Origin of the sequence: Flavivirga spongiicola (assembly GCF_030540825.1) — a bacterium.
Classification (GTDB): Bacteria; Bacteroidota; Bacteroidia; order Flavobacteriales; family Flavobacteriaceae; genus Flavivirga; species Flavivirga spongiicola.
The window spans coordinates 2,341,646-2,456,988 of sequence record NZ_JAUOEO010000001.1 but is presented as its reverse complement, the minus strand read 5'-3'; the positions used below and the strand labels follow the sequence as shown (position 1 = coordinate 2,456,988).

Below are 115,343 nucleotides of genomic sequence, written 5' to 3'. Positions count from 1 at the left end.
ATCTCATTAGCAACGTTTCCATTCCTATAATACTCAATCCATTTCCCTATGGAATATTCATAAACATAATTTCCGTACTCATACCTTATTCTTTTTCCTTGCACTTTTTGCACACCGTTTTTATACTTTATATCTATCTCAACAGAATCTGTAGGTTCAATTTGTGAAGCAAATTCTTTAAAATTTGGCGTGTGATGTTGAGCAAAACTATAATTCAATAGTGCTGCTAGAAAAACAAAAAAAGCTAAACAATAGTTCTTCATCCTTAATTTCAATCAGTTTCAACTGAGGTTTCCCAACCATCATAATCTCCTTTATATTTCATTGACATTTTACGCAATGATGATGTAACAGGGTAAATAGAATCAATATCTACATTATCAACTCTATGAAAACGCAATCTGTAAGGCATATTTTCATCTTCAATCTTACCTGAAGATTCAATCTTAAAACCTTGTTCTATTACCTCCTTTTTAAATAATTCCAAACTAGCATTGTCTGAAAAATAAGCCCAATGGTCTATTCTTCTTGCTTTAGTTAAATTGTCTCCAGCATTTTTTAAAGCTTCTAAAACCTTTTGGTCTTCCATATAATTAATAGTTTCTTCATTAGGGTAAAGAAACTGAGTATAATATTCCCAATTTTTGTCTTCTTTAATATTTAAATAGTACTTTTTATTTGGGTAGCTGGTTTTATAAAATTGTTCAATCTTCTTTTTTATTCCCTCATCCGATTTTAGGTAGAAATATTCTAATCTTTCAAAATTGTGCATAAAAGAGCCAACTAAAATGTTTTCACCATTTCTATTAAGTATAGCTTCCAATTCATCCCCTATTTTATGTAATAACTTAAATGTTTGATCTCCCTTAGGGAAACCATCTTCTCTTTCACTTTCATAAGTTATTCCAGTAACTAAAACGTAATTGTATCCTGATAGGGGAGCTGAGTTAATTAAATCCATTCTTACTGTTGTAGAACCAGGCTTTCCACCTTCATAATATGCAATATAAGATTCCCAATTCTCAGTTTGGGTTTGAGAAATGGCTAGGTTACAACTCAAAAACATTCCCAAAAAAAGAACTATTATTTTCTTCATCTATTTATTAATTAAGTTTAATGCCTATCAATTTGACTCGTTATTGTCTTATCCTTAATCTTATCATCATTTGCCAACATAAAAGCTTTACTTAATATTGTTGCCAATGTTGAATCTCCTTCAAATGGCAGAAATACATTTGCCTCTTTTTTTCTATCTGCTACAATACATAAATACTGATCATTGGGCTTCATCAAAATATTACCGCTGCCCATATGAATTTTGTAAATTCTTAATTTACCTTTTACAATAAGAAAATTTCCTTCGAAGCTACATTGATCTTTTATTTGAAGTTTTGGAATTAAATTTTCAAGCAATGACTTTCTTTCGATACCACTTGTAGCCAATTCTCCAAAAGAAAAACTTGACCAATAACCATGAAACCTTTCTTCTCCACCGTCTCGCCAATTAGGATCAGCACCAATACTAGTAACTCCAACAAACAAATCGACGTCTCTCATACATTCAGAAAAAACTATCGCGGGAACATCAATCATATTAACTTGATTAAACTCATCATAAAACCGAACTTGATCAGTTTGTAAATAATTAAATATTCCCATATCATTTGCTGAATCATGTACACCTTCTGTTTCTGTCCAAAACTCTATTCTGTACTTCCACGAAGGGATGTATAAGGTTGGAATATTATGCGAATCCCATTGCCCTTGAAGTTGATAACGCCAGCCTCTTTCTCTACATAAAGCATTAAAAATATGTTGCCTAATTATATGCGCTGCATACCTATTGGAATAAGAATTTGTTGTCTTTTCAGCATCGGTAACTATATATACTTCTCGGTGAGCTTGCTTAAATGGCTGCTTTACCTTGTTTTTAACTAACCATGTTCTCCATAATTCAACTTCCTTTACGGTAGCGGTAACAGGATGCCATAATTCTACTATGGATTTCTTAAAATCAATATTTGTAGTTCCTTGAGTATTGACAAACTTTCCTTTATGAAAAATGGCACTTATCGTTTTATTACTTTCAGTAAAGTTCCAGATAAGTTTAGTTCCAAAAAAAGCTAATAATTTATTTTCTAAGTATAACTCTTCCCATTGTGAATAAGTCCATCGTCGTTTACTCAGAAATATTTTTTCTATCCTATTTTTTTGTGCGCTGAGATTAGATTGTATATCCTTTACTTGTTTTTTTAACACGCGTAATTCTGTTGGAAAATTGTCCCTTACATATTTAGGAATTGTTTTTATTTGTTTTCCTTTTTCATTCTCCCATAATAAGGTTATAGTACTACTGTCTATAATTGTTATTATCCCTTTATAAGAATCAAAACTCTTTGTTAGTTGATAATCATTATTTAATTTATAATCTTGAACAGCAAGTTCCTCTATTTCGTCCATTGTCTTACCTTCTGCCTCTGCAACTCTAACAATTGCCTTAGTAATTAATGATTGTACAGAAGGGTACTTAATCTTCATTCTAAACTTTGTTAATCTTGAGACCCCATCCTTATATGGCAATTTAGAGAACGTATAAATACATGCATTACCTAATTTAACACTAACGGCACCATAACCTGACAATTTTTTAAAACTCCACAAGCCTAAGTCTTCTACAGCTTGATTTAAGTTATTATCATTCAATAAAGAACTCATCCAAATGGCAGACCGTAACAATTGAACATTTTCATCTGAAGCAAATGTAAATTCATAAGTTTTCTCTTTATGAATAACCTTCAACTGTTGTATTATCAAACCAATCCATGATATAAAACTGGTTACCAAAAATTCTTCACCTATTAATTCTATTTTACTATTGCAGTCTTTAAACCAAGCCTTTGTTGGCGTGCTTTTTTCTCTTCCTTTTGAAAAATGGTTCAATAATGAAATAAATGCTTCTTGCTTTTCTCCTTTAAATGCCTTTGCGGTATTTAAAATAGCTCCGCCTAACTTATCACTGTCACTAACAGAAAATTGTTTTGGACCTTCTTTAATAAGCTTAATTTTATTTAAAACTTTAGTCTCGTCAGCATAAACATATCTTTGATTGGAAACTAACTTTTGAATATGATTAAGGCTTTGTTTTAACTTTGGTGTGAGTGTAGTGTTTTTTGCCAGTTTCTCAACTCTGCTTAAAAAAGGAACGATTGGCCATTCGGATGTATAAAAATAATCTTTCTTTTTAGCTGACAACTCCTTGCTTAACTGCAACAATTCATCTTCATCAAAGGTCAAGTCTGACAAACGCATCAATAAGCTTACTAATTTTGAAAATACATCTTTTACATAATATGATTCTTTAGCCCACGAATTATTGATTCCCCTATATCCAATATTTTTGTAATAAATTAAAAGACGAATCACATCCTTTTTAAAACCAACGGATTTTGTTTTAAGCGTTTTATAATGCTCAAGGGTGCTTAATTTTATTGTATAGCCTTCTTTAGCATCTATAGCTTCATTGATAAAATCATTTAAAAATAATTGTACTTCTTTATTTACTGATGTTTCTTTTTGGGTTTCTTTTGCTAAATGCCCAAACATTCTTTTAAAAAAATCATTCATTTTTTCAACCTCCAACTAAAGGAGTCAATTTTAAAAAACTAATTTTGGTTTCTGAGTTCACTAAAATTTCCTTATTATAATCTGTTATTTGTTCATCGTCTACAATTACAAAATAGCCGTTTTTAAGGAATGCATCTAAAGCAACATATACCTGCTGCTCTCCATCTATATTTTTTCTTTTTTTAACTCTGAATCCGTTTAATGTTTTCTCAGCATCGCTTGGTTGAATTAAGCCTTTAAAGATTTCAGGTTTATTCTCATTATATGATTTAACTTCAGTTAAAACACGAGCAGTAATTATATCTCTTAGTGTGGTTCTTTCGTTTTCAACTTTAATTCTTATTTCATTAAGAATATCACCAGAAGCCGTTTCGTCTTTTATTATTAGTGTCGTCATTACTTAGGTTTAAAATAGATTAGTATTGAGAAGTAGCATGATATTCTCATACTAAAAACACTCTACTAATCTAATGAATTTATACGAAATAATTGACAGAAATTATTTTAGTTACTGTGAGCTATTTTTAGGTCTGATGCAGTAGGTTGCGCATTGTTTTTCTTATACACTTTACACAGTTTTGGGCTTTGTTGCTAATTTTGTATTATTTAGCTCTCATCAACAATCGATCACTTGTATTTAGGCATTTGGTCATTAAAACAACAAAAAAAAACAAGTATTTATTTAAACATTATTGCTACTAGATAACCGCTATGTGATATAATGTTGTTATATAGCTTCCAATCTTTTTTCAAATACTCATTTACCTTTTCTTCAAAATCTGGAATATGATCTTCTCTAATAATCTTTGTTTTCTTCATGATTGTATTTTAAACTATTATATATTTAATGTGTTATGTTAGTGCCTATATATAGGCACTTAACTTAATAACATATGCACTTAGATATGTTAAGTAACAAGTGTTAAACAATGTAACATGTCATTTCTTATAAACCCCTAACTTATATGGCGCTCTAGGAGCTTCTTGAATAAGCCACTCTTTGGTTTTTAGATATTTAATAAACCCTCTCATAGCATTATTCCCAGAAGCCATATCTGGCTTTCTAGTTTTAATAACTTCCTGTAAAGTATTACTTAAGTCTGTCAGAAGATATTCGTCTTTTTTAGAGTAAACTTCATTAAGCATTTGAAACTTTTCAAAATCAGGAATACTTAACAACCCGCCCTTTATAGGTTTTTTCTTAACCCTAAATTCATAATCTTCAATAGCTACAGGCAGACCATCAATAATCTCAAACGCAAAATCATCAGGTTCTTGATTTCTACACATTACTGGTTCTACAATCGAAATATCTTTATTCTGTGAATCCCTTGTGACCGATAGAACAGTTTCTGCTTTATGTGATAACTCACTTCCAAGATGTCCTCTAGCATTACTATCTCCTTTATTTTGATGAAGTACACAAACGATATGAATATTACACTCTTCTGTCCACTTCAACAATTTACTTGCAATTTCAGTGGCTTCCTCTTCACTATTAATTGACTTTATTAGGTCTTTTATTCCATCAATCACAACAAAACCAACCTTAGGGTTATTATAGATAGCAAACTCGATTAACTTAAGTCTTGCTTCTGGATTTAAACTCCTTAAACCATACACCTTTAAGTTCTTCGGATTAGGCACGCCTATTTGTTTACATACACGTTTTAAAGCTGCTTGGACATGGTATCTTGATTGCTCGGTATCAAAGTATAGGACGCCGCGTTTCCCTTTAGGTAATCGGCTTTGGTATTGACTTAAAAGCTTGTCATTCGAGGATGCAACTGACGTTACAATATTTATAAAAAAAGACTTTCTGCTTTTTGCTTTTCCAGTTACCAATCCGAAATTACTTAGAGTACCTAAAATACTAAATTTAGTTTGAGTTTTATCAAACATTCCCCAGGCAATTTCAGGTGGTTTTAATTTTTCTGAAGAATCAACCTCATATTTTTTAAGAGCTTTTTTAAGTCTTTTAGTATGCTTTTTGTTATGGGTCTTATCCATAACATTATTTTTTTAATAATTTTTAATGCGTCCATGATTTCAGAACGCTTATAATACCGCCTAGATCCTGAGATTCCATAACACTTTATCTTACCTTTTCGCTGCCAGTGCCATAAAGTAGATAAGTTTATATGCAACAACTCTGCCGCTTGTTCGCGAGTAAGCAATTCATCATTTGCATTTTCGTGAAGTAATTCTTTTTTTAATTTTTCTAGTGATTTCTTTACTTTTTCATCAACTAAATCGGCTAATTGATGTGGGGTTGTCCCAATAAATTGAATTTTATCCATTGCATTAAATTTTATATTAATGCAACATTATTTATTCTTTCAACGAAGTCTAAGAACTTAGTTAGTTTAGTATTGTATTAGTTAATTATTAGTAGATTTTACTAAAGTTTGTCTTAAGAGCATCTGTGCTATAACCCTCAAAATATTCTCCTAATATTTTAACATATTTTTCTTGTTCTCCATGTGGCTTTGAGGATTCTACCTTATAAAAATTATAAAATATTTTCTTTATATTTTTTGATTTTGCTTTTTCGCTAAACCTAAAACGAGAAGATGGGTATTCTAATTCTTCAAACGCCAACTTTAAGTAAAGTTCTAACGATTCCTGAGTGAGGTATTTTTTGTCGACTAATTTTTTATAAAAATAACTATAAACTTTATTCTCATTTAAGTCATTAAAATTATTAATAAATTGAAGATTGTTAATTTCCTTTTTTTTAAGTTCAACGTATTTTTTTAGCTTTTCTAATGAAAATTCTAAATTACTTTTTTGATGACCTGAAAGATTTAACTTGTTTAAATATTTCTTAACTCTTTTTACAACTTCAGGATATTGTCCAATAACTTCTTTCATGTATTCATTATAATAATATTCTTGAAGACAAACTTTTAAAAAGCTTATTTCTTTAGGGTCTAAAATAGTCGTAAACTCTTTTATCGATAGGTGTAAGTCATCATGATTCAAAGTCATTTTAAGACTACGAATATACCTCTTGAATATTCTCTCAAACTCTTCGTCTTTGTTTTCCATAACTAGAAGTAATTTGTTATCTCCATCGCTAAATCTTTATTACTTTTCCCAATATAACTCAAAAACATTTTCTCTGTTGAATGTCCTGTAACATAAATTAAATATGAAGTAGGTATTTTACCATAAAAATTAGTTGCAAATGAACGTCGTCCTATATGAGAGCTTACAAGCTCCCACTTTTCATAAATACCAGTTAGCTTTCTGTATTTTTTACTTCCTTCGAAAGTTTCAACTTTTTTACTTCCCTTAACCTTTTCTTTTAGTTTGGCTTCTTGACAAACAGTTTTAATATAACTGTTATATTTCTGCTCAGAGATAGTTCTAGGGAACTCTCCGTTTTTCTTCTTTAATACTTCTATTACTTTAGGATGCAAAGGGACGGTCATTATTTTACCTGTTTTCTTTTGAGTAAATTCAATTAAAGGCTTACCCTTTTCTTCTCTTATATCATTTGAATTAAACCGAAGTAAATCTGAAATTCTTTGTCCTAAATAACAACTAATAATTAACCAATCTCTTGCATTTATTAGATACTCTGCATTCAAATCGGCTTTTTCAATTTTCTCTAAGTCATCAAATGATAGATATATATTTTCTACTTTAACCTCCTTGAGTTTTACCTTTTCAAGCTGATAGCTTGTTTCTAGACCGTTATACCTTGCATGCAAACATATAGTTTTTACGGAATGAATAGCTCTAGATATGGTATTATTGGCATACCCCTGCTCTAAACAATACTTCTCAAATTGGTTTTTAAAGCTTAAATCAATATCTAATATTTTTATTTTGTACCCAACACTGTTTTCGTATCTAATTAATAGTTTCTTAACTACATTATAATTTTTTAAAGTCTGATTGGCAAGGCTATTCTTTTTTTCGTCTAAGTAGTAATCAAAATAATTTAATAATTCATTTGGCAATTCAATCTTCTCTACAATAGGGTTATAATAGAATTCTAAGGTCTTTTTTAGCCAATCTTTATCATTTATTACCTCGCTTATGTTTTCCTCATTAAACTTCTTTAAAATATAATTCTTGATTTTATTAAGCTCTGCATTTATTTTAGTTTGTTTATTCTCCAAATCAATATCCTTGACATTCTTCTTTGAGTGTAACTTCTTCCAATAAAACTTTGCATTTAGCTTATCATCCTCACTTAATTCGTCATGAGTGTAAATATGTAGTTTTGTTTTTGCCCCTTTGGAATAATCGATATCCTCATACCTAAACAACAACCTCACATTTAAAGGTTCATTGTCTCTAGTAGAACGATATAAAAAATTAACAGTTGCCATATTATAAATTTAGTAACCGTACAAATATAAATATTTTTGTACGGCTAACAACAATGTAATGCAACTTAATACAATTTGCCCAAAGAGCAAAAAATCCTTTAACAAGAGGTATTTATTGCGTTTTTACTGAAATAATCACGAAATAACAGAGAGAACTTATGTTCTAAAATTGCACAAAAGTACTACCACCTTGAGTACACTGCGGGAAAAATCATTTTTTTATTGGTTTCTCCCGCTTTTTTATTCTCTGAAACGACCATTATTAGTGTGATTACCTGATTTTGATATGGAGTTTTAAGTATTTTTTAATTAACGGATTTTTTACTATCATATATTTCTGATAGTTTTTCCATTAGTTTTTCGCCTCGTATTTCATTATTTTTTGCAATAATCCGACCTTCAGGATCAATTAGAAAAGGAGAAGGAATACCACTAATATTATATAATTTACTTGTAGGATCTTTCCAGCCTAATAGATTAGATACTTGAGTCCAAGGTAATTTGTCATCTTCAATAGCTTTTAGCCATTTATCTCGCTTTCCCGGAAAGTCATAAGAGACTCCTAATACTTCAAACCCTTTATCTTTATAAGCATTATAGGCTTCAACCACATGAGGGTTTTCTGCTCTACAAGGACCACACCAAGAAGCCCAAAAATCTAGTAGTACATATTTCCCCCTAAAGGAGGATAAAGAGACAGAGTTACCATCAACATCCGGCATCGTGAAATCTGGAGCAATGGCACCTATTTCAACATTTCTCATAATATTGACCTTTTCTCTTAAACTTGTAAATAAAAAATCATTATGGTATGTTTTAGAGTAGCTATTTAATATACTATCTAAATCTTTAGCGTTATAAGCGAATCTTAATGTCGTATTTAAAAGATATAAAGAGACCCCATTATTATTGGCGATATAATCTTTGTAATAAGCTCTTGTTTGTTTTCGAACAAGACTAGACATAGAGTCTGGAACTCTTCTTAATTCGGGAATTAAATGTTTTTTTTCTTTAACTAAAATACGCCATTCTTTGGACAATTTTTTTTCTTGATCTTCTAAAGGTTTTAGACCTTCTAAATAGCTATTATAGGCTATTTGCTCTATGCCCAGACTGTTTACAGAAGCCGTAATTCTGTCATCATCGCTGTTTTTTATTAGGGTAATTTGAATATCATCTGTACCTGCAAAAAAAGTAGTGCTAGGAACACGCTCTTTTTCTAATGTTAAGTTATATAAAGATTCATTATTTTTTTTATCCATTGAAAAATGGATTTTCTTACCCTTTTCTATTAAAACAGAATCTATTTTTGGGAATTCAATAGCTTTATTAATAGATAAGTATAAGTATTTACCATCTAGATCTAGTACTTTAGAATAATCAATTTCAATTTCAATATGTTTTTTTTCTGTCTGGCAGCTCAATATAAAGATTAGGACAAAGAGAGAGGAAAAAAGAGTTTTACTTATTTGTTTCATGATTTTTTATTTCAGGATTAATATTTTAAATGGTAAAGAGGTAGATGATTTATTTTGTTAAATAACCGTTTTTTTATACGAGCACTTTTTTATAAAGACAAGGTGACTTCCCAGTTACTTTCTTTATAGATTTCAAAAATGGCTTTATATGTAAAGGTATCTACATTAAAAGACAGATCAACTCTTTTTAAAGGAAACACCACGTTTGTTAATACGGTTCCATTTCTGTTTTCTACAGGGGTGTTATTTAAGTCAGTTATAGTAAAACTAGGTGTTATTATTTGTCCATCCTTATAAACAGTTATCCTTACTTCATTTTGTTTGATACTATTTTCTCTAAATTTAATGGTTCTAATACCTGTTTGTGAAATGACCTTATAAGGTCTTTCATAAACACCTAAATACTTACCTTTTTTAAAGAATCCTTTTTTAATAGTCTCTTTGCCAGAAAGACCTTTTAGGGTTAATACACCTTTACCATCCATGAGTCCTTTAGAAAAGTTACCTACATACGTATTACCATTCTCCCAAGTATAAGAACCTTCGCCATGAGGAAGTCCTTTATGAAATTTTCCTTCATAATAATCAGATGCTCCCCATGCTTTACCAAAGCCATGAGCATAGCCTTTTTTACAATCACCTTCATATTTTTTATTGATGGCTTCTAATTTTACTTTACAGTCTTGGGCGATCTTATTTACAGTGTTGTATGACGTAAATAAAGAAAAGGCGCATATTAAAAGGTATTTCATACGTTTAAATTTTAGTAATTATTTGATAATAAATTAATTATAAAATTGAGAACGTATGTAACCGCTACGCTCTCACATTAAAAATTTTAAACATTCCCTTTCGGGAAAAAATGCCTAAAATTTATTAATATTCGTTTCATGTGTCTTTAGTATTTGTTTTTTATCGATCACATGTAGCTTCCATTTAGTCATTTCTTTGAGTATTGACTGTTCGTTATGGAAGTTTCATGTGTTTATTTTTAAGGTAAACACCATAACCATGTTACTATGATTATGGTGTTTGTAATTATTAATTAATCTCTTGGATTCTGTTCTAAATCAGCAAAATTTAAGACTTGTTGAGGGATAGGAAACACCCAATTATTGGCTCCAGGCGTTAAAGTGAAGCTAGTAACGCCATCTGGTAAGGTATGAACAAGCGTTGTTGCTGTAGCAGGTTCTAGATTAAGGCGTTTAAGTTCAAACCAGCGTAAATTCATTCTAAAGGTCTCTCTTCTTTTTTCCTCTAAAGTAAAGGCCAACAATTCAGCATTAGAAACAAAATCAGCATCGGTTAAATTAGTATATGCAGGAATTCTTTTGACCCTTACGGTGTTTAAATCGTCAATAGCCGCAGAATCATTATTTAAACGGACATTGCATTCGGCTTTAATTAAATGAACTTCTGGTACAGTAGGCCATATAGTTACTCTTTGAGTAAAAATACTTGTAATTATAGTGGTTCCATCGCCATTAAAATTATCTCTGGTGAGTTCAGTTAAACGGGCATCAGTGGCATCAAAAATATTAACAAGAGAAGACGTTAGAGGCCCACCTCTGTAGCCTAAACCAACTCCCATCATTTTCCGCATATAATTTTCATCTTCTAAGTCATCAATACCAACTGTATAATCTGCAATAAAACTATTTTCAGCAAGGGCAAGATCAGCATAAGTAATGGCTTCAGCATAGGCTCCCATATATAATTTAACACGACTTAACATGGCGTAGGCGGCTCCTTTAGAAGGACGTGCTAAATTAACTGGTTCTGAAGATAAATTAACTACGGCCTCTTCAAGGTCTTTTAAAATAAAATCATAGATTTCTTGCACAGTTGACCTTTGTGGTGTTGTTTGAGAAACATCTGCGGTAGTCACTAAAGGAACACCCAGATCTGAAGCTGCTGTACTAGCATCATATTGTTTAGCAAAAGAGTTCACCAACATCCAATACTCGAAAGCGCGCTGTGTTTGCGCCTCTGCTTTAATTCTAACTTTGTCTCCTTCAACATAGGTAGGGACTAAAGAAGCGTTTTCTACACTATTAGCGACCGAATTAAATGTGTAAATATTAGCATATGGTAGGCTCCAAATTTGTTTAGGATCTGAATCTGTATATAAATCTGAATTCCACGAAAACAACTGTAAAGTTTGATTACTTGGATCATCTAAATTACCAAAGCTAAAAGTGCCTGGAACAAAATCATTTGCAGATATAACTAAATCATCTTGATCTGATGTAAATACGATATTTCGCTCTCCGTTTAACAATAAATCAAAATGTTCTACATTTTCAGGTACAACAAGACCTATGGGCTCAACATCTAAATAGTCATCACAACTTGTAAAAGTTATTAGAATAGAGAATACGTATATATTAAATATTTTTTTCATTTTAAAAAATCTTTTTAATTAAAAGTTTAGATTTATACCAAATGTATAAGATGGTTCAACCTTGAAGAAACGTCTACCTAAACCATGAGCTTCAGGGTCAATGTCAAAATCATTTTTAGTAATATCAAACAGGTTGTTAGCTCTAAAATTTAAAGTCACATTATCAAATGTGTTTTTTATCCACTTACCAGAAAGGTTATAAGTAAGAATAACTTCTCTAAGCCTAATATAATCCCCATCTACTATGTTTTTATTACTATTACGTATAAACCCAGGTGCATAAACATTTCCATCAAGCCTGGGGATGTTCGTAGTGTTTTCATCTCCTGGTTTTCGCCAGGCTTTTGTTACATCACTATGTATAAATTCTGCACCAATAAAGAAAGGTGTGCCATTATAGGAATCTCTAGATAATACATGCCCGCCACTACCTACAAATAAAAAGGAAAGGCTTAAATCTTTGTAGTTAAAAGTGTTGGTAATAGCACCCGTATAAATAGGGTCTGTAGTGCCAGCATCAACTCTATCTTCAAAATCGAAAGCATCAAAAAGTTCACCAGTATTTATATCATTATCTATAGTTATAATATCGCCATTAGCTTTTTTAATGGTAGGAAAGCCTTCTTCATTTAAGCCTGCATAATCCCAAACCCAAAAGGTGTTAGCCGGAGCTCCGGTTAAATTTTGTCTTCCTGCAGACCTTGCAGGTGATTGCTCTTCGGTAAATACTTCTTTAACTTCATTTTTATTATGTCTAAAAGTGATATTGGTAGACCAGCTAAAGTTTTTAGTACGCATGTTAACGGTGCTTAGAGAAACTTCAATACCATTATTATCTATATTGGCGTCATTCCTAACTAAAGAAGCAAAACCAAGTGTTGTATCGGCCTCACTATTGGCTAATAGGTCTGTAGTTTTTCTATTATAATAATCTAAACCAAGATTAACACGATTGTTTAAGAAGGCCAAATCTAAGCCAATATTGGTAGTAGCTGTTCTTTCCCATCTTAAATCATTAATTCCTGGCGTAATAATTCGTAAGGATTGTTCATCATTTATGAATGGCGTAAAAAGAAATTGTGCAATATCAAAAGGACCAAACTGATTTGAAATATTACCATTAATACCATAAGAAGCACGAACATCTAATTGGTCTAACCAATCAATATTAATAAAGTCTTCTTCTAAGGCACGCCATTTGAAACCTGCAGACCAGAATGGTTTATATCTAAACTCTGGATTAGTTCCAAATAAGTTTGATTGATCTATACGAACACTACCCGAAAGGATGTATTTGTTTTTATAACCATAGGAAGCATTACCAAATAATGAGAAAAAACGGTCTGTGGTTTCATTAAAATTGTCATTAAAAGGAATACCTCCAGCTATAATTCCATTTGGATGCCAAACATCCTCTAGGTTTCCGTTTTGTATAAAGCCTTTATTAACAAATCTAAATTGTAGTGTGTTTTCGTCAAACCCAAACCTGTCTGTAACAGTACTCTTTCTAAAAATATGTCTAATTTCAGTACCTGCAAGTGCTGATATTTCATGATCCCCAAATGTTTTATTAAAGTCTAACTGCCCTCTTAATGTATAAGAATTTCTATTGCTACGCGTTTCAATAAGTCTAGCGCCTCTAGGAATATTTAATTCGGTTAAATCACCATCAAAAGATAATGGTGTGGCATTATTAATTAAGTTTTTAAGTGCCCAAGCCTCGGCACCTTGAAGGTTGTCGTTTCTGGTACTGCCGGACTCGTATTGAAAAGAAAAGGAACCATTAAGATAGCTGGCTAACTGCGCATTAACTCTTGCTTGTATTCTTAAAGAAACATCTTTGGTTTCAATTTTGTTTTCTTTTAATTCCTGTAATGGGTAATAGTTTTCATCTAATAAACCGGCATCGATTTGATTTTGAATTATTAAAGGGTCTTTTCCTCCAGAGAGTCCTTGATTATTTGTGCCAAAACTTATATTTTCTGTTCTTACAGCTAAAGGGTTGCCCGATTCATCATATATACGTTCGTATGGGCTAACAGTTGTAAAAGTACCTTCATCAATAGGAATACTTTCAGAATTATTGAAGGTAACGTTACCTACGAGATCTATGTTAACTTTATCATTAATTTTAATATTGTTAACTAGATCTATCAAGAACCTGTCAGTTTCACTCCCTACATTTTGTCCTTCTGATGATGTATAGTTTATACTAGTTCTAAAAGTACTCTTATCATTACCACCGCTAAGGCTAAGATTGTGCTGTTGTTGAAATTGCGATTGATAAAAAGTATCTTCTATTTGTTTTAGGTTATCGATCCCCCTTACAGCATTTATTCTGGCATCTCTTTCAGTCTCTGTGATATAACCGTCACCAGCTCCGAAAACAGCATCTGCAACAATGTTTCTAGAACCACTAAAGAAATTGGCAAAGTTTGGAAGATTATCTAAATACCATTGATACGTGTGTCCTGAAAATGAACCACTTGCTACAAAATTATTTGCTGTTTGCAATTGTGTGTCTATATAAGTATCGGCATCGGCTCTATTTAAACGATATGCTAAATCAGAACCTTGAGTAATAGTTAAAAAACTACGGTAACCTACCTTCATTTTTCCAGATTTACCTCTTTTAGTAGTAATAACGATGACCCCATTAGCAGAACGGGCACCATATATGGAAGCCGCTGCTGCATCTTTTAAAACGGTAACCGTCTCTACTTCATAAGGATTAATAGAGGATAAATCCGCCTCAAGAGGAAAGCCATCCACAACAATTAATGGGGTTGCATTACCATTTAAATTAGCAATTCCACGAATATTAATATTTGTTCTACCTTCTTGAGTAGGGTCATTTGATAATAATAACCCAGGTATTTGCCCCTCTAAAGATTGTAGAAGATTTGAGTTTCCTTTTCTTTCAAGAGTTTTGCCGCTGACAACTGCGGTAGAACCAGTAGATTTATTTGGTGAAATAGTTTGATATCCAGTAACAATAACTTCGGATAATTCATCTACATCCTCTTTTAATGTGACGTCGATTGTACTTTGATTGCTTACCAGTATTTCTTGTGTTGCATAGCCTAAAAAAGAAAAAACCAGTACATTTTCTGGGTTGGGAACGTTAATATTATATTTGCCATCGAAATTTGTAACAGTTCCAGTAGATGTTCCTTTTATTAAAACCACCACTCCAGCTAAAGGAAGGCCTTCTCTGTTAGAAACTTCTCCCGAAACTTGTTTTTGCCTCCTTTTGAGTTTTTCTCTAATAAGGATGGTATTATTGGTAGTTACGACTAAGTTAAAATCACCCTGTGATAAACTTTTTTGTAATAATTTATTGGTTCGAATGATTCCTTTTTTCACCATTATAGGCCGAAATTCTTTAAAGATATTTTTTTCATAAATAAACTTATAATCGGTTTGCTGCCTTATAAGGTTAAAAACTTCATCTACTGTTAAAGTGATATCTTCTTTAATTTTAATTCTAGAATTTTGAGATACAGCGTTACTAGGTGTGAAGCTAAAAACGGTTGTACAGAATAGAAAAAGAAAGACCCTCATTGCATTTATTATTAACTGCTTTTTTCTGAGAAAGATAAAAGCATGCTTTAATTTAATTTCCATAAATTTGTTTGTTATTAGTTAGTTAAACATTTAATTAATTGATGATGTACTTAGGGGATGAAGTTTTATACTTTCCAAGGTCTAAACTTTGTTCCCTTTAATTTTAGAGTTTTTTTATATCATACGCATTATTTTATTATTATTGTTTTATTATTTATTTCGTAATTATTTATTGAAATAGACTTTATAGCTCCTAATATTTCTTCAATACTTTGATCTTTTCCCAAAACACCATTAAATTCTACTATTCCTAATGACTGATTCATAAATATGACATCGACATCATACCATCTTTCCAAAACTTTAGTAACATCTTTCAAAGGTTTATCTATAAAACTGAAAATGCCATCTTTCCATGAAGTTTCTGAATAAACATTAACTTTAGATACTGTTAGGTTTTTATTCGTTGTATTTAAATTAGATTGTTCATTAGGCTCTAAAACATTATTTTCATTTTCGGTGCTTACAGATACTTTACCTTCTGCTAAAGTAGTATAAACATGGGTTTCATCTTTATAAGCTTTAACATTGAATTCGGTTCCTAATACTTGTATTTCTTGTGCCTTATGATACACCTTGAAATTAGAGCCTTGATGCTCTGTACTTGGCGAGACATCGAAATAAGCTTCACCGTAAACAAGTTCTACCTGACGGCTATTGCCGTCGGTAAAACTTACAGGGTATTTTAATTGGCTTTCTGAATTTAACCATACCTGTGTACCATCTGAAAGGGTTAGTTGGAACTGCCCTCCTCTGGGAACTGTTAGATAGTTATAGACTAATTGCTGGGAAGATGTATTTTTATATATTATTGCTTCGCCATTACTATTGGCATGCGGTGTCTGTATGGAAGTTCCTTTTGTTAAAGCTACTTCCTCCCCACTCTCTAAAGTTAGGGTTGCTTTATCTGTGCCAGTTTTAATGGTATTGTTTACGATTATTGGCTCAACAACTTGAGAATTATCATTATTAAAAATAAAAGCTAGTGAGATTAAAATGGTTATTGAGGCTGCAACCGCGTATTTTATCCACAAGGGGGTCACTGGTTTGATTGGGTTGTTAGGTTTCTGAATATTAGATAATATATTATTAAATAAAATGTCGGCATCAATATCATCAATAGAATTACTATAATGCATGTTTAAGGCATAAATATCATGCACATAGGTCTTAAATGTATTTTTGTTTTTAGTTTCTTTTAACCATTTACAAAGTTTTTCTTCTTCTAAAGGAGTGATACAATTGGTTAAGAACTTTAAAATTAGAGTTTTCAAGAAAAAAATATTTTTAGATTTTATACAAGAGTGTCGCTTTTAATATCAAAAAACCCCGAAAGAAATTTTAACTTTTTTTCTTTTTTCTTTTTTTTTCTTATAAATATTTACACATTTGCCTGTAACATTGCTAAAACTTAATGGACGATTTAGTATTAATAAAGGCTATTCAACAAGACGATTATGACGCCTTTAGACAGTTGTTTAATAAATATCACAAACCATTATTAGGTTATATTACGACACACACAAATGATTTACAACTGTCAAAAGACATTCTACAACAAACCTTTATAATTGTTTGGGAACAGCGGCAAAATTTCAATATATCTAAATCTTTTAAAAGTTATTTGTATTCAGTAGCTTTTAATAAATGCATGAATTATTATAGAAAGCAAAAAAGACAGCTTTCTTTTGTTAATGATTTAAGAGAGATAGCGATAAGAGAGGCTATTATTGATGATAATGAACTTATTGTAAAACGAATAGATAAGTTAGAATACATTATTGAAGCATTACCACCAAGATGTAAAGAAATACTTAGGCTTAATAAATTTGAAGGCTTAAAATATCGAGAAATTGCAGAAAGGCTACAAATCTCTATTAAAACAGTTGAATCTCAGATTAGTATTGCTTTAAAAAAAATACGAAAAGGTTTTGAGAGTGATAAGTTAATTATGTTCTTCATTAAAAACATGTTTTCTGTTAAAAGTTAAGAGATCGAAAAATAATAAAATAACTTATCAAACTTAATTTCAACTTATCAGCTTTTTTCTATTATTTTGATATAAATCTAGCTTGTTGATATTTATTATTTAGTACTTTAAAGTTGGGGTGACAAGATCCCTTCAACACCTACAAACAATTAAACAGCAATTGTTTATCAAACCCCAACGATAATATACTCCTTTTAGACTCCTTTGTAAAAAAACTCTATTATATTTGATTTTATTTAGCTTAAAATTACTGCCATTTTTATTCGAAGGTTAAAGCTTTCATAAAAGGAGTCTAATTCGGTGTCAGTAGAATTTTCACCCTCTCAAAACTCCTTTAAAACTGCATAATTCTAAAATTTAACAAGTTCCACCTTGAGTACAAAAGGTTTTAACAGGAATGTTGAAGCCTTTTTCATTTTTAAAGTACAATAAATTATTCCTTTATTCTCCATTTTTTCAGTTATTACCAAGTCATAAAGGCAAAAAAATAAAATTCAACAACTTTTATCATACCAATTTTTCTACAAATAAATTTGTGTGTGTTTTTTACAAAGTAGCGCAAATAAAACCTCAAACATTTATAGTTTCCCTCTCTTGGTTTTTGTGATTTTAAACCTTATAATTTAAACCATAATTAATGATGAAAAACAATTTCTTCTTCTTTACCTTCTCTTATTTAATAGCATTTTACGTAAATTACTTTAAAAAGTTTCTTAAAAAAGAATCTTTATAAGCTCTGCCAATTGGTATAATTTTTTCATTGTTTAAAAAAATTTGATTACCAGAAACCTTTTGTAAGTATGTAGTATTTAAAATATATGATTTATGAACTTGACAAAATGAATTGCCTAATTTACCTAACCAGCCTTTTAATGAATCGGTACTTAAATAGGTTTTATTAGCAGTGACAACTTCTGTATAATCATCATCAGATTTTATGTATAAAACATCTTTGCTACTAACCTTCAATAGATCATGTCCCGACTTAATAAAAAAGGTATTAGTTCTGGTTTTTTCTTGAGACTTTGTAACTTCTTTCGGGATACGACTCATTGAAGCACTTTTTGTAACTGCTTGCACAAAGCGTTGAAACGAAAACGGTTTTAATAAATAATCTACCACATTATATTCATAACTCTCCAAAGCATAATCTGAAAAAGCCGTTGTTAAAATAACTTGAGAACGGTTTAGCTGAGTTTTTAAAAAATCCATTCCTGATATTTTTGGTAAGTGAATGTCTAAAAAAATTAAATCCACGGTGGTTTCCTCCAAAAAAGCAATAGCTTCAATAGCACTAGAGAATGTCCCTTTTAATTCCAAAGAACCCATATCTTTTATATACTTCTGCAATAAACGTTGTGCAGGTGGTTGATCTTCTATAATGATGCAGCTTCTTAACATATTAATCTTTAGTCTCTAATTGTAATACTAAGCACACAGTATACGTATTATTAAAATCTTTAATATCTAGCTTATATTTTTCTGGATACATGAGTTCTAAACGCTTTTTCACATTCTGTAACCCAATCCCCTTTGAGAGACTTTGATTATTGGAATTAGGTAAAAAACTATTCAGGCATGTAAAACTCAAAGTACCATTATTAGATACGTTTATATTAATATCAATAAGTATATTATCACTTTGGCTTGCTGTACTGTGCTTAAATGCATTTTCAATAAACATTAACAGAATTAAAGGTGCTATAATATAATTATCTGGTATCTCTGAGGCAGAAAACTTTACAACACCCCTATTCTCTATTTGCAATTCGTTTAATGCTGTAAAATGTTTAAGATGTATAACTTCTTCTGACAGAGGAACAAAATCCTCCTTACAATTATATAGCATATAGCGTAAAACAGAAGATAATTCTAAAATAATCGATGGTGTTTTAGGAGAATTTTCCATCGCATAAGAATATAAATTATTCAAATTGTTAAATAAAAAATGAGGATTTATTTGTGACTTTAAATAACGTAATTCACTTTCTTTTACAGATAACTGCAATTGTTCAACCTCGCGTTGTTTTTGACTAGCATCCCAGGCCAATTTAAAACTTACCATGATAAGTACCAAAGGAACGATATCTAATAGAGTGAAAAAAACATTAGAAATATGCTGGCCCCTATCTCCACTATAGAAAATTTTTTCCAATACAAATTCTTCTATGATATAAGCATAACCAAAGATGAATACTAATGCCAAAATAAGTTTTACAAATTTCTTCTTATAAAAGAAAAAGGGTAAAAAAGCATAGTTTATTACAAAGGCAATAAATGCATAATGTAAAAAGAAGGCAAATTTATCCCATCCAATGTTAGGGCTATTCTTATCAAAAGAGGATATAAAAAACAAGATTATTAGAAATAGAGTTTGAAATCCCCATTCCTTTAATTCAATATTTTTTAACAATCGTTTCATATATCAAAAGTAAAATATTATTATTATTTTATTTTCTCAAAATCAGCTATCAACATATTTACATGGGTAAACGACAAAATTATTTGCTACAAGAACTATTTTGCTGTTTATAGTACTACTTATGTCGTTTACTGATTACTTTTTTGGATGAAGCAATCATTAACCAAATTTGTACAATAAAACGATATAACAATAATGAATACAAAACGGTTTTTTTTAATGTTTGTTTTTTTTAGTTTTGGACTGTTTTCATTAGTAGCTCAAAGCAATGAAATTACTGTTTCTGGAACAGTTATAGAGAGTGGAACTAATATGCCTGTAGAGTTTGCCACAATTTTAATAGCAGATTCATCAACTAAAAAGGCTAAGGCTGGAGCAACAACTAATGAAAATGGGAAATTTAATCTCACAACTACAGCTTCTAATTTTTATATTGAAATAAGCTTTATAGGGTTCACGACTCAAACTATAACAGACTTTATAATAGAAAATAATGGCATTGACTTAGGAACAGTTACCCTATCTGAAAATACTGCAGAATTAGATGAAGTTGTTGTTCAAGCTGAAAAATCACAAACTGTTTTCAAACTTGATAAACGCGTATTTAATGTAGGTACAGATTTAAGCAGTACTGGAGCTAGTACATTAGAAATTCTTAATAATGTGCCTTCTGTAAATGTAAATATCGAAGGACAAATTAGTTTAAGAGGAAGTACTGGCGTGCAAATATTGATTAACGGAAAACCTTCTGTGTTGGCAAGTGAAGAAAGTAATGCTTTAGGAAGCATAACAGCTGATATGCTTGAAAAAATTGAAGTTATAACTAACCCCTCAGCAAAGTATGATGCATCTGGTACTTCGGGTATCATCAATATTGTACTCAAAAAATCTGAAAAAAAAGGATTAAATGGCTCTGTAACCTTAAACACAGGAATTCCTAACAACCATAGCATAGGATTAAGTCTAAATCGACGTACCGAAAAATTTAATTTATTTAGCCAAATAGGTTATGGCAGACGTACTTTCCCTAGAGAAAGTGAAACCGCTAGTTTAGATAAATCTACTGGAACTACCTTAACGACTATAGGTGATAGTGATAAAAACGAAAAGTTTTTCAACATTATTTTAGGAACAGATTATCATATTAATGATTTAAATGTTATTACGCTTTCTGGTCATTATGCTTTTGAAGACGAAACAGAACACGCATTTCAAAATTATGATTTTACTGATGACACACAAATGCTTACAGATGCCTGGAACAGAAATGAATTAACTACAGCGACCAACCCAAAATGGGAATATGAACTTCAGTATAAAAAAGACTTTAAGGGTACTAAAGATCACAATCTGCTCTTTAGCGCTTTAGGAACATCATTTGGAAAAGACAAAATCTCAAACTTTACAAACACCACAACTGTTGGAACCATTGAAAATTCATTACAAGAAGCACATACTGAATTTGTGCAAAATGAATATACATTTAAACTAGATTACACCCACCCGTTTGCCAAAAAATATAAACTAGAAGTAGGTGCACAGTATGTTATTGATGATGTAAACAACGATTATGAAGTACGTGATTTTGAAAATAATGTATGGCAAACCAATACAGATTACAGTAATGTATTTGATTATAACCAAGGCGTATTAGGTTTGTATACGACATTTGCTTTTGAAGAAGAAAAATGGGGTGTAAAAGGGGGCTTACGTATAGAAGACACCAATTTAAAAACAATTCTAGCAAACACCAATGAAAAGAATAATCAAAAATACACAAATTTGTTTCCAAGTTTTCATACGTCTTATAAACTTACAGATGATGTGTCTTTACAAGCAGGTTATTCTAAACGTATTTTCAGACCACGCCTTTGGAGTTTAAACCCTTTTGTATCGTTTAGAGACAATTTTAACCTTTCTACAGGTAACCCAAATTTAAATCCTGAATTTACAGATTCTTTTGAAATCACCAGTATATTTAAATTCAATGGAGGTTCTTTAAATTTAGGAGTGTACCACAGAGCGACTGAGGATGTTATAGAACACATTACAACATTTGAAGATAATGTAACTATCTCTAAACCTAGCAATATTGGAACCAATAATGCTACGGGCATTGAATTAAATGCTAAATATACCCCTATAAGCTGGTTAACTTTCACTACAGATTTTAATTATAATACATTTAAACGTAAAGGGCTGTTTGAAAGTAACAACTTCGATTTTAGTGGTAACCGTTGGTCTTCCAAATTGACAGGAAAAATAAAGCTTCCTGCAGATTTCACAGTAGAGGCTACAGGGGGTTATCGCTCAAAGTATAAAAACGTTCAAAGTGAAGTAACAGATAATCTATTTATGAATATAGGAGTTCGTAAAAAAATGATGAAAGGGCGTTTAAACGCGAGTCTAAGCGTACGTGATGTATTTGCTTCCAGAAATAGAGAGTCAATTACAGATCAAGTAAATTTTTATAAAACATCATTTAGTCAAAGAGGGCGCTTTATAACCTTAGGCTTAAGTTTTGGCTTTGGAAAAGGGGAAGCTATGGAATTTTCAGGGCAAAAACGATTTTAAATATGTCATTAAAAGTCAGAATACGATAAGTATTTAGGGTTCTTTTTAGCAGAAATTATGGCTGTTTATGATATAAGCGGCAATGACCTAATAAAGAATTACTTGAAACGGACCGTCTTCGGGGCAAAGCCTCGGAGAATTCTTTTCGATTAAAAAGCAAATTAGATTACATTTATTAAATAATTAAATAGAAATTGTAATGAACAAAAACGAAAATTTAGGATTATTGATATTACGCATTTCATTGGGTGTATTAATGTTATTTCACGGCTTTGCAAAACTTAAAGGCATATCTTTTATAGAAGGAGTACTCTCAGAAAAAGGATTGCCTTCACTTTTGGGCTATGGTGTATATTTTACTGAAATCGTAGCCCCTATTGCAATTATCATTGGCTATAGAACGAGGTTAGCGAGTATTGTTTTTGCACTTGGTGCACTATTTGCATTATTTCTAGTGCATGCGTCCGATATTTTTACTTTAAACCAGCACGGAGGTTGGAGTGTAGAATTGCTAGGCTTGTATCTTTTTGGAGCAATCAGTTTGTTTTATACAGGCGCAGGGAAATATGCTCTTTCGGTAAATAATAAATGGGATTAATTAAATCGAGTATATTTATGTCTGTAATAAAAAAAATACTAATCGGCTTATGCCTGTTATTTGTAATAGCGCAATTTTTCAGACCAGAAAAAATGTTGGTTCAATGGAGTCTTTGATTGCCTTTGTAGAAGAAACTAAACCATCTGTTGAAGTCCAAAACCTATTGTCTAATACCTGTTATGACTGTCATAGTAATGACACCAATTATTTATGGTATAGTAACATTACACCTATTAACTATTGACTGGCCGACCATATTGAGGAAGGAAAGGAAGAATTAAATTTTTCTGAATGGGCAAATTATTCAACAAAGCGCAAAAAACATAAAATGGAAGAGATTTATGAAGAAGTTGAAGAAAAACATATGCCTATTTCTCCATATTTAATAACGCATAGTGACGCTAATTTAACCGATAATGAAATTAAACAATTAGCGAATTGGGCTAAAAAACTGCATCGTAACTATTAAATACTTCTGGACAAAAAGAAAATTAAAAAATAGCCAACGAAATATTTGTTGACTTCACATAAAAGCCCTACTTCGAAGTGAGGTTCGAGACCTCTAAGATTTACAATCATAACTTGAGACTGTTATTTCCAATAATGGACGCTTCCATATCGGAGGCTTTGAAGGAGCTTATCCTTTCTTTTTTTAATGATGACTTCGCACTTCCTCTCTGTCAAAATGAATTGTAAAACTGAAGATATTCTTACTTGATATTTAAAAAAAACGTTTTAATCAACTGTGGCTATTCAATAAAGATTAATCTATTTTCTATCCTTTAGGTTTTAATTACCTTTGCAAAACTTAATACATGTACTATGATATATTCAATGACAGGTTATGGAAAATCTGTATTGCAATTACCCACTAAAAAAATAACAATAGAGCTTAAATCTCTTAATAGTAAAAATTTAGATTTAAATGCGAGGATGCCCTCGATTTACAGAGAAAAAGAATTATTTATTCGAAAACTTCTCGCTGCAAAATTAGTACGAGGGAAAATTGATTTTTCTATTTATGTTGAAGCGACTGCAGAAGACACCTCTACACAAATAAACACACCTGTTGTTAAACAATATATAGAACAGCTAAAAAATGTCGTTGATGGTGATGCTATTGAACTTCTTAAGATGGCAGTTCGTTTTCCAGATGCTTTAAATACGGTTCGTGAGGAAATTGATGATGATGAATGGAAAACCATCGAAGCACAAATCAATACTGCTGTAAACGACTTAATCGATCATAGATTAGATGAAGGCAAAGTGCTTGAACAGGATTTTAATAAACGGATCATCACCATCGGGAATATTCTTGAACAGGTTATTGCTATGGATCCTGAACGCGTTGAAGGTGTTCGTGAACGTTTACTTAAAGGCGTTGAAGACTTAAAAGAGAAATATGATGAAAATCGTTTTGAGCAAGAGTTGGTATATTATATCGAAAAGTTTGATATTACTGAAGAAAAAGTACGTTTAAAAAACCACTTGGATTACTTTACAGAATGTATAAATTCTAAAGATTCTAACGGAAAAAAACTTGGGTTTATAGGTCAGGAAATGGGAAGAGAAATAAATACCATTGGTTCTAAAAGTAATTATGCGCCTATGCAACAATTAGTGGTTCAGATGAAAGATGAGCTGGAAAAAATTAAGGAACAATTATTAAACGTACTTTAATTAGTTTGCAGTATTCAGTAGCAGTGTACAGTAAATTCAATAAAATATTCAAGTAGTAAGTGACGAAACAAAAAACAAAAAACAAAGGCAAACTCATCGTATTTTCTGCACCTTCAGGTTCAGGAAAAACAACCATTGTAAGACATCTATTAGGTATAGAAGATTTGAATTTAGAATTTTCCATATCGGCAACTTCCAGAGAAAAACGAGGTGAAGAAATAGATGCAAAAGATTATTATTTTTTATCGGCTCAAGAATTCAAAAACAAAATTAAAAATGATGAATTTTTAGAATGGGAAGAAGTATATCGTGATAATTTTTACGGTACTTTAAAAACTGAAGTGGAGCGTATTTGGGCTATGGGTAAACATGTTATTTTTGATATTGATGTATCTGGTGGTTTGCGTATAAAACGAAAATTCCCAGAGGAAACTTTAGCTGTTTTTGTAAAGCCACCAAGTATTGATGAGTTAAAAATTAGATTAAAAAAGCGTAAAACTGAAAGTGAAGACAAAATTAATATGCGCGTTGCGAAAGCTTCAGCAGAATTAGCAACAGCACCGTTATTTGATGTGATCGTAGTAAATGACGATTTAGAGAAAGCGCTTGAAAATGCGCATAAACTAGTTGATGGTTTTCTAAATTCTTAAAAACATTAGAATGAAAGTTGGTCTATATTTTGGTTCTTTTAATCCTATTCACATTGGGCATTTAGTTATTGCCAATCATTTAGCAGAATATAGTGATTTAGACCAGATTTGGTTTGTAGTGACTCCGCATAATCCATTTAAAAAAAAGAGTAGTTTACTGGATAATTACCAACGTTTAGAAATGGTATATCGTGCTACTAAAGATTATACAAAGCTTAAGCCATGCGATATAGAATTTAATTTACCACAACCTAATTATACTGTAAATACACTTGCCTATTTACAAGAAAAACATCCAGACCACGAATTTTCATTAATTATGGGTGAAGACAATTTAAAGAGTTTTCATAAATGGAGAAACTATGAGTTAATTCTTGAGAATCATCATATTTATGTATACCCCCGTATTTCTAAAAATAAGATAGAAACACAATTCGATGATCATAAAAAAATACATCATATCGATGCCCCTATTATGGAGTTATCTTCAACATTTATACGTCATGCTATTAAAGCAGGTAAAAATATAAAACCAATGCTTCCGGAATTTGTTTGGGAATATTTAGATGAGATGAATTTTTATAAATAAAACTCATCTATTCTAAAAAACGATCTGATTTTATCATAAATAATAATAACATCATTTACTAAGCTTGTTTTTGTAATTAAAAAACATATAAAAAGCCAACTAAATTTAGTTGGCTTTTTATCACAAAGTATCATGCTATTAAATAGATTCTAATTCAGGGCTGGAATACGTAATAACTGTCCTGGGTAAATTTTATCTGGATCTGTTAGCATCGGCTTATTAGCTTCAAAAATAACCGGGTATTTCATAGCATCATCATAAAATTCCTTTGCAATTTTCCCTAAAGTATCACCACTAATCACTGTGTGAAATTGCGCTTCAGGTTCTGTATGCTCTACCGTCATTTGATCATCAACAATGGCTATTCCTTTAGAGTTCCCAATAACTAAGACTACTTTTTCTTTAGTAGCCTGATCGTAAGCCAATCCTGTAACAATAGCAATGTCTTCATCAATAAAAATATTTAAGTTTTCTATTTGTAATTGTAAATCTACAATTGTTTGTTTAAGTTTTTCTGCAGCAGCTTTTTCTAATTTAAGTGCTTCTGCGGCAGCGGCTTCTGCATCTTCTGCATCTGTTGTTCCAATCCCGAATACTTTAGCACCAGCGTTTTTAATAAATGAAAACAATCCCATAATATTTAATAATTTTTTTGAGGGTTAATGCTTTTTAGACACCCAAAAAATTATAAGGTCACATACTTTATCGTTTTTTTAAATTGAATAAAAAAGAAACCGCTTAAAGAACAATTCTTTAAACGGTTTCTAAACTAAATAACCAACCAAAATTTTAGTGAAACTTTAATTTGTACTGCCTGAAAAGCAAACTCAAATTAATTAGTTGAATTAACCCCGCTAGATACTTAAACAAATTCAGTACAAGAAGTGGGATCTCACTTTATTATCTTTATTATTTAACCCTAGTGTTTTCTCTTGGGTTATCTACTTTATCTTTTCTATACTTACGCTTCTTATCAACCGAAGCCTTTACTTTCCCTTTTGTATCTCCATTTTTTAGATATTGTATATACCCTCTACCTTCAAACTCATAAACTGTTTCAGACGACGGGTGAAACAACTCTATCTTTCCATCATTTATAACGCTCAATTCGAAGTGTTCATTGTTGAAGAAATCATAATCTAATGTTAAAGTTTTCAAATACGCATCTCCGCTAACATCTCCAACACCATATATTCCTGTATAATGCCATGTAAGATTATTTACAGCAGTCCCACTTTCATCCTGTGAACTTTGAAATGTTGAATCATTTCCACCAGCTAAAAACTGTAAATAATTTTCATTATCAAACTCATTTATAGCTCCAAACTCGCTTGTGTAAGTCTTTTCCCAAGCTTCATATTCTTGTAAGAAATAATGAATATTATCATAGAAAACAAAATCGTAATCAAAATTACTACGTTGGTAACCTTCTAGGAAATAAGAAGTGTCATTATTAGGATTGTAAAGCTCTATAGTATTACTATTTATTTGAAAAACATCGAAAGTTTGAAACCCATCAATATCATGAGAAACATCTAAAACCATATCATAAGCATTATATTCTCCAATATCAATACCAAAACCATTTCCATTGTCGCCTAATCCAACTATATTGTTGTTTGCATATATCACCCCATTTCTAAAAGATATCGTAAACGCTTTTTGCAAAAAAGGAGTTTCACCAAATCCTTTGGTACTATTAATATCAACATACCATATCTCGTGCGAATTTAATAGTTGATTTATAGATATCCCTGTTGGTTCGTCATCAACATGTACTTCTGTGTAACATGATGTAAACAATGTCGCTATTAAAGCAAAGCTAAGTAGTAATTTTACAGTCCTCATAATCAAACGTTTTTAGGGTTTATACTTTAGTGTTTTCAAAACGCGTGCCAAAAAACAATTTCTTAATCTTTTCTTGACTTAACAATCATTATTATTTTGTGTATTTTTGAAATATAAATGATTTGTTATCTATGGATAAACCTTTAAAATATGCAGTTTTTGGAGCAGGAAGTTGGGCAACTGCTATTGTGAAAATGCTTTGTGAAAATTTAAATGAAGTTGGTTGGTATATGAGAAGTGTCTATACCAAAGAGCATTTATTAAAAGAGCAACATAATCCTAATTATTTAAGCTCGGTTGAGTTTCATTTAGAACAGCTAAAAATTAGCAATGATATTAATGAAATGGCTGCTGATGCCGATGTTTTATTTTTTGTAATTCCTTCTGCTTTTATCCATAGCGAGTTAGAAAAACTAAATATTGATATTTCTAACAAAATAATTGTTTCTGCAGTAAAAGGAATTATACCAGAATCTGGACTTCTAGTTGGTGAACATTTTCATGAGTTTTACAAAATTCCTTATGATAATATTGCCGTTATAGCTGGGCCTTGTCATGCTGAAGAAGTGGCTTTGGAACGTTTATCTTACCTAACCATTTCATGTTCGGATGCTAAAAAAGCAAAATTCATAGCTAATAAATTATCTAGTGATTACATAAAAACCAAAATTAGTGATGATATTATAGGTGTAGAATATGCTGTCATGCTAAAAAACATTTATGCTATTGCTGCCGGAATAGCGCATGGTTTGGGTTATGGGGATAATTTTCAAAGTGTACTGATGAGCAACTCTATTAGGGAAATGAAACGTTTTATTAAAAAAATGCATAAAATGAAACGTAACATCAATAACTCTGCTTATCTAGGTGATTTATTGGTAACTGGCTATTCGGTTTTTTCCAGAAATCGCATGTTTGGTAATATGATTGGTAAGGGTTACACGGTGAAATCGGCTCAAATGGAAATGAATATGGTTGCTGAAGGTTATTATGCTACAAAAAGTGCTCATTTACTTAATCAGAAAAACGCAAAAAAAACACAACTCCCAATCATTAATGCCGTTTACCAAGTTTTATATGAAGGTAAAAACCCAAAAAAAGTGTTTAAAAAATTAACTGATAAGTTAGATTAAGGGTAGTTATACTAGTTTTGTTTAAAATACAATAAAAAAAATGCTAGTTCAAGGCATAAAAATAAACCACCTCGAAATTGAATCCACTCCTCCTTTAGAAGGAGGAGAGTTTTTATAAATTTGCTAAATAATATCTTTCTTTAAAATTTAAATGAAACTGTAAACCAAATTCTTCCATTCGAAGAAGGGAAGGTGAATTTAATTTCTATAAAAGGAATTAAAGGCGGAAGGGTTTACTTCACCAAAACACCTTTAACACTCATTAAAGGAACTGGTTGTAAAGCTTTTAAATTAATCGTATTCTTTCTAAACAAGTAGGTTTTATCAAACATGGTATTGCCTTCAAAAAAAGTAACTTTAAAAGTATTGTTTAAAGCGAACAAACCCTCTTGCATCAATTCTATTTTTGCGTAGCTCTTTTTTGGAAGTTTATCTAGTTTTTTTCTAAATACAGAAGTCATTTTATCTTCAGAATAGCCACTAGTAACAATAAGAATCATTTCTAAGTCAACGTCTTTATCGTTTATAATATAGGCATTCCAATCTTGCGTCTTGTAAATGTCGTTGTACTCATTTACAATAGCGATGTAAACGTCTTCAACTTTTGGAATTTGGATGTCTTTTTTCATTCACGCTTTTTTACAAAGCACTCTTAAACTGCTCTAAAAACCTAACATCGTTCTCACTCAATAAACGAATATCTCCAATTTGATGTAACAGCATCGCTATACGGTCTATACCAACTCCAAATGCAAACCCTGAATATTCAGTGGAGTCTATTTTACAGTTTTCTAAAACATTAGGGTCTACCATACCACAACCTCCAATTTCTAACCAACCTGTACCTTTCGTGATTTTGTAATCGGTTTCGGTTTCTAAGCCCCAATACACATCTATTTCTGCACTTGGTTCTGTAAATGGAAAGTACGACGGGCGTAGACGTATTTTAGATTTTCCAAACATTTCGGTTGTAAAATGCTGAAGTGTTTGTTTTAAATCAGCAAAACTCACATCTTTATCTATATACAAACCTTCCACCTGATGGAAAAAACAATGTGATCGTGCCGAAATGGCTTCATTTCTATATACTCTACCTGGTGAAATAGTACGTATTGGCGGTGCGTTATTTTCCATATAACGTACTTGCACAGAACTGGTGTGTGTACGCAACAAGATATCTGGATTTGTTTGAATAAAAAATGTATCCTGCATATCGCGTGCGGGATGATACTCTGGCAAGTTTAAGGCTGTAAAATTATGCCAATCATCTTCTATTTCTGGTCCTTCACTAACGTTAAAACCTATACGAGAAAAGATATCGATAATTTGATTTTTCACAATCGAAATAGGGTGGCGCGCACCAATTTGAATAGGTTCTCCTGGACGTGATAAATCCCCGTAAACACCTATGACTTCTTCTTTACTTTCTAGCTCTTCTTTTAAAGCGTTTACCTTATCTTCGGCTGTTTTTTTAAGTTTATTAATAGTTTGACCAAATTCCTTTTTCTGGTCGTTAGCTACATTTTTAAACTCAGCAAAAAAGTCATTTAGTAATCCTTTTTTACCTAAATATTTTATACGGAATGCTTCTACTTCTTCTTTAGATTGTGTTTTAAAGGTTTCAGCTTCAGCAATGAGTTCTTTTATTTTATCTATCATGGCGTCATTTCAAAAATGAATGCAAATTTAATCAATTTATCGGGATTTGCGTTAAGGATTGCAATGGCATCCTTTTTACTTTTTTGTAAAAAGATATAGTGAAAAGCCTGACCTTTTGTTTTTCTCAAAAAGTAACGTCCAAAAACTAATTAATGTATTCGGTTTCTAAAAAATAGTTAACGATGGCTTCTTTCATTAAAACACTTTGCTCACCTGCTTTTAAATGGGGAAGGGCTTCTAGCGTTTTATAGTGTGGCCACCCATCATTATCTACAAAATCCAGCTCATAATACCCATATGGTATAAGCAATTTACAGATAGCAATGTGCATGAGGTCTAACTTCTGATCTTTTTTAAAGCTTCTATCTAGTTGCCCCAATTCTTGCACTCCAATTAAATAAATAATGGCATCGAGGTCTAAAGCCTCACCATCAGCAAATTGATCGGATAGTTTTTTTACTACCAACTGCCAGCGTTCTTTTAATTGTTCGTCTCTAGACATAATAAATTCAAAGTTACAAAGTTAATAAACCTAAGTGGGACTATTATTTTATCTTTGTTTAAATTCTAAATAAAAAATTTCTTGAAACCGATCATCCCCGAGGCAAGCCATAGGGGTATTTGGCAAGTTTTATTTTGATTTTTAGGTCAAAAATCGAAATTTTGTATTTAACCTCATCCAGAATTGCCAAAAAAGGCAATTCTGACCTCTCTAAAGGAGAGGTGAATAGAAAACCCCGACACCAAGGTTCGGATAATTTTTAGATTAACTATGGGTATTATAGACATTGTTTTAGGAGCTTTAATTTTATTCGGTCTTATTCGTGGTTTTATGAAAGGCCTCTTTGTTGAAGTCGCCTCTTTAGTTGCTTTAATTGCTGGTGTTTATGGAGCGATACATTTTAGCAATTTTGCTGGTGATTTTTTAGAAAGCAAAGTAGACTGGAATGCGAACACTATTAATATTGTTGCTTTTGCTATAACCTTTGTAATAATTGTTTTAACTATTGCGTTAGCTGGAAAAGCGTTGACCAAATTAGCAAATTTCGCTGCCCTTGGCATTATAAATAAGCTTCTTGGAGGTCTCTTTGGAGCTCTTAAAATTGCATTGATCTTAAGTGTGATTTTAATTATTTTTGATAAAATGAATAGTGCTATCCCATTTGCTGATGAAGAAGATTTAGAAGCCTCTGCATTCTACAAACCAGTAAAATCTTTAGTACCAATGATTCTTCCAAATGTTTTAAATGAAGGTGATGTAGATGATGATACTACCGAGGATGAAGCATAAATCTATTTAATGGTATTATCGTTAAGTATTTTATTTAATCCCATTTGAAACAAAGTGCCTTTTACTAAATCTTGTATTTCCTTTATCTCTGTATAACTCATTGCGAAAGTTATTTGTGGATTTGGGGTTTCGACCAATAAAGATCTACAAGCTTTATACTCCATACAGTTTCTACATGAGCAGTTACTATTTAAAGACCGGTCTATATTTTTAGAGAATTCCACTAATTCATTAAGTGTTAGTAACAAGCCTGTATCTCTAAAAACTAATTGAATCTTCTTAAAATCCTTAACGGTACATCTTTTCCAATGAAAAGCTATTCCGAAATTATTGTAATAAATGGTATTTATATCTTCCATGATAAAATAATGTTGTTAAACAGGGTGAGCATTAATTTAAAAACTAGTTAATAATCGCTCTATTTTATAACTTTTTAGCCTCTATGTTTTTCTCCCAAATATTTCCAACCGTCAAAATGTTAAAATTAATAATGGTTGAAATCCTAATCATCTCATTTTTAGCGACTTGTTTTTAGTAATTAAAAAAAGTTAAAAAAATATTTATTCTTATTTAGACTAAATTAAAATAACTTATATATTTGCGACAAATTTAATTAAGAATGATTCTAAATAAAAAACATTTCTGTATTTATTTTTCTCTTTTTTTTGTGAGTTATTCATTTTCTCAAGAAACTAAAACTGTTATAAAGGACTCTACAAAAACAGAACATTTAGATGACGTTATAGTTACAGCAACACGAACCATAAGGCAGTTATCATCCTTACCTCTTCCAGCTCAAATCATCTCTAAAGAAGCAATAAAGCAATCCAATTCTATTCGTTTAAACGATATTTTGAATGAACAAACAGGATTAATTACTGTTCCAGATTTTGGAGGTGGGGAGGGTATACAACTGCAAGGTTTAGATTCTCAATACACATTAATTCTTATAGATGGTGTACCTCTTGTTGGACGGTCTGCCGGTACTTTAGACCTTAATAGAGTTACAGTTGGTAACATCAAACAAATTGAAATTGTTAAAGGTGCTTCTTCAAGCCTTTACGGAAGTGACGCTTTAGGGGGTGTTATAAATATTATTACCGAAACCATTAAAAACGGTTTCAAAGGGCATGTGAATTATAGGTTAGGGTCCTTTGGCAATCATGATTTAAGTTCAACGATTCATTATAAAAAGCAAAAATTAGGCGTTAGCATTTTTTTTAACAGATATCATAGTGATGGTTACGATTTAGACAAGAGTGATGATCTAAATACTGTTAATCCTTTTGGCAATTACACGTTAAATACGAAGATTACTTATGACTTTTCTGAGTCTACTGAGCTTTTTATTTCAGGCAAATATTATAATCAAAATCAAGATTATATAGCTTCCACCGAATTGAAAGGGGAAAGTGATATAAATGAATGGAACACTCATTTAAAATTAAGTCATACTTACAATAAAAAATGGCGTAGTTATTTTGAATTTTATGCCACACGATATAAAGCAAAAGATTATTTAGACCATGCCGACGGTACACGATTTAGTGATAGTTACTACAACCAATTATTAATTCGTCCTGAAATTCGAGCAACCTATAATCCAAATGATAAAGACGCTTTTATCGGGGGCTTAGGCTTTAATCATGAATCATTAGACAGAACCTATTTTTCCTTAAAACCAGTATTTAACTCTCCTTACGTCTATCTTCAGTATGATGCTACACCTAGTGAAAAACTTAATATTATTTTAGGCCTTCGTTTTGATAACCATAACAAATACAAATCTCAATTTAGCCCAAAAGCGGCTATTCGCTACGAGCTAAATGATAAACTGACTTTAAAGAGTGCTATTGGTTATGGTTTTAAAGCCCCAGATTTTAGACAATTATATTTCGACTTTTCAAATACAACCGTTGGTTATACTATTTTAGGGTATAATGCGGTTACAACAGCACTACCTGCATTACAATCTCAAGGGCAAATAGCAAATGTTACGGTTCCTATTTCCGAGTTTGAAGGCACACTAAATCCGGAAAATTCTATTAGTATTAATCTAGGAATTGATTACGGTTTATCTTCTAATTTAAAATTTGGTTTAAATTTTTTCAGAAATAACATTAACGACCTTATCGATACTAGGGTTATAGCCAATAAAACTAATGGTCAAAATGTATTTAGTTACTACAACGTCAATAAAGTATATACACAAGGTTTAGAGTTTAATTCTACTTGGCGGCCTTTAGATCAGCTTAAAATATCAGGAGGTTACCAGCTTCTATTTGCTAAAGATACGGATGCAGAAAAAGCCTTTGAAAATGGAAGTGTTTTTGCCAGAGAGCATCCAAGCACACCGACTTTTCAACTAAAAAAAAATGATTATTTCGGGTTGTACAATAGATCCAGGCACATGGCCAACTTAAAGGTCTTTTATAAAATTCCTGAGTGGCATTTAGACACCAATATTAGAGCAACTTATCGAAGCAAATATGGGATATCTGATACTAATGGAAACACCTATTTAGATAGGTATGATGATTTTGTTAATGGGTACTCTATTATTGATTTTGCTATAAATAAAACCTTTTATAAAAACTATGGATTAAGTTTTGGAATTGATAACCTATTCGACTTTAAGGACACACAAAATATCAGCAATATAGCTGGCCGCATTATATATGGAAAACTTAACATTCAATTTTAATACAAATACTATGAAAACAATCAAATTCTTAACATTAGTAACATTATTTATGGGACTCACTTCTTGTAGTAGTGACGATTCTACTCCTGTATTAGGAGTAACCTCCAAAACCATTTCAAATTTACATGCACCTCAATCTGGAGGACAAGGACAAGGTCCTATTTCTGGTTCATTTACAAAATTTAATTTTGCAACAGGAAAAACAACTACAAGTGATACGGATTGGGATATTGCTTTTAGGGGCACTTCAATTATTGTAAACGGTGGGGCGTCTTTAGGTACAACAGATGAGCCAAATAGAACAGGGCAAGCCGCTGCTTATATTGCAAATGGAACCATGGCATCTATTACGGATGTTGACAGCTCATTATTTGTACAAGATTCTAATACAGGTTATGCCATTACTACTGGAAATGGAAATGGATGGTATACCTATGCGGGACCACCAACACATTTAATTACTCCTATTCCCGGAAAAATATTAGTATTTAAAACAAGAGATGGAAAATATGCTAAGGTTGAAATTTTAAGCTATTATGAAAATGCCCCCGCGAACCCTGATATTACTATCCATGCAACCCCTTATTATACATTTAATTATGTTTATCAACCAAATACCAATGTCACTACATTTTAATTGATAAAGATTCCTTGTATGCTTGACTTATATCATTCCTACCTTAAAATTACTCACTAAAATTCGCTCTTTTTCGCTTATGCTTCAAAACAAAAATTAACCGTAGCTAAGGCTATGCTCGCTTTTTGTTTTTTGCCTAAATAAAAAATAACTGTATTTTATTTGAGTAATTTTAAAGCAAAAATGATATTGGTTTTAGAATGATTCGTTTTAAAATCCTTTATTTATGAGTAAATATATTTAATAAAAAATGCCGCTTAAAGCGGCGTTTTTTATTAATCTAAATGATACATCCTAACTTATTCATGCAAGTTTATTTTAATCCAATTCATACATTCGTCAAAGCGCTCAAATATATGATCTCTCGGAATAAAGTCTGGTATAATATCAATTCGTTCCATCATATATTTTGGTTGTCTTAATAAGCCCACAAATAGCACTTCTATGTCTTTTTTACTTAATTCTTGTAACATATCTTCCATAGCATATAGTCCAGATTGATCCATATATTGCATACGTCCTAATCTTATAACTACAGTTTTTGCAGTATCGGGAATTTGGGCTGTAAGTTGCTGAAAATCACTTGTCGATCCAAAAAACAAAGGTCCTTTAAGGTGCTTTATAAAGACCTCTTCTTTTAAACTATCTGGGAAACCTACTTCATCTGCCCAAGCTTCTTCTTTAAGTGTCTTCACATCCGAGCGCTCAGCTGTAAGATCTCCAATTTTTTTCATAAATGATAATGAGGCGATCACAAGCCCAATCCCTACAGCATAAATTAAATCCCAAAAAGTCGATAAAATAAGTACGACAAGCATAATTAAAACTTCTGAGCTTAATTTAAATGGCCCTACATTAACATCTCTTGGTAAACTTGGAATGGCCTTTAAACCTTTATAATCCATAACACCAATCCCAACGGTTATTAAAATACCTGCTAAAACAGCAGCTGGAATTTTCGATGCTACACCACTAAGACCCAATAATATTACCAATAATAACACGCCTGCTATCATACCTGATAATTTGGTTTTCCCTCCTGAATTAATATTTACAACTGTACGAATGGTAGCTCCGGCTCCAGGAATACCTCCAAAGAGTGCCGCTACACTATTACCAATGCCTTGACCTACCAATTCTTTATTGGGTTTATGCTTTGTTTTTGTCATATTATCTGCCACCACACTGGTTAACAAAGAATCAATGGCACCTAAAAGGGCTAAGGTAAGAGCCGTGAAAAAATAAGGTGTAATTGAACCCAATTGGAACCCAGTAAAAATATCCAATCGTAATTGAGGTAATCCATCAGGTATTGTTTCAATAGGTCTATAATCTAACCCAAAACCAACTGCAATACCAGACATAACTATTAAAGCGACTAAAGTACTTGGAACTGCTTTTGTTATCCGTTTAAACCCGTAAATAATAATAATGGTTCCTAATGCCAATATTAATTCTAACCAACTAATATTTCTTAAGGCTCTTGGCAACACCTTTAATGCTCCTACAGTCCCCGACGCGTCTTTGGCTGCTAAGGTCTGCGATTCTTTTAAAATCTGATCTTGAGAAATATGCTCTGCTCGATCAATAGTTTCTTTGAAATCTTCAAGCACCAATATTCCTTCTCCTGCTTCCTCTTTCAAAATATTATCAAGAATTACCTCTTCGGCTTGTGGCTTGAACTGATTTACAAATTCTGTATCTTCTTTAGGATAGTATCCTAAAGAAGGTAAAATTTGAGTTATTAAAATAATAACTCCAATAGCCGTCATAAAACCAGATACTACTGGGTAAGGAATATATCTTATATATTTTCCTAAGCCTAAAACCCCAAGGCCAACTTGCATAAGACCTGCCAACAAAAACACCAGAAGTATAGCAGGTAAAGCTTTATTTACATCACCATCATTAACAGCAATAATACCCGCAATTACTACCATACTCACAGCAGTCATTGGTGCTGTTGGTCCTGATATTTGAGTATTAGTACCACCGAAAAGGGCAGCAAAAAAGCTAATAAAAATGGCTCCATATAGTCCAGCACTTGGTCCTAAACCTGACGATACACCAAAGGCCAACGCTAATGGTAATGCTACGATTCCTGCGGTAATGCCACCAAAGGCATCTCCTTTAATATTTGAAAATAGATTCTTCATATTATCTCTTTTATAGGTTACTAATTTAACTCAAAACTCATGAAGCAAAATACATCGCTGTTTTTTACTTCTAATACTTAAAAGGTGACAAATGTGATAATATTAAATTGGTCTCTACTACTGGTTTCAAAAAATTGATTCATGTAACCAGCCTCGAGCCTTATATTTTTATTAATATTATAACCAATGCCTCCATAAACCCTATTTCTATCGAAAATAGAGGTTTTAGTGTTTAAAAATATTTCATTGTATGCGGAAAAATAATATTTACTACTTTGGTTTTCTTTATTGCATAAAGGGATATTTAGCCCTAAAAAATAACGAAAACGCAATTTAAAATCGTCTTCAACAAAACGTTGCTCAAACCGATAACGGTGATTCAACTTTACACTTCCTATATTTTGCTTGGAGGTAAATTGCTGAAAAATTCTATGTTCATTAATAGATACTTTATCATCAGTATTTCCTATATAATTTTCAGAAAGTATATACCCATAACCTAACAACACATTATTCTTACCTTCATTAAATGTATAGCCTAAACCTGTTCTTAGAAGTAGTTGTTCAAGATCTCCAATAGCATTATAATTTCTGTATTGAACCTCATTGTGTATATTCCACTTCTGATCAAGTTTTTTATTACCGATATATATTAACCAATTACCAAAATTACTGTCTTGACTTTGCATAAGTATGGGTAGCATTAATGCCATGATTAATGCTACCATACTTACTTTTCTTTTCATATTATTGCTGTACATCTTCAAGCCTATTACTCATAGAAGGATACAACTCCTGAATGAATATCGTACATAGCTCCAACAATCATAATCTCGCCATTATTCTGCATGTCTGCTAAAACATCACTTTCTTTCATAATTCTTTCAATAGTTAACTCGACATTTTTCTTTGAAACATTATCCACAAACTCTAAATTTTTAGAATTTCTTAAACTTGAATCTGTAGGTTCTGAAACGGCATTTACTGCTGGTGTAATTTTTTCAATAAGCTTCGTTAAATTACCCATTTTAGCATTGTCACAAGCTCCTTTTACAGCACCACAGCTAGTATGACCTAATACAACTATGATTTTGGTTCCAGCCAATTTACAAGCAAATTCCATACTTCCTAAAATATCTTCATTTACAAAGTTCCCAGCTATTCTTGCGCTAAAAATATCGCCTATACCTTGATCAAAAATTAATTCGGAAGACACTCTGGAATCTATACAACTTAAAATAGTTGCAAATGGAAATTGCCCACTGCTTGTATCGTTTACCTGTTCTAGTAAATTTCTATCTGCTTTTTTGTTATTTAGAAACCTTTGATTTCCTTCTTTCAAATATTTTAGTGCGCTCTGAGGCGTTATTGCTGCTTGTGTTTCTTTTGTATGTGCTTTCATTTCTTTATTGCTTTTTAATTACTAAATTATGCTGATTTGGGTCTTAATTTAAAAAATTCAATATAACTAGGTGGATTTTCAACGGTTCCACGTTCTGAAACTAACTTAATAGTAATATGTCTTTCTTTCGCTTTAAAAGCGAAATCATCAAGAATTTCAATAATATCGTTATCTAAGTATCTCGTTTTTCTAACATCTAATTCTAAAAGTGAATTTTCTGGAATTCTATCCAATTCTTTTAAAATAGCGCCTTTATTAAAGAAAGTTACTTCCTCGGCTAATGTCATTTTTACCTTTCCATCATCAACATCTTCTCCCTCTTTATGTAAAAAGTGCGAGTTTTGATAACTTTTTATCAAAATAACTACAATCCCTACAATTAAACCTAAAGCCAGACCGCTTAAAAGATCTATGAATACAATACCCAAAACAGTCATCGTGAATGGAATAGACTGTTTCCACCCTAAATCATACATGCTTTTAAATAGTTTAGGTTTTGCTAACTTATAGCCAACAATTAATAGTATCGCAGCCAAAACAGATAACGGAATCATATTCAACAACTTAGGAATTAAAATCACAGAAATTATTAATAAAAATCCATGAATAATTGCCGACATTCTTGACAAACCTCCAGATTGAATATTTGCCGAACTACGAACAATTACTTGCGTTATTGGCAAACCTCCAATCATTCCTGATATAATGTTACCAACCCCTTGAGCTAATAACTCTCTATTTGTAGGTGTAACATTTTTGTTTGGATCTAACTTATCGGTAGCCTCTACGCATAGTAAAGTTTCTAAACTGGCTACTAAAGCAATTGTAAATGCAACAATCCAAACATCTGGGTTTGTAATAGCTCCAAAATTTGGAAAACTAAATTGTCCGAAAAAGGATGAAGCATCTTCGGGAACAGGAACGCTCACCAAATGTGACGGTGATATTGCCAAAAGATCACTTGATTGTGTTGCAACATAGTAAATAACCCCAACAACAACAGCCACAAGAGGTCCTTGTATTAATTGAAATATTTTACCTTTTTTAGATAGTACTTTATCCCAAAGTAATAAAATGGCTAATCCAATTATACCAACTAAAGTAGATCCTAATTTTATATGGTTAATGGTATTTATTAATTCTGAAAAAGTTCCTTTACTGTCTACTTTAAAGAAAAACAAGTCTCCTTCTGGATTGGCATCATAGCCAAAAAAATGTGGTATTTGTTTTAGGATAATAATAATTCCAATACCAGTTAGCATGCCTTTAATTACAGAAGATGGGAAATAGTACCCAATAATACCTGCTTTTAAAACGCCAAAGAGTAATTGAATAATACCTCCTAATACGACAGCTACTAAAAAGTTTTCAAAACTTCCTAAAGTAGTTATCGCAGCTAAAACAATAGCTGCTAATCCTGCAGCTGGTCCACTAACTCCAATTTTTGAGCCACTTAAAGCTCCAACAATAGTACCTCCAATAATACCAGCAATTAGCCCTGAGAATAATGGGGCTCCACTTGCTAATGCAATACCTAGACATAATGGTAATGCAACAAAAAATACGACTATACTCGCTGGTAAGTCATTCTTAATAGTTTTAAACATAATTATAATTACAAATATATTTTTACTCCTTGACAAAAATCAAAGAGTGATTAATTCGATAATGTGAGAGACGGCTTTAAAAAGCCTACAAACCTAAATTATTATATGTGTAAGTCTGGTGGAGGAGAAATAATGTTTAAATGAGGCTTAGAGTAGTTTTTGAAGTAATAGCGTAAATTATTTTTTATTTTTTTTGAAGCTAGATCAACTTCATTTTCGTTGAACTCAAAAAATAAAACTTCTGTATTTTTATCTTTTTTATTGCCCTTTTTTTCTTCTTCTTCAGATGAATCAAAAAGGAAAGAAACATCAACAGAATCGTCTACAAGGCTAACAATAGTCGGTGTTGTTAAAAGCAACATAAAAAATATTGATAAGCATATAGAAACTATATTTCTAGACATTCCGTTAAAAAATTAATGAAAAGCAAAGATATGCTATTTTTTTGTTAAAGAAACATTAAATATTATTCAACAATTTAATATCTTCTGAACTTACCCACCCCATTTTACCATCGGAAAGTTTAATTTTTTTCCAATCGTTATATGATTCCAATACTTGTACTTTAGTACCTTCATGCAACCTAAAGGATTCTTCACTTCTGGAGTTAGGATCACTTTTTACTTTGCTTTCTTGTACAAACACGATAGCCGGGTTATCTTTTCTATCTAAATTGTACTTATGAAATGCAAATGCAAGTGATAGACACAATAAAGCTAATGATATTAAACTCCCCATAAATGTTAAGCGTTTACTCCATGTTGAATAAGCGAAATAATAAATGAGAAATAAAACAACAAAACAAAACACCAAACCTATGGCTGTTCTTGCCCAATTATCAAAACTCATGGCATTGGTAATATTTTTTAAGAGTTTTGATAATCCAGCTTCAGGAATAACATCTATAGCATCAATGGTCATGTTTTGAGCAAATGACAAATTGTTCTTAATATCTTCATCATTAGGAGCCAATTGTAATGCCTTTTCATAAAAATAGACGCTTGGTGCGATATTGTTTAATTTATAATGGGCATTTGCCAAATTAAAATACAAATCGGCCGAATGGTTTTCTGTATCTAAAATAGCGTTATAATTATCTATCGCTTCCGCATATTTACCTTCATTATACAATGCATTGGCTTTTCCAAATAATGTTTGGTTTTGAGAAAAAGCGGTTAAGCTTAACAAAAACGATACGATGTAAAAAACTTTTTTCATGTTAACGTGCTTGTTTATCTATTAAAGAAATTGTTTTTGCCGCCTTATCATAATCTTCTTGCATAGTCACAATATCTATTGGTGTATATCTTGCCAATTCACAATTTTCTACAATAGCAATAAAATCTTTTATTGCTCCATCATCTACTTGTTTTTCTTTTAGTAAACTATTGATCTTATCTTTACTTAAATCGTTCGTTTCTATATGTAATCTTGCTTTTAAATAGTTATGTAATGCTTTTTCTAAAGCTATATAAAAAGCTTCTTTTTTACCAAGTGATTTTTTAGCATTACTTAAATATTTCTTTGCCAGTTTATCTGCTTTTCTAATTCTATTTCCATATACATCAGCATCTCTACTTGCTTTTTTCTTGCGGACAATGATCGCTAAAGGAATTGCTAAAAAGGGCAATAACAATAAGTTCCAAAACAAATTTGTTTTAAAGAAATAAGTTGATTTAGTACTAATAAAATTGGTCTTAGTTTTAATAAAAGCAAATTGATCGTTATTTAAAACAACACGTTGTTTAGCATTATTTGTAGTATTCCCATCCGAAGTTCCACTGGCATTATTTGTAGGTCCATTTAAAACATCAATAACAATTTCGTCGGACGATAACCGTTTATAACTTTCTGTTTTTAAATCGAAATATGAAAAAGAAATACTAGGTATTGGATATTTACCTTTGTATTGTGGCACAACAGTATAACTATCTGAAATATGCCCTCTCATTCCTGATAGATTTGTTTTTACTTCTTCTTTATGCTCTGGCTCATAAACTTCTAAAGAACTTGGTAATGAAATTTTTGGTAGTTTAAAAAGTTTTAAATTCCCATTACCTCTAACCCCTACTTTTATTTGAAATGATTCAGAGGCATCTAATTCTTTTTTAGAAGTTACGACATCAAGCTTGAAATCGCCAACAGCTCCTGCAAAATCTACTGGTTTACCTGCCTCCGGCAAAGGTTTAACTTGAATTTTTTTATTTCCCGCAGACACCGTTTTATTAACACGTGTCATTAATAGGCTTCCAAAAATATCTCGCCTATTAGAAGGCACCCGCAAAGCGATATCTAAACTTAATGGCTCAATATTTAGTTTACCTGTTTTTTGAGGATACAATACTGCTTTTCGCAAAATCAAAAAACGATAATCTTTACCATTATAAGTACCATTTTGAACCTTTTGCCCGTGCGTATTTATGTTCTGACTCCAAAAGTCATTATATCTTGGACTATCAATCTCATTCCAATTATCAACTGCAATGGAAGGTGATACATAGAGTTTATAAACCACTGTAATGGCCTCGTTTAAATACGGGTTCGTTTTTGAAACTTCTGCTACTAAATGAATATTCTCCGAAGCAATATAACTGGCATCATTTGGGTCTTTTGGCTTGTCTACAGCCGCAGTAACTTGAATTTTTAAGGGTAATGTCTTATAAGTTTCGCCTTTAATAGTAATGGTGGCTTGTTTAATCGTGAAATTACCACGCTTTTTTGGTGCTAAAAAATAACTATAGGTCTTCTTATAAGTTCTCACACCATTAACCCAAGAATTGCTTACAGATTGATTTGGACCGCCTACGACTGTAAAATTTGAAAAATTTGGAGGATCAAAGTTATCTCCATCTTTATTCATTTCAAAATCGATACGTAAACGTTCATTAATGCCTAGCTTTTGTTTACTTGCTTTTGCTTCAAATTTAACCTGTGCAGAAATAATACTCGTTGTAAGTATTAATAATAATATTGATATGTGTTTAATAAGTTTCATAATGATTAACGAACAACGATTAGCGATTTTTGATATTTGAATTATTGCTTTTCGATGTTTTAATACTAGTAACGAAAATAGATATTAATTGGTTGTTTTCGTCTAAAGCCTTGTTCATTTTAATTTGATTTCCTTTAAATAAGTTAGCTTTATTTATTATTCTTAAACAATTATATGATTCTCTAAGTTCTTTTAAACATATTCCCATTTTATGAACAAAATCTTTATGCGATTCAGCACTTCTAGCTTCCCCATAATTGAGAGCTGGAGAACCTGAAGATCTTATTAATTGATTTCCATAATAATTACCCGCATAATTATTTTTTACATCTTCTATTATATTAATTATAAAAACTGTAAAATCAATGATTCTTTCTTCTAGGTCATTTGTTTTCATTAATGCTTATTCTTAATTCAAAACTCATTAATCGTTAATCAAATTTCTTCAGTTTTACCAGTCTTTTTCAGTTTTTACTTTTGCACCTTTTTCTTTTACTGCATTCATTTTTTCCTGAACCTTTTGTTCTTGATTATTCATGGCCTCCAGTAAATTCTTTATTTGCTGTGGTGACATTTGTCCAGGTTGTGGTTTAGGCTTTTGCTGTTCTTTCTTCTTATCATCTTCTCCTTTACCTTTATCTTCTTTTTCATCTTTAGGCTTTCCTTTATCATCTTTTTCATCCTCTCCTTCTTTTTTCTCCTGATCACCTTTGTCCTTTTCGTCCTCTTTGTCGTCGCCTTCTTTATCCTTTTTGTCTTCGTTCTCTTTCTTATCTTGATCTTCCTTATTCTCGTCCTTGTTTTTATCGTCTTTATTTTCGTCTTCCTGATCCTTTTGTTCTTCTGCACAAACCTTTGCTAAACCCAAATTGTAGCGCGTTTCATCATCTGTAGGATCATTTCTTAAAGCATTTTTAAAAGCTTCAACAGCTTCTTTGCATTTTTTATTCTGCATTAAAATATTGCCGATGTTATGATACGCCTTATGCTTTTCTGCTTTTGAAGTGGTTGCTTTTGCTGCCTGCTCATGACGATAAAGCGCTTCTTCAAAATTGCCTTTTTTATAATAGGCATTTCCTAAATTGTAAATCCCAGCCACCGTATTAGGTTGCTTAGAAATGGCTTGTCTATAAGCCATTTCTCCAGAAACAAAATCGTCTTCATTTATTAAACTATTTGCTTCAAAAACATAGTTATTAGCTTTTTTAAGCGCTAACCTTTGCTCCTTATCTTCTTGAGCAAAAGATATGGAAACCATGCATGTTAATAGAATTAATACTAAATGTCTCATTTTTTTATTTCTAAGATATAAAACCTTATTTTTTTGTTCGTTAAAAAATTTATAAAAGTTTAAATCTAATCGTTATACTTTCACTTTAACAGACATTAAAGGTTTTCATTAAATAAATTCAACTTTTTTAACCAAGCTGTTTTACGCTCCAATAGGAAAACGTCTAAAAGCAAAAAGAAAATCCCAAAGCCTAAAAACCATTGAAATTGATCTTTAAAATCGGCAAACTGTTTGGCTTCAAATTCTGTTTTATCCATGCTATTTAAAATTTCACGAATATTCTCTACGACATCATTAGTGTTTTTTCCATTTATATAAGCACCGTTGGCCTCCTCTGCAATAGCAATTAGAGTTTCTTCGTTTAAGCGCGTTATAACAGTTTCTCCTTGATTATCCTTTTTGTAATTTAAGACAATCCCATTTCTTTTTTCTGGGATGGGTCCTCCTTTTACATCACCCACACCTATAGTAAATATTCGAATACCTTCTTCATTAGCTTCCTCTGCTATAGCAGCTGCTTCTTCACTATGGTCTTCTCCATCCGAAATAATAACTAATACACGGTTGGTTTGTTCTTCATCATCAAAATAGGTTTTTGCCAATTTTATAGCTTCGTTTATAGCAGTTCCTTGCGATGACAACATATCCGTATTCATACTTTGCAAAAACATTTTAGCCGAAGCATAATCTGTTGTTATGGGTAATTGCGGAAATGCTTTTCCAGCGTATGCTATAATTCCTATACGATCACTCGCCAAATTATTGATAATTTGAGTAACGAGTTGTTTCGACTTTTCTAATCTATTTGGAGCAATATCTTCTGCCAACATACTTTTAGATACATCGACAGCAAAAACAATATCAACTCCTTCTCGTTTAACAGTTTCTAATTTTGTACCTATTTTTGGATTTACTAAGGCTATTGCTAAACAAGCGAAAGCTAAGCTTAAAACACCTATTTTTAAAATAGATTTAAATACAGATGTATTTGGGCTTAATTTTTTAAGCGATTTCTTATCGGCAAATTTACTTTGTGCTTTATATCTCCAAAATTGAAGCACCAAAAAGAACAGGATTATTACTGGAATAATACCTAAAGCCCAAAACCATATTTTCTCTTCTAATTGATACATTGTTGTTTATTTGTTTTAGCCCCTAAATCCCCAAAGGGGACTTTGCTTACTCTAAAAAATCTTTTTTCTATATTCTATTCTCTTTACTCTACTCTTTTAGACAAAACTTCTAAAAACGGTAAAACGCAACAGCAATTCTATAAGAAGTAATAACCCTGCTAATAATACTAAAAATCGATACTTCTCTTCGTAATTATAAAACTTAAATTCCTCTATTTCTGTTTTTTCCAGTTTATTAATTTCATCATAAATTTCTTCTAATTTTCTATTATTGGTAGCTCTAAAATATTTACCCCCTGTAACATGAGCTATTTCTTTTAATAATTCTTCATCAATCTCTACCTGAATACGTCCATACTGAAAAGCGCCATTAGACAGGATCCCAATTGGAGATAATGCCATACCGTTAGTTCCCAAACCAATTGTATAAGTTTTTATATCATATTCAACCGCCAATTCACTAGCAATTTTAGGATCTATAAACCCAGAATTGTTAACACCATCAGTCAATAAAATAATCACTTTACTGGTTGCTTTACTATCTTTTAATCGGTTTACCGATGTTGCTAAGCCCATACCTATAGCCGTTCCGCCCTCAATAATATTATTATATTTTATACTCTTTAAAGAGCGTATTACGATGGCCTTATCACTTGTTATTGGTGTTTTTGTGTAACTTTCTCCAGCATATTCTACCAAACCGATTCTATCATTTGGTCTGCCTTTAATAAATTCTGCCGCTACTTTTTTTAACGCTTCTAATCTATTTGGAGATAAATCTTTAGCTAACATACTTGCAGAAACATCTATGGCCATAACAATGTCTATCCCTCTTGTCGTTTTTGTTTTTGTTGAGACATCTACTGTTTGAGGTCTTGCTAATGCTGTAATTAATAAAGCCAGTGCTACCAAACGAAAAACAAATAATAAGTGTTTCAATTTGGGTAACCAGGAATTAGTAATCTTAAAACCCTTTAAACTTGATATTTTAAGTTCTGCTGTTTGTTTTTTGTGCTTAAAAATATACCATAGTATCGCTAATGGTAGCGCTAATAACAACCAGAAAAATTCTTTATTTAAAAATTCGATTCCCTCAAACATTATTCTTCTGCTTTTTTAAGTTCTATTGAATTTAAAATTCGCTCAACAATTTGATCTGCATAAACATCGCTTTCCCTCCAAAAAAGTAAGATCTGCTGTACCACATTTTCCGATGTAAATGCCAGGATAACATACTTTCCTTTTTCAATCTTCTCTGAGTTTGGTACTGGCATTTCCAAAGTACCATAAACTTTTAATCCTTCGGCACCATTTGGAGTAACAAACTTCTCCTTTTTTGTTATGATGTTTTGAGCTCCTGCTGCTTCAAGCGTTTTAAAATTCCCATCTATAGATTGTTCTAAATCTATTTTATTTTCGCCTAAATTTTTATACTTAGAAGTAGCGACTACAACATTAAATTTATCAATTAAACTACCATAGCCAAACATCGTAACATCAATCTGTTGCGCTAATTCTTCTGGCAAACCAGCATCCATTCTTTTTAACACTTTTGGTGTTGAAATGGTTACAGGCGGAAATCCGTATGCACTGGTTACCCAATCACCCTCCAAAAGCTCTATACTATCGTGGCCAATAATGGTATCTTTCACGTAATTGAAACCATATTTTATTGAAAAGCCTACAATAGTAGCTATTAACAAAAACAGGCTTATTGCCACCGTTATAATAATTTTCTTTCGGGTCTTTTTACGCTCTAACTCTTCTCTGTATTTTTCATCTAAAAGTTTCTCTTCTTCTGTTGGTTCCGGCAGCACTTCTTTTACATGGTCAATTTCACTATCAATCGTATCTCTATCTAATTCAGCTAATATCGTATCTGGTGCTGACTTTGCAAATTTCACTAAATCGGCTCGTTTTAAAATACTTTCAATGTTTTTAATCGTCTCCTGACTTAGGTCAATTTGGTTACCTTCTTTAAGTAATCGCAGTCTACTAATAAGTTCATCAGTAGTACTTTCTAAAGAATGGTCATATACCTTTTCATCTAGATACTTTCTGATGATCCCTGTTAATTCTGAATAGTATTCTTTTAATTCTGAATGTTCTAAATAGTGACTTTCATCTAAGTTTTTAAGGGCTAATTTAGCTCTATCGTATGGTGGAAGTAAAGCAATTTGTTCTTCCTCTGTTAATGGTTTCTTTCTCCATATAAACCAAAACAACAAGAATGCTATAATACCAATTATTAAAAGCGTAAGTAACACATATTTCCACCAATTACTTGGTGATTTATTTACTTCAATAATAGGTTTAATATCATATAACCCTTGTTTTGTAGTGTCTACTACTATATTATTAACCTCAACTTTTAGAGAATCGGTGAAAAAAGTTTTATCACCAATAATTATTTTTTGCCTTGGAATCGTATAGGCGCCTGAATCAAATTGTGTTAATCCGTATTTTTTAATAAGATTGTACTTATCGTTATTTTTTAAAGTATCAACCTTATAGGACTCAATCATTTCTAAAGGCGAAAATGTTTGTCCCTCTGGAAAAACAACTAAGCTCGTTGTATCTGTTTCTACTTGAATATGGTATGTAATTTGTTCCCCTATTTTGATAGATGTGGAATCGATTGCTGAAGTAACTTGAGCTAATGAGATAGAAGAGCTTAGAAAAAAGAATAAAGAAACTATGACCGAAGACCGAAGACGGAAGACGGAAGCTATTTTGCTCAAAAATCGTAATTCGTAATTCATAAATCTAAAATCGTTTATCCTCTTCTTTTAAAATACCCCAGAAGCTTTTTTACATAACTTTCATCAACACGACAATCAATCGCACCTGCTCCAGATTTTGTAAAGCTCTCTTTATAATAAGCTACTTTTTCATGATAAAATTTACCATAATTAAGTCTTACTTTTTTTGATGACGTATTCACTAACATCAATTCCCCAGTTTCTTCATCTTCCATCTGTACCATGCCTAAATTTGGTATGCTTTCTTCATGCTTATCGTAAACCCGTATTCCTGTAACATCATGTTTACCCGAAACAATTTTCATTGTTTGATGGTAATCATCTGCAATAAAATCGGATAGTACAAATACGATGGCTTTTTTCTTCATCACGTTTTGCATAAACTTCAACGCTTCTGCCAAATTTGTTTGTTTACTTTCCGGTTTAAATTCTATGAGTTCCCGAATAATGCGAAGTACATGAGAACGTCCTTTTTTAGGTGGAATATAAAGCTCTACCTTATCGGAAAATAAGATGAGGCCTATTTTATCATTATTTTGAGTTGCCGAAAAAGCCAATGTAGCTGCTATTTCTGTAACAACCTCGTTTTTAAACTGTTGCTCTGTCCCAAACAACTCTGAACCTGAGATATCTACCATAAGCATCATGGTAAGCTCACGTTCTTCTTCAAAAACTTTAACAAAAGGCTCACTATAACGTGCCGTTACGTTCCAATCTATATTTCGAACATCGTCACCAAATTGATATTGGCGTACTTCACTAAAAGTCATACCACGTCCTTTGAAGGTTGAATGGTATTCGCCTCCAAATATATGATCAGACAAACGACGTGTCTTAATCTCAATTTTTCGTACTTTTTTTAGTAATTCTTTAGTATCCATAGCCCCTAAATCCCCAAAGGGGACTTCTGATTTTTCGTTCTATTTTTGATTTTAGTAAACATTGTAGCCCATTTTACCTCTTCCTAAAAGTCCCCTTTGGGGATTTAGGGGCTTTTAAGGTACTTCTATTTCGTTTACAATTTTGTTTATGATGTCCTCGGAAGTTACATTTTCAGCCTCAGCCTCATAGGTAATACCTATTCTATGCCTTAATACATCGTAAACAACAGCTCGAACATCTTCTGGGATGACATAACCACGTCGTTTAATAAAGGCATAGCATTTAGCTGCGGTTGCTAAATTGATACTTCCACGCGGTGATGCTCCAAAAGAAATGAGAGGTTTTAAATCTGCAAGTTTATATTTCTCTGGATAGCGTGTTGCGAATATGATATCCAAAATGTATTTTTCAATTTTCTCATCCATGTACACTTCACGAACCACCTCTTGAGCTTTTAATATTTGAGCTACAGACACTACAGGATTTACTTTATCCCACGCGCCTTTCAAGTTGGCTCTCATGATCATTTGTTCTTCATCAATCTTTGGATAGTCAATAACCGTTTTTAACATAAAACGGTCAACCTGAGCTTCTGGCAACGGGTATGTACCTTCTTGCTCTACCGGATTTTGTGTGGCCATAACTAAAAAGGGCTTATCTAATACAAACGTCTCGTCTCCAATAGTTACTTGCTTTTCTTGCATTGCTTCAAGCAAAGCCGATTGTACTTTAGCAGGTGCTCTATTAATCTCATCTGCTAATACAAAATTAGCGAATATAGGGCCCTTCTTTATTGAGAAATCATTAACCTTCATATTGTAGATCAATGTCCCTGTTACATCGGCAGGTAATAAATCGGGAGTAAATTGTATTCTACTAAAACTCCCATCTACCGCTTGTGCTAAAGTGTTTATTGCTAATGTTTTTGCCAATCCCGGAACACCTTCAAGTAGAATATGTCCTCGACCTAACAGTCCAATAAGTAATCGTTCAACCATATGTTTTTGGCCTACTATTACTTTATTCATTTCCAGCATCAGTAAATCAACAAAAGCACTTTCTTTTTCAATTTTCTCGTTAATTGTCTTAATATCAATTGTACCTGTTTCTTGCATCTTCTTTATTTTTTTAAAGCCCGAATATAATAAGCTTATTTGAGGCATGCAAATTGTTAAAATTTTTCTTTTATCCCTGTTAAGGATTGGTTAAAATATTCCATAACCCCAGTTAATAATTGGTTAAAATGAAAAAAGCAGCTTCAAAAGAAGCTACTCTTAATGTTTAAATTTCTTTAGAACAAAAAAATTATTTACGCATCTGGCAAAGTTATGTCTCCTAAATCGTTAGTTTCATCTTCTTTCACTTCTTCATTATTTAATTCTGTTACCGCTAACCCAGATCCGTCTGCGGGTGTTAATGTAATCTTATACACACCTATTGGAACGTTTTCAAGAAGAAATACACCTTCTTGATTTGTATCTGCTTTCTCCTCAACACCATCTACTATTATAGAAACCGTCACTACAACATTTTCATTAAGTATTTTACCAGTAATAGCCCCTACTTTCAATGCTAATTCTATCGCAGGCTCAATAACTGTAATTTCTCCATTAACCACTTCTATATCTGGAATAGTAGTTACTTTATACTTAGAGTTTGAATCTACGGGTGTTACAACAACCTCATACGTTCCGGTAGGAACGCCCCAAAGCGCAAAATGCCCTGTATAATTAGTATAAGCCGATATCACTTCGTCATCTTCAGTTTCGGGTGTTCCTTTAGTATCTATAACAGATACTTTTGCTGGTTCATCAGAAGGAGACACAGACCCTTCTATAATTCCAGAACTTACTTCTGTCGTCACCCTCATTACTGGCCTTAAATTAATATTTCCTGATTTTCCTGCAATTATAACAGATTTATCAACATCAAAATCTATAACAAAATCATAAGTAAAGCCTTCTTCTATTAGGGTATCTACTTTTAATTTTAAACCAGATTGTTGTGCACTTGGTGTTTTTAAATCATGTGTATCTCCCACATCCAAATCATTCTTAATAACTATGGTATTATTGTCTCCCAATACCAATCTTATCTGTTTTAAGGTTCCGGTTGGGATAGGAAATTTATCTACTAAAACTTCATGAACGCCTCCGGTAAGGTCAAGTAAGTTTATAATTTTTTGATTTGAATTAAGTGATATCCACCCATTTTCATCGTCGCTGTTGTCATCCATTTTAATCATAACATCAACAACTTCAACATTTACTTCTTCAAAGTCTCCAGACTCATCTACCAATTTAATAGTAATAGTTGGCGCCAATAAACTTGTATTATTTGAATTCTCTGATTCTGATTTATTACATCCAAAAAGAGATATAATTATCAAAAAAAGGATGGCTGATTTTAGCTTATTTATGATTCTCATATAATATTCTATATTTTAAAGCTACGGTCTATCACCATGAATTTAAATACAACTTAAAACTGCTATTCTTAATCACCCGCAACAAACTCATAGTCAGAGTTTAATAATAATTTAAAGTCAATAATACGATATTAAACCTGTTTTAAGTATTTTTATACGTGAATTGCTAAAAAAGACATATAACCTGCAAAAGGTCTGATAAGATGTCTTTTAATTATGTTGAAAAGATGAAAAAAACAGCCCTAATTACAGGAGCAACTAGCGGCATTGGCGAAGCCACTGCTTATGAATTTGCAAAACATGGTATTAATTTAATATTGTGTGGAAGACGTTTGGAACGTCTAAATACCATCCAAAAGGCATTAAACCGATTGACTAATGTTCATATTTTAAACTTTGATGTACGCGATAAAGCAAAAACGCTTGAAGCCATCGAATCACTCCCGGATGCTTTTAAGAACATTGACATTTTAATCAACAATGCTGGTAATGCACATGGTCTAGACACCATAAATGAAGGAAATATTGATGACTGGGACGCTATGATGGATATTAATGTAAAGGGCTTATTATATGTAAGTAAAGCTGTTATTCCACAAATGACAACCCGCCAATCCGGACATATTATTAATATAGGTTCATCGGCAGGCAAAGAGGTTTATCCAAAAGGAAATGTTTACTGCGCTAGTAAGCATGCCGTTTTAGCTATTACAGAAGGGATGCGCATAGATTTGAATCCATTTGGAATAAAAGTAGGAGCTGTAAATCCTGGGTTTGTGGAAACCGAATTCTCCCAAGTGCGTTTTAAAGGTGATAAAATTGCAGGTTCTGTTTACAACGGTTTTAAAGCTTTACAAGCTAAAGACATTGCAGAAATTATTTACTTTGTGATTTCGCGGCCTCCTCATGTAAATATTGCTGATTTATTGGTGTTTCCAACGGCGCAGGCTAACTCAACAATAGTAAAGAAAACTAACTAGTTTTCTTTACTATTGTTGAGCATTGTTTATTATAATTATTTATTTCTTATTCAAATCCAATGGCACATTACAATTCATTTGAAGGTTTAGAGGTTTACAAACAATCTACCATTTTTTGTGATGACGTATGGAATATCATTATAAATACGAGCTTAAGTAATGATTATAAATTAAGAGAACAATTAAATGGATCTTCAGGCTCTATAATGGATAATATTGCTGAAGGTTTTGGCAGAGGTGGTAATAAAGAGTTTATAATGTTTCTTGGTTTCTCTAGAGGTTCTTGTTCTGAGAGTAAATCACAATTGTTGAGATGTTACAGGAGAAAACACATCGATAAGGGCACATATCAAAAATTAAATACTCAAGCTGAAGAACTTATTAATCAACTATCAAAATTTATTAATTATTTGAAATCTTCAAACCGAAAAGGATCTAAATTCGATTGAGTGAGAATAGAAAATAATAATAAAAAATAGACAATATTGACATGATTAACAAACGCCTACTCATAAAACACCTCTTAGCTCATAATGATGAGAACAGTTTCTATGATAAAAAGCGAAAAATAGATATCAGTCATAAAGAAGGTAAAGCCAAGTTTTTAAAGCATGTTTGCGCGCTCTCTAACAGCAACCCAAAGAACAACTCTTATATCGTTATTGGTGTTGAAGATGAGGACAATAATATTATCGGTGTCGATTTTTTTGATGACAGCAAAATACAAAACCTCATCAATGCATACTTAAGTCATCCACCCATAGTACAATATGAAAATATTCCATTTCCGCACCTCCCTGATGATAAAGTGGTTGGTTTAGTAACCATAAGACCTACTGGTAAAATAACATCCCTTCGAAAGAACATCTGGAAATATTATGGAGGCTCTGTGTTTTTTAGAGATGGCAGCATGAGTATGCCCAAAGTTTTTGATATTGAAATAAAAGATGTTAATTCTGAAATTGTTGAAGCCATTGAGAACAACGCACAAAACAATATAGAACATACACTTGATGGTGTTTTCGACTTTATGAATACCCGTAAAGACTATAACGCGCAGTACAAGGTTTTTAAAGAATATTTTGTAGTATGTTGGGCAGGTCAAAAAAAAATGGTGAAAGACGACCTTTTTTATTCTAGAGTAGATATTGAACTCATTAATGAGCAGGTACGTTTATTTTTTTCTGCCTTAGATGAAGTCTCCATTTCATTTGATGATGAGAGCTTTAAAATCATCGAATATGTAGATCTTGGGCTTCAAAATACTAATAAATATTATCCGTTAGAAAAAACAACCATTCGTTTCGAAAACAATGCAAGCTATACCATTGAAACAACATTATTATTTGAACCACCTCAATTTGACAAAAAAGTATTGCATCATATTTATAATACTAATAATGTTATTTTAGAAAAACTCAAAAAAGGACTTGCACTTACAAAAGGCGAAGAGGTGGATTTAAAAAATTTACCTGGGACCTATCTTATATGTTTCTTTAATTCATTTCAGGAAGCCATAAACAAACTTAATGAAGCAAAACCTTATTTAAAAACCCATAGTGAAGAGCTATATAATCTTTACAAAGAATCTCTGCGCATTTTAAGAAAGGTTAAATACAGTTAATTACTTTGTTAATAAACTTAACCGTTTCTTAATATTAGCAGCATAAAAAAATAGCATTTTTGCAATGCTATTAATCTTTTTAGATTTAACCTTGTTTCTCCCGAAAAATTCGGTGTTGAGGCAAGGTTTTTTTATTTGCTTTTTAAAACAAAAATACCGTTTCCAATAGAAAACGGTATTTTCTTATATTTGATTCATATATAAAAATAAACGTAACTTTATTATGTTTACCTACCCGCTTTAGAGGAATAAACTGAATATTGCGTTTATTCAATAATTACCTGTAATTATGACAAAAAATACGCTGAAAATATTATTGCTTATTCTGACTTTAACAATCATTTCTTGTAAAGAAGAACTTGAGGCGATTTTAGAAACTGATTATAAAGTTGTCGAAGTAGATTACGGATTTGATAATTATCTAAAAAACACAAGAAAGAAATCCGAACAATTAATTATTAAAGAAAGAAATATAGTTCTTATTGACGTTGATAAAAATGGACAAATTAAAGTTGAGGGGAATGTCATAGAAGACAGTTTAATAGTATCTGAACTTAAAAAATATATAATCCCAAACCCTGAAAATAACAAAATGCCGATTACGACTGAAAAAGAGTTTGAATATTCTGGAAATGTTGTAATGAATAAAAACCTTATGATTATGGCTAGATTTAATCAAGAATTAAAATATAAAACATATAGCGAGATTCGGAACAAAATTTATCTGTCATTTAATGAAGTAAGGAATGAATTTTCAACGAGAACATTCAATAAAACTTTGGAGGAATTAATCCATTCTACTGAACAAATTGATAATCTAAAATGGAATGAATTAAAACATATTTTTCCGATTCGTTATACCGAATTAATTGAGAAAAAATAACTACAGGTAATAACGTATCAAAAAATTGCTATTTTTAAGAGTTGCTTTGTTTACTAACTTCTGATTTTCCTTCGGGAAATCCTCGCACACAAACACGCAACATTTCATATACATAAACGTTGCCAACAATATGAAAAGACTAAATAAACATCTGATTTTAGCAATCATTCCTTTTATTTTTTTATCGTGTAAAAAGGATGAAACTGTTGAATTAAAAAACCGAATAAGTTTACTTGAAACTAAGTATTCAGAATTGAAAGACTCAATTTCAAAATCAAAAAAAGACAAAGTATATAAATCAAATATAATAATACAGACATTTAAGGAAACACATACAGTTAATGAAAAAGCTAAAGTAAAATTCCTTTTTAATTATCTTGAGAGTTTACCAAAATATGATGTTTATAAACTCATGGAAAATAATAACCGCGAATTGATTTTTGAGGGTCTGTCAACCAATGAATTTGAATACGAATATACCCCAACCAAAGAAGGGTGGAATACAATTAAATTAATGACTGTATTTAAGTTCGGAAACGAAGAATTAGAAGTACCTGTTCTTTCTTCAATTAAGGCTGAAAAATAAAATACTGTTGGCAATAACTAAGTGTTCATGTTTGGCCGTACCGACCACACGAACACTTAGTTATTGTGCAACGTTTTTATTGTTTTTTAAACATTATTTGAGCAAAATTCCAAAAAGCATTAATTTCGAATTTTTCTAATTCAGGTTGACCACTTGTTAATTCAATTCGTCCATTTTGCTTTTTTAATACATACTCTATTTCTTCTATTTTACTAGAACCTTTTTCTTGAATTCTAATTTTATTTTGTCCAATTCTTTTCCAATCGAATTCTCCACTGTGATTATATCCTCCTGTTTCATCATCACCTTCTGACCAACTTTCGAATTTTCCAGTTCCGTTGAACTTTATTTTCATCCAAGAACCCATAATCATCATAAATCCACTTCCATCGTCAGAATTCCATTCTCCTAAGAGTTCATCCTTTTTAATCAGTTGTTTTATATTATCAAACAGTTTTATTGACATTATAATTTAAATTTCTTTCCCTCTTTATAGTTAATAGGTAGTTTTGGGCTTTTTACACCAAAAGGTCCAGAACCATTATGATTATAATAGAATTTTTCTTTGTCATCAGAATATCTTCCAGCACATAATAGGTTAAAAGTCGTACTCTTTCTACTTGATTTGAGAACATTAATATCAATCCAAACAGGCACTTTACCTTTTCTAAACAAAAGGTCAACTACTTCTTCATCATTCAAATCCAATTTCATTTTTCCACAATCTTCTTCATAAATGTCAAACTCCAAGTGGTTTGTGTCATTGGTCGATTCCGCAAAAATTACATTATATCGAAAGTTCGTTTTCAATTCAGTTTTCACATAATTTTCAGCAAACTTTAACGCTTGGAAACTAGCTCCTTGTAAATGAAATAGAAATTCGATTTTTGTCATTTCTCAAATGTTGCACAACAATTGTATAACTACAACTCTTTCAAGTTGCGGTTATATCTTTTATAGTTACAATATAATATTTTTCAGATTCTATTTACCATAAGATTCCTGTCTTCACAGGAATTCGTTACAAATCAAACTTAATCCCTTGTGCTAAAGGTAATTCAGTCGTGTAATTTATAGTATTAGTTTGACGTCTCATATATACTTTCCAGGCATCAGAACCAGACTCACGTCCGCCTCCGGTTTCTTTTTCTCCACCAAAAGCGCCACCAATTTCTGCTCCGGAAGTCCCTATATTTACATTAGCAATACCACAGTCTGAACCGGCAACAGATAAGAAACGCTCCGCTTCTCTTAGATTATTAGTCATAATAGCAGAACTTAATCCTTGAGCTACTTCATTTTGAATATCAATAGCATTTTCAATAGCTCCAGAATATTTTAGTAAATATAAAACAGGCGCAAAAGTTTCGTGTTGTACAATTTTAAAGTTAGGTTTCGCTTCAGCAATAGCTGGTTTTACATAGCAGCCACTTTCATAACCTTCACCAGAAAGCACACCGCCTTCAACAACAATATTTCCGCCTTCTTCAACAACTTTAGTTAATGCGCTTTCATACATACTTACAGCATCCGTATCAATTAACGGACCTACATGATTATTTTCATCCAGAGGGTTTCCAATACGTAATTGCTTATACGCATCAACAACAGCATTTTTAACTTGGTCATAGATACTATCATGAATGATTAAACGACGTGTTGAAGTACAACGCTGTCCTGCAGTGCCTACAGCTCCAAAAACAGCTCCGATAACAGTCATTTTTATATCCGCATCCGGTGTTACAATGATAGCGTTATTACCACCCAGCTCCAATAAACTTTTTCCTAAACGTGCAGCTACTTCTTGTGCTACAATTTTACCCATCCTGGTAGAACCCGTTGCAGAAATTAATGGAATACGAGCATCTTTCGTCATAAACTCACCTACTTTATAATCGCCATTAATTAAATTACAAATACCTTCCGGTAAGTTATTTTCTTTAAAAACTTCAGCTGCAATATTCTGGCAAGCCACACCGCACATAGGTGTTTTTTCAGAAGGCTTCCAAACACAAACATCACCACAAATCCAAGCCAATGCTGTATTCCATGCCCAAACAGCTACTGGAAAATTGAATGCGGAAATAATACCAACCACACCTAATGGATGGTATTGCTCGTACATTCTATGTCCCGGACGCTCTGAATGCATGGTTAAACCGTGAAGCTGACGCGATAAGCCAACTGCAAAATCACAGATATCAATCATTTCCTGAACTTCACCTAATCCTTCCTGATAAGATTTACCCATTTCATAGGAAACTAATTTACCTAAAGCTTCTTTTTTCTCTCTTAATTTTTCACCAAACTGACGTACAATCTCACCACGTTGTGGAGCTGGCATGGTTCTCCAGGTTTTAAAAGCACTTGTCGCACTATCCATGACCTTTTCATAATCTTCTTGAGTCGTTGTTTTTACCTTACCAATCAATTGACCATCAACCGGCGAAAAAGATGCTATAATATCTCCGTTAGAAAAACTATTTGAACCTGTTGAAGTGCCTTCGTTTACATCTACTACACCTAGTATTTTAAGTGCTTTATCTATACCAAAATCTGTTGCTATTGCTTGCATTAATTATTGAATTATTATTTATAATATGATTATCTGCGAATATAACAATAAAAAGCCTTCTAAATATAAATTTAATAATGATAAAATATTACCTTTATTGCGCTCATTAATTCTAATTTTCATGAAGAAATCTATCCATATTTTAGTAATTACCTTATTATTATTTAGTTGTAAAGAAAAAGGTAAATTAATTGATTCTAATCCTCAAGAGAGTTATCCAGACAAGTCCAAAATTGAGGTAAAAGCGAATAAAACCATCCCATTAAATGAAGGAAACATGAATGCCTTTTCAATTATAATCCATGGAGGAGCAGGTACTATTTTAAAGAAAAATATGTCTCCGGAAAAAGAAGCAGCCTATAAAGCAACCTTAGAGGAGGCTATTAAAGTTGGGTATAACATCCTAAAAAATGGAGGTTCCAGTCTGGACGCCGTACAAAAAACGATTAATGTCATGGAAGATTCGCCCTTATTTAATGCCGGAAAAGGCGCTGTTTTCACAAATGCAGGAACCAATGAACACGACGCTTCCATTATGGATGGAAAAACATTAAATGCAGGAGCATCAGCAGGAACAACCATCGTAAAAAACCCTATAAATTTAGCTAGAACTGTGATGGATCATTCTCCTCATGTCATGTTATCTGGAAATGGCGCTAATACCTTTGCAAAAGAACAGGGCTTACAAATTGTGGAACCTGATTATTTTTATACAGAAAGACGTCATAAGTCGCTTGAAAAAATAAAAGAAACTGAGACATCCGAATTAGACCATGATGATAAAGTAGCCTTTTATGATGACCATATAAAAGACTCTAAATTTGGAACCGTTGGTTGTGCCGCTCTTGATAAAAATGGAAATTTAGCTGCTGGCACTTCAACAGGAGGCATGACTAATAAACGCTGGGGGCGCATTGGAGACTCTCCTATTATTGGAGCGGGAACTTACGCCAATAACAGTACCTGCGCTGTATCCAGCACAGGTTGGGGTGAGTACTTTATTCGTGCTATGGTAGCCTATGATATTTCTGCACTCATGGCATATAAAAATCTATCTCTGCAAGAAGCCGCCAAAGAAGTCATTCAAAATAAACTATCAAACTTAGGAGGTACCGGAGGGATTGTTGCCATCGATAAAAATGGGAACATGGTTGCCGAATTTAACACCGCAGGCATGTATAGAGCAACCATGAACGGCAAAGGTGAATTAGCAATCGGTATTTATAAAGATTAGTGGTTTAAAAACTTGTATAACGCCAAAACTATATAATACCTTATCTTGTTTTTTATGATTTGCTACAAAATCATCCCGCGCTGCAACAGAGCACGCTATTTTATTTCTATACTTTGTCCTTTATTTCATCGTAGCGATGCTGTGATGCTCAAAAAGTCTTCATCTGGAAACACATACCTACCTGCAGCTACGGTATACCCACATCTTTTTTCGGTATATAAAATCAAAGTTTTTTAACTTACTTTTCTTTGCCTGTCCAAAGAAAAGTAACAAAAGAAAAGACGCCCTTTCGAGAGGAATTTCTTCTCATGCTATCGCTAGAGAAGAACCAAGCCCAAAACTTCGCGTCGCTCCACCACAATAGCCAACATCAATGCTCCTGTGCTCCGAAGCTTTTGTTCTTTATTCTTCCGAAAGGTCAGGGGTAGCCCAATGGTCTTTTCTCAACAACAGGTAGAGAGACTTGATCATCTTAAAAAAGAATGACCACGGAGGCTGGCACAGCGGCCTATCTAGAATTCTATTGAAAATCAAGGAGTCAGTGCAAAGGCTTAGAGATAAAAAGCTGTTTGAGCCAAGTATTAGATTATTGATAGTCCTGATTTTATGATAAATACAAAAGAGCAGGTGAATAAACAAAGGACATAAGGCGAGTTCTTTTTATCTGTGGCTGGGGCCTCCGTAGCATTTTCAATATAATTTTAGTAAGCCTAGACTTTTTTGGTTCCTTTTGCGGCAATGGCAAAAAGAACATGATATAATTATTAATGTTTATTGATTTATGGATACATCGTAGCTACCAGCAGGCAGGAAAACATGACTTTTCACTTAAATAAAATAAGTATAAGATAAGTTCTAAGTCAAAGACTTTCCATCCATTACCCATATTAATTACAAAATTTTAAAATCATTTTTTTAGAAAAAGTTGCGTGTAATAATAATGTCCTTCCTTATTTTTGATAGCACTGATACCAATATGTGTAAAATCGCCTTCTATATTCTTTCTGTGTCCTTTGCTATCTAACCAAGCTGCCATAACATCTTGCGCAGATTTTTGTTTGGCTGCTACATTTTCACCCACACCTTTAGCTTTTTCCTCGTCAAACAATCTATCTGCTCGATAATCAAAATTTTCATGGCTTATTTTTTGTTGACTAATCATATGCAAATTGTGCGCTTCAGCTAAGTTTTCAGCTAAAGTATTAGTCTCTAAAATTTGTTTTCCAATACCAGACCTATGTTCATTTACTAGCTGTAGTATACTAGTCGCTATATCAGCAGCCATTTCCTTTTCGATATCTGCAGCTGAATCATCTTTTGAACACGCTATGTTACAAGTTAATACAGAAAAAAATGCTAATACTAGTCCTGTTCTTAATAAGAAGTTTTTCATTAATTATGTGATTTGGGGTTTTTAAATATACGTTTTATTTAACTTTATGGTTCATTTGGCCACTTTAAATCTTATGACTCATTAACATATAACAAAAATCTAAAATAGATATTTGATCTTCCTTTTTAACACCTAAAACACTTTCTAAAGTGCTTTATCTATACTAAAATCAATTGCCATTCTTTGTATTAGCTATTGAATTATAATTTACGCTGGAATCGTTTAAGAATGTTTCTAGATGAAGCTTTTTGACACATTATAACATCGTTATTAAGAGCATATTTCACGGAATACGGGGGTTTAAAAATAAAACCATGTATTTATTTTTGTTTCATAAACAAAAATATGGGAATAAAATGATGATTTTATAGTAAATCATAAAAGTCAAGATGAATTCATAATAAAACCATTAACTTTATTGCTCTTAAAAACATCATTATTAATCATGAAAAAACTAGCCTATTTAGTTTTGATTTTATTAGTATTTGCCTCTTGTAAAAACGAACCGAAATTACCTATTGGAAATGTTCAACAGCACGAAGAAAAACAAGAATTTTCAATAATAATTCACGGAGGTGCAGGTACTATTCTAAGAAAAAATATGTCTCTGGAAAAAGAAGCAGCTTATAAAACTAAATTAGAGGAAACCATTAAAGTTGGATACAACATCTTAAAAAATGGAAATTTGGCTGCTGGTACCTCAACTGGAGGTATGACCAATAAACACTGGGGTCGCATTGGAGACTCGCCCATTATTGGAGCTGGAACTTACGCGAATAATAATACCTGTGCCGTATCCAGTACAGGTTGGGGTGAGTATTTTATACGTGCTATGGTAGCTCACGATATTTCTGCACTTATGGAATATAAAGATCTGTCTTTACAAGAAGCTGCCAAAGAGGTCATTCAAAATAAATTAACAAATTTAGGAGGTACCAGAGGTATTGTTGCCATCGATAAAAATGGGAACATGGTTGCTGAATTTAATAGCAGGTATGTATAGAGCAACCATGAACGACAAAGGCGAACTATCGATTGATATTTATAAAGATCAAAATTTTTAAGAACAATTTAACAATAACTCAAAATCTAATTAATAAAATTTGAACGTAATTAGTTTAACAAGAAACAACCTACACTTTCTTTTTAAGCTTATTTTCATCTTAAACCATTTATCTTATGCTATTAAAAAAACTATTAGCTTTTGTAATACTTATTACGTTAGCTACATCTTGTAAAAAGAAAGTTGTTGAAACCGATAATCTTTTTAAATTCAAAGATTATATAAGTTATACGTCATCTGGTTTAACATCAGTGATCAGCCCTATTGAAATAAATTTAACAGAAGATGTTGAAGGATGGGAAATGGGTCAGGAAATCACAGATCGTATTGTTTCTGTGAGTCCACATGTACAAGGAAAGTTAATGGTGGCCAATAAGCACGCTTTATTATTTACTCCAGACGAACCGCTGCAACCAGCTACGGAATATTCTGTTACTGTTAAACTTTCTGATATTTATAAAGATATTCCTAAAGATTTTGACACCTATACATTTCAGTTTAAAACGATAACGCCTAGCTTTAATATGGTGACTAACAATCTTCAATCGTATAGTAAAAAATGGCAGTATTTAGAAGGTGTTATTAAATCGGCTGATGTTATTTCTCTAGACCATGCCAAGCAATTAGTAAAAGCCTCTCAAGATGGAAATAACTTAAATATTGTATTTAATGAAGCTCATGAAAAAAGCAAGGTTTTCGATTTTAAAATAGATAGTATTAATCGTTTAACGGATGATAGTCATATTCTTGTTTCGTGGAACGGGAAGCCGATTAATGCTGATAACGAAGGAGAAAACAAAGTCACTATTCCGGGAGTGAATAACTTTACAATTACCAAAACAGACGTTATTCAATCACCCGAACAACACTTATTGATCAATTTTTCAGACCCATTAAAAAAACAACAAAATTTTGATGGTTTAGTAACGCTTCAAAACGTAAAAAGCCCAAAATATGTAGTTGATGGTAATGTATTAAAAGTATACCCTGGCACTAAATTGGTCGGCAATATTCAAGTAGACGTTTTCCAAGGCATCAAAAACTCTGAAGGCTATAAGCTAAAACACCCTTTTTCAGAAACCATAGGTTTTGAAGCATTAAAACCCCAAGTACGTTTAATCAGCAATGGTAATATTTTGCCAAGTTCTGAAGAATTAAAATTCAATTTTGAAGCGGTTAATTTAAGTGCCGTTGATGTTAGAGTCATTAAAATTTTCGAAGACAATATTCTTCAGTTTTTACAAGACAATAACATGAGCAGCAACAACACTCATGAAATTAGAAAAGTAGGGCGTCGTATTGCAAAAAAGACCATTCCATTAGTATCCGAAACTGAAAATACAGGAAAATGGAAAGCATACAGTATTGATTTATCAAAATTTTTTAAAACAGATCCAGGTGCTATCTATCGTGTAGAAGTTAGTTTCAATAAAAATTATTCTTTGTATGATTGTGATGCCGTTGTTAATGTGAATAATATCGAAAATGGTGATGATTATTATGATGAGGCATACTATGAAGACGATTACAATAACGAAGCTATCGAAGATGATGATTTAAGAGAAGAGGCCTATTGGAATAATCTAAATTACAATTACCGAAACTATTCATATAACTGGAGAGAAAGAGAAAACCCTTGCCATAATGCCTACTACAACGAAAGCCGTATAGCATCTCAAAATTTAATCGCTTCAAACCTTGGAGTGATAGCGAAACAAGGTGCTAATAATTCGTATTACTTTGCAGTTACTAATATTTTAAATACCAATCCAGAAGCAAATGCAACAGTAACACTTTATAACTTCCAACAACAAAAATTGGAAGAAACAGTGACAGACAAGGAAGGTTTAGCGCTTATTGATGCCGAAAAACATGCTTCATTTGCTATTGTTTCTAAAGGAAACAACGTGAGTTATATAAAACTTCATGACGGTAATTCTTTATCACTAAGTAAGTTTGATGTTTCTGGAAATCGATTACAACGTGGACTCAAAGGTTATATTTATGGAGAACGTGGTGTTTGGAGACCTGGTGACACGTTACACTTAACATTCATGCTAAATGATGCAGCTAACAACCTTCCCAAACAGCATCCTGTAAAGCTTGAAGTTACTGATCCCAACGGAAAATTAGTTTTTAAAGAAGTTAGTACAAATCATATTGATAATTTTTTCAAATTCACAGTTCCAACATCATCAGAAGATAAAACAGGAAACTACAATGCTAAAATCTCTGTTGGTGGCGCTACTTTCCATAAAGGCTTAAAAATTGAAACGGTAAAACCTAACCGATTAAAAATTAAAGTTGATTTTAAAAATGATATCCTTACGAGTACAGAACCTTTAAACGGAAGTCTGGATGTAAAATGGCTTCATGGTGCTCCGGGGAAAAACTTAAAAGCCGAAATAAAAGCAAAATTTAGCACCTCATATTCTGGTTTTAAAAATTATAAAGATTATACGTTTAACGACCCTACCCGCCAATTTAATACAGAAGAAATTAATGTTTTTGAAGGGAAAGTAAATGAAGAAGGACGCGCTCAAATCACTAATAAAATGGCTGTCGGTAAGAATGCTCCAGGGATGCTAAAGGTTCAGTTTTTAGTACGAGCTTTCGAAAATGGCGGAGATTTCTCATTAGATGCGTTCACCAAACAATATGCCCCTTACAAGTCTTTCGTTGGCTTGCGTTCTCCAAAAGGAAAAGCCTATGGATCTTATTATACAGATGAAAATCAAAGCTTTGACTTGGTGGTGGTTGATGCCAAAGGAAAACCTGTAAAACGAAATAATCTGGAAGTTAAAATCTATAAAATTGAATGGCGTTGGTGGTGGAATTCGTCTTATGATAACTTATCGAGTTACGTTTCCAGCAGTTATCACAGACCTTATTTAAACTCTAAAATAAACACTGATGCCAATGGAAAAGCAACATTAAACATAAAAATTCCTGACAACGAACGTGGTCGTTACCTTATAAGAATCACAGACCCTGTAAGCGGTCATGCCACAGGAAGAACAGCTTATTTTTATAAAAACTGGTGGCAAAATTCATCTTCCAGCGATAAAGGTGCTGCAAAAATGCTTGTTTTTTCAGCAGATAAAGAAAAGTACAATGTTGGAGAAACTGCTAAAGTAACATTTCAATCAGGTACCGAAGGACGCGCATTAGTAAGTATTGAAAACGGTACAGAAGTGTTAGATTATAAATGGGTAAAAACAAAACAAGGTGAAACCACCGTTGATATTCCTGTAACGTCCGAAATGGCTCCTAATGTGTTTATTAATATTTCATTATTACAGCCTCATGCTATCTCAGCTAACGATTTACCTATTCGCTTATTTGGAGTCATCCCAATGTTAGTTGAAGACCCAAAAACCAAATTAGAACCCGAATTAAAAATGCCTGAAACCTTGCGCCCTGAGCAAGAATTTGAAGTCACTGTTTCAGAAAAAAACAGAAAAGCAATGACTTATACCATAGCTATGGTCGAAGAAGGTTTGTTAGATTTAACACGTTTTAAAACACCAAATGCTTGGGGCTCCTTCTATGCCCGTGAAGCTTTAGGGGTAAAGACATGGGATGTTTTTGATGATGTTATTGGTGCCTACTCAGGAAGCATAGATCAAGTATTTGCTATTGGTGGTGACGGAAGTGCTGCAGGTGGAAAAAACAAAAAGGCAAACCGTTTTAAACCTGTCGTTACATATTTAGGCCCTTTTTCTTTAAAAGCTGGCGATAGCAAAACGCATAAAATAAAAATGCCAAATTATATTGGTTCTGTAAGAACAATGGTTGTTGCTGGAAATAATGCTACCGAAGCTTACGGAAGCACCGACAAATCGGTTCAAGTAAAAAAACCTCTAATGGTATTAGCATCGCTTCCGCGGAAATTAAGCCCAGGTGAAAAAGTAACACTACCAGTAACCGTTTTTGCTATGGAGCCTAAAGTTAAAAACGTAAACATTAGCCTAAAACTTAGCAATGGAATTTCCATTGTTGGCACCAAATCAAAAACACTCTCTTTTACGAAACCGGATGAGCAAATGACCTACTTTGAATTGGACGTTAGTAAAGCAAAAGGCTTAAATACGGTTGAAGTAATTGCTTCTGGAAATGGTGAAAAATCGACTTATAAAGTAGAACTGGATGTATTTAATCCAAACCCTATCACATCAAAGCCGATAGACCAGGTTTTAGAAGCAAACGCATCAGAATCCATAGCATTTTCAACGTTTGGAGTTTACGGAACGAATTCAGCAACTCTTGAGTTTTCAACAATGCCACCAATGGACTTTTCACGCAGATTACAATACTTAATTCAGTATCCGCATGGCTGTGTAGAGCAAACGACATCGAGCATATTCCCACAGTTGTTTTTGAATGATATTTTTGATTTGACACACGATAAAAAACAAAAAATCAAGAATAATATTGAAAATGGCATGAAGCGCTTGGGGCATTTTCAAAGACCAAATGGCGGATTAAGTTATTGGATGGGAGAAAATGACACTGACGATTGGGGAACCAGTTATGCAGGTCATTTCATGTTAGAAGCAGAAAAGAAAGGTTTTGTCTTACCACTTACTTTTAAAAACAATTGGGTTAAATACCAACAACAAGCAGCAAGAGATTGGAGACCAAGTTACAGATCTCATAATTCCGATTTAGCACAAGCTTATAGACTGTACACCTTAGCTTTAGCCGGAGAGGCAGATTTAGCAGCTATGAATAGATTACGTGAATTTAGCGACATATCAAACGAAGCAAAATGGCGATTAGCCGCAGCATATGCATTAGCAGGACAAAAGGAAGCTAGTACCTCTATTTCTAAATCGGCAAACATTAATTTTAAACCTGTTCGCTATAACTATTACACTTATGGCTCTGTTGATAGAAATCGTGCCATGGCTTTAGAAACTATGGTGCTTACTAAAAATCCAAAAAGACGTGAACTGTCTCAATATATTGCTAAAGATTTATCGAGTAATCGTTGGATGAGCACCCAAACGACTGCCTATAGTTTATTGGCCATTGCAAAAATGGTAGACGCTAATGGCGGAAAAGCGCTTAACGTGAACTATACTATAAATGGAAAAACAGAAACCATAAATTCTAAAAGCGCCATTGCGCAACGTGAATTAAACGTTACTGATGGAGAAAACACACTATCCTTTACTAATAATAAAGACAATATTGTTTATGTACGTATTTTAAATTCCGGAAAATTACCTCTGGGACAAGAATTAGCCGAACAACGTGGGCTAAGTGTCTCCTATTCATACAAAGATTTAAAAGGAAATAAAGTGAATGTCTCCCAACTAAAACAAGGTCAAGATTTTGTAGCAACGGTAAAAGTTAGTAATCTTAAAAATGAAGCTATTAACGATGTGGCACTAACTCAAATATTCCCATCCGGTTGGGAAATTGTGAATACCCGTTTTACAGATTTTGGGGATACGACAACCAGTCAAGCTAGATTTACAGATATAAGAGACGATCGTGTTAATTTCTATTTCGATTTAAGGGAAAAAGGGAAACAGGGCACCAAAACCTTTAATGTCATGCTAAACGCATCGTATTTAGGCACCTATTATTTACCTGGCGTTCAAGCTGAAGCTATGTATGATAATGAATATTTGGTGAGAACTAAAGGAAAATGGGTGGTCGTTGAGAAATAAGGAAATTACAAGTAACCTCCTCGTCTTCTATTTCAAAGTATTGAAATAGAAACTGTAAAACTAACTAATTATCAGGACTAAAATTAAAACTATAAATACCAACTCCTTCCCTTAAGATAAGGGAAGGTGGATTTGATTTCAGTAAAAGAAATCAAAGACGGAAGGATTTGAAAAAATAAATTTAAAACACAACAAATGAAAACATATATAAACATCATCGCATTATTGATTGTTTTCAATTTTGCACAAGCACAAGAAATAAGATATGTAAAGGCTGACAATGGGTTGGTTTTAAGAGAAAAACCTAATAGAGGTTCTGGCAAAATCACAAAACTGGATTACGGTACACAATTAGAAATTATAGAACATACAAACTTAAAATTAGATGTTCTGGATGACAATGAAGTAATCTCCGGAGAATGGGTAAAAATTAGCACTATTGATAATGATGACAGCACAAATGTTGGTTATGTTTTTAATGGTTACTTAACTGAAACGGAATTAAGAAAACGCTTTAAAATTAATCTTGACACGTTTACATTAACAGTTGATAGTCTGGAGGCATGGGCATCCAAAACAAACCAAGACACAGTGAATATAGACATAGATCTAGGAGAAACTATTGAAGGTAAAATTATTAGAATCAAACACCATATTGATTATAAAAATATACAGTTATTCCAAAGACATGAAAACAGTATTACTATAATGGACGAAGGTCCACATTGTGATTTAACCGACTGGAAACATTATTATTCTAGCTGGAAGCCTTTAAAGTCCATATCAAAAGATAATCAATTTAAAACGAATTCATATTCGGAAGAGGCATGGAATAAATTTATAAAAATAGATATTAATGAATTCAAACAAGCCGTTAAAACACATTGTGGTGAAAATTGGGCTACCCTGATAAAAGATGTCAAAACAGTAAACACATACCCTTCTGGGGTTTCAATAAGTACCATATACCTTAAAGTAATTTTCACAAAGATGAATGATGAAAAAATTGAAAAAATCATTGCTTTTGGAATTCCGATGGGGTGCTAATTTAAATGTTTCAATGTATTATGAACGCAACAGAAATACTAAAAGAGAAGAATCACAGACCGTTTGAATACCCTAAACGAAAATGGGCATTTTATCAAGAATGGAATAAAGCTGTTTTTTTACATTGGGAAGTTTCACCGAATTTAATCACACCCTTACTTCCTAAGGGGATTAAACTAGACGTCCTAAACGAAAAAACCTGGGTGAGTTTAGTTGCTTTTAACATGAATAATATAGGGATTAGAAACCTTCCTAAAGTACCTTATATTTCAGATTTTTACGAAATAAATATTAGAGTTTATATTACCTGTAATGGAAAACCAAGTGTTTACTTTTTAAATATGGAGGGTAGCAAGCGGTCCTCTTGTAAAATTTTGAGAGCAGTATCTAAATTCCCTTATCAATACTCAAAAATGAGTAGAGACAACAACATTTACATATCAAAAAACAAAACATTCAATGATATTTTTAACATTGAATATCACATAGAAGATACGCCTATTAAAAAAGATAAAACCGATTTATGGCTCACAGAACGCTATGCCGTTTTTCAAGACTACAAAAACCATATTATTGAATACGACGTACACCATATCGAATGGCCCGTGCAATCAATCATGATTAAAAAATTAAATTTGAACTATCCCAGATTTAGTCATTTAATAAATAATCACCCCGACAAAATACATTATTCCAGTGGTGTACAAGTATTAACTTGGGATAAAAGAAAACGACCAATAAAGTGACCTTTAATTAGAAGACATGAATAACGATTTTAAACCCTATTACGCAGTCATTTTTACATCAACGCAAAATGAAAATATTGAGAGCTATTCCAAAATGGCCGACAAAATGGAAGCACTAGCAAAACAACAAGATGGTTATTTAGGAATAGATAGTGCTAGAGATCATGTGGGTATCACAGTAAGTTATTGGGACAGTTTAGATGCTATAAAAAACTGGAAACAACAAAGTGAACATTTGCAAGCCCAACAAAAAGGAAGAACAGTATGGTATAGTTGGTATAATGTAAAAATCTGTAAAGTAGAGCGTGAGTATGAGTTTACGACCTCCTCGCCTCCTATTTCAAAGCATTGAAATAGAAGCCACTCCTCCTTTAAAGGAGGAGAGCTAAATAAGAGTATGCATTAATTAATTGAACTAAAAATTTAAATTAGAATTAAAAACAATTCCTTCCCTTGTTAGGGAAGGTGGATTTGATTTCAGCAAAAGAAATCAAAGGCGGAAGGGTAAAATCACAAATATGAACAACAAAATCCACAATCATAAATACCTTGAAGGATACAGAAAAGAGCTTCGAAAAAATTCAACTTCAGCTGAAGCAACATTATGGACGTTTTTACAGAAAAAGAAACTCAAAGGAAGAAAATTTAGAAGACAACATAGTATTAAAAATTATATCGTTGATTTTTATTGCGCATCAGAAAAACTAATTATAGAATTAGACGGAGCCTACCATCTTAATTTTGATCAACAGAACTATGACCGGGAAAGAACCAAAGTTTTAGAAAATTTAGGTTTTAAAGTAATTCGATTCGAAAATAAATTGGTTTTTAAAGATAGTGCTAATGTATTAGAGGAAATAAGCAATCATTTTAATGATTAAAACAAACCTCCTCACCTCCTTTAAAAGGAGGTGAATTCTTAAATAAGAAAATTATAATTAACTAATTAATCTAAAATGTAAAATGTAAAATGTAAAATTAAGTCAGATATAAAAACTCCTTCCCTTTGCAAGGGAATATGGATTTGATTTCAGCAAAAGAAATCAAAGACGGAAGGGTCAAACACAAATGAATAAAATAGTAACCTACATAAAACGGCATAAAATTAAATCGGTTATCCTAGCTGTGCTATTGATTGCCTATTATTTCTGTTTGCCAAAGCAACTTTTTAAAGATCCAACAACAACGGTTATTTCTAGTTCAAACAAAGAATTATTAGGAGCCAAAATTGCCAAAGATGGACAATGGCGGTTTCCACAAAACGATAGTGTTCCTGAAAAATTTAAAACCTGTATCGTTCAATTTGAAGATGAATATTTTTATAACCATCCTGGTTTTAATCCTATATCTATCTTTAAAGCATTAAGAGACAATCTGAAATCTGGTGCAGTAAAACGTGGTGGAAGTACCATTACACAACAAGTTATTCGATTATCTAGAAAGGGACCACCCAGAACATATCTCGAAAAGCTAAAAGAAATTATTTTGGCGACTCGATTAGAATGTCGTGAATCAAAAAATAAAATATTATCCTACTATAGCAGTCATGCCCCTTTTGGAGGAAACGTTGTTGGGTTAGATGCTGCTTCATGGCGTTATTTTAATAGAAGTGCCAACCAATTATCCTGGGCAGAAAGTGCAACGCTTGCTGTTTTACCAAATGCCCCAAGTCTAATTTATCCTGGGAAAAACCAAGATCGATTATTAAAAAAACGTGATCGCCTTTTAAAAAAACTTTTAAAAAATGCCATTATTGATTCATTAACCTATCAACTGTCAATTGCTGAAGGCTTACCTCGAAAACCTTATCCGTTGCCACAAATAGCACCTCATTTATTACAAAAAGTATCTAAAACTAATTATGGAAAACGCATAGAAACAACGATTGACGCTAAACTTCAACAACGTGTAAACTATATTATAAAAAATCATTATAATCAATTGAGTCAGAACGAAATTTATAATGCGGCGGTATTAGTTTTAAATGTAAAGACCAGACAAGTTTTAGCTTATGTAGGCAATACTCCGACAGATAAAGCCCATCAAAAAGATGTTGACATTATTGATAAACCAAGAAGTACGGGCAGTATTCTAAAGCCTTTTTTATACGCTGCTATGTTAGATGCCGGAGATTTGTTACCTCATACACTAGTAACTGATGTTCCTACTCAATTCGGTAGTTATAACCCGGAAAATTATAATAAAACCTACGATGGCGCAGTTCCTGCAAGTAGAGCTTTATCACGTTCGTTAAATGTTCCTGCTGTTAGAATGCTTCAAGAATTTGGCTTAGATAGATTCCATCATTATTTAAAAGCTTTACAATTAAAAGACTTAAAATATAATGCAAATCATTACGGGTTATCACTTATTTTAGGAGGTGCAGAAAGTAATCTTTGGGATTTATGCAAAAGCTATGCAGCGCTCTCTTCAACTTTAAATCATTTTTCGGAAACCTCAAGTGAGTATTTTACAAATGAGTTTTGCGAACCTACTTTTTTAGCTTCAGATGAAATTGATTTCGGAAATAAAACTGGTGACAAAACACTTTTTGATGCGGCCTCTATTTATTTGACTTATGAAAGTTTAAAAGAAGTTAACAGACCCGAAAGTGATGAAAGCTGGGCCTTTTTTGATGGTTCTAAACAGATTGCGTGGAAAACAGGTACCAGCTTTGGGTTTCGAGACGCTTGGGCTATTGGTACCACTAAAGATTATGTGGTCGGAGTTTGGGTTGGTAATGCTGATGGAGAAGGGCGACCGGGTTTAGTTGGTGTACAAACGGCTGCTCCTATTCTCTTTGATGTGTTTGATTTATTACCAAATAGTGACTGGTTTTCAAAACCCTTTGACGAAATGCAGGAGATCGATATTTGTAAACAAAGTGGGCATAGAGCTTCTCCTAATTGTCATACTATTGAACAAAAATTCATTCAAGTAAGTGGTTTAAAAACAAAACCGTGCCCGTATCATATATTAATCCATGTGGATCATAATGAATCCTTTCAAGTGAATACTTCTTGTGAAGATTTAAGTAATATCATCCACAAATCTTGGTTTGTTTTACCTCCCTTAATGGCCTATTATTACAAAACAAAAAATCCGTTTTACAAACCGCTTCCTAAATTTAGGAGTGATTGCTTAGGGGCGCATACTGTTTCGATGGAATTTATTTATCCAAAAGAAAATAACAGCATTTTTTTACCAAAAGATTTTGACGAAAAAACAAATGATCTCATTTTAAGAATAGCACATTCAAAACCCGAAAGCACCTTGTTTTGGTATATTGACGACACTTTTATCGGAAGCACTAAAGACATCCATGATATAGCAATCATTCCAAAACAGGGTACACACATGATTACTGTCGTGGATGAATTTGGGAATGAGGTTAAACGACGTTTTGAGATTTCAAATTAATACATTTCCTGTTTGAAACAACTATTTTCTAACAACTGCTTTAATCATACTATGGTCAGATTTAAGCGTACTAATTTTTGCAGCTTTAAGAATTTCCAGATCTTTGGATACCCAGATATGGTCGAGTGACAACAAAGGAATATTCCAAAACCAAGTTTCTCTAAAACCATTCCCTTTTTCCGAGAAAGCGTGATCAAAATTTGATTTAATATGCTCTAAATGCATAGATTCATAAGGCACATTAAAATCTCCAAGAACCACTGTTTTATTTGTTTCTTTAATTATTGAATTGACAAATTCCAATTCCCATTCACGAGGTACATCCATGCTTCCCGACACATCTACTACAAAAAAATTAATGTCTTCCGCTTTAAAAGATACAACCGTTGAATGAAACTTGGATGTTTCTTCTTTTATAATACTTAATGGTATTTTTGAAAAAATCTCAATTTCACTATTTGTTTCGTAAAAATAAAAATGGGGGTATTTTAACCGCAGTCCTTCAAATTTTTTTTCGTTAGATTCGGTCAAAATCATAATATCCGGAATGCTTTCATGCTCACTAAACGCCAATTCAAAATCATTATCCCGAGAAGCATTCCAAAACACAATTTCCATATCAGTTTCTCTAATATCACTAGGGAAACTAATTCTGAAACTTCTCCCAATCCAAGTTACTAATAATAACGCCGCTAATATTAAATTGTATTTTCTTTTCTTCCCAAGAAAAAGAGAAAGTATCAGAATTATTAATATAATGATAGGTAATGGAAATAAATAAAACAATAATGAAGCATCATATGTTCTATCTTTTATAAAAAAGTGGAGAACCAATAATGATATAATTATTATAACATTTATCAGGTAAAATAGGAGCTTTATAAACTTTAACATCTATCGCAAAGGAAACCCTTTTCCTGCCCACCATGGATGTATTTCAATTTCTAAGCGTCCCGCTTTTACCATAGGATCTGAGTTTGCTAAACTATCGGCCATTTTTAATGTTGGTACATTATAAATAGTAATTCCGCGAATAGAGCCGTCATCACCAAAAGGACCAGAAATATCCGCATATCCCAACTCATACATTTTCGTTAAATGTGCTAAATGTTCTTTTTGTAATAAGGCTGTTTCTTCTTCATTTTGCCCTCTAATAGGTCCTGTTTTTAAAAATGCCATAAAATATTGCTGCATTAAAACAGTGTCTTGCGTCTTTTCATCAACATAATCAAATACCTTAAAGCCCTTTGCCGTAAGCTCTTCTTTAATTTGTTTAGTTGTTTTTTTAATAGGGGCTTCGACCACTTCTATTATTGAATCTACTTGTTCCTCTATAACTTCTGAAGTGTTTTCTTTAATGTCGGACATAGATGCTTTTGCGCCTTCTTTACACGAAAAAAGAACACATGCTAAAAATACTGGTATTATTAAATGCTTCATGACTAGATTTTTTTAAATTATTACCAAGTTTTATATGGTTGTTTACTTAATTGTGAATTGTAATATTTTATATGCCCTGTAACTTCTTTACCTAACCAATAAGGTGTTTCGAAAGTTTCATTTTCACTTCCTAATTCAACTTCTGCAATAACTAATCCTTCATTATCGCCAAAAAATTCATCTATTTCAAAAATATGGTTTTTAATCTTCACTTCATAACGAACTTTATCAATAACCCCTGACTCACAAACATTTAAAAGTGATTTCGCTTCGGCTTTAGATATTTCTTTTTCCCATTCAAATCGTGATAGCCCATCCTCTGATGATTGCCCTTTAACTGTTATATAGCCTATATTGCCTTTCAACCTAACTCGAACCGTACGCTTTTTATGAGTGTTTAAAAAACCTTGAATAATTCTAGTACTCTTATATGCTTCATCTTTATAAGCATGGGATGTCACTAAAAATTTACGTTCTATTTCTATCATAATATTTCCTGCGAAGGCAGGAATCCTTTAATAATTCCTGCTATTTATTTACTAATAAAAATCTTATTAATTATAAAACATTTCAAATAAGAAAGAGATTCCTGCCTCCGCAGGAATTTGTAAATTTACAGTATGTCTGGCGATTTACCAATACGAAAAATCATACACGTAGATATGGATGCATTTTACGCATCTGTTGAGCAAATGGATAACCCTGATCTTAAAGGGAAGCCTCTTGCTGTTGGCGGTGGCGGTAAACGAGGTGTTATTAGCGCTGCCAGTTATGAGGCTAGAAAATTTGGCGTAAAAAGTGCTATGGCTGGTAATTTAGCTTCTAAATTATGTCCAGATTTGATTTTTGTAAGACCGCGTTTTGATAGGTATAGTGAAATTTCTAAAAAAGTTAAACGTATCTTTTATGATTATACCGATTTGGTAGAACCACTTTCTCTAGATGAAGCTTATTTAGATGTTACTGAAAACAAAAAGGGCAACCCAAGTGCCTCTTTAATCGCAGAAGAGATTCGTGAACGTATTTTTAAAGAAGTTGGCTTAACCGCTTCGGCTGGTATTTCCATTAATAAATTTATTGCCAAGATAGCAAGCGATTATAACAAACCTAACGGACAGAAAACTGTAAACCCTGAAGAAGTCATTAAATTTTTAGAACAGTTAGACATCAGGAAATTTTATGGTGTGGGTAAAGTGACCGCAGAAAAAATGTATCAAAAAGGCATTTTTACAGGTCTGGATTTAAAAGGAAAATCACTTGAATATCTCGATGAAAACTTTGGAAAATCCGGACGCTATTATTACTATGTGGTTAGAGGTGTTCATAATAGCGAGGTAAAACCTAACAGAATACGAAAATCGTTGGCTGCCGAACGTACATTTAGCGAAAATTTATCGAGTGAAGTTTTTATGCTTGAAAAGCTTGAACATATTGCTGAAGAGGTTTCACGACGTTTAAATAAAAGTAACGTAGCGGGGAAAACAGTCACACTAAAAATAAAGTATAGTGATTTCACATTGCAAACCAGAAGTAAAACATTGCCATATTTTATAAGTGACAAAAGTATCATTCTAGAAACTGCTAAGGATTTGTTATATCAGGAAAAGTTGAATAATTCGGTGCGCTTATTAGGTATTTCAATGTCTAATTTAAATACCGAAACCAAGAAAAAACCTGAGCAAAAAAGCGTGAGTGTACAGTTGAAGTTTAAGTTTTAATTGAGTTCTTAGCTCAAATCAAGCTTTTAGGCATAGGAAAATGTACAACAAAAAGGGCGTCACTCTTTTTATAGAAAAAGAATAACGCCTAAATATTTTAAATACTGAATTTAATAAAGAATTTCTTGAAACGAACTATCCTCGAGGCAGAGCCATAAAGGTATTTCGCTTGTTTCATTTTGATTTTTCTGGTCAAAAATCGAAATTCTGTTATTTAGATTCCCGTTTTCACGGGAATGACAACTTCAAAGGAAACCCCGAGGCAGAGTCTCAGAGAATTCTTTTCGATTAAAAATTACAGGTGTCTATTTCAGTAACACGTAATGTATTTACCATCCCTCTATCCTTGATAGGCATGGCCGCTAAACTAATAAGCATATCGCCTTCTTCTAGATATCCCATTTTGCAAGCAATAGCGTTCACATCCTCAATAGTTTCGTCCGTACTTACAAATTTATCATAGTAAAAAGCACGAACCCCCCAAAGTAAACTGAGGCGTGTTAATATACGCTTGTTTGAAGTAAAAACTAAAATATGACATGACGGTCTCCATGCAGATATTTGAAATGCCGTATATCCACTATTTGTTAATGTTGATATAGCTTTTGCACTAATTTCATTTGCCATATTGGCCGCATGATAACAAATAGATTTTGTTATATAACGATTGGTACGGATATGAGGTGGTAATTGAGGCACTTTAATTAAGTTTGAGTTCTCTACACTTTTAAGTATATCCGACATTTGCTTAATAACTTCTATAGGATAACTACCAACTGATGTTTCGCCAGATAACATAACAGCATCAGCACCATCCATAACCGAATTTGCAACATCGTTGACCTCAGCTCTTGTTGGTGTTAAACTAGAAATCATAGTCTCCATCATTTGAGTAGCTATAATCACTGGAATTCTCGCTTTTTTAGCGCGTAATACCAATTGTTTTTGAATAAGCGGTACTTCCTCTGCAGGAACCTCCACGCCTAAATCACCACGAGCTACCATAATACCGTCGCAATGCGTTACAATTTTATCAATATTTTCTACAGCTTCTGGCTTTTCAATTTTAGCTATAATTGGGATTTTGTGCTCACTGTGTTTATTTATTAAATCACGCAGTTGCATTAAATCTTCCGCATGACGCACAAATGATAAAGCAATCCAATCTACATTTTGGCCAATGGCAAAAACAGCATCTTCAATATCTTTTTCTGTTAAAGCTGGTTGCGAAATATTTGTATTAGGAAGGTTTACTCCTTTTTTAGATTTAAGTGGGCCCCCTTGAATAACGCGAGCAACAACTTCATCTTTTTTGTTAGTTGAAACAACTTCGAAAATTAATTTTCCATCATCTAAAAGAATACGTTCTCCTGGCTTTGCATCTTGCGGAAACCTTTCATACGTCATATAAACGCGCTCTTTTGTCCCTTCAAAACGCTCGCCTGTGGCAAATACGATTTCATCATCAGGATGCACAACAACTTCTTCTTTCATAACACCAACACGAAGTTTAGGGCCTTGTAAATCTGCTAAAATAGCAGCCGTGAAACCAAACTCTTCATTTAATTCTCGTATCATTTTAATACGATCAGTAACATCACTATAATCGGCATGAGAAAAGTTTATTCTAAATACATTGGCGCCTTGTTCAAGCATTCCTTTTAAAACTTCTTTTGTACTTGTAGCTGGTCCTAATGTTGCTACTATTTTAGTTTTTTTTGTTGTTGACATTAGTTAAAAATTAAATTGTCTTTAGATTTTAATTGATTGATATCAATACTGTAAGCTGTGGCAATTTGTGGTGCTTTTAGTACATTATTTAGAATATATTTTTCTTTACTAAAATTGATTTCATTATCTATTTTTAAAAAATAATTAACCGTTTTATATTCTGGTATTAAATATGCTGTTCTAATGATTTTTTCTTGAGAATCAAATAATGATTCATTCTTTCGTTGTCTATACTCTTCTGTTTTACAAACATTAGAAACTAAACTCCATATCGTTTGCTGTTTACTATCTTCCCATTCAAAAAGTGAATACGTTGATTTTTCATTTTGGTAATCCAAATCTAATGGACTTCTAGTAAGGCTTATTCCTAAATATTTATTTAAGAGATACGCTAAACGATAATCTTCAAGTGTACAATGAATTGCTATTAAAGTACAAAAATCTTCTTCAAAAACATCATCTAAAATAAGTTTGTGTACAGCCATAACTTATATTAATAGCGGTAAATATAGTATTTAAAACATTCAATCGGAATACGTTTAACTTATATCTTAGTAACAAAGTAAACGAAAACGTTATAGTTAAGTTCTTTTATCTAAAATATCCTTTAAATCATTTTAGACATCCTGCTTTGGAATGCAAAAAAAGCACGTTTTGAAGCTTTTTCTTCTGCTTTTTTCTTTGATGTTGCCCGTGCTTTTGCAACAATTTTTTCATCTATAGATAATTTTACCGAAAAATGCCGAACCTCATCATTACCCGTATCTTCATATACATTATAACGAAATGCTTTCTTTTCTTTTTGGCACCATTCAATAAGCAAACTTTTATAACTAATAACTTTACCTTCTAAGGTTTCAATATCTACATAGGGAGTAATAACACGTTTATATATAAACTTTTCGCAAGCCTTATAGCCTTTATCAAGAAAAATAGCACCGACTAAAGCTTCAAAAATATTACCGTGAATATTGTCTCCAAACTGCCCTGGAGGAATTTTGCTCTCTACTAAACCTATTAAATTCAAGTCTTTCCCTAGTTCATTCAAATGCTCTCTACTTACAATTTTAGAACGCATTTTAGTTAAATAACCTTCATCGCCACTTGGCACTTCTAAATATAAATGTGATGCAATTACTGCACTCAAAGTAGCATCTCCCAAAAACTCTAAGCGTTCATAATTAATAGCATTCCCTTTACTATCCCTTATATTCATTGATCGGTGTGTGAATGCCGTTTTGTAGAATTTAATATGTTTAGGTTTAAACCCGAGGATTTTAGTTAATTTCATAAAAAAATTCCCGTTGCGTTTAAAACGGGAATTTAATATGTTACGAATGTTTTTCATCTGAAAATTAATAATTTTATTTTAATGTCAGATGTAATAAACCATGTTTCATTTTACTGTAAAATTAATTTATCGCTATGGTTTATTCCATTCGGAATTCAGTCTATTTTCTTGAATACAACACACGCATTGTGTCCGCCAAATCCAAATGTATTACTCATTGCTACTTTAACGTCTCGCTTTTGAGCCTTGTTTAAGGTTAAATTTAGTTCAGGATCAATGTTTTCATCTACTGTAGTATGATTAATTGTTGGAGGTACAATACCGTGTTCCATTGACAATATAACCGAAATAGCTTCAATAGCCCCAGCAGCACCTAGTAAGTGCCCAGTCATTGATTTTGTTGAATTGATATTTATATTCTTAGCGTGATTTCCAAAAACTTTAGAAATGGCTTTAAGCTCAGCCACATCCCCTAAAGGGGTAGAAGTTCCATGTGTATTTATATGGTCTACATCTTCTGGTTTAAGCTTGGCATTTTCTAAACAATTTTTCATGACCTCAACAACACCAACACCTTCTGGATGTGGAGCCGTCATATGATGTGCATCAGAAGATAATCCTCCTCCAGCAACTTCGGCATATATTTTTGCTCCTCTTGCTTTTGCATGCTCGTACTCTTCTAAAACTAAAGCGCCTGCTCCTTCGCCTAAAACAAAACCATCTCTGGTTCCATCAAATGGTCTTGAAGCCGTTTCCGGACTTTCATTTCTAGTAGATAATGCATGCATGGCATTAAAACCACCCATTCCAGCAATAGTAACTGCTGCTTCACTTCCTCCTGTAACAACTACATCACAATACCCTAAACGTATCGAGTTTAAAGCATCAAACATAGCGTTTGCAGAAGAAGCACACGCAGAAACCGTTGTGTAATTTGGCCCCATAAATCCATGTTTTATGGAAATATTGGCTGGTGCAATATCTGCAATCATTTTCGGGATAAAGAATGGATTAAACCTTGGAGTTCCATTACCTTCAGCAAAGTTTAAAACTTCTTGCTGAAAGGTCTCTAAACCTCCAATTCCTGTTCCCCATATAACACCTACACGCAACTTATTTACCTCGTCTAGATTTAATTTAGCATCTACAATAGCTTCATCTGAGGCTATCATAGCATACTGCGCAAATTTATCCATCTTACGAGCCTCTTTTCTCTCAAGAAAATCAGTTGCATTAAAACCTTTTAATTCGCAAGCGAATTTGGTTTTAAACTTCTCGGTATCATAATATGTTATAGGCGCAGCACCACTTTTACCACTAATAAGCCCTTCCCAAAATTCATCTTTGGTATTACCTATAGGTGTTAAAGCCCCTAAGCCTGTGACTACAACTCGCTTTATCTCCATAAAATGTAATGCTTATTTTGCTTCTTCTATATAAGAAATAGCTTGACCAACTGTAGCAATGTTTTCAGCTTGATCGTCTGGTATTTGAATATCGAATTCTTTTTCGAATTCCATTATTAATTCAACAGTATCTAATGAGTCCGCTCCTAAATCGTTTGTGAAGCTTGCTTCTGTTACAACTTCGTTCTCATCAACTCCCAATTTGTCTACGATAATCGCTTTTACTCTTGATGCAATGTCTGACATAATATTTTAATTTTAAATTTTAATTAGTTGGCAAAAATAAAAAACTTTATTTTTAAAACATATCTTTAATATAAAAATGTGTTTGTAATTTACTAAATTACTACTAAGTATTTATATTTTACCTTCAAATTGTTAATAATTATTCTTTTTTTTGTTCGAGTAATTTCAACATTATGAGCTGTAAAATGAAATGAGCTTGAAAAATTTTGCGGAACATTCTTTGAATTCGATTTACAAATGACATCTAACACTAATTTAAAAATATAAACCAATAGATGAAACGTATTGTAATTTTTGCGTCCGGAAGTGGTACTAATGCTGAAAATTTAATTAAGTTTTTTCACAACAGCGATAATGCGTCTGTTATTCAAATCCTTACTAACAATCCTCATGCCAAAGTTTTAGATCGCGCTAAAAAACTAAAAGTGAGCGCCTTGTCTTTCAATAGAATAGCACTTACAAAAAAAGATGACGTATTAAATATCTTGAAGGCATCTCAACCAGATTTAATTATCCTCGCTGGGTTTTTATGGAAATTTCCTGAATCTATTTTAAAAGTCTTTCCAAATAAAGTCATTAATGTACATCCTGCTTTATTACCTAAATATGGTGGTAAAGGTATGTATGGTATGTATGTGCATGAAGCTGTTGTTGCTAATAATGAAATCGAGACAGGTATTACCATACATTATGTAAACGAACATTATGATGAAGGGGCTATTATTTTTCAGGCTAAATGTGATGTTAATGCTTCTGACACTCCTGAAGATGTCGCTGAAAAAATTCATGAATTAGAAATGGAACATTTCCCTAAAGTGGTTGAAAAGTTGTTATTTGAAAATAATTAAAATGTCACGCTAAGTATATAAGTATAATTGAAGCGTCTCAATTTATAGATAGAAGTTAATTTAAAAAGGTTCCCACCTTCGTGGGAATGACAAAAATGTCAAAGAAAAAAAAGAAATATTATACTGTTTGGAAAGGACATCACACAGGTGTTTTTGAATCTTGGAATGATTGTAAAGCGCAAATAAAAGACTTTCAAGGTGCCCAATATAAATCGTTTTCAACATTTGAAGCCGCAAAAAAAGCTTTGAAGGGAAATTATAAGGATTATATTGGAAAATCTTCAAAGTTTAAAAGTGAACTTTCTAAAGAACAATTAAAAAAAATAGGACTACCTAATTACAACTCTATTTCAGTGGACGCTGCTTCGAGTGGAAACCCAGGGAAAATGGAGTATCGTGGTGTTGACACTAAAACTAAAAAGCAACTCTTTATTCAAGGGCCTTTTGAAGAAGGGACGAATAACATAGGTGAGTTTTTAGCTATTGTACATGGTTTGGCTTTACTTAAAAAAAACAACAGTGATCGTATTTTATACACCGATTCTAAAACAGCCATGAGCTGGGTAAAAAAGAAAAACTGTAATACTAAATTAGAGCGGAATAAAAAAAATAAAGCCCTTTTTGAATTAATTGATAGAGCTATTGATTGGTTAAAAAACAACACCTATAAAACCATTGTTGTAAAATGGGAAACAAAAGCATGGGGGGAAATTCCTGCAGATTTTGGAAGGAAATAAACTATCTTTTAACCTATATCTTCATTACAAATAAAAGTATTTACATTCAAAAAAAATATTCTTGAATTAGTACTTAAAAGACTTATCTTTGCAGAAAATTATCAGGTCTCTTTTATGAGTAAATTAGTAATAGTTGGCACAGTAGCATTTGATGCTATTGAAACGCCTTTCGGTAAAACCGATAAAATTTTGGGCGGTGCCGCAACTTACATTGGTTTATCAGCTTCGCAATTTAATGTAAACTCTGCAATAGTATCTATTGCAGGTGATGATTTTCCTCAAGATTATTTAGATTTATTATCAAATAAAAACATAGACATTTCGGGTATTGAAATAGTTAAAGAGGGAAAAACATTTTTTTGGAGCGGACGTTATCATAACGATATGAATTCTCGTGATACTTTAGTTACAGAATTAAATACGCTTGCCGATTTTAACCCTGTCGTTCCGGAAAATTATCGAGATGCTGAAATTGTCATGCTAGGAAACTTACACCCTTTAGTGCAACAAAGCGTTTTAGATCAAATGACAGCAAAGCCTAAATTAGTTGTTTTAGACACTATGAATTTTTGGATGGATTGTGCTTTGGAAGATTTACATAACGTTATTAAAAACGTAGATGTCATTACCATAAATGATGAAGAAGCCAGACAATTAACAGGAGAATATTCCTTAGTTGTTGCCGCAAGGAAAATTCATGATATGGGACCCAAATATGTAGTCATTAAAAAGGGAGAACATGGTGCTTTATTGTTTCATAATGACAATGTGTTTTATGCACCTGCTTTACCTTTAGAAGAAGTTTTCGATCCAACAGGAGCTGGAGATACTTTTGCAGGAGGCTTTGCCGGATATATTGCAAAAACAGGAGACACCTCTTTTGAAAACATGAAAAACGCCATAATATATGGTTCTACTTTAGCATCGTTTTGCGTAGAGAAATTCGGAACCGAGCGTATGGAAGATTTATCAAGTGAAGAAGTTCATAAGCGGCTGTTGCAGTTTAAGCAACTAACGCAATTTGAAATAGAATTAACATAATACAAACGCGCTCTAAATATTAGAGCGCGTTTTTAATTAAAAACAAAACTCCAAAATAATATTATTTTGGAATCAATAATTTATCATTTCCGCGAAAGCGAAAAAATTTACATATGAGTGATGCTTTAAAACATGAATGTGGAATAGCTGTTATAAGACTTTTAAAACCACTGGAATATTATAAAGAAAAATATGGAAGTGCATTTTATGGTGTAAACAAAATGTATCTTATGATGGAGAAACAGCACAATCGTGGTCAAGATGGTGCTGGTTTTGCAAGCATTAAATTAGACACAAAACCTGGTGAGCGCTACATAAGTAGAGTGCGTTCTGTTGCACAACAGCCCATTCAGGATATTTTTGGTCGGATAAATGAAAGAATAAATAACGAATTAACTGCACATCCTGAGTATGCTAATAATGTCGCTTTACAAAAACAACATATACCTTATATAGGAGAAGTATTATTAGGACATGTTCGTTATGGTACTTTCGGTAAAAATAGCGAGGAAAGTGTGCATCCGTTTTTAAGACAAAACAACTGGATGCATAGAAATTTAATAATGGCTGGAAACTTTAACATGACCAATGTTAAAGAGCTTTTTGCAAACCTTATTGAGTTAGGTCAACATCCAAAAGAATATACCGATACCATAACTATTATGGAGAAAATTGGTCATTTTTTAGATGATGCAGTAAGTAAGATTTACAAAGATTTAAAAAAGGAAGGCTATAATAAAAGAGAGGCTTCTCCACTTATTGCCGAGCGACTTAAGGTTGCTAAAATATTAAGACGTGCTGCAAAAAACTGGGATGGTGGTTATGCCATGGCTGGGCTTATTGGTCATGGTGACTCTTTTGTTTTAAGAGATCCTGCAGGTATTCGTCCGGCATATTATTATAAAGACGATGAAATAGTTGTTGTGGCATCTGAACGACCTGTTATTCAAACCGTATTTAATGTAAACTTTGAAGACGTAAAAGAATTAGATCCTGGAAAAGCTATTATCATTAAAAAATCTGGCGAAGTACGCTTTAAACAAATATTAGAACCTTTAGAAAGAAAATCCTGTTCTTTTGAACGTATTTATTTTTCCAGAGGTAGTGATGCTGAAATTTACCAAGAACGTAAAATGCTTGGTAAACTATTGATGCCCAAAGTTCTTGAAGCTATCGATAATGACACTAAGAATACTGTCTTCTCATATATACCCAATACAGCAGAAACATCGTTTTTTGGAATGATTGAAACTGCAGAAGCCTATATAAATAAAAAGAAGACTCATACTATTTTAAACGGACAACGTTCTTTATCAGCAGAAAAAGTAACCGAAATCTTATCGGAGCGTGCACGAATTGAAAAGATTGCTATAAAGGATGTGAAACTTAGAACCTTTATTACTGAAGACAGTAGTCGAGATGATTTAGTAGCCCACGTTTACGATGTTACTTATGGTGTTATAAAACCGGAAGACAATTTGGTTATTATTGATGATAGTATTGTTAGGGGAACGACATTAAAAATGAGTATTTTAAAAATGCTCGATCGCCTTAACCCTAAAAAAATTATTGTGGTGTCTTCTGCCCCTCAAATTCGATATCCAGATTGTTATGGTATAGATATGGCCAACCTTGAAAGCTTAGTTGCTTTTAGAGCCGCTTTAGATTTATTAAAGGATGCAAATAAATATCATATTGTAGAAGATGTATACAACAAATGTATTAGCCAAACAGATTTAGATGATAAGCATGTACAGAATTTTGTAAAAGAGATTTATGATCCTTTTTCTGATGAAGAAATATCAGATAAAATTTCCGAGCTATTAAGTAATGAAAGTATTAAGGCAGAAGTTAAAATTATTTTCCAACCTGTTGAAAATTTACATAAAGCATGCCCTGATCATTTAGGTGATTGGTACTTTACAGGAAACTATCCTACTGTAGGAGGAAATAGAGTGGTAAATAGAGCATTTATCAACTTTTTTGAAGGGAATAATGAACGTGCATACTAATTATTAAATTGTCAAATTTTTCCGCTTTATCTGGAAAAAATTACGATTAATCCGAAAAACGTGCCGTTTGTCTAAAAAATAATCAGAATGTCTAAAATACATATAACTTGGTCTCACCATAACATAAGTAGGTTAAGTTCATGGTAGATTTGGGGCAAAAAAAGGTGAACATCTGTTCGCCTTTTTTTATGCAATTTAGTTTTCTTCTAAGCCTGTTTTAAAAATTATTTTTTTTACTTCTTTTTGTTTTATAATAATTTTCTAAAACCGTTTAAGCCAATATATAAGCAGTTTAACTAAAATATTTCGTCAATCTTTATAAACAACATATATTTGGCTCACCATAACATAAGTAGGTTAAGTTCATGGTAGATTTGGGGCAAAAAGGTGAACACTCGTTCACCTTTTTCATTTTTATCTCAATCTAGCCTTTTAATCCACAATTAAGCATTAGAAAATCCTCGCCTACCGGACGGACAGGTATTACATCTTCAAGCTTATAGCCTTCTTTATTTTTATAAGTTAACTTCGCGAGGACGGGGCCTAATCAATGCTATATCCATCTCCAAATTGATAACTTAAAACAAAACCATGTGTATTACCCAATGGAGAATTGTTAGTAGCCGTATTATAGTTGTATATAAAACGTGCATTTTTAAATAAATAAACTCCTGCCAAAAAATTTAGGGAGGAGCTCGTTCTGTATCCTGTTCCTATTTCAAATTTGTTTTTAAAACTTACTGCTAAATTTATATCGGCTTGCATTGGCGCACCATCTTCATATTTCAATAGTAAATTTGGCTTTATCATCACTTCTTGATAGCGACTATTAAAAAAGCGATATCCTAAATAACCATAATAAGGATTTACAAGATTTAAATTATCATCAGAAGCTAAAGAGTCTCCTAAAATGTTAGGCGTTGAAAACCCTAGATAAAATGACGCATGATTAAACAAGAAACTAAAGCCTATTGTTGGAATTGTAGCATTGATATTTTCAGCAAAATTAGGATCGTTTGGAATTCCTAAATCTAATAGATTATCCTGATATTGTTGTAAACCGGCAGTGATTCCAAAGGAAAGTACTCCAGCATCATAATGTTGCCAATAAGGACGGTTATTTTCAAAATCAAAAAATATTTTATACGAATAAGCTCCGAAAAAATTTGTAGAAGTCGTTACGCCAATTTCATCTCTAATAATACCAGCACCAAGCCCCATTTTCCTTCTATTTATAGCGCCATGACCACTAAGTGAAAAAGTTCTTGGACTTCCTTCAAACTGATTAAAATAGCCAGAATTACTTATGGACATCTCAGTGTTTGGAGTTAAACCAGCATAAGCAGAATTTATAATAAACGGGTTATAATTATATTCAGAAAATGTGGGTGTTTGTTGACCGGCACAAATACTGGTTTTTAAAATAAAAAATAGTATGACTGTCGCATAAGCGGAAAAGTTGTTTTTTCTAATCATTATATTAACGCTTTATTACTAAAAACCCCTTTAATTTTTTCAGGTTATGGGTTCCCGAGATTTTAATATCAAAGAAATAGGTTCCATTAGGTAATGTACTTGCTCCTAATTTATTAAGGTTATTGGCTTCTCCTCTAAACCGATTCGTAGTATTATTATAATTTGAGATTGAAAAAACTAAATCCCCCCATCTGTTATAGATATTTACAATGTTCTGCGGACTATTTTCTATACCCTTTATCTCCCAAAAATCATTAATTCCGTCACCATTAGGTGAAAAACCATATTTTGATTCTACTAAAGGTTCTGTTATTTCTTCAGTCATAAAAAGTTCTTCGCTACAACTGGTGGCATCTCCAACGGCATTATACGGGGTTATGGATACATAGACCGTTGTGCTTTCTGGTAGGTCCGACACCAGATCGTATGTGGTTACGTTCCCTACATCTTCATTATTTAATATGTCCGTGGCACCTGCAGAGGTTCCTGCATTGATGCTATAGCCGGTGGCGTTTGCAACAGCGTTCCAGCTAAGGTCCGTCGTCACTGAAACATCGGTAGCATTATTTAAGGGACTTGATAGTGTGGTACAGTTAGGAACCGTTGCCAAAGTTTCCGTCGTGAACGATTCCTCGCCGCAACTAGTGGCATATCCAATGGCATTATATGGGGTTATGGTTACATAGACCGTTGTGCTTTCTGGCAGGTCCGACACCAGATCGTATGTCGTTACATTCCCCACATCTTCATTATTTAGCAGATCTGTGGCGCCTGCAGAAGTCCCTGCATTGATACTATAGCCGGTGGCGTTCGCAATGGCGTTCCAGCTAAGGTCCGTTGTCACTGAAACATCGGTAGCATTATTTAAGGGACTTGATAGTGTAGTACAGTTAGGAACCGTTGCTAAAGTTTCCGTCGTGAACGATTCCTCGCCGCAACTGGTGGCATATCCAACGGCATTATACGGGGTTATGGTTACATAGACCGTTGTGCTTTCTGGTAGGTCCGACACCAGATCGTATGTCGTTACATTCCCCACATCTTCGGCATTTAATATATCTGTGGCACCTGTAGAGGTTCCTGCATTGATACTATAGCCGGTGGCGTTTGCAATGGCGTTCCAGCTAAGGTCCGTCGTCACTGCAACACCCGTTTCTCCATTTGATGGGCCTGTTAAGCTTGTGCAATTTGGCACGGTCGCCAAAGTTTCTGTCGTGAACGATTCCTCGCCGCAACCAGTGGCATATCCAACGGCGTTATACGGGGTTATGGTTACATAGACCCTTGTGCTTTCTGGCAGGTCCGACACCAGATCGTATGTCGTTACATTTCCCACATCTTCATTATTTAGCAGATCTGTGGCGCCTGCAGAAGTCCCTGCATTGATGCTGTATCCTGTGGCGTTCGCAATGGCGTTCCAGCTAAGGTCCGTCGTCACTGAAACATCGGCAGCATTATTTAAGGGGCTTGATAGTGTGGTACAGTTAGGAACCGTTGCTAAAGTTTCCGTCGTGAACGACTCCTCGCCGCAACTGGTAGCATCTCCAACGGCATTATACGGGGTTATGGTTACATAGACCGTTGTGCTTTCTGGCAGGTCCGACACCAGATCGTATGTCGTTACATTCCCCACATCTTCCGCATTTAATATATCCGTGGCACCTGTAGAGGTACCTGCATTGATGCTGTATCCTGTGGCGTTCGCAATGGCATTCCAGCTAAGGTCCGTCGTCACTGAAACATCGGTAGCATTATTTAAGGGACTTGATAGTGTCGTACAGTTTGGTACGGTCGCCAAAGTTTCCGTCGTGAACGATTCCTCGCCACAACTGGCGGCATCTCCAACGGCATTATATGGGGTTATGGTTACATAGACCCTTGTGCTTTCTGGTAGGTCCGACACCAGATCGTATGTCGTTACATTCCCCACATCTTCCGCATTTAATATGTCCGTGGCACCTGCAGAGGTTCCTGCATTGATGCTGTATCCTGTGGCATTTGCAATGGCGTTCCAGCTAAGATCTGTATCCACTGAAACACCCGTATCTCCATTTGACGGGCCTGTTAAACTTGTACAATTAGGCACGGTCGCCAAAGTTTCCGTCGTGAACGATTCCTCTCCGCAACTGGTGGCATCTCCAACGGCATTATACGGGGTTATGGTTACATAGACCGTTGTGCTTTCTGGTAGGTCCGACACCAGATCGTATGTGGTTACATTGCCTACATCTTCCGCATTTAATATGTCCGTGGCACCTGCAGAGGTTCCTGCATTGATGCTGTATCCTGTGGCGTTTACAATGGCGTTCCAGCTAAGGTCCGTCGTCACTGAAACATCGGTAGCATTATTTAAGGGACTTGATAGTGTAGTACAGTTAGGAACCGTTGCTAAAGTTTCCGTCGTGAACGACTCCTCGCCACAACTGGTGGCATCTCCAACGGCATTATACGGGGTTATGGTTACATAGACCGTTGTGCTTTCTGGTAGGTCCGACACCAGATCGTATGTGGTTACATTGCCTACATCTTCCGCATTTAATATGTCCGTGGCACCTATAGAGGTTCCTGCATTGATGCTATAGCCGGTGGCGTTTGCTATCGCATTCCAGCTAAGGTCCGTCGTCACTGAAACATCGGTAGCATTATTTAAGGGGCTTGATAGTGTGGTACAATTAGGAATAACTGCTGGAGAATTTCCTGTTCTAAAGCTTTCTTCAGCACAACTCGTGGCATCACCTACACCATTATAAGGTGTAATAGTTACAAAAATCAATCTGTTAGGCTTTAAATCATCTGGTAAATTATAGGTCGTTACATTACCAACGTCAACATTATTAAGAACTTCTATACCTCCTCCAGTAGTACCTACTGTTAACAAGTAACCAGTAGCATTAGATACAGGATCCCAACTAAGATTAGTATTAACGGGAACATCAGTAGCTCCATTTAAAGGACTTGTTAAACTTGTACATATTGGAGGAACTGGAATTATTTCTGTTGTAAAATATTCTTCAGTGCATGAGATAGCATCCCCCGTTGCATTATAAGGTGTTATGGTAACAAAAATGGTGGTATCCTCTGGTAGACTAGTAGGAATATCGTAAGTAGTTATATTACCAACATCAAAATTATCAATAATATCATTATTTCCAGAACTAGTACCTACTGTAATTCGATAACCATCAGCATTTGCTATAGCCAGCCATTCTAAATCTGAATTCACGGCTATTCCAGTTGCAGCTTGAGTTGGAGTGGTTAAATTGGTACAATCTGGTACGGTTGGAACAGTACTACTAGTAATTTCAAAACTTTCGTCTGTACAGGTTATAGCATCACCTTCACCATTGAATGGTATTAATGTTACAAAAACTGTTTCTCCTCCAGAAAAATCAGTGGCAAATTCATACGACGTCCCTGTTACGGTTTCATTATTAACTATTGTAACATTTCCAGAGTTTGTACGAACAGTAAGTCTGTAGCCTCGTGCATAAAGGGTTGGCTCCCAACTTAAGTTTGTATTTACAGGAACATCTGTAGCTCCATTTAGTGGCGCAACAAGCTGAGTACATCCTGGAATAGGGCAATCTAAAATATCTCCAACAATAATCCAACCATAAGTATCAATCATTGATTGTCTTTCTTCCAAGGCATCACAATACAGTAATCCTAGAGCGCCTAAGGTAACCCCAGGGGTTAGCACTTGTTCGGACCACGCTATTAAAGTGGTATCATAGTTTTCTCTTGTCAATGCTGTATCGTCTAACATATTTGTCATATCTGAAACACGGCTAACATTCCAAGTGCTAAATTCTTGATCTAAACTAGTAGCATTATTGAACATAGAGCGCATACTCACAGTACCAATATCCCAACGATCGAAAGGTTGATTAAATGTCATGGCATTCATAAACATAGAGTTCATATTTAATACCCCTGAAACTCTCCAGTTATTAATAGTTTGATTAAAAACGGTAGCGCCATTGAACATTTGTTCCATAGTAGTGACTCCTCTTACATTCCAATTATCTATCAATTGATTAAAGGCAGAAGCCCCATTGAACATTTCTTTCATAGTTTTGACAGAGGCTACATTCCAAGAATTCATGGGTTGATCATAACTCACGGCATTTTTAAACATCGCCTCCATAGTTGTAACAAAGGATACGTTCCAGTTATCTATATTTTGATTAAAAATGGAAGCTCCACTGAACATCTCTGCCATTGTTAAAGCCTCTCCTGTATCCCAACTTCCTAATGGTTGATTAAATACTATGGCATCTTTAAACATCGCCTCCATAGTAGTCACTGAAGCTACATTCCAATTTCCAATAGGATTATTAAATACTTCTGCATCTTCAAACATTGAGTTCATTAAGGTAACAGATGACACATCCCAAGTATTAATGGGTTGATTAAATAGCAACGCATTTTTAAACATAGCCGACATATTTGCTACAGCACTTACATTCCAATCACGTAGAGGCTGGTTGAATACCTGAGCACTCTCAAACATGGAAGACATATTTACTACTGAATTAACATCCCAATTATTTAGAGGCTGGTTAAAAGCCATAGCTTCTTGAAACATGGCTCTCATATTTATCACATTGGTGACATTCCAACTATCTATGTTTTGATTAAAGACTGTTGCTTGATAAAACATAGAATCCATTGTAGTAACCGATGATACATTCCAGTTATTGAGAGGTTGGTCAAAGCTGTTGGCGTTATAATACATAAAACTCATATCAGTTACTTTGCTTACGTCCCAACTATTTAAAGTTTGGTTAAAAACTAGAGCATCTCGAAACATTTCATTCATATCCATGACACTACTTACATCCCAATTATTTAAAGGTTGATTAAAAGCTCTGGCGTCTCGAAACATGCGGGACATATCAATTACAGCTCCAATATTCCAATTGTTTAAGGGCTGATTAAAAACTTCAGCATATAGAAACATGCCATTCATATCAGTAACACTACTTACATTCCAAGCATTTATATTTTGATTGAAGCTACGCGCCGCAATAAACATTTGCTCCATATTAGTTACATTACTTACATCCCAATTATTTAGGGATTGGTTAAAGGCTATTGCACTATAAAACATATCGGACATATCTGTAACATTGCTTACATCCCAAGAATCAATATTACCATCAAAAAGAGAGGCACTATAGAACATTCGTCGCATATTTGCTACTTGGGACAAATCTGGTATGTCAGTAGCATTATAAGTCATGTTTTGACAATAATGAAATGCTTGTTCCATGGACTGCCATTGTTGTGTTCCCCATTGATCGATAGTTAATAATTTTCTACTATCAGAAAAGTAGTTCCCAAAATAATGCGCAGGATAATTTCCAATAATAGATATTGTATAAATTCCTGGTGTTTGATAGGTATGAGTTATAAAACCAGTGACATTGTTATCGAATTGATTATCTCCCCAATCTATAGAGTAATTGTATGTAAAATTATTATTGATTTCTATTTCAAGTTGGTTTGCAGCTGAAGTATACGATTCTGCAATACGAGTATCGTAGGTAAGTTTAAAGGCGGTAGGGCTATTTACCCAACTTGGAATTACTGTAAAACGCTCTTCCGTACAACCTGTTGCTGGTCCAGCAGCATTATAAGGTACAATCGTAACAAAAACTTCATCTCCAGGAATAAAATCAGATGCGAAGTCAATGCCAGTTACATTACCAACATCCTCATTGTTATAAATAATCTGTGTTGTTCCTCCATTTACTCTTCTTACACTTATTCGGTATCCGGTTGCCCCAGGTACAGCTTGCCATACTATATTAGCATTTGCTGGCACGTTGGTATCTCCATCTTTTGGAGACGTTAACGAAGTACAAATCACAAAAGGACAGTTTATAATATCGTCATTAATCGTCCAATTAAAATTGTCTATAAGTTCCTGACGCGCATGGCGCCCATCACAATAGTTTAAGTTTAGAGCTCCTAAAGAAACATCAGACTGTACAGATTGAGTAGCCCAACCTATTAAAGTATTATCATAATTAGTTTGTGAAAGTCCTGAATCAGAAAGCATATTGCTCATGTTTCCAACATTAGTAATATTCCAACTACTTAGATTCTGATCAAAAGAACTGGCATTCATAAACATACTAGACATATTGTTAACAACACTGGTATTCCAATTATCCAAGGGCTGATTAAAAGCGGTAGTAGCGTTATAGGCATTAAACATACTAGACATGTCAGTAACCGCACTAGTATTCCAATTGTTTAAGGGCTGATTAAATACTAAGGCATTGTAGAACATAGACCTCATATTTGTAACACTACTTACATCCCAATTGTCTATAGGTTGATTAAAAAGCTTAGTACCCTGAAACATCGTGCTCATATTTGTCACGCCACTTACATCCCAAAGGTCTAAAGGCTGATTAAAAATAGGAGCATATTCAAACATAGCACTCATACTTGTAACATTACTAACATCCCAATTGTTTAATGGCTGATTAAAAGCTTGAGCGGAGTCAAACATAGCACTCATATTTGTAACATTACTAACAATCCAATTGTTTAACGGTTGATTAAAGCTACCTGAACTCTCAAACATGCCCCTCATATTTGTGACAAGGCTTACGTTCCAATTGTTTATTGGTTGGTTAAAGGAGCGATTATATCTAAACATATAACTCATATCTGTAACCTTGCTTACATCCCATTTATCTAATGGTTGATTGTAAATAGCACTCCAATAGAAGCCATCAAACATGTTAGACATATTAGTAACATGACTAACATCCCAATTATTTAGAGGTTGATCAAAATCAGTATTTCTTTGAAACATGGCATGCATATTGGTTACCGAAGAAACGTTCCAATTTTCTATGTTTTGATTAAAATCTGAGGAACTGAACATATTGGACATATCTTCAACTCCTGTAACATTCCAACTATTTAAAGGCTGATTAAAACTTGAAGCAGATGCAAACATGCTAGCCATATTTGTGACTTGACTTACATCCCAATTGTTTATATTTTGATTAAAAGCACTTGCAGATCTAAACATGCCAAACATATTAGTAACCAAAGCCGTATTCCAATTATCTAAGGGTTCATTATATAGTATTGCACGACTGAAAGTTTCAGACATATCGGTTACATTACTTGTATTCCAATTGTCTAATGGTCTATTAAAGGTTACAGCACCAGAGAACATTCCTGAAATATCAGTGATAGTACTTATATTCCAATTATTTATAATTCCGTTAAAAACTGTGGCATCCCTAAACATATTTTTAAGGGTTGTTACTTGTGAAAGGTCAGGGTTATCAATAGCATCAAAATTCAGGTTTTCGCAACCATAAAAAGCATTCTCCATGGTTTGCCACTGAATACTTCCCCAAGCCAATATTTCTATAATCTTATTTCTATCACCATCATTATTAAAGTAAATAGAAGGAAAGTCGCCACTTATGCTTATTGTGTATCTTCCTGGAATCGTATATGTATGTGTAATATTTCCAGCGACGTTGGTATCTGTTAAACCGTCTCCCCAATCTACGGTATAGTTATACGTATAAGTTGAATTTGTGGGAATAGTAATTTGATTTGAAGTCGAAACACCTGATTGCTCAGTATCCCAAATAGAATTAAATGTCTGTCCAAATAAATTATAACAGAAAAGAATAAGAAGTATTGTGAAAATATTTTTTATCATAATATGGTATTTATTTTAGATTAACCTAATGATGATGGATTGTAATATTGGTTTTTATACTTATAAACTATTGACTTACAGTTTTATGAAATTATTCTTAATAATAGCTAGGCACGTAATCGCTTACGCTTTGATATATGAATATTATCAAGCATTATTGAAACGACACCTTGAATTTGCTAGAGCTTATTTAAAATAGCATCTAAAACTGTCACAGTTTGTCCACTTAAAGAGAATTGAAGAAGAGGTAAGTAGGCTATTTTTCATGTGGTTATAATTTAGATTTAGATAATCTTTATACTACTAATCGCAAATTTAAAAACAAAAATGGCATATGAGTTCTATTCTATAAAATGACGCCTTTTTTATGTGAATTTTTCATGAAATAATCGTTGAATCGCACAATCAGTATAAAGCTTTTTTGCATTTGGTTTTTTTGAAAAAGTGAGAATGGTACCGCAACAATACTTTATAAGATTAAGACGATTTCCCAAGTTATAATTTTAATTTTTTAAAAGATTAATATTCGTTTTAGTTATTCTATGAGACAAAGATGCATCATCATAAACACTAATAAAACATCATTTTCAGTGAAAAAAATACCCTGTAAACAGGGGTGCGTAAAACCAAAAAAAAAGTGTATTAATTTTAGAAGTCAATAGATAATCGCTTCATTTAAAATCAATAAAGGTTTATTTTTACGGATATATTTTAGGTTCAAAATGGCGAACGCTGATAAAATATATCAAAAGAAATATTATTTCTGCTATAACTAACTACTGACACTGACCTTTATCAGAAAAAAGTAATAGAACAGAAAGTAAAAACCCATTAATCCAAATACTTCATTTTTATAGCATATTTAGTTAATCCTGCTAAGTTTCTTACCCCTAATTTTGCAATCAAATTTTTACGATAACTTTCAATGGTATGTTTACTTAAAAATAACCTATCTGCTATTTCCTGGGTAGTAAACTCTTTTGCTATTAGAGTAATCACATCAATTTCACGCTGTGTTAATTTGATGCTTTCTTTTTTCTTTTTAGAAAATTTATTTTTCATATAGATCTCTGTTATCTCTCGTGAAAAATATTTATCGCCTTTTAAAATAGTTTCTATTGCTTTGAGTAATTCATTTTTTTCAGCATTTTTAGGCACATAACCATCCACGTCACTTTCTATAAGTGTATCAATCATGTCGGGATTAGTATGCATACTTACAGCAAGAATTTTTAGGCCACTATTTTTTTCTTTCAAAATTTTAGTCAATGCAATCCCATCCATTTCCGGCATGGTAATATCTGTAATAACAAGGTCTATCTGCTCTTTACTATTAATATCTACATACTTAACGACCTGAGCACCATTTTTTGCAGTTAACAAAATATTGTATGCTTCTTCTGATTCAAAAATACTTAGCAAACCATCTAAAAACATTTTATGGTCATCTGCAATAATTAAATTATACTTCATTGATAAGGGGGTTCAAATTGGAAATTTCGATACTTATTATAGTACCTATTTTAGGGTTGGAGTCAATATTTAAAACTCCCGATATTTTTTTTAATCGATTTTTCATATTTTTAAAACCAATGCCGTTGGTTTGCTTTTTAACATCGAAACCAATGCCATTATCTTCAAAAATAATCCCAAGTACGTTGTCTACTAAATTAATTTGAATTTCAATGATGCTTGCTTTAGCATGCTTAATGGTATTGGTTATTAATTCTTGAATGATTTTAAAGATTTCAGCTTGTAAATTCTCATCCAGAAGGTCTATTTCTTCTACCGGATATGCATTTATATTTGAAGCAATAGAACTTCCTTTTAAAATATTATTAAGATATTCTCTAAGAATATTACAAAAATTATTTTCGCTAAACTTCTTAGGAATTAAATTATGTGATAAATCTCGAACTTGCTTATATGTATCATCTATTTGAAGGTTAATTGAAGTCAAGTCACTATTGTCAGAATTATTTAATTGTAACTTAATACCAGCTATATTACCACCTATACTATCGTGTAACTCTTGAGCAATACGCTCTCGTTCATTATTTTGACCTTTTATTGAAGCCTTTACTAATTTCAATTCTTGATCTTTTAAAATAGATGCTATTTTTTGTTCGTTAACTTCTTCTTGTTTTTTATTTAGTTCATTTTGTGCTTTTAATTTTAAATAGTAAGTGTACAACAAACCTATGATTGGTATTAAAAAAATAAGAAAGGAGTATAGAATTATATTTTTAATACCTTTTTGCCTTTTTGTTTCCGCTTGTTGAACTAAAAATTGAGCCTCTTTGATTTCTTGATTTTTTCTAAGTAAGCTATTTTCATTAATCGTTTTTTCTGTAGCATTTTGAAAAGATAATAATTCATTTTCACTCTCTTTTTTTTCTATTTCTCTTTGTAATTCTAAATTTTGAATAGTCTCCTTTTGATTAGCCAATTCTAAATCTCGATTAACTTTTTCTATTTGCAGAATACTAATTTCTTTTTCTTTTTGAAGTGTTTGATACTTAACTTCCAATTCATTAATTTCTTTGTCTCTTTGAAGTTGACTGATAGAATCTTTTATAGCAAAGTAATGCCTAGAAAAATAATACACTTTTTCATAATCAGACTTATGCTTTGCTATTTCTTTAAGGTTGTCATAAATAATTAACTGCTGATCTAGATATCCATATTCAATGGCATTAGCTAAGGCTAAAGAATAAATCAATTCTGCTTCATAAAACTGTTCTGTATTAATCAAAATATTACCTATATTCATTTCAGCATTTAATCTTTCTTTATAAAATTTATGCTTACTTGCTATTTCTACAACCCTTTCATAAAGCATCAAAGCATCCTCAGTTTTATTCAGAATTTGAGCATTAGATGCCAAATTCAATAAAATGGTTGTTATTGCGGAAGTGAACTGGTGTTTTTTGGCTAGTTTAAGTCCTTTTTTTAGAAATAGGTCAGACGTTTCGAAATCTTTTTTATCAGCATAAATCTGACCTATATTTATATAACTACCCATTGTTATTTCAAGATGTTTGTTATACGTTAAACACTCTTTAAAAAGTCGTAAAGCTTGGTTTAAGTCTCCTATTGTAACATAATTAACTGCAAGTCCATGCAGGTGTATAAAATAATCTTCCTCTTCATTATATTTTTTAGCTAATATAATTCCTTTTTGATGCCACTTTTTACTTTCTTCAACTAAGCCTTTATTGCCGTAATTAATGGCTAATAGATTATAAGCTCCCATTTTTCTTCTACAGATTAGTGAATCATTCCCTACTGTATTTAATTTCATAAATGCTTTGACATAAAAATTGGAAGAATCACTTAACGTCCTATTTTTAAAATAATGTGCTAATAATAAATGAGCATTAATTTTAGCGAAATGTGTGCGTGCTTTTTTTCGTAGTTGATGACCAATAACATACGCTTTTTCATCACCTCGGTTTAAAATATCGAAAGCATCAAGTACTTGTTCTTTTTCTTTAGAAGCTATATCTGTTTTAGAAGAATAGTTTGAGTCATTAACTTGAGCCACTATCGTCGTTGAAAATAGTAGCAGCATTTGTAAAAACAAATTGTATAATGACTTTAACATAACCAGTATTTTAAATAGGCAACATGTATTTTATAAAAAAGCTATTTTTAAATAACGCTTTAAAAATAGCTTTTGATTTTTAATAAAACTAAAAAAAACCATCCTTAAAAAGAATGCGTTTTTTAGTTTTTGGAAAAAAATTACAATCCTTTCTTTAAATCTTCAATGGTCTTTGCCATGACTACTCCTGGAAGTTTTATAGGTGCAGCAACCTGTGCCAAAAATGTTCCTTTTACTTCACCTTTTTTATAAGTCGTAAAGCCAATACGATATAAACCTACAGTTAATGCTTTCTGTGGATTACTGGCTTCACTTTTATATCTTAACAATGAGTTATACTTGCTTCCACTTGGTTGTTTTGGCATTTCACTACTATCATCATTGCGCTCTAACACGGTCCATTTAGCATTACTTACAGCTGTTTCACTAATTTTATCTTTGCTAAAAATATCCGAACGTTCTAAAGTAATATAAGTATCAAAATATTCGCTTGAACTCGCATTATCTGTATAAGCTTTAGACTTTGTGACCTTTTTAATTTTAGTTTTTCCAACAGGAGACATCATTCTTACTCCTAACTCTGGAGCTACTGCGGGTATCCATACATAGATATAATAAAATTTCTTACCATCTTTTGTTTCGTCTTCGTTCCCAGGAGCTGCATATCCTAAATAAGATACCATATCTGTATAAGGAACTTTTATAGTTTTAGGTCCTATTTTCTTTTCAGTCAAACCACCAAATTTAGATAATTTTTGGGCATTTGCATTTACGATACTACCAATAACCAATAAGGCTATTGCAATTACATTTTTTGTTTTCATTTGTAGGTTTTTGTTTGTAGGTTTTTATTGATTAATACTTAATTATAAGAAATTAAATAAATATGAAAGAAGCTACGATCATCCAAGCTCCAACAATTAGTCCAATAATCCCTAATTTTCCTTGTTTTGGAGCTAATTTTTCTCTCATTCTATTTGCTTTTTCTTTTGCCGCTTCATTTTTAGACAAAATAAATTTATTGATTAAGCCAAAGCCTAACATAAAGCCTAAAACAGCTTCAATTATATTTCCTACTAACAATGTGATCCACCATATTGGAAATGTTGTAAGCCAACCGATATTCAAAACGGCAGAAATAATCCCCCAAACTCCCCAACAAAAAAAGACAAATCCAATCCAACCTTGATAAGGTTCTATTTTTTCTAAAAGCTCTTTTGCGTTTGGTTTTTTTGAAAGAAGTAAAGATGGTACGGCGATAATACTTAATAAGATCAAGGTGATTCCCCAAGTCATAATTTTAAATTTTTAAAAGGTTAATATTCGTTTTTAGTATTCTATAAAATATCATAAGGCAAAGATGCACCAGCATAAACATTTAGGAAACATCTTTTTCAGTGAAAAAGAATACCCTGAAAACAGGGGGGGGGGCAGCAAAACCAAAAAAGTGTACTATTTTACAGATTCTTTCCTTTTAGTAAAATATAACTGGTGTTATATAATGAAAACAAGTATTTGAAACATAAAAAAAGCGCCTAGTAAATATTTACTAGGCGCTTTATATTTAGAGAACTCATTTAAAGTTTTTCAATTGACTAAAAAATCGCCCTTTTTCATCTATATTTCACCTTTTTTGAATTCCGTAGCGATGCTATGCAATTAAAAAAAGTTTTTATCTATATAAAAAATGACTGATTTTCGCTATAATTCAAAAACTTTAAATGAGTTCAGACTTTTTTTTCTACAAAATTTTATTTTGCTTCAGCGTAACGTCTTTCAACTTCATTCCAATTAATAACATTAAAAAAGGCATTAATATAATCTGGACGTCTGTTTTGATAGTTTAAATAATAAGCGTGCTCCCAAACATCAATACCTAAAATTGGTGTACCACCACAACTAACTCCGGGCATTAATGGATTGTCTTGATTTGGCGTAGAACAAACTTCTACTTTACCGCCTTTATGCACACATAACCAAGCCCAACCTGAACCAAAACGTGTGGCTGCAGCTTTAGCAAAAGCATCTTTAAACGCATCAACAGAACCATAAGCGGCTTCAATAGCATCTTTTAATTCTCCTGATAAATATCCTTTCCCTTCTGGGTTCATTACTTCCCAAAACAATGAGTGATTGTAAAAACCACCACCATTATTTCTCACTGCGCCATTATTCATATCTAAATTTCCAAGTATATCTCCAATAGATTTTCCTTCTAAATCTGTTCCTGCAATGGCATTATTTAAATTGTTTGTATATCCTTGATGATGTTTAGAATGGTGTATCTCCATAGTGCGAGCATCAATATGTGGTTCTAATGCATCATACGCATATCCTAATTTCGGTAATTCGAAAGCCATAATTTTTTGTTTTAAAATATTAGTGTTTAATTTCATCCAAATTTACATATAAAACAGATCAATTAAAAATAATAAATGGTTATGAAACCATTGATAGTTTTTATCTTGTATCCAAAATTATAATTCATGAGTCAAAACCATTCTTTTACTATTTATAATGCTTCCGCTGGAAGCGGAAAAACGTTTACACTTGTAAAAGAATATTTAAAAATTTTGTTTCAATCTAATAATTCTGAGCATTTTAAACGGATTTTAGCAATTACGTTTACAAATAAAGCTGTTGCCGAAATGAAAGATCGGATTATTGAAACACTCAAGCAGTTTTCTAGCAAAGCTATATTAGACAAACCAAATAGCATGTTTAACGCTATTAGTGAAGAATTGCAAATGGATGCAAATGTGCTTCATAATAAATCGGAGAAACTATTAAACACTATTATACATAACTATGCAGCGTTTGATATTTCGACCATTGATGGCTTTACACATAAACTTATTAGAACCTTCGCCTACGATTTAAGGTTACCTTTAAATTTTGAAGTAGAGCTAGATCAAGATGCTTTATTAAATGAAGCTGTTAATAGTTTAATTGAAAAGGCGGGAACAAATGATGCGCTTACCAAAGTTCTTATTGATTTTGCCATTGAAAAAGCCGACGATGATAAAAGTTGGGATGTCTCTTTTGATTTTAATAAAATCGCGCGGTTATTGGTCAATGAAAATGACATTCCTTTTATTGAAACATTGAAGGATAAAACTTTAGATGATTTTAAAACACTTAAAACACAATTAAAAAAGAACCTAATAGCCTTAGAAAATAATATCATTCAAAAAGCACAAAACGTGTTGACCTTAATTGAAGAAGCTAGTTTAGAATTTAATGATTTTTCCGGAAGCTATTTACCAAAGCATTTTAAAAACTTAGCTGGTAAAAAGTTTGATCTAAATTTTGAAGCCAAATGGCAAGAAGATATCGAAACTAAAGCATTATATCCTAAACGTGTCACTGAAGATATAGCTTCCATAATAGAACAAATTCAACCACAAATAGCTGCCAGTTTCTACGAAACCAAATACATGGTTTTTCACTTTAAATTTTTAAAGGCTTTTTATAAAAATATAACACCTCTATCTGTTTTAAATGCTATTCATAATGAATTAAAGGCACTTAAAGAAGAACAAAATAAAATGCTTATTTCAGAATTCAATACCATTATTAGTAAAGAAATAAGAAATCAACCCACTCCTTTTATTTATGAACGTATTGGTGAAAAGTTTAATCATTATTTTATTGACGAATTTCAGGATACTTCGGTCATGCAATGGAAGAATTTAATCCCTCTTTTGGAAAACTCGTTGTCTACCGAAACTGGAAATGCCATGTTGGTCGGTGATGCAAAACAAGCTATTTATCGTTGGCGTGGCGGAAAAGCAGAACAATTTATTGGATTATTTAATGATGACAACCCATTTCATATTAAAAAACACGTTGAAAACCTTCCAACAAATTACAGAAGCTTCAAAGGCATTGTAAATTTTAATAATGGCTTTTTTAATTATCTATCAAACCTAGTTTTTAGTAAAAAAGATTATAAACATCTTTATGAAAATGCACATCAAAATACGTTTTTAGAAGATGCTGGCTATGTTGAGCTATCTTTTTTAGACATTGACAAAGAAGACGATAGAGATGAACTTTTTCCTGAACATGTTTTAAAAACCATCAATCGTTGTTTAAAAAATGGTTTTAGGTTAGAAGATATTTGCGTATTGGTACGTAAGAAAAAAGAAGGGGTCGCTATTGCAAATTATTTAGGGCAACAGCACATTCCTATAATTTCTTCTGAAACATTATTAATTAATAATGCCACTGAAGTTGGTTTTGTAAACAACATTTTAGCCCTCTTAATTCAGCCAAAAAATAACGAAATAAAAATTGAGATTCTCAATTATTTAAGTGTTCTTTTCAATATTGAGGATAAACACGATTTCTTTTCGAAGCATTTAAATTTATCAGTACCCGACCTATTTAAAAGTTTTGAAGTATTCAATATATTCATAAATAGTGATTTATTATTACAGCTTCCTCTTTATGATTTAGTAGAAACCATTGTGAGGGATTTTAGTTTGGTTGAATCTTCCAACGCTTACATTCAATTTTACTTAGATATTGTTTTAGATTTTTCACAAAAAAAGGGATCAAATGTTTCTGGGTTTCTGGAATATTTTGATAAGAAAAAAGAAAGCTTAAGCATTGTATCTCCTAAAGGACAAAACGCTGTTCAAATAATGACCATTCATAAATCTAAGGGTTTAGAATTCCCTGTGGTTATTTTTCCTTATGCTGATTTAGATATTTATAGAGAATTAGATCCAAAAGAATGGTTTAAAATAGATAAAGAAAAGTACGCCGGCTTTACGCACACCTTATTAAACTATAGTAAAGATTTTGAAAATTACGGAGAAGAAGGACAACGGATCTATAATAACCATCAATCTGAGCAAGAACTAGATAATGTCAATTTATTATATGTAACCTTAACTAGAGCTGTTGAGCAGCTGTATATCATTTCGACAAAAGATATCTCTTCAAAGGGAATACCTAATAATAAAAAATATTCGGGTTTATTCATAAACTATCTGCAACACTTAGATCTTTGGAATGATTCCCAATCGGTATACTTTTTTGGGAATGCTAAAAGAACCACCGAAAGTTCAACTATCATAAAAGAAGCCAATATTCAACAAGAATTTATTTCAACCGCAAAAGAAACTCATAATATAAAGGTTATAACTAAATCTGGGCTTCTTTGGGATACTAATCAAGAAGAGGCTATTGAAAAAGGAAATCTTATTCACAATATTATGTCTCAAATTAAAACTAAAGATGATATTAATACTGTTATAAATGATTCTTTAATTACAAAAGAACAAACCATCGAGCTAAAACAAATAATAATTAAAATTATCGAACACCCAAAGCTCGAAAACTATTATAGCTCAAACTATACCATATATAACGAAAGAGACATTATTACTAAAGAAGGAATCATTTTAAGACCAGATAGATTGGTCATAAATTCCAAAAATGAAGCCGTAATTATTGATTATAAAACGGGTATGGAAGATAAAAAACACTGGCAACAATTACAATCTTATCAGGATGTTTTAGAAGACATGACAATAATTGTTAAAAAGAAGCTACTTATCTATATAAATAATGAGATTAAAATAAAAGAAGTATAAACTTTCGAAAAACATCATTTTAGATATGAAAAATCACAAAACTATTTACTAACAGGGCTTTAAAACATAAAAAATAATGGATTTTATAAAAAAACGTACTATAACACCTCTCTAAAGAGCAAAAATCACTTTAACACAGGAAATAAAGGGATTATCTTACACCAAATTAAAGGTAAGCCATCCATTTTGTCGGATTTTACTTTCCATCAATTCCAAAAGGAAAGCAAGAAAATTTACACAGCTTTCAGCAACCCATACAAACACGTATTTAGACAAGGTGGTTATTGCGTTTACTAAAGTTGATAAAGCTTTAAATATTATCTAAAACTATTCTGAACTATCGATGAACAAACGAAATGTTCTATTTTTTTCTATATTTGTCTTTGTTAATAAATTTTAACAACTTACTTTTGTTTTACATTTAACACTTAAAAATTAAACTTTTGAATATGAAAAATCTTAGCAGATTATTGTTCGCTATGTTGTTCGTTCTTGTTTATAGCAATGCTAATGCGCAAGACAAAAACAACCCATGGCAAATTACTATTGCGACAAACGCAGTTGATGCTTACCCTTCTGGGGATGGTGCTCCTTTTAGTGAGACTATCTTTAGCAAGTACGTAGATGTAGACAACTACAACATCTTGCCTTCCTTATCTTCAGTTTCTGTATCTAAATACATCGGAGACGGATTTTCTTTTGGCATCGCTGGTTCTCTTAATAAAATAGAAAACTGGGGAGAAGATGCTAATGGAGATGCTCTTAGTGTAGATGATTTATCTTACTATGCTGCTGATGGTACTATTAAATATAATATCGGAGAAGTATTAGATTGGAAAACTTTCGAGCCTTATTTAGGTGTTGGTGGTGGTTACACTTGGATTGATGAAGTTGGAGCTGGAACCTTAAACGGAACTTTAGGTTTCAACCTTTGGTTTAACGAAAATATTGGTTTGACTGTACAATCAGCGTACAAGCATGCGTTTGAAGATTATTTAAACACACATTTCCAGCACACAGTTGGTATTTCTATCAAATTTGGTGGTGCTGATGCTGACGGTGATGGTATTTACGACAAAGATGATGCTTGTCCAGATGTTCCTGGCTTAGAAGCTTTCAATGGTTGTCCTGATACTGACGGTGATGGAATCGAAGATAGTAAAGATTCTTGTCCTAACGAAGCTGGTTTAGCTGAACTTAATGGATGTCCTGATACTGATGGTGATGGTATTGCTGATAAAGACGATGCTTGTCCTACAGTTGCTGGTTTAAAAGCTTTATCTGGTTGTCCTGATGCTGATGGTGATGGTGTAAGAGATGGTGATGACAAATGTCCTAACACTCCAGGTGCTGCCGCTAATAATGGTTGTCCTTGGCCAGATACTGATGGTGACGGTGTTTTAGACAAAGATGATAAATGTCCACAAGTTGTAGGTACTGTTGCTAACAACGGTTGTCCTGAAGTAACTGAAGAAGTACAAAAAACTTTAAATGAGTATGCTAAAACTATCTTATTTGATACTGGAAGATCAACTATTAAAACACAATCTGAAGGTGTATTAAAAGATATCATTAGTATTTTAAATGAGTATAGCACTGCAACATTTACTGTTGAAGGACATACAGATAGCGTTGGTAGAGAATCTACTAACCAAAAATTATCTGAGTCTAGAGCTAATTCTGTAAAAGATTACTTAGTTGCTAATGGCATTAGTACTTCAAGATTATCTGCTGTTGGTCATGGAGAAGCTAAACCAATCGATTCTAACAAAACTAGAAAAGGTAGAGCTAACAACAGAAGAGTTGAAATCAACTTAATAAAATAAGAAACTATTAATTAGTTTTAAAATAAGTTTTATAAAAACGCTTCGGATATCCGAAGCGTTTTTTATTTTTATATACTGAAGTGGTTTATACCAGTTCTGATTTAAAATCGCTCAAATAAAACACAGCGATTTTTTACATAGGCAAAAAAGAAAATGCAAACGTAGCCTTAGCTACGATTAGTTTTTATTTTGAAGCATAGGTAAAAAAGGGCAAATTTTAGCGAGTAATTTTAAGTTAGAAATGGTATTAAACTTCAATACCAATTATACTTCAATGACAACTTTTATTTTTGATGTTCTTAAAGATTTACAAAACAGCGATGAAAACCTTTCTGAAATAACCTTTGTTTTACCAAGTAAAAGGGCTGGCTTATTTCTAAAACATCAACTCTCTAAAGTTTTAAAACAAACCATTTTTTCTCCCCATATAATAAGTATTGAAGAGTTTGTAGAAGACTTGTCTCAGCTTAAAAGTATTTCGAATACAGAGCTTCTTTTTGAGTTTTATAACGCTTATATTAAATTAACCAAAAGTAATGAAGCAGACACTTTTGAATCGTTTTCAAAATGGGCCCAAATATTACTTCAAGATTTTAATGAAATCGACAGATATCTCATACCTCAAAAAAACATCTTCGATTATTTAGGTGCTATACAAGATTTAAATCACTGGTCTTTAGAAAATAACAAAACTGATTTTGTTAAAAATTATTTGTCTTTTTGGAACAAACTTCATAACTACTATACCCTATTTACCGAACAGCTTATAAAGAAAAAAATAGGCTATCAAGGTTTAATTTACAGAGAAGCTGCCAATAATATAAAATCGTACATTAAAAACAATTCTGAAAAACGACATATTTTCTTGGGTTTTAATGCTTTAAATACTTCCGAAGAAACCATCATACAGGAATTACTTCAAAACAACTTAGCAAAAACGTATTGGGATATAGACTCTGTTTTTATAAACGATCAAAAGCACGATGCCGCTTTATTTACAAGACAACATAAAAATAATTGGGCGTTTTTTAAAAACAAACCTTTTAATTGGATAACTACAAATTATTCAAAAGAAAAAAATATTTCGGCTTTTGGTATTCCAAAAAATATTGGGCAAGCAAAATACATTGGTACGCTTTTAAATAATTTACAAAAAGACAATCGGTCATTACAAAATACAGCCGTTGTTTTAGGTGATGAAAATTTACTTATTCCAGTGTTAAATTCGCTTCCATCAACTATTGAAGCGCTAAATATAACCATGGGTTTTCCTTTAAAATCTATCCCAATAGCCTCTCTTTTTGAATCCTTGTTTCATTTACATAAAACACCATCAGATACATTTTACTATAAAGACATTATTAACATCATATCACATCAATTTATAAGGCCTTTATTTTATATTAAAGAAGTTGATTTAGCAGCAAAAATAATTGAGACTATTGATGCTAATAATTTGGTTTACTTAACCGCCGAACGTATAAAAGAACTAGCAGACCATTCTAACGACCTCATTGATTTGCTGTTTTCTAATTGGGGCAAGTCTATTAATGCCGCTTTAAAGAATTGCTCTCAATTAATATTACAGATCAAAAACTATTTAGACGATAAAAAAGCTTCTAATTTATTATCATTAGAGTACTTATTCCGTTTTAACGAACTATTTAATGAGTTATCTCGACTCAATACAGAATACAACCACATTAAGGATATTTCGACACTGTATAGTGTTTACAAAGAATTATTAAGCTCCGAAACCCTAGATTTTCAAGGGGAACCTCTACAGGGGCTCCAAATTATGGGTATGTTAGAATCTCGTGTTTTAGACTTTGAAACCGTTATTATTTCATCTGTAAACGAAGGGATACTTCCTTCTGGAAAAACCAATAATTCATTTATTCCTTTTGATGTTAAAATAGAAAACAACCTACCGACTTATAAAGAAAAGGATGCTGTTTATACCTATCATTTTTACAGGCTTTTACAACGGGCTAAAAATGTTTATATACTTTATAATACAGAAGCAGATATTTTAACGGGCGGTGAAAAAAGTAGGTTTATAACTCAACTGGAATTGGAGGGTATACATCATATAAATCATCAAATTATTGCACCTCAAGTTCCCATAATTCAAACACCTTCAAACATTGTAGAGAAAACGAACTCCGTTTTAAATGAGTTAAAAACCGTTGCTCAAAAAGGGTTTTCCCCATCGTCACTTACTAATTATATAAGAAACCCTATTGATTTTTATTATCAGAAAATATTAAAAGTAAAAGAGCATGACAATGTAGAAGAAACTGTAGCCGCAAATACTTTAGGAACCGTTGTACATAATACTCTAGAAGACTTTTACAAACCGTTCGTCGGCACTTTTATATCTGTAGAGATTATTAAAAAACTAAAAACTAATATTGTAAAAAGGGTGACGCATCATTTCACAGAAGTTTATAAAGAAGGTGATATTACTAAAGGTAAAAACTTAATAATTTTTGAAATTGCAAAAAGGTATGTATCGAACTTTTTAGATTTAGAAATTGAAGATTTAAAAGCGGGCAATCAAATAAAAATAATAGCCATCGAAGCCAATAATAATGTGATCGTTGACATTCCAGAACTAGGTTTCCCCGTTACTATTACGGGGAAAGTAGACCGGGTTGATGCATATAATGGTGTTACCAGAATTGTAGACTACAAAACTGGGAAAGTAGAACAAAGTAGTGTTGAAATTGTAGATTGGGAAGCTATTACAACCGATTATTCTAAATACAGTAAAAGTTTTCAGGTGCTCACTTATGCTTATATGATGCATTTATCTAATCAAATTCAACTTCCAGTTGAAGCTGGTATCATATCTTTTAAAAACCTTAGTAAAGGTTTTCTAAAATTCTCCAAAAAAGACAAAGCGGGTGCATATGCTAAAAAAGACTCTTTGATTACTCAAGAAACTCTTGATAATTTCAGTAAAGAATTAAAGCAACTTATTTTAGAGATTTGCAACGTAAATATACCTTTCACTGAAAAAGAAATATAAATGATTCATAAAAAAAACAGTGTCATTGACGGTAAACATAAAAGGTCTATTTTAATAGATATAACTTATGCTTCAAATGCTATTAATAAACCTATTGTTATATTTTGTCATGGCTACAAAGGTTTTAAAGATTGGGGTGCATGGAATTTAATGGCAGACGTGTTTGCTAAAGCCGGGTTTTACTTTATAAAGTTCAATTTTTCACACAATGGAGGGACGATTGAACAACCCATAGACTTTCCTGATTTAGACGCTTTTGGCAATAATAATTATACTAAAGAATTAGATGATTTAGAATTTGTGATTGATTGGATTGTTAAAAATGATGAAATAAAAGGCAATAACATCTGCTTAATTGGGCACAGTCGTGGTGGTGGTATTGTTTCAATAAAAGCGGAAGAGGACACCCGTATTAAAAGTGTCATAAGTTTAGCAGGCGTTTGTGATTTTGGTAAAAGAACCGCAACATTAGGCGATTTAGAATCCTGGAAAAAAGACGGCGTAAAATATGTTCTTAATGGCAGAACAAAGCAACAAATGCCTCATTTTTATCAATTCTATGAAGATTTTATAAAAAATGAAACGCGCTTAACTATAAAAAGAGCTGTGTCAAATCTAAAAATCCCACATCTGATTATTCATAGTCATGCAGATACTAGCATTTTTATTGAAGAAGCGGAAAACCTTCATAAATGGAATCCAAATAGCCAATTAGAAATTATAGAAGGTGCCAATCATGTTTTTGGAGCTTCACACCCTTGGGAAGAAAATAATTTACCAGTACATTTAGAAAAAGCTGTACAAGTGATCCTATCTTTTTTAGAATTTTAATGTTTTGAAATACAAAACGGTATTATTATTTTTCAATGCTTTTAACAATTACGAAATCGTTTGGCTTCACGATTGTTTGTCCAATTAAAACTTTTTCGTTTGATTTTAATTCTATTATTAAAGGGTTATTATCAAAATTAAAATAACAGTTTATAATCTCATCTTTATATTGTCTGGTAAAGACAATACAATTATTTATGAAAGATAGTTTCTTGTAAGTACCATATTGTAAAGCTGGTTCTGAATTACGAAGTGAAATCAACTTTTTATATGTGTTTAAAATAGAATGTTCTTGTTTTTTTAAAGACTCAACATTTAATTGAGCGTAATTTTCATGAACTTTTATCCAAGGTTTTATTTTTGAAAAACCAGCAAATGTATTATCATTCCATTGCATTGGGCTTCTAGATTTATCTCTATTATGATTATTGCCAATGTTAAGCGCTTCTTCTTTAGATTTTCCATTGTTTAAAGCTAAATTATAATGGGTGCGTCCTTGAATATCCATCATTTCTTCAACAGAATAAGCTTCGATATTTTCCATACCAATTTCCTCTCCATAATAAACAAAAGGAACGCCTTTTGCAGTTAACATTAGTGCAGTCAAAGCTTTTGCCCTCTCTTGATTGTTTTCGGCTAAACGACTTATTAAACGGGGCATGTCATGGCTTCCAAAAAATAGAGTAGGATAGTTACTCATACTTTTTTCCATATTAGTAAGTTCATTAAATATCCGTTGTGCAGAAAATTGAGGGATACTTCCAAAATTAAAATTGAATACAACATCTAATAATTCGTTTCCCTGGTATTGTTTTAACACTTCAATTTTATCACTTCCTATTTCCCCAACTATAAAACGGTTATCGTATTCATTAACTGTAGCCCGGATCTTTTTCATGGCTTCTTTTACTCCTTTTTGGTTGATATCATATAGGTGTTCTTGCTCCCCATTTTCATCTATTGGGTTGTCAAGAGTTACGCCATTTGTAGTTAAAAAGTTGATAACATCTAATCGAAATCCATCAATGCCTAAATCTAGCCAAAACCTTAAAACATCTTTAATTTCTTCGACAACCTTTGGGTTTTGCCAATTAAGATCGGCCATTTTTACATCAAACTGATGATAGTAATATTGCTTCGTAATACTATCCCACTCCCAAGCTGAACCCCCAAAGAAAGATTCCCAGTTATTAGGTGTGTCTTCCCAAATATAGTAATCTCTATAAATGTTTTTTTTAGATTTTTTAGCTTCTTGAAACCATTTTGAATCGGTAGAAGTGTGATTTACTACCAAATCCATGATAACTTTTATGTTTCTTTTGTGAGCCTCTTTTAAGAAAATTTTGAAATCATCAAGTGAACCATATATAGAATCGATGGTATAATAATCAGAAACATCATAGCCATTGTCCACTTTTGGCGATTTTAGAAATGGTGTTAACCAAATACCCTTAATTCCTAAATCCTGAATATAATCCAGTTTAGATGTTAAGCCTTTAAAATCACTGTAACCATCATTATTACTATCTTTATAACTGGGCATGTAGATTTCATAAAAAACGGTTTCTTTCCACCAAGCTTCTTCCTTCTTTTCGACACTTTTGTTACTACAAGAAAACATAAAAAAAACGAATAAAACCAGTATAGTTGTTTTTAAGAATATCCTATTATATCTGTTTAAACAAACCATTTTTTAATTTGTTTTAAATTGAATATCTATAATCTATAACCATATTATCTGCATATAGTTTTCCGTTTTTCTCTGTTACAATCGCATCTTGCGGTACAAAAATTAATAATGCCGTTTCTTCTTTTTTGATACTAAACATAAATTTGTTTTTTATGTTTTCAGCAATGAATGCTCTTTGTATGCCATCATATATTTTTAAAGGGCTATCACCAACAGGAATAACAACTTTCTTCACATCTGGATTGGGGTTATAATATAAAAATGAAGGACATGCATCATCTCTATAAAAATCCGTTGCTAATAAATCTAACTGAAGTATATTTTCAATATTTGTTTTTGAAACAATAGAACCGGCAATACCTACATGCCCACTTCCATAAACACTAAATTGAGATACATCAGGATTTCCTTTTACCCAATGAGGACCATCTCCAATAGCTATTGGTGCTTTCAAATTTTCGTATTGCTTAAAATGCGATTTTTTAATCAACCCTTCATAAGCTATGACGCCTTTAGTGTGCTGTTTTAGTTCTGGTATAGATTGATGCTCATCTGCCATTTCATACGGATAAAATAACTTTAAAGCATTACTGGCATTTAACATCCATTTCCCTATAGTACTGGCATATCGTTGATCGTATCTAACCATAGGCACCAATGGCCACATGGCATCATATGTATTCATCAGAAATCCAAACCCTCCATGATCAACTGTACTTCCAACAATTCCAGATACATCATACCCGTTCCAATTATCTACTAAAACACCCCATCCTTCTCTGCAATCTGGTGTACCATTAAAAGTCCATTCAAGAATTTTAGTGTAATCATAATTTGTACCTTCTTCAGCATTTAATCGTGCAGCAACATAGGCCCCAAAAGGCATTAATATTTCATAAAATCTATTATCCCCTTGTGTTAAAAGAGCTTCTAAAGAAGACTTTGCGCCTTTTAAATATTTTGGATCATGAAACTTTTGATAGGCTGAATATAATACATATGCATGGCCTGCCGCGACATCTTCCTGTTTGCAAATCCAATTGTCTTTAGGTTCTAATGTTGCATAGTCAAAAAAGGAATATGCATAATTACCTTTCATTATAGAATCAGCTTTATAAAATTTATCAGCAACTGTTCGCATAATGTTTGAATAATCCTTTTCTTCCGGATAAAAGTTTGACAAACCATAAAACAATACATTTGGATAGACATCGTACCACCAATCCCTTGCATAACCACCACCTAATAAAGCTACTTCGGGACACGTGTTATTCATAACTATATTCCACTGTGTCTCTGAATTAAAATAATTCTTCAACATGGAAACATAATTTTTCCCTTTTTGATTTGACTTATCTATACCAACTAATGTTGCCCCAAGCACAGAGCCAATAGTGGCTAATGACTCATGGAAAATACCATTGTTATTTTCAATTCCTTGTCTTAAATCTCCCATAGCTGTATATATTCCGAAAGTTTCTTGATCGAAATTTTTACGGGAATTGTCCATCCATATTAGTGGCCAATAGTCTCCTATTTGGGTGTCATCAAAAACTAATGAATCAAATCCTTTTGCTAAATTTTTAAAATCTATTATTTTAAACGGTTTTGGCAAATTAGGCATGGAATCAATACGACTTAATTGAAATTGGTCTATTTGGTTTTTTATCGTAAACTTTGATGGTTTGTTTTTACATGAATAAAAAACGAAACCAATTAGTAAGACTACTATATAATACCAATTTGGGTGTAAAATGTCGCATGTCGTCTCGTTCTTTTTAAATCTAAATACCTTGTTCATAAATTCCATAACGATGCTATGCAATCTAATCACAGCGTTTTTAGATTTTAATATAACATCGACTTTAATACGGCATTTTACATCCAAATTGGTATAATTTATTTTATGCATTTTCTTCTGTGATAACATTTTTAGTAATTAATGTTTCTTTTTCTAATGTTTCTTGTTGTTTTAAAAGTTGTTTTGCAATAACTATAGAAAGCAATTGAAGTATGCCTATAATTAATAAGGCATATCTCAAAGCAATATCTGCATTTATAAAAAAAGCAATGACTAAAAAAGTACTTGCTCCAATAAATCTACCTACAAATAATCCAAATTCATGATTTAAAATATATGAAAACTCATTTCTGTTTTCAATTTTTGACAACACATCAATGACTTTTAACTGAATAGGAAAATAGGCAATATCTAAAATCGGTCTGGCAATTAACAACAAGAACATAAATAGGATGACCCCGGTTGAATTAAACAACAAACCATTAAAAAAAGAGGCCAGGAAAAAACATATCAAACCAACACTAAAAATAATTAATCGATGTTTAGGTTTTGAATATTTACCTAAAATAAGCATAATTACTGCCGCAATAACAGCTCCTATGGAAATAGCGGATCCTAATGCGCCTTCAGAATTAAAAAATTTCATCATGAGCATGGCAGGTGCTGTCACTATAAAACCTTGAGCCAATCCTTTTAGTACTGATAATTGAAGCATTTTTTTCCAAAGTTTGTGGAATTTAAAATAAAGAAATTTTTCGCTCTTTGGTTTTTCATACTTCCCAAAATGAAATACTATGGAAGCAATAATGGTAATTATAAAAACGATGGCTGTTATGACTCTATAGCCAGAATTAACAGCCTCATTTGAATCAGAATCTCCATTTCCATTCATTAAATACCACCCAATGAGCACAGGTACTGTTGAAGCTATAATAGTATAAATAAACGTTTCCAATCCATAATAAAAATTCCGTGTTCGGTCTTTTGTGGTTGAAAGTACCAAATAATCCCTGTTTGCCCAATACAATCCAAACGACATGCCCATGATTAAACCAGCAGTTATTAATCCAAAATAATTAATTTCCTTCAAAGACATCATAAAGACCATTGAAATACCACTAAGTAGCATTCCTAAAGAGAACAATCTTTTGATATTTATTGTATTTAACAAATATCCATTGATAAAAAATGTTATAGGGATACCTACATAAATTGCCAATTGGTATAAAATAACTTTGGAAGGATCGCTTGAATTTCGCATTATATATGATGCTACAAAAATATCAATGACCGGTAGTACAAAAGCATAAATGGTATTGGTGATTATTAATATTTTTGCACTCCTTGTAAAATCTCTTAAACCTACTCTTGCTAAATTCCCCATTATTGTCCTAATGTTTTTAATATCTGTTTAATGGAGAAAGTTGCTAACCCGACAAACTCATCTGCCGCTCCGTAATACATCTGAATTTGATCGCCTTTTACGAGATGACCATTTGTAAAAATGACTTCTCCAAAAAAACCTGTGAGTTCAAATGCTTCTTGTGGTTCCATTATAGGTTCTTCTGAACGCGCGATGACTATAGAAGGATCTTCTAAATCCAATAAAATAGCGCCTAAACAATATCGGTGCTTTTCGGTAGCGCCGTGATAAATTTCCAACCAGCCTTTATCTGTTTTTATAGGTGCTGCTCCAGCTCCAAGTCGTTTACTATCAAACTTCCCTTTTCGGGTTTTGGCAATACATTTATGGTTTCCCCAATGCACCCCATCAAACGATTCTGCTAACCATATATAGTTACCCCCTAATTCAGGACTACTGGGTCTATGCAAGGCGTAATATTTATCATCTATTTTTTCCTCGAAAATGGCACAATCTTTATTGTGAGGACTAAAGATCATGCCTTTCTTTTCGAATTTTTTCCAATCTTTAGTAATGCGAAGTCCAACACCAACACCATTGGATGAAACCATCGTATAGGTTAAATAATAAGTGTCCTCAATTTGTGAAACTCTACAATCCTCAATGCCATAAGATTCATATTCGCCTTCTCCAAAAAGGGAAGGGTATTCATCATTTTCATAGAAGTTTATACCATCATCGCTACAAAGCAATCTTAAATGTGATATGGTCGTCAAGTAATCAACGCCA

91 protein-coding genes and 2 pseudogenes (2 of these 93 running past the window's edge) are annotated in these 115,343 nt (G+C 32.5%); 33 read left to right on the top strand and 60 right to left on the bottom strand.

Features of this window, described 5'->3' with window-relative positions:
• The 14 genes from Q4Q47_RS09775 to Q4Q47_RS09710 all read right to left on the bottom strand — a co-directional run.
• On the bottom strand, window positions 1-263 hold the 5' end (the start) of the coding sequence (locus Q4Q47_RS09775; protein ID WP_303306472.1) for a hypothetical protein. Its footprint begins 295 nt before the window's first position; 263 of the gene's 558 nt are visible here — the first part of the coding sequence; it begins with the start codon at window positions 261-263; the stop codon falls past the left edge of the window.
• Between the two features lie 8 nt (window positions 264-271).
• Complete coding sequence (locus Q4Q47_RS09770; RefSeq protein WP_303306471.1) at window positions 272-1,096, bottom strand: DUF695 domain-containing protein; 825 nt, start codon at window positions 1,094-1,096, stop codon at window positions 272-274.
• A gap of 17 nt (window positions 1,097-1,113) precedes the next feature.
• Window positions 1,114-3,624, bottom strand: coding sequence for a DUF4132 domain-containing protein (locus Q4Q47_RS09765; RefSeq protein WP_303306470.1), 2,511 nt, complete (start codon window positions 3,622-3,624; stop codon window positions 1,114-1,116).
• A 4-nt stretch (window positions 3,625-3,628) separates the two neighbouring features.
• Complete coding sequence (locus Q4Q47_RS09760) at window positions 3,629-4,021, bottom strand: hypothetical protein (RefSeq protein ID WP_303306469.1); 393 nt, start codon at window positions 4,019-4,021, stop codon at window positions 3,629-3,631.
• A gap of 281 nt (window positions 4,022-4,302) precedes the next feature.
• Window positions 4,303-4,443: a hypothetical protein gene (locus Q4Q47_RS09755; protein ID WP_303306468.1), complete on the bottom strand. Its 141-nt coding sequence runs from the start codon at window positions 4,441-4,443 to the stop codon at window positions 4,303-4,305.
• 120 nt (window positions 4,444-4,563) lie between these two features.
• Window positions 4,564-5,634, bottom strand: a complete 1,071-nt coding sequence (locus tag Q4Q47_RS09750) for an AAA family ATPase (protein ID WP_303306467.1) — start codon at window positions 5,632-5,634, stop codon at window positions 4,564-4,566.
• On the bottom strand, window positions 5,550-5,924 hold the full coding sequence (locus Q4Q47_RS09745) for a helix-turn-helix domain-containing protein (protein WP_303306466.1): 375 nt from the start codon (window positions 5,922-5,924) through the stop codon (window positions 5,550-5,552). The genes Q4Q47_RS09750 and Q4Q47_RS09745 overlap by 85 nt, the downstream gene beginning before the upstream one ends.
• Before the next feature lie 88 nt (window positions 5,925-6,012).
• Entirely contained in the window at window positions 6,013-6,498 is a 486-nt protein-coding gene (locus Q4Q47_RS09740) for a hypothetical protein (protein ID WP_303306465.1), read from the bottom strand.
• 179 nt (window positions 6,499-6,677) lie between these two features.
• Entirely contained in the window at window positions 6,678-7,970 is a 1,293-nt protein-coding gene (locus tag Q4Q47_RS09735) for a tyrosine-type recombinase/integrase (RefSeq protein WP_303306464.1), read from the bottom strand.
• A gap of 305 nt (window positions 7,971-8,275) precedes the next feature.
• Complete coding sequence (locus tag Q4Q47_RS09730) at window positions 8,276-9,448, bottom strand: peroxiredoxin family protein (protein ID WP_303306463.1); 1,173 nt, start codon at window positions 9,446-9,448, stop codon at window positions 8,276-8,278.
• 89 nt (window positions 9,449-9,537) lie between these two features.
• Window positions 9,538-10,200 (bottom strand): MORN repeat-containing protein, encoded by a 663-nt coding sequence (locus Q4Q47_RS09725; RefSeq protein WP_303306462.1) that lies wholly within the window; start codon window positions 10,198-10,200, stop codon window positions 9,538-9,540.
• Window positions 10,201-10,493: 293 nt separating this feature from the next.
• Entirely contained in the window at window positions 10,494-11,852 is a 1,359-nt protein-coding gene (locus Q4Q47_RS09720; protein WP_303306461.1) for a RagB/SusD family nutrient uptake outer membrane protein, read from the bottom strand.
• 18 nt (window positions 11,853-11,870) lie between these two features.
• Window positions 11,871-15,416, bottom strand: a complete 3,546-nt coding sequence (locus Q4Q47_RS09715; RefSeq protein WP_303306460.1) for a SusC/RagA family TonB-linked outer membrane protein — start codon at window positions 15,414-15,416, stop codon at window positions 11,871-11,873.
• 191 nt (window positions 15,417-15,607) lie between these two features.
• Window positions 15,608-16,753 carry a FecR family protein gene (locus tag Q4Q47_RS09710; protein ID WP_303306459.1) on the bottom strand — a complete coding sequence of 382 codons (1,146 nt, stop codon included), beginning with the start codon at window positions 16,751-16,753 and terminating at the stop codon, window positions 15,608-15,610.
• A 140-nt stretch (window positions 16,754-16,893) separates the two neighbouring features.
• Here Q4Q47_RS09710 and Q4Q47_RS09705 point away from each other — a divergent pair, with 140 nt between their 5' ends.
• Window positions 16,894-17,469 (top strand): RNA polymerase sigma factor, encoded by a 576-nt coding sequence (locus tag Q4Q47_RS09705; RefSeq protein ID WP_303306458.1) that lies wholly within the window; start codon window positions 16,894-16,896, stop codon window positions 17,467-17,469.
• A 696-nt stretch (window positions 17,470-18,165) separates the two neighbouring features.
• Here Q4Q47_RS09705 and Q4Q47_RS09700 read toward each other — a convergent pair.
• Together Q4Q47_RS09700 and Q4Q47_RS09695 are read right to left on the bottom strand one after the other, a co-directional pair.
• Complete coding sequence (locus Q4Q47_RS09700) at window positions 18,166-18,870, bottom strand: LytR/AlgR family response regulator transcription factor (RefSeq protein ID WP_303306457.1); 705 nt, start codon at window positions 18,868-18,870, stop codon at window positions 18,166-18,168.
• 1 nt (window position 18,871) lies between these two features.
• Window positions 18,872-19,891 (bottom strand): sensor histidine kinase, encoded by a 1,020-nt coding sequence (locus Q4Q47_RS09695; protein ID WP_303306456.1) that lies wholly within the window; start codon window positions 19,889-19,891, stop codon window positions 18,872-18,874.
• Between the two features lie 219 nt (window positions 19,892-20,110).
• On the opposite strand from Q4Q47_RS09695, the gene Q4Q47_RS09690 reads away from it, so the two are divergent.
• From Q4Q47_RS09690 to nadD, 6 genes and pseudogenes are all read left to right on the top strand, one after another.
• Window positions 20,111-22,465: a TonB-dependent receptor domain-containing protein gene (locus Q4Q47_RS09690; RefSeq protein ID WP_303306455.1), complete on the top strand. Its 2,355-nt coding sequence runs from the start codon at window positions 20,111-20,113 to the stop codon at window positions 22,463-22,465.
• A gap of 199 nt (window positions 22,466-22,664) precedes the next feature.
• Complete coding sequence (locus tag Q4Q47_RS09685; RefSeq protein WP_303306454.1) at window positions 22,665-23,063, top strand: DoxX family protein; 399 nt, start codon at window positions 22,665-22,667, stop codon at window positions 23,061-23,063.
• A 49-nt stretch (window positions 23,064-23,112) separates the two neighbouring features.
• Window positions 23,113-23,532 (top strand): annotated as a pseudogene (locus Q4Q47_RS09680) (heme-binding domain-containing protein).
• Window positions 23,533-23,885: 353 nt separating this feature from the next.
• Window positions 23,886-24,743: a YicC/YloC family endoribonuclease gene (locus tag Q4Q47_RS09675; RefSeq protein WP_303306453.1), complete on the top strand. Its 858-nt coding sequence runs from the start codon at window positions 23,886-23,888 to the stop codon at window positions 24,741-24,743.
• Between the two features lie 59 nt (window positions 24,744-24,802).
• Window positions 24,803-25,393, top strand: a complete 591-nt coding sequence (gene gmk, locus Q4Q47_RS09670; RefSeq protein WP_303306452.1) for a guanylate kinase — start codon at window positions 24,803-24,805, stop codon at window positions 25,391-25,393.
• A 10-nt stretch (window positions 25,394-25,403) separates the two neighbouring features.
• Window positions 25,404-25,982: a nicotinate (nicotinamide) nucleotide adenylyltransferase gene (gene nadD / locus Q4Q47_RS09665; protein ID WP_303306451.1), complete on the top strand. Its 579-nt coding sequence runs from the start codon at window positions 25,404-25,406 to the stop codon at window positions 25,980-25,982.
• Between the two features lie 149 nt (window positions 25,983-26,131).
• On the opposite strand, the gene lysM is transcribed toward nadD, so the two are convergent.
• Window positions 26,132-26,617, bottom strand: a complete 486-nt coding sequence (lysM, locus tag Q4Q47_RS09660) for a peptidoglycan-binding protein LysM (RefSeq protein ID WP_303306450.1) — start codon at window positions 26,615-26,617, stop codon at window positions 26,132-26,134.
• A 274-nt stretch (window positions 26,618-26,891) separates the two neighbouring features.
• Window positions 26,892-27,830 (bottom strand): nicotinic acid mononucleotide adenyltransferase, encoded by a 939-nt coding sequence (locus tag Q4Q47_RS09655; RefSeq protein WP_303306449.1) that lies wholly within the window; start codon window positions 27,828-27,830, stop codon window positions 26,892-26,894.
• Between the two features lie 131 nt (window positions 27,831-27,961).
• Here Q4Q47_RS09655 and Q4Q47_RS09650 point away from each other — a divergent pair, with 131 nt between their 5' ends.
• Window positions 27,962-28,963, top strand: coding sequence for an NAD(P)H-dependent glycerol-3-phosphate dehydrogenase (locus Q4Q47_RS09650; RefSeq protein ID WP_303306448.1), 1,002 nt, complete (start codon window positions 27,962-27,964; stop codon window positions 28,961-28,963).
• A 233-nt stretch (window positions 28,964-29,196) separates the two neighbouring features.
• Here Q4Q47_RS09650 and Q4Q47_RS09645 read toward each other — a convergent pair whose 3' ends face one another.
• The 3 genes from Q4Q47_RS09645 to Q4Q47_RS09635 form a co-directional block, all read right to left on the bottom strand.
• The gene (locus Q4Q47_RS09645; protein ID WP_303306447.1) at window positions 29,197-29,592 is read right to left on the bottom strand and encodes a hypothetical protein; all 396 of its coding nucleotides are present in this window, start codon (window positions 29,590-29,592) and stop codon (window positions 29,197-29,199) included.
• A 10-nt stretch (window positions 29,593-29,602) separates the two neighbouring features.
• A complete protein-coding gene (pheS, locus tag Q4Q47_RS09640) occupies window positions 29,603-30,622 on the bottom strand; it encodes a phenylalanine--tRNA ligase subunit alpha (protein WP_303306446.1) in 1,020 nt (339 codons plus the stop codon).
• Window positions 30,623-30,767: 145 nt separating this feature from the next.
• Window positions 30,768-31,124 (bottom strand): hypothetical protein, encoded by a 357-nt coding sequence (locus tag Q4Q47_RS09635; RefSeq protein ID WP_303306445.1) that lies wholly within the window; start codon window positions 31,122-31,124, stop codon window positions 30,768-30,770.
• A 270-nt stretch (window positions 31,125-31,394) separates the two neighbouring features.
• Between Q4Q47_RS09635 and Q4Q47_RS09630 the strand changes: the two genes are divergently transcribed.
• Window positions 31,395-31,913, top strand: a complete 519-nt coding sequence (locus Q4Q47_RS09630) for a CvpA family protein (RefSeq protein WP_303306444.1) — start codon at window positions 31,395-31,397, stop codon at window positions 31,911-31,913.
• 2 nt (window positions 31,914-31,915) lie between these two features.
• On the opposite strand, the gene Q4Q47_RS09625 is transcribed toward Q4Q47_RS09630, so the two are convergent.
• Window positions 31,916-32,272 (bottom strand): hypothetical protein, encoded by a 357-nt coding sequence (locus Q4Q47_RS09625; protein WP_303306443.1) that lies wholly within the window; start codon window positions 32,270-32,272, stop codon window positions 31,916-31,918.
• 260 nt (window positions 32,273-32,532) lie between these two features.
• On the opposite strand from Q4Q47_RS09625, the gene Q4Q47_RS09620 reads away from it, so the two are divergent.
• Both Q4Q47_RS09620 and Q4Q47_RS09615 read left to right on the top strand, forming a co-directional pair.
• Window positions 32,533-34,617 (top strand): TonB-dependent receptor plug domain-containing protein, encoded by a 2,085-nt coding sequence (locus Q4Q47_RS09620; RefSeq protein WP_303306442.1) that lies wholly within the window; start codon window positions 32,533-32,535, stop codon window positions 34,615-34,617.
• A gap of 10 nt (window positions 34,618-34,627) precedes the next feature.
• Complete coding sequence (locus tag Q4Q47_RS09615) at window positions 34,628-35,254, top strand: HmuY family protein (protein WP_303306441.1); 627 nt, start codon at window positions 34,628-34,630, stop codon at window positions 35,252-35,254.
• Between the two features lie 299 nt (window positions 35,255-35,553).
• On the opposite strand, the gene Q4Q47_RS09610 is transcribed toward Q4Q47_RS09615, so the two are convergent.
• The 15 genes from Q4Q47_RS09610 to Q4Q47_RS09540 all read right to left on the bottom strand — a co-directional run bounded on the left by Q4Q47_RS09610 (window position 35,554) and on the right by Q4Q47_RS09540 (window position 51,910).
• Window positions 35,554-37,410 carry a SulP family inorganic anion transporter gene (locus Q4Q47_RS09610; protein ID WP_303306440.1) on the bottom strand — a complete coding sequence of 619 codons (1,857 nt, stop codon included), beginning with the start codon at window positions 37,408-37,410 and terminating at the stop codon, window positions 35,554-35,556.
• A gap of 77 nt (window positions 37,411-37,487) precedes the next feature.
• Complete coding sequence (locus Q4Q47_RS09605) at window positions 37,488-38,156, bottom strand: DUF2490 domain-containing protein (RefSeq protein WP_303306439.1); 669 nt, start codon at window positions 38,154-38,156, stop codon at window positions 37,488-37,490.
• A 26-nt stretch (window positions 38,157-38,182) separates the two neighbouring features.
• The gene (locus tag Q4Q47_RS09600; protein WP_303306438.1) at window positions 38,183-38,812 is read right to left on the bottom strand and encodes a carbonic anhydrase family protein; all 630 of its coding nucleotides are present in this window, start codon (window positions 38,810-38,812) and stop codon (window positions 38,183-38,185) included.
• A gap of 26 nt (window positions 38,813-38,838) precedes the next feature.
• On the bottom strand, window positions 38,839-40,419 hold the full coding sequence (locus Q4Q47_RS09595; RefSeq protein WP_303306437.1) for a SulP family inorganic anion transporter: 1,581 nt from the start codon (window positions 40,417-40,419) through the stop codon (window positions 38,839-38,841).
• Window positions 40,420-40,520: 101 nt separating this feature from the next.
• Window positions 40,521-40,823 (bottom strand): hypothetical protein, encoded by a 303-nt coding sequence (locus Q4Q47_RS09590; RefSeq protein ID WP_303306436.1) that lies wholly within the window; start codon window positions 40,821-40,823, stop codon window positions 40,521-40,523.
• 55 nt (window positions 40,824-40,878) lie between these two features.
• The gene (locus Q4Q47_RS09585) at window positions 40,879-41,637 is read right to left on the bottom strand and encodes an SH3 domain-containing protein (protein WP_303306435.1); all 759 of its coding nucleotides are present in this window, start codon (window positions 41,635-41,637) and stop codon (window positions 40,879-40,881) included.
• A 1-nt stretch (window position 41,638) separates the two neighbouring features.
• The gene (locus tag Q4Q47_RS09580; protein WP_303306434.1) at window positions 41,639-43,414 is read right to left on the bottom strand and encodes a BatD family protein; all 1,776 of its coding nucleotides are present in this window, start codon (window positions 43,412-43,414) and stop codon (window positions 41,639-41,641) included.
• 19 nt (window positions 43,415-43,433) lie between these two features.
• Window positions 43,434-43,811 carry a four helix bundle protein gene (locus Q4Q47_RS09575; protein ID WP_303306433.1) on the bottom strand — a complete coding sequence of 126 codons (378 nt, stop codon included), beginning with the start codon at window positions 43,809-43,811 and terminating at the stop codon, window positions 43,434-43,436.
• A gap of 54 nt (window positions 43,812-43,865) precedes the next feature.
• Window positions 43,866-44,705: a tetratricopeptide repeat protein gene (locus Q4Q47_RS09570; protein ID WP_303306432.1), complete on the bottom strand. Its 840-nt coding sequence runs from the start codon at window positions 44,703-44,705 to the stop codon at window positions 43,866-43,868.
• A 95-nt stretch (window positions 44,706-44,800) separates the two neighbouring features.
• Window positions 44,801-45,838, bottom strand: coding sequence for a vWA domain-containing protein (locus Q4Q47_RS09565; protein ID WP_303306430.1), 1,038 nt, complete (start codon window positions 45,836-45,838; stop codon window positions 44,801-44,803).
• Window positions 45,839-45,934: 96 nt separating this feature from the next.
• Entirely contained in the window at window positions 45,935-46,939 is a 1,005-nt protein-coding gene (locus Q4Q47_RS09560) for a VWA domain-containing protein (protein ID WP_303306429.1), read from the bottom strand.
• Window positions 46,939-48,600: a hypothetical protein gene (locus Q4Q47_RS09555; RefSeq protein ID WP_303306428.1), complete on the bottom strand. Its 1,662-nt coding sequence runs from the start codon at window positions 48,598-48,600 to the stop codon at window positions 46,939-46,941. The genes Q4Q47_RS09560 and Q4Q47_RS09555 overlap by 1 nt, the downstream gene beginning before the upstream one ends.
• Window positions 48,601-48,614: 14 nt before the next feature.
• Complete coding sequence (locus tag Q4Q47_RS09550; protein WP_303306427.1) at window positions 48,615-49,481, bottom strand: DUF58 domain-containing protein; 867 nt, start codon at window positions 49,479-49,481, stop codon at window positions 48,615-48,617.
• A 114-nt stretch (window positions 49,482-49,595) separates the two neighbouring features.
• Window positions 49,596-50,597 (bottom strand): AAA family ATPase, encoded by a 1,002-nt coding sequence (locus Q4Q47_RS09545; protein ID WP_303306426.1) that lies wholly within the window; start codon window positions 50,595-50,597, stop codon window positions 49,596-49,598.
• Window positions 50,598-50,791: 194 nt separating this feature from the next.
• A complete protein-coding gene (locus Q4Q47_RS09540) occupies window positions 50,792-51,910 on the bottom strand; it encodes a DUF4382 domain-containing protein (RefSeq protein WP_303306425.1) in 1,119 nt (372 codons plus the stop codon).
• 227 nt (window positions 51,911-52,137) lie between these two features.
• Here Q4Q47_RS09540 and Q4Q47_RS09535 point away from each other — a divergent pair, with 227 nt between their 5' ends.
• From Q4Q47_RS09535 to Q4Q47_RS09515, 5 genes are all read left to right on the top strand, one after another.
• The gene (locus Q4Q47_RS09535) at window positions 52,138-52,890 is read left to right on the top strand and encodes an SDR family NAD(P)-dependent oxidoreductase (RefSeq protein WP_303306424.1); all 753 of its coding nucleotides are present in this window, start codon (window positions 52,138-52,140) and stop codon (window positions 52,888-52,890) included.
• A gap of 59 nt (window positions 52,891-52,949) precedes the next feature.
• Window positions 52,950-53,339, top strand: coding sequence for a four helix bundle protein (locus Q4Q47_RS09530; RefSeq protein WP_303306423.1), 390 nt, complete (start codon window positions 52,950-52,952; stop codon window positions 53,337-53,339).
• 41 nt (window positions 53,340-53,380) lie between these two features.
• Window positions 53,381-54,514 (top strand): ATP-binding protein, encoded by a 1,134-nt coding sequence (locus Q4Q47_RS09525; RefSeq protein ID WP_303306422.1) that lies wholly within the window; start codon window positions 53,381-53,383, stop codon window positions 54,512-54,514.
• Between the two features lie 289 nt (window positions 54,515-54,803).
• Window positions 54,804-55,397 carry a hypothetical protein gene (locus tag Q4Q47_RS09520; protein ID WP_303306421.1) on the top strand — a complete coding sequence of 198 codons (594 nt, stop codon included), beginning with the start codon at window positions 54,804-54,806 and terminating at the stop codon, window positions 55,395-55,397.
• Between the two features lie 130 nt (window positions 55,398-55,527).
• Window positions 55,528-55,983 (top strand): hypothetical protein, encoded by a 456-nt coding sequence (locus tag Q4Q47_RS09515; RefSeq protein ID WP_303306420.1) that lies wholly within the window; start codon window positions 55,528-55,530, stop codon window positions 55,981-55,983.
• Between the two features lie 76 nt (window positions 55,984-56,059).
• Here the strand turns inward: Q4Q47_RS09515 and Q4Q47_RS09510 are convergent, their stop codons facing one another.
• The 3 genes from Q4Q47_RS09510 to amaB form a co-directional block, all read right to left on the bottom strand.
• Window positions 56,060-56,449: a hypothetical protein gene (locus tag Q4Q47_RS09510; RefSeq protein WP_303306419.1), complete on the bottom strand. Its 390-nt coding sequence runs from the start codon at window positions 56,447-56,449 to the stop codon at window positions 56,060-56,062.
• Window positions 56,449-56,877, bottom strand: coding sequence for a hypothetical protein (locus tag Q4Q47_RS09505; protein WP_303306418.1), 429 nt, complete (start codon window positions 56,875-56,877; stop codon window positions 56,449-56,451). The genes Q4Q47_RS09510 and Q4Q47_RS09505 overlap by 1 nt, the downstream gene beginning before the upstream one ends.
• Window positions 56,878-57,004: 127 nt before the next feature.
• Window positions 57,005-58,558 (bottom strand): L-piperidine-6-carboxylate dehydrogenase, encoded by a 1,554-nt coding sequence (gene amaB, locus Q4Q47_RS09500; RefSeq protein WP_303306417.1) that lies wholly within the window; start codon window positions 58,556-58,558, stop codon window positions 57,005-57,007.
• A gap of 121 nt (window positions 58,559-58,679) precedes the next feature.
• Between amaB and Q4Q47_RS09495 the strand changes: the two genes are divergently transcribed.
• Complete coding sequence (locus Q4Q47_RS09495; protein WP_303306416.1) at window positions 58,680-59,792, top strand: isoaspartyl peptidase/L-asparaginase family protein; 1,113 nt, start codon at window positions 58,680-58,682, stop codon at window positions 59,790-59,792.
• 907 nt (window positions 59,793-60,699) lie between these two features.
• On the opposite strand, the gene Q4Q47_RS09490 is transcribed toward Q4Q47_RS09495, so the two are convergent.
• The gene (locus Q4Q47_RS09490) at window positions 60,700-61,185 is read right to left on the bottom strand and encodes a CAP domain-containing protein (RefSeq protein WP_303306415.1); all 486 of its coding nucleotides are present in this window, start codon (window positions 61,183-61,185) and stop codon (window positions 60,700-60,702) included.
• 673 nt (window positions 61,186-61,858) lie between these two features.
• Here Q4Q47_RS09490 and Q4Q47_RS23915 point away from each other — a divergent pair.
• From Q4Q47_RS23915 to pbpC, 7 genes and pseudogenes are all read left to right on the top strand, one after another.
• Window positions 61,859-62,249 (top strand): annotated as a pseudogene (locus Q4Q47_RS23915) (isoaspartyl peptidase/L-asparaginase); the annotation flags it as partial.
• A gap of 115 nt (window positions 62,250-62,364) precedes the next feature.
• Window positions 62,365-67,929, top strand: a complete 5,565-nt coding sequence (locus tag Q4Q47_RS09480) for an alpha-2-macroglobulin family protein (protein WP_303306414.1) — start codon at window positions 62,365-62,367, stop codon at window positions 67,927-67,929.
• 195 nt (window positions 67,930-68,124) lie between these two features.
• On the top strand, window positions 68,125-68,976 hold the full coding sequence (locus Q4Q47_RS09475) for an SH3 domain-containing protein (RefSeq protein ID WP_303306413.1): 852 nt from the start codon (window positions 68,125-68,127) through the stop codon (window positions 68,974-68,976).
• Between the two features lie 20 nt (window positions 68,977-68,996).
• Window positions 68,997-69,722, top strand: a complete 726-nt coding sequence (locus Q4Q47_RS09470) for a YqjF family protein (protein WP_303306412.1) — start codon at window positions 68,997-68,999, stop codon at window positions 69,720-69,722.
• 16 nt (window positions 69,723-69,738) lie between these two features.
• The gene (locus Q4Q47_RS09465) at window positions 69,739-70,074 is read left to right on the top strand and encodes an antibiotic biosynthesis monooxygenase family protein (RefSeq protein WP_303306411.1); all 336 of its coding nucleotides are present in this window, start codon (window positions 69,739-69,741) and stop codon (window positions 70,072-70,074) included.
• 166 nt (window positions 70,075-70,240) lie between these two features.
• A complete protein-coding gene (locus Q4Q47_RS09460; protein WP_303306410.1) occupies window positions 70,241-70,603 on the top strand; it encodes an endonuclease domain-containing protein in 363 nt (120 codons plus the stop codon).
• A gap of 187 nt (window positions 70,604-70,790) precedes the next feature.
• Window positions 70,791-73,142 carry a penicillin-binding protein 1C gene (gene pbpC, locus Q4Q47_RS09455; RefSeq protein WP_303306409.1) on the top strand — a complete coding sequence of 784 codons (2,352 nt, stop codon included), beginning with the start codon at window positions 70,791-70,793 and terminating at the stop codon, window positions 73,140-73,142.
• Between the two features lie 21 nt (window positions 73,143-73,163).
• Here pbpC and Q4Q47_RS09450 read toward each other — a convergent pair whose 3' ends face one another.
• Genes Q4Q47_RS09450 through Q4Q47_RS09440 form a run of 3 tightly spaced genes read right to left on the bottom strand, consistent with a single transcriptional unit; the run spans window position 73,164 to window position 75,070 of the window.
• Complete coding sequence (locus Q4Q47_RS09450; protein WP_303306408.1) at window positions 73,164-73,976, bottom strand: endonuclease/exonuclease/phosphatase family protein; 813 nt, start codon at window positions 73,974-73,976, stop codon at window positions 73,164-73,166.
• Window positions 73,977-74,036: 60 nt separating this feature from the next.
• Complete coding sequence (locus tag Q4Q47_RS09445; protein ID WP_303306407.1) at window positions 74,037-74,582, bottom strand: YciI family protein; 546 nt, start codon at window positions 74,580-74,582, stop codon at window positions 74,037-74,039.
• A 20-nt stretch (window positions 74,583-74,602) separates the two neighbouring features.
• Window positions 74,603-75,070 (bottom strand): CYTH domain-containing protein, encoded by a 468-nt coding sequence (locus Q4Q47_RS09440; RefSeq protein ID WP_303306406.1) that lies wholly within the window; start codon window positions 75,068-75,070, stop codon window positions 74,603-74,605.
• 132 nt (window positions 75,071-75,202) lie between these two features.
• Between Q4Q47_RS09440 and dinB the strand changes: the two genes are divergently transcribed.
• A complete protein-coding gene (dinB, locus tag Q4Q47_RS09435) occupies window positions 75,203-76,300 on the top strand; it encodes a DNA polymerase IV (protein ID WP_303306405.1) in 1,098 nt (365 codons plus the stop codon).
• A gap of 288 nt (window positions 76,301-76,588) precedes the next feature.
• Here the strand turns inward: dinB and pyk are convergent, their stop codons facing one another.
• The 5 genes from pyk to Q4Q47_RS09410 form a co-directional block, all read right to left on the bottom strand.
• Complete coding sequence (pyk, locus tag Q4Q47_RS09430) at window positions 76,589-78,031, bottom strand: pyruvate kinase (RefSeq protein ID WP_303306404.1); 1,443 nt, start codon at window positions 78,029-78,031, stop codon at window positions 76,589-76,591.
• Complete coding sequence (locus Q4Q47_RS09425; RefSeq protein WP_303306403.1) at window positions 78,031-78,516, bottom strand: IPExxxVDY family protein; 486 nt, start codon at window positions 78,514-78,516, stop codon at window positions 78,031-78,033. Before Q4Q47_RS09425 ends, pyk begins: the two co-directional genes overlap by 1 nt.
• A gap of 122 nt (window positions 78,517-78,638) precedes the next feature.
• On the bottom strand, window positions 78,639-79,379 hold the full coding sequence (gene rnc, locus Q4Q47_RS09420) for a ribonuclease III (protein ID WP_303306402.1): 741 nt from the start codon (window positions 79,377-79,379) through the stop codon (window positions 78,639-78,641).
• 98 nt (window positions 79,380-79,477) lie between these two features.
• Window positions 79,478-80,728, bottom strand: coding sequence for a beta-ketoacyl-ACP synthase II (gene fabF / locus Q4Q47_RS09415; protein ID WP_303306401.1), 1,251 nt, complete (start codon window positions 80,726-80,728; stop codon window positions 79,478-79,480).
• A gap of 12 nt (window positions 80,729-80,740) precedes the next feature.
• The gene (locus Q4Q47_RS09410) at window positions 80,741-80,974 is read right to left on the bottom strand and encodes an acyl carrier protein (RefSeq protein WP_008269813.1); all 234 of its coding nucleotides are present in this window, start codon (window positions 80,972-80,974) and stop codon (window positions 80,741-80,743) included.
• Between the two features lie 275 nt (window positions 80,975-81,249).
• Here Q4Q47_RS09410 and purN point away from each other — a divergent pair, with 275 nt between their 5' ends.
• From purN to Q4Q47_RS09390, 4 genes are all read left to right on the top strand, one after another.
• The gene (purN, locus tag Q4Q47_RS09405; RefSeq protein WP_303306400.1) at window positions 81,250-81,822 is read left to right on the top strand and encodes a phosphoribosylglycinamide formyltransferase; all 573 of its coding nucleotides are present in this window, start codon (window positions 81,250-81,252) and stop codon (window positions 81,820-81,822) included.
• Window positions 81,823-81,917: 95 nt separating this feature from the next.
• Complete coding sequence (locus Q4Q47_RS09400; RefSeq protein WP_303306399.1) at window positions 81,918-82,559, top strand: ribonuclease H family protein; 642 nt, start codon at window positions 81,918-81,920, stop codon at window positions 82,557-82,559.
• Window positions 82,560-82,673: 114 nt separating this feature from the next.
• The gene (locus Q4Q47_RS09395; RefSeq protein ID WP_303306398.1) at window positions 82,674-83,600 is read left to right on the top strand and encodes a PfkB family carbohydrate kinase; all 927 of its coding nucleotides are present in this window, start codon (window positions 82,674-82,676) and stop codon (window positions 83,598-83,600) included.
• Window positions 83,601-83,713: 113 nt separating this feature from the next.
• Window positions 83,714-85,612, top strand: a complete 1,899-nt coding sequence (locus Q4Q47_RS09390; protein ID WP_303306397.1) for an amidophosphoribosyltransferase — start codon at window positions 83,714-83,716, stop codon at window positions 85,610-85,612.
• A 543-nt stretch (window positions 85,613-86,155) separates the two neighbouring features.
• On the opposite strand, the gene Q4Q47_RS09385 is transcribed toward Q4Q47_RS09390, so the two are convergent.
• From Q4Q47_RS09385 to Q4Q47_RS09355, 7 genes are all read right to left on the bottom strand, one after another.
• On the bottom strand, window positions 86,156-87,088 hold the full coding sequence (locus tag Q4Q47_RS09385) for a PorP/SprF family type IX secretion system membrane protein (RefSeq protein ID WP_303306396.1): 933 nt from the start codon (window positions 87,086-87,088) through the stop codon (window positions 86,156-86,158).
• A gap of 4 nt (window positions 87,089-87,092) precedes the next feature.
• A complete protein-coding gene (locus Q4Q47_RS09380; protein WP_303306395.1) occupies window positions 87,093-94,796 on the bottom strand; it encodes a BspA family leucine-rich repeat surface protein in 7,704 nt (2,567 codons plus the stop codon).
• Window positions 94,797-95,627: 831 nt separating this feature from the next.
• A complete protein-coding gene (locus Q4Q47_RS09375) occupies window positions 95,628-96,269 on the bottom strand; it encodes a response regulator transcription factor (RefSeq protein ID WP_303306394.1) in 642 nt (213 codons plus the stop codon).
• Window positions 96,259-98,403, bottom strand: a complete 2,145-nt coding sequence (locus tag Q4Q47_RS09370) for a tetratricopeptide repeat-containing sensor histidine kinase (RefSeq protein ID WP_303306393.1) — start codon at window positions 98,401-98,403, stop codon at window positions 96,259-96,261. The genes Q4Q47_RS09375 and Q4Q47_RS09370 overlap by 11 nt, the downstream gene beginning before the upstream one ends.
• 140 nt (window positions 98,404-98,543) lie before the next feature.
• The gene (locus Q4Q47_RS09365; RefSeq protein WP_303306392.1) at window positions 98,544-99,227 is read right to left on the bottom strand and encodes a Lipl32 family lipoprotein; all 684 of its coding nucleotides are present in this window, start codon (window positions 99,225-99,227) and stop codon (window positions 98,544-98,546) included.
• Window positions 99,228-99,279: 52 nt separating this feature from the next.
• Entirely contained in the window at window positions 99,280-99,699 is a 420-nt protein-coding gene (locus Q4Q47_RS09360; protein WP_303306391.1) for a hypothetical protein, read from the bottom strand.
• Window positions 99,700-100,154: 455 nt separating this feature from the next.
• Window positions 100,155-100,763, bottom strand: a complete 609-nt coding sequence (locus Q4Q47_RS09355) for a superoxide dismutase (protein WP_303306390.1) — start codon at window positions 100,761-100,763, stop codon at window positions 100,155-100,157.
• Window positions 100,764-100,889: 126 nt separating this feature from the next.
• Between Q4Q47_RS09355 and Q4Q47_RS09350 the strand changes: the two genes are divergently transcribed.
• The 4 genes from Q4Q47_RS09350 to Q4Q47_RS09335 all read left to right on the top strand — a co-directional run bounded on the left by Q4Q47_RS09350 (window position 100,890) and on the right by Q4Q47_RS09335 (window position 109,700).
• Window positions 100,890-104,009, top strand: coding sequence for a UvrD-helicase domain-containing protein (locus Q4Q47_RS09350; RefSeq protein ID WP_303306389.1), 3,120 nt, complete (start codon window positions 100,890-100,892; stop codon window positions 104,007-104,009).
• Window positions 104,010-104,458: 449 nt separating this feature from the next.
• Window positions 104,459-105,835, top strand: a complete 1,377-nt coding sequence (locus Q4Q47_RS09345; protein WP_303306388.1) for an OmpA family protein — start codon at window positions 104,459-104,461, stop codon at window positions 105,833-105,835.
• Between the two features lie 274 nt (window positions 105,836-106,109).
• Complete coding sequence (locus Q4Q47_RS09340; RefSeq protein ID WP_303306387.1) at window positions 106,110-108,869, top strand: PD-(D/E)XK nuclease family protein; 2,760 nt, start codon at window positions 106,110-106,112, stop codon at window positions 108,867-108,869.
• A complete protein-coding gene (locus Q4Q47_RS09335; RefSeq protein ID WP_303306386.1) occupies window positions 108,870-109,700 on the top strand; it encodes an alpha/beta hydrolase family protein in 831 nt (276 codons plus the stop codon).
• Between the two features lie 25 nt (window positions 109,701-109,725).
• Here Q4Q47_RS09335 and Q4Q47_RS09330 read toward each other — a convergent pair whose 3' ends face one another.
• The 4 genes in view from Q4Q47_RS09330 to Q4Q47_RS09315 are tightly spaced (at most 13 nt apart) and all read right to left on the bottom strand, a layout consistent with a single transcriptional unit that may run on beyond the window.
• Window positions 109,726-111,390, bottom strand: a complete 1,665-nt coding sequence (locus Q4Q47_RS09330) for an alpha-glucosidase (protein WP_303306385.1) — start codon at window positions 111,388-111,390, stop codon at window positions 109,726-109,728.
• 13 nt (window positions 111,391-111,403) lie between these two features.
• The gene (locus Q4Q47_RS09325; protein ID WP_303306384.1) at window positions 111,404-113,320 is read right to left on the bottom strand and encodes a hypothetical protein; all 1,917 of its coding nucleotides are present in this window, start codon (window positions 113,318-113,320) and stop codon (window positions 111,404-111,406) included.
• Entirely contained in the window at window positions 113,295-114,575 is a 1,281-nt protein-coding gene (locus Q4Q47_RS09320) for an MFS transporter (RefSeq protein ID WP_303306383.1), read from the bottom strand. Before Q4Q47_RS09320 ends, Q4Q47_RS09325 begins: the two co-directional genes overlap by 26 nt.
• Window positions 114,575-115,343 carry the 3' portion of a glycoside hydrolase family 130 protein gene (locus Q4Q47_RS09315; RefSeq protein ID WP_303306382.1) on the bottom strand. It continues 281 nt past the right edge of the window, so 769 of the gene's 1,050 nt are visible here — the last part of the coding sequence; its start codon lies off the right edge, out of view — the gene reads right to left on this strand; it ends in the stop codon at window positions 114,575-114,577. Before Q4Q47_RS09315 ends, Q4Q47_RS09320 begins: the two co-directional genes overlap by 1 nt.

Bases quoted from the DNA above. Each gene is read 5' to 3' on its own strand.
- Q4Q47_RS09770 (WP_303306471.1), bottom strand. From the start codon at position 1,096: ATGAAGAAAATAATAGTTCTTTTTTTGGGAATGTTTTTGAGTTGTAAC.
- Q4Q47_RS09765 (WP_303306470.1), bottom strand. From the start codon at position 3,624: ATGAATGATTTTTTTAAAAGAATGTTTGGGCATTTAGCAAAAGAAACC.
- Q4Q47_RS09760 (WP_303306469.1), bottom strand. From the start codon at position 4,021: ATGACGACACTAATAATAAAAGACGAAACGGCTTCTGGTGATATTCTT.
- Q4Q47_RS09755 (WP_303306468.1), bottom strand. From the start codon at position 4,443: ATGAAGAAAACAAAGATTATTAGAGAAGATCATATTCCAGATTTTGAA.
- Q4Q47_RS09750 (WP_303306467.1), bottom strand. From the start codon at position 5,634: ATGGATAAGACCCATAACAAAAAGCATACTAAAAGACTTAAAAAAGCT.
- Q4Q47_RS09745 (WP_303306466.1), bottom strand. From the start codon at position 5,924: ATGGATAAAATTCAATTTATTGGGACAACCCCACATCAATTAGCCGAT.
- Q4Q47_RS09740 (WP_303306465.1), bottom strand. From the start codon at position 6,498: ATGAAAGAAGTTATTGGACAATATCCTGAAGTTGTAAAAAGAGTTAAG.
- Q4Q47_RS09735 (WP_303306464.1), bottom strand. From the start codon at position 7,970: ATGGCAACTGTTAATTTTTTATATCGTTCTACTAGAGACAATGAACCT.
- Q4Q47_RS09730 (WP_303306463.1), bottom strand. From the start codon at position 9,448: ATGAAACAAATAAGTAAAACTCTTTTTTCCTCTCTCTTTGTCCTAATC.
- Q4Q47_RS09725 (WP_303306462.1), bottom strand. From the start codon at position 10,200: ATGAAATACCTTTTAATATGCGCCTTTTCTTTATTTACGTCATACAAC.
- Q4Q47_RS09720 (WP_303306461.1), bottom strand. From the start codon at position 11,852: ATGAAAAAAATATTTAATATATACGTATTCTCTATTCTAATAACTTTT.
- Q4Q47_RS09715 (WP_303306460.1), bottom strand. From the start codon at position 15,416: ATGAGGGTCTTTCTTTTTCTATTCTGTACAACCGTTTTTAGCTTCACA.
- Q4Q47_RS09705 (WP_303306458.1), top strand. From the start codon at position 16,894: ATGGACGATTTAGTATTAATAAAGGCTATTCAACAAGACGATTATGAC.
- Q4Q47_RS09700 (WP_303306457.1), bottom strand. From the start codon at position 18,870: ATGTTAAGAAGCTGCATCATTATAGAAGATCAACCACCTGCACAACGT.
- Q4Q47_RS09695 (WP_303306456.1), bottom strand. From the start codon at position 19,891: ATGAAACGATTGTTAAAAAATATTGAATTAAAGGAATGGGGATTTCAA.
- Q4Q47_RS09690 (WP_303306455.1), top strand. From the start codon at position 20,111: ATGTTTGTTTTTTTTAGTTTTGGACTGTTTTCATTAGTAGCTCAAAGC.
- Q4Q47_RS09685 (WP_303306454.1), top strand. From the start codon at position 22,665: ATGAACAAAAACGAAAATTTAGGATTATTGATATTACGCATTTCATTG.
- Q4Q47_RS09675 (WP_303306453.1), top strand. From the start codon at position 23,886: ATGATATATTCAATGACAGGTTATGGAAAATCTGTATTGCAATTACCC.
- nadD (WP_303306451.1), top strand. From the start codon at position 25,404: ATGAAAGTTGGTCTATATTTTGGTTCTTTTAATCCTATTCACATTGGG.
- lysM (WP_303306450.1), bottom strand. From the start codon at position 26,617: ATGGGATTGTTTTCATTTATTAAAAACGCTGGTGCTAAAGTATTCGGG.
- Q4Q47_RS09655 (WP_303306449.1), bottom strand. From the start codon at position 27,830: ATGAGGACTGTAAAATTACTACTTAGCTTTGCTTTAATAGCGACATTG.
- Q4Q47_RS09650 (WP_303306448.1), top strand. From the start codon at position 27,962: ATGGATAAACCTTTAAAATATGCAGTTTTTGGAGCAGGAAGTTGGGCA.
- Q4Q47_RS09645 (WP_303306447.1), bottom strand. From the start codon at position 29,592: ATGAAAAAAGACATCCAAATTCCAAAAGTTGAAGACGTTTACATCGCT.
- pheS (WP_303306446.1), bottom strand. From the start codon at position 30,622: ATGATAGATAAAATAAAAGAACTCATTGCTGAAGCTGAAACCTTTAAA.
- Q4Q47_RS09635 (WP_303306445.1), bottom strand. From the start codon at position 31,124: ATGTCTAGAGACGAACAATTAAAAGAACGCTGGCAGTTGGTAGTAAAA.
- Q4Q47_RS09630 (WP_303306444.1), top strand. From the start codon at position 31,395: ATGGGTATTATAGACATTGTTTTAGGAGCTTTAATTTTATTCGGTCTT.
- Q4Q47_RS09625 (WP_303306443.1), bottom strand. From the start codon at position 32,272: ATGGAAGATATAAATACCATTTATTACAATAATTTCGGAATAGCTTTT.
- Q4Q47_RS09620 (WP_303306442.1), top strand. From the start codon at position 32,533: ATGATTCTAAATAAAAAACATTTCTGTATTTATTTTTCTCTTTTTTTT.
- Q4Q47_RS09615 (WP_303306441.1), top strand. From the start codon at position 34,628: ATGAAAACAATCAAATTCTTAACATTAGTAACATTATTTATGGGACTC.
- Q4Q47_RS09610 (WP_303306440.1), bottom strand. From the start codon at position 37,410: ATGAAGAATCTATTTTCAAATATTAAAGGAGATGCCTTTGGTGGCATT.
- Q4Q47_RS09605 (WP_303306439.1), bottom strand. From the start codon at position 38,156: ATGAAAAGAAAAGTAAGTATGGTAGCATTAATCATGGCATTAATGCTA.
- Q4Q47_RS09600 (WP_303306438.1), bottom strand. From the start codon at position 38,812: ATGAAAGCACATACAAAAGAAACACAAGCAGCAATAACGCCTCAGAGC.
- Q4Q47_RS09595 (WP_303306437.1), bottom strand. From the start codon at position 40,419: ATGTTTAAAACTATTAAGAATGACTTACCAGCGAGTATAGTCGTATTT.
- Q4Q47_RS09590 (WP_303306436.1), bottom strand. From the start codon at position 40,823: ATGTCTAGAAATATAGTTTCTATATGCTTATCAATATTTTTTATGTTG.
- Q4Q47_RS09585 (WP_303306435.1), bottom strand. From the start codon at position 41,637: ATGAAAAAAGTTTTTTACATCGTATCGTTTTTGTTAAGCTTAACCGCT.
- Q4Q47_RS09580 (WP_303306434.1), bottom strand. From the start codon at position 43,414: ATGAAACTTATTAAACACATATCAATATTATTATTAATACTTACAACG.
- Q4Q47_RS09575 (WP_303306433.1), bottom strand. From the start codon at position 43,811: ATGAAAACAAATGACCTAGAAGAAAGAATCATTGATTTTACAGTTTTT.
- Q4Q47_RS09570 (WP_303306432.1), bottom strand. From the start codon at position 44,705: ATGAGACATTTAGTATTAATTCTATTAACATGCATGGTTTCCATATCT.
- Q4Q47_RS09565 (WP_303306430.1), bottom strand. From the start codon at position 45,838: ATGTATCAATTAGAAGAGAAAATATGGTTTTGGGCTTTAGGTATTATT.
- Q4Q47_RS09560 (WP_303306429.1), bottom strand. From the start codon at position 46,939: ATGTTTGAGGGAATCGAATTTTTAAATAAAGAATTTTTCTGGTTGTTA.
- Q4Q47_RS09555 (WP_303306428.1), bottom strand. From the start codon at position 48,600: ATGAATTACGAATTACGATTTTTGAGCAAAATAGCTTCCGTCTTCCGT.
- Q4Q47_RS09550 (WP_303306427.1), bottom strand. From the start codon at position 49,481: ATGGATACTAAAGAATTACTAAAAAAAGTACGAAAAATTGAGATTAAG.
- Q4Q47_RS09545 (WP_303306426.1), bottom strand. From the start codon at position 50,597: ATGCAAGAAACAGGTACAATTGATATTAAGACAATTAACGAGAAAATT.
- Q4Q47_RS09540 (WP_303306425.1), bottom strand. From the start codon at position 51,910: ATGAGAATCATAAATAAGCTAAAATCAGCCATCCTTTTTTTGATAATT.
- Q4Q47_RS09535 (WP_303306424.1), top strand. From the start codon at position 52,138: ATGAAAAAAACAGCCCTAATTACAGGAGCAACTAGCGGCATTGGCGAA.
- Q4Q47_RS09530 (WP_303306423.1), top strand. From the start codon at position 52,950: ATGGCACATTACAATTCATTTGAAGGTTTAGAGGTTTACAAACAATCT.
- Q4Q47_RS09525 (WP_303306422.1), top strand. From the start codon at position 53,381: ATGATTAACAAACGCCTACTCATAAAACACCTCTTAGCTCATAATGAT.
- Q4Q47_RS09520 (WP_303306421.1), top strand. From the start codon at position 54,804: ATGACAAAAAATACGCTGAAAATATTATTGCTTATTCTGACTTTAACA.
- Q4Q47_RS09515 (WP_303306420.1), top strand. From the start codon at position 55,528: ATGAAAAGACTAAATAAACATCTGATTTTAGCAATCATTCCTTTTATT.
- Q4Q47_RS09510 (WP_303306419.1), bottom strand. From the start codon at position 56,449: ATGTCAATAAAACTGTTTGATAATATAAAACAACTGATTAAAAAGGAT.
- Q4Q47_RS09505 (WP_303306418.1), bottom strand. From the start codon at position 56,877: ATGACAAAAATCGAATTTCTATTTCATTTACAAGGAGCTAGTTTCCAA.
- amaB (WP_303306417.1), bottom strand. From the start codon at position 58,558: ATGCAAGCAATAGCAACAGATTTTGGTATAGATAAAGCACTTAAAATA.
- Q4Q47_RS09495 (WP_303306416.1), top strand. From the start codon at position 58,680: ATGAAGAAATCTATCCATATTTTAGTAATTACCTTATTATTATTTAGT.
- Q4Q47_RS09490 (WP_303306415.1), bottom strand. From the start codon at position 61,185: ATGAAAAACTTCTTATTAAGAACAGGACTAGTATTAGCATTTTTTTCT.
- Q4Q47_RS09480 (WP_303306414.1), top strand. From the start codon at position 62,365: ATGCTATTAAAAAAACTATTAGCTTTTGTAATACTTATTACGTTAGCT.
- Q4Q47_RS09475 (WP_303306413.1), top strand. From the start codon at position 68,125: ATGAAAACATATATAAACATCATCGCATTATTGATTGTTTTCAATTTT.
- Q4Q47_RS09470 (WP_303306412.1), top strand. From the start codon at position 68,997: ATGAACGCAACAGAAATACTAAAAGAGAAGAATCACAGACCGTTTGAA.
- Q4Q47_RS09465 (WP_303306411.1), top strand. From the start codon at position 69,739: ATGAATAACGATTTTAAACCCTATTACGCAGTCATTTTTACATCAACG.
- Q4Q47_RS09460 (WP_303306410.1), top strand. From the start codon at position 70,241: ATGAACAACAAAATCCACAATCATAAATACCTTGAAGGATACAGAAAA.
- pbpC (WP_303306409.1), top strand. From the start codon at position 70,791: ATGAATAAAATAGTAACCTACATAAAACGGCATAAAATTAAATCGGTT.
- Q4Q47_RS09445 (WP_303306407.1), bottom strand. From the start codon at position 74,582: ATGAAGCATTTAATAATACCAGTATTTTTAGCATGTGTTCTTTTTTCG.
- Q4Q47_RS09440 (WP_303306406.1), bottom strand. From the start codon at position 75,070: ATGATAGAAATAGAACGTAAATTTTTAGTGACATCCCATGCTTATAAA.
- dinB (WP_303306405.1), top strand. From the start codon at position 75,203: ATGTCTGGCGATTTACCAATACGAAAAATCATACACGTAGATATGGAT.
- pyk (WP_303306404.1), bottom strand. From the start codon at position 78,031: ATGTCAACAACAAAAAAAACTAAAATAGTAGCAACATTAGGACCAGCT.
- Q4Q47_RS09425 (WP_303306403.1), bottom strand. From the start codon at position 78,516: ATGGCTGTACACAAACTTATTTTAGATGATGTTTTTGAAGAAGATTTT.
- rnc (WP_303306402.1), bottom strand. From the start codon at position 79,379: ATGAAAAACATTCGTAACATATTAAATTCCCGTTTTAAACGCAACGGG.
- fabF (WP_303306401.1), bottom strand. From the start codon at position 80,728: ATGGAGATAAAGCGAGTTGTAGTCACAGGCTTAGGGGCTTTAACACCT.
- Q4Q47_RS09410 (WP_008269813.1), bottom strand. From the start codon at position 80,974: ATGTCAGACATTGCATCAAGAGTAAAAGCGATTATCGTAGACAAATTG.
- purN (WP_303306400.1), top strand. From the start codon at position 81,250: ATGAAACGTATTGTAATTTTTGCGTCCGGAAGTGGTACTAATGCTGAA.
- Q4Q47_RS09400 (WP_303306399.1), top strand. From the start codon at position 81,918: ATGTCAAAGAAAAAAAAGAAATATTATACTGTTTGGAAAGGACATCAC.
- Q4Q47_RS09395 (WP_303306398.1), top strand. From the start codon at position 82,674: ATGAGTAAATTAGTAATAGTTGGCACAGTAGCATTTGATGCTATTGAA.
- Q4Q47_RS09390 (WP_303306397.1), top strand. From the start codon at position 83,714: ATGAGTGATGCTTTAAAACATGAATGTGGAATAGCTGTTATAAGACTT.
- Q4Q47_RS09385 (WP_303306396.1), bottom strand. From the start codon at position 87,088: ATGATTAGAAAAAACAACTTTTCCGCTTATGCGACAGTCATACTATTT.
- Q4Q47_RS09380 (WP_303306395.1), bottom strand. From the start codon at position 94,796: ATGATAAAAAATATTTTCACAATACTTCTTATTCTTTTCTGTTATAAT.
- Q4Q47_RS09375 (WP_303306394.1), bottom strand. From the start codon at position 96,269: ATGAAGTATAATTTAATTATTGCAGATGACCATAAAATGTTTTTAGAT.
- Q4Q47_RS09370 (WP_303306393.1), bottom strand. From the start codon at position 98,403: ATGTTAAAGTCATTATACAATTTGTTTTTACAAATGCTGCTACTATTT.
- Q4Q47_RS09365 (WP_303306392.1), bottom strand. From the start codon at position 99,227: ATGAAAACAAAAAATGTAATTGCAATAGCCTTATTGGTTATTGGTAGT.
- Q4Q47_RS09360 (WP_303306391.1), bottom strand. From the start codon at position 99,699: ATGACTTGGGGAATCACCTTGATCTTATTAAGTATTATCGCCGTACCA.
- Q4Q47_RS09355 (WP_303306390.1), bottom strand. From the start codon at position 100,763: ATGGCTTTCGAATTACCGAAATTAGGATATGCGTATGATGCATTAGAA.
- Q4Q47_RS09350 (WP_303306389.1), top strand. From the start codon at position 100,890: ATGAGTCAAAACCATTCTTTTACTATTTATAATGCTTCCGCTGGAAGC.
- Q4Q47_RS09345 (WP_303306388.1), top strand. From the start codon at position 104,459: ATGAAAAATCTTAGCAGATTATTGTTCGCTATGTTGTTCGTTCTTGTT.
- Q4Q47_RS09340 (WP_303306387.1), top strand. From the start codon at position 106,110: ATGACAACTTTTATTTTTGATGTTCTTAAAGATTTACAAAACAGCGAT.
- Q4Q47_RS09335 (WP_303306386.1), top strand. From the start codon at position 108,870: ATGATTCATAAAAAAAACAGTGTCATTGACGGTAAACATAAAAGGTCT.
- Q4Q47_RS09330 (WP_303306385.1), bottom strand. From the start codon at position 111,390: ATGGTTTGTTTAAACAGATATAATAGGATATTCTTAAAAACAACTATA.
- Q4Q47_RS09325 (WP_303306384.1), bottom strand. From the start codon at position 113,320: ATGTTATCACAGAAGAAAATGCATAAAATAAATTATACCAATTTGGAT.
- Q4Q47_RS09320 (WP_303306383.1), bottom strand. From the start codon at position 114,575: ATGGGGAATTTAGCAAGAGTAGGTTTAAGAGATTTTACAAGGAGTGCA.